Genomic DNA, 115343 nt, shown 5'->3' with positions numbered 1-115343 from the left:
TAAAGCTATTCTCATTTCACTGTAGAATAAATTCTACACCTCCAAATAATTAATGCTTTTCAAGAATTATTTATTAATAATCAATAAATAAAGTTATACAGTTAACATATTTAAACCAAACAACACACTCCCCTAACAAACAACTATAAATCAACACATTGCAAACAAAAAAAAAGTATATTGAAAAAATCCAATATACTTTTTATAAAAATTAAGCAATACTGTTAAATAACAGTTTTAGTGCCTTATCAATTTATTTACTTTTAATTTTAATCATTCATCGAAATTAAGAACTCCTCATTATTACGAGTTTGTTTAAAACGTTGATTGATAAATTCCATCGCTTCTACAGAATTCATATCGGCAAGATACTTACGCATAATCCACATACGTTGAATGGTTTTTTCATCAAGAAGTAAATCATCACGACGCGTACTTGAAGAAGTTAAATCAACCGCTGGGAAAATACGACGGTTAGCAATTTTACGATCCAACTGTAACTCCATGTTACCTGTACCTTTAAACTCTTCAAAAATTACCTCATCCATTTTTGAACCTGTATCAGTCAGCGCAGTAGCAATAATACTTAACGAACCTCCATTTTCTACATTACGAGCCGCACCAAAGAAACGTTTTGGTTTTTGCAAAGCATTTGCATCTACCCCTCCACTCAATACTTTTCCAGAAGCTGGCTGTACCGTATTATAAGCGCGTGCTAAACGTGTTATAGAATCTAGTAGAATCACTACATCATGACCACACTCTACTAAACGTTTGGCTTTTTCTAAAACTATATTAGCAATTTTCACGTGTTCTTGTGGTTCGCGGTCAAAAGTTGAAGCTACCACTTCCGCACGTACACTACGTTGCATATCAGTTACTTCCTCTGGACGCTCATCTATAAGCAAAACAATCATGTATACCTCAGGATGATTAGCCGCAATAGCATTAGCGATATCCTTTAACAACATAGTTTTACCAGTTTTAGGTTGTGCCACTATCATACCACGTTGTCCTTTTCCTATAGGTGAAAACAAATCGATAATACGTGTAGATATAGTACTTTGTTTTTCTGCTAATTTGAACTTTTCTGTTGGAAAAACAGGTGTTAAGTGATCAAAAGATACTCGGTCTCTAACTACTTGAGGATCGTGTCCATTGATTTTTAAGACTTTAATTAAAGGGAAATACTTCTCACCTTCTTTAGGTGGACGAACAACTCCCTTAACAGTATCTCCTGTTTTTAATCCAAACAATCTGATTTGTGAAGTAGATAAATAAATATCATCTGGTGAAGCTAGGTAGTTATAATCTGATGATCGTAAAAAACCATAGCCATCAGGCATCATTTCTAAAACACCTTCGGTTTCAATAATCCCATCAAACTCATAATCAGGCTCTTTGAAATTAGTTGTCTTTTTAAACTTCTGATTCTGATTATTGTTGTTACGATTTTGATGTTGCTGATTTTGATTTGGATTAGATTGTGGTGCATTTTGAGTCTCAGCATCGACCACAATAGCAGTCTCTTCAGTACTACTTACAGCAACTACAGGCTGTATTACTTCAGTCACATCGGCTGTTTGTGAAACTTCAATTATATTTTTTTCAATGTTTTCCGTAACAACAGAATCATTTTTCATTTTATCCTTGCTAAACTTTGGATTTCTAGGCTTCACCTCAGTAGGCTCAACCGTATTTTCATCTGCAGCAACAGGCAATTCCTTTTTGGTTTTTTCTAACCTTGGACGTCCTTTTTTTAAAGTTTTGTTTTCTGTTTCTGTTTCAATTACCACCTGGTTTTCCTCGGCAGTTTCAACAGCTTGCTCCTCTTTAGATTCTTTTACCGAACGGGCACGCTTAGGCTTAGGCGTTTCAGCAACACTATTTGCCTCAGGAGTTAATTTTTCGGGGTTTGAAGCTTGAAAATCAAGAATTTGATATACCAACTCATCTTTTTTGAGAGTTTTGAAATTTTTTATCTTGGCCGCTTTTGCAATCTCTTGCAATTCGTTCAGCTTCATTTCTTTTAAAACAGAAATATCAAACATAAAGTATGGTTAGCTTAAAAAAATAATTGGGATTAAAATAATGTAATTTAATTTGAATCTTATGTTCCGTAGTATGAAGTGCTTACGGATTTATAGTGCAATAATACAAATTTTTATTCAGCAAACAATAGTTTTTTCAAAAAGAAACTATATTTTTGTAATCGATATAATACAATTTATGATTCAGAGAATACAAAGCGTATATTTAATTTTCACTTTAATTACAGTGGCTGTTTTGCCTTATATATTCCCTTTATGGAGCCTGAACGGGGTAAAAGAATATTTTATGAGCAATATGACTTATACCGTTTTGTTTGGCTTAAGTACTGCTTCTACTGTCATTAGCTTATTATCGTACAAGAAAAGACAAAATCAATTTGTACTAAACAGATTGAACATGATATTAAACTTAATTTTACTAGGATTATTTGTGTATCGTACACTAAGTGTATCTGGAGGAGCTCCGGCTCCTGAGAAGGGTATTGGGATGTTCTTACCTATCTTATCTATCTTATTGTTAGTATTAGCTAACAAGGCCATAAAGAAGGATGAAGATCTCGTAAAATCTGTGGATCGATTACGATAAACCTATCATCTTAGTTTATTAGTGCGACCGAATCCCGAAGTTTAGCTTCGGGATTTTTTTTTGTTTAAAACTAATTTTATCACTAAATTTAGTGATATAAAAATCATTAAATCAGGGTATTTTAAGGCTCTGTGAAAAGGATTACATTTGATTACTAAAAAACTTGATTATGAACACCAAAATCAAAATTCATCTTGCTGATGACCATCAAGTATTGATAGATGGTTTATTAGCAGTATTAAACAATCACCCTGATTACGAGGTTGTAGGCTACTCCCTTAATGGCGAAAATCTTGTACAGCGTGTAGCCAGAAACGATGCACATATTTTGATCATGGACATCAATATGCCTGAAAAAGATGGTATTCAGGTATTAAGAGAATTTAATGAAAAAGGATTTACTTGCAAAGTAATTGTTTTATCCAGCTATGATGACCCTAAATTAATACAAGAAGTAATAAAATTAGGTGCTAGTGGGTATCTAACTAAACAATGTGCGGGTGACCATATTTTAGACGCAATCAATTCCGTAGTATTAGGACAACAATACTTTTCAGATGTGGTAAAAGAAAAAATATTTCAGCTCTTCACCGTAAACAACACGGCTACTAACGAACAAAATACCGAGGAAATCATTGCCAGTATAACCGATCGAGAACTAGAAATACTCAATTACATATGTGAAGAAATGAGTGGTAAAGAAATAAGTGAACAACTAAAAATCAGTCCTAATACAGTAGAAACGCATCGCAAAAATTTAATGAAAAAAATAAATGTAAAAACTACTGTGGGCTTAGTGATGTTTGCCACCAAACACCACCTAGTTAAAGTAGAATAACCCACCCTCAAACTAAATCTAACCCAAACTTAACCTACTGTTGCTAAAAAAACTTCTACATATTTACTTTTTATCTTTTTGTTTTCATTCGATTTACGGTCAAATTAAAACAGATTCTATTGCATATTATTTACAACACGGAAAACATTTAAAAGCAATAAGCTACTCAAACAAACAGTGCAGTACATTTTTAACACACAAAAAATATACTGACTATTGCCGGATGATGCACAAAAAAGCAGAAATTTTTGAGAACATCAACGATCCAGAAAATGCTTTAAAAACACTTTTTGAGTATGGAAAAATAGCTGAAGAACATAATTTAAGCAACAATCTTGCACACTTTTACTTAAAAGTGGCTAACATAAACAGTACCAATTTAAATTTCACAACTGCAAAAAAGTTTTTATACAAAGCTAAAAAAACTGTAGCTACACTAAAATCAGATACGCTTCAAGCTGCTTGCTTTCAAGCATTTTTCAGATATCACTCCTATGTTCAATCGGATAGCGCTAAATACTATCTTGATAAAACCGAACTTGCCACTAAAAAAAGTAAAAAAATTACGGATTTAGCAAAATTCTATATCAATTCATACAATTATTTTGACAACCAAAGCAACGCTGAGAAAGCTAAGATTTACATTGAAAAAGCATTAAACTTAACAAGTAAACTCGAGGATTCAAAAATTAAAAACCACATCATTGTTAACTACGGTTATTTTTTATTAATGCAAAAAAAATATGTAGAATCCATTAAATTGTATCGCAATTTTTTAAAATCACTCAAAGAAGGTCATGATGTAACTAATAAATCTGACGCATTAATCAACCTAGCTTATGGTTATGAAATGATAGGCGATTATAAATCTGCTTTATTTTACACCAACCAATACATTGAATCGCAAGAAACAATCTTGACTGGCAAAAATAAAAAGCTAAACGAAAACCTAGAAAACCAATTTGATTTAGCCTTAACTGAAGCCAAATACAAAAAAGCACATTTAGCTATTTTAGAACAACAACGCAAAAGCGAACGCGTGTTTTATCTTCTAGCCACCTTAGTAATTTTGACAGGAGGTATTTCTTATTTCTTTTATCAAAATTTAAAACTAAAACAAAGCTATAAGATGACTAGCTTTCAAAATGATTTGCAAAACCATATCATTAGCGCCACTATAGATGGGCAAGAAAAAGAAAGATCCCGAATTTCTGAAGTTTTACATGATAGTGTGAGCGCTACACTTTCTTCAGTAGGTCTGCATTTGTCTGCTTTTGAAACCTCTTTAAACGAGAACCAACGAAAAGAATTACTAAAAACACGCGCCTTATTAAAACAAGCACACGATACTGTACGCGATTTATCTCACGATTTGATCCCCCCGTTATTAGTGAAATTTGGATTACAAATGGCACTGAAAGATTTATGTGAAAATCATTCAAATACCCTTATAGATTTTCGTTTTATGAGTCAACTGCCATCAAACCGAAAATACCATCATGAATTAGAAGTTAAATTTTTTTATATTGTTTCTGAATTATTAAACAACATTATCAAACATGCTGATGCTCATAACGTAATTTTAAAATTGACTGAACAAAACTCTAAATTGAAAATAAATATTCAAGATGATGGCAAAGGATTTAATGTAAAAGAAAACATTACAGGTTTTGGAATTACTCAAATTAAAGCCCGCATTGATAGTATGAACGGTACTTTCAAAATAATTTCAGCGGAAGGCGAAGGCACTTTAATTAGAATTACAATTCCCATTATTGACTAACTATCTTTTACCAAGCTCAACAACTTCCAACTCCTTTATCGCATCGCCATCAACAATAAAACGCAACATCGTTCTTACCTGATGAAAACCGCTTTTACCTACAGCTCCAGGATTCATATGAATCAAATTAAGTGTCTTATCAAATTGTACTTTTAGAATATGTGAGTGCCCGCAAATGAAAAGTTTTGGCGGGTTATTTTTTAAATCTTCGCGAATCTCTGAATTGTATTTACCTGGATAACCACCAATATGTGTAATCCAAACATCGACTTTTTCGCAAAAAAAACGATTATGTAATGGAAATTCCGCACGAGCCGCTGTACCATCTATGTTCCCAAATACAGCACGCAAGGGCTTCATAGCTTTGATGGTATCAGTAACTATCAAATTACCAATGTCACCCGCATGCCACACTTCATCAGCCCATGAAACATATTTAAGAATAGCTTCATCTATATGGCCATGAGTATCGGAAAGTAAAAGTATTTTTTTCAAGAAATAGTTTTTTTACAGCAAAAGTATAAAATTACTAAATTTGGAGTCTATGAATTTTAGGAATTCTATACTTAAAATTTATTTTAAACCATTACAATGAAAAAAGTTTATCTCGATAACGCATCCACGACTCAAATATACCCTGAAGTCATTACAGAAATGACTAAAGTACTTACCGAAACCTACGGCAATCCTTCATCTTCCCACGCTATTGGCAGAGAGGCTAAAAACATACTGGAATTATCTAGAAAAAGTATTGCTAAAATTATCAATTGCAATGCACATGAAATTATATTTACTTCTTGCGCTACAGAAGCAAACAATTTGATTTTGCAATCTGCCGTAAAAAACTTAGGCATACAGCGAATTATTACCAGTAAAATGGAGCATCATGCTGTATTACATACCGTTGAAATTTTGCAAACCACCCATGATTTAAAAGTAGACTATGTAGCCATAAAACCTGATGGCACCATAGACTACAGCGATCTTGAAGAACTACTAAGCCAAAACGGTAAAACCTTAGTGAGTTTAATGCAAGTAAACAACGAAATTGGTACCGTTTTAAATTTGGAAAAAGTAGTTCAATTGTGTAAAAATACTAACGCTCTATTTCATACAGATGCAGTTCAAGGCATTGGAAAAACCAAAATTGACCTAACTCATTTGCCTATCGATTTCCTGGTAGCAAGTGCCCATAAATTTCACGGCCCTAAAGGAGTTGGTTTCGCTTTTATTCGCAAAAACATCATTTTACAACCCCTTATTTTTGGAGGAGAGCAAGAAAAAGGAGTTCGAGCTGGGACGGAAAGCTTACACAATATCGCTGGAATGGCAAAAGCGCTGGAAATTACTGTCGCCAACCATGAAATTGATAAAACACATATCCGTGATTTAAAAAACTATTTGCTCGAAAAAATTAAATCTAACTTCCCAGATTGTCATTTCGCAGGAAATCCAGAAAACACGCAACATAACATCGTAAATGTCATTTTACCTTTTGATGAAAGTAAAGCTGGAATGATCGTATTTCTGATGGATATGCATGGTATTGCCATTTCAAGAGGCAGCGCTTGCCAATCAGGCAGTTCTAAGCCTTCGCATGTACTAGAAACTTTCATAGCGAATGAACTCTTAAAAAGACCAAACATTCGCATTTCACTATCTAAGTACAATACTTTTGAAGATATAGACTTAGCTATTGAAGCACTGAAGAAAATATAACGCCAACAAGTCAACAACATCCAATTATTATGAAAAAAATAGCTTTACTCCTATTGCCTCTATTGGGCATGGCCCAACAATTTGATTTACAAGGACATCGTGGTTGTCGTGGTTTACTCCCAGAAAACACTATTGAAGCTATGAAAAAAGCCATTGATATTGGGGTCACAACCTTAGAAATGGATGTTGTTATTTCAAAAGACGGAAAAGTAGTAGTATCCCATGAACCATTTTTGTCCCATGAAATTTGCTTGGATTATACCAACAAAGAAATTACAGAAGCTACAGAACAATCGTACAATTTATACCAAATGAATTACAACGAAATCAAAGCTTGTGACTGTGGAAGTAAAATACATCCTAGATTTTTAGAACAGCAAAAAATAAAAACATATAAACCCCTACTGACAGAGGTTATTGATACCGTAGAGCGCTATTTGAAAGAAAAATACCCCAACAGAAAATTATTTTACAACATTGAAACCAAAACTACCCCAGAGGGCGATCGTATTTTTCATCCTGAACCTAAGGAGTTTGTTGATAAATTAATGGCAGTACTCAAAGAAAAGAAAATTCTTAGCAAAACATTTATCCAATCTTTCGATACACGAACACTCAAATATCTACACCATAATTACAGAGGAATTAAGACTATTCTTTTAGTAGAAAACAAAGAAAACTATTTACAAAATTTGAAAAACCTAGGTTATGCACCTAAAGTATATAGTCCAGACTTTCACTTGCTAACTAAAGAAATAGTGAATGATTTACACCACAAAAAAATTAAAGTCATTCCATGGACAGTAAATTCCATTGAAGACATGCAAAGTGTGATCACTTTAGGAGTAGACGGATTAATCACAGACTATCCTAATCGTTACTTTGAATTGAAGAAATAAAAAAAGCCTTTAAAGATCAAGTAAACTTGTTTTTAAAGGCTTATAACTATTCAGCCTACAAATACTCATTCTCTTTTGCCACGAATTACACAAATTTGTACGAATTATTATATTGAAAATAAGCTTACGTTTAAATTACACTAATTCTGATCCGTACAAAAGCTCGATTATTTATACTTATTTAAATAAAACGTTTTCCATTCGGTTACATTATGGTGAAGAATTTGTGCAAATTTGTGTAATTCGTGGCTTAAAAAATAAATGGCAGAATAGCTACTCTTTTATGATGTAATCCAAATAAGTACAAACTAATTTATCATTTAGACGCATTAGTAGCAATTACAAATTTCAACTTGTTTTTCACTCCTATCTGTAAAACGTCCACTAAATCCTGAACTTGCAAATTATAAGGAATACGAACTACCACCGCTTGCTCTTTATTCGTGCCTATTTTAGTTAAAAGTTGTTGCTCTAAATTTTCAAATGCAACTTCCTGCTTGTCTATATAATACCTTTTCTCTTCGGTTACAGACAAACTAACCAGCTGTTTATTCGTTTTTTCATTATTTTTAGAACTAGGCAAGGTCATTTTAATCACATTAGGATTTGCCAAGGTTGAAATAATAAGAAAAAACAACAACAAGAAAAACATGATATCGCTTAATGAACTTGTAGCCACTTCGGCTTCAAAACGCTTATTTCTTCGAATCGGCATTGGGTCTCTGAATTATGTTAACGAATTCTAATACGTGACGTTGCATGTTTAAGGAGTAATTATCAATCATACTATTGTATAAATGATAGGCTGAATATGCTATAATCCCCACTATCAAACCGGCACCACTACTAATCATTTTTTCATATAAACCTCCTGAAATATTACCTATGCTAATATTTTCAGTAACTGATATGCTATAAAAAATTTTAATAACTCCTGAAATTGTTCCGATAAAACCTAAAGTTGGCGCAATACCAGCAATTAACCCCAGAGTGGCTAATTTCTTTTCCATTTCACCTATTTCAATATTGGCAACTTTTTCCATGTTCGATTCTATTTCAGCAATAGGACGACCAATGGTTCTTATACCTTCCTGAATTACATTAGCAGAAGCAGCTCCATCACGCTCAGTTGCTGTAATTGCTAAATCTATATTTCCATTATTCAAATGCGTACGTATGTCTTTTAACAAATGAGGATCATGTTTAGTAGCTTTTTTAATATAAAAATAGCGCTCAACAATCACATAAATGGTATAAAACAGTAAGGCAGCAATAGGAATTAAAAAGAAACCGCCTTTAAAAATAAATTCGAATACAGAAATTTCTTTGGTTGTAGCAATATTTTCTACCACAGCACCTGTAGCTTGTGCTACCGTATCAGTAGCTTGTTGGGTTTGTAATAAAAATCCAATCATGGGCAATTAAACTTTATTTATTTTAAAATTTATTTCAATTTTGCATTAAAGATATAATCTCTAATTATAAAACTAAAATTTTTACTTTTTATTTTAGAAAAAATTAGAAACATTTTTTAGCATTTCAATTTTACTTTAAAAAAGAAAGCCATGAATTACCACGAAACTACCCAATGGATGTTCGCTCAGTTGCCTATGTATCAACAACAAGGCGCTTCAGCTTATAAAAAAGATTTGACCAACACTATTTTATTAGCAAATCATTTAGGAAATCCAGAAACAAAGATAAAAACCATTCATATAGCAGGAACCAATGGCAAAGGATCAACTTCTTCAATGCTTGCTTCAGTACTACAAGAAGCAGGATATAAAGTTGGCTTGTATACATCACCGCATTTGAAAGATTTTCGAGAACGCATAAAAATCAATGGCGTCATGATCTCGGAAGATTTTGTAGTTTCTTTTATAGAGCAAAACAAATCATTCTTTGAAGAAAATAATCTGAGCTTTTTTGAAATGACCGTAGGTTTAGCTTTTGAATATTTCGCAAAAGAAAAAGTTGACGTAGCCGTTATAGAAGTTGGCATGGGTGGACGATTGGATTCAACTAACATCATTACTCCATTGGTATCCGTAATAACTAACATAGGTTTTGACCATACTCAATTTCTTGGAAATACTCTAGAGAGTATTGCTACAGAAAAAGCAGGAATCATAAAACCCACAATACCTGTGATAATAGGAGAATATACTCCTGAAACAAAAAAAGTATTTACTCAAATAGCAGAAACCAACCAATCGCCTATTCACTGGGCATCTGATAGCGTTACTATAGATTATCCATGTGGTTTATTAGGTGACTACCAAAGTCATAATAAGAAAACAGTCATTCAAACCGTAAGTATATTGGAAAATCACTTTCAAATCACGGAGGAAAACTTAAAAACAGGTCTTTTGAATGTAGTAAACAACACGGGGTTGTTAGGTAGATGGCAACAAATTAATGAGACACCAAGAGCAATTTGTGATACCGCACATAATAGTCATGGACTGAAAATTGTTCTAAATCAACTCCAAAAACAGAAGTATGAAAAGCTTTTTTTTGTTTTAGGCGTGGTTAACGATAAAGATTTGGATGACATTTTACCATTATTTCCAAAAAATGCGCACTATATTTTCACAAAACCTAATGTACCAAGAGGATTAGAAGCAACAGCATTAAAAGCAAAAGCAGAACAGTATGGATTGACCCATAACGAAATATCTAATTCTGTTTCAGAAGCTTATAAACTAGCATTGAACAAAGCCAATGCAAACGATTTGATTTATATAGGTGGTAGTACCTTTGTGGTTGCAGAAATTGTGTGATTTTTTTTAATTTTTTCTTGAAAAAACAAAAAACTGTCCTATATTTGCACCCACAATAACGGAAGACACGCTTCTTGTTTATTGGGCGATTAGCTCAGCTGGTTCAGAGCACCTCGTTTACACCGAGGGGGTCAGGGGTTCGAATCCCTTATCGCCCACTACAGAAACTTAAAAGTTTCAAACGTTCAAAATTTTATCGGGCGATTAGCTCAGCTGGTTCAGAGCACCTCGTTTACACCGAGGGGGTCAGGGGTTCGAATCCCTTATCGCCCACTACAGAAACTTAAAAGTTTCAAACGTTCAAAATTTTATCGGGCGATTAGCTCAGCTGGTTCAGAGCACCTCGTTTACACCGAGGGGGTCAGGGGTTCGAATCCCTTATCGCCCACTACAGAAACTTAAAAGTTTCAAACGTTCAAAAATTTATCGGGCGATTAGCTCAGCTGGTTCAGAGCACCTCGTTTACACCGAGGGGGTCAGGGGTTCGAATCCCTTATCGCCCACTACAGAAACTTAAAAGTTTCAAACGTTCAAAAATTTATCGGGCGATTAGCTCAGCTGGTTCAGAGCACCTCGTTTACACCGAGGGGGTCAGGGGTTCGAATCCCTTATCGCCCACTACAGAAACTTAAAAGTTTCAAACGTTCAAAATTTTATCGGGCGATTAGCTCAGCTGGTTCAGAGCACCTCGTTTACACCGAGGGGGTCAGGGGTTCGAATCCCTTATCGCCCACTACAGAAACTTAAAAGTTTCAAACGTTCAAAAATTTATCGGGCGATTAGCTCAGCTGGTTCAGAGCACCTCGTTTACACCGAGGGGGTCAGGGGTTCGAATCCCTTATCGCCCACTACAAAAACTCAAAAGTTTCAAACGTTCAAAATTTTATCGGGCGATTAGCTCAGCTGGTTCAGAGCACCTCGTTTACACCGAGGGGGTCAGGGGTTCGAATCCCTTATCGCCCACTTCTAAGCACTCCATTGGGGTGCTTTTTTTTATTAAACAACAACAATAAACAAGAGTCAAGCCAAATACGGATTAATACGATTTTAATCCTGAATATTCTCTTTTAAAACGACAACTCATTATCCGCCCCCCTCTCAAGTAGACAATCTTTAAAATTTGTTTTCAGAATTGTAAAAAATATTATTTAAAAGACAATTGGATATCTATCATTTCAAAGTTAAATTATATAAAGCAAAAAAAGCTGCCTTATAAAGACAGCTTTCCTACACAACAGCACTTGTTTAACCCAACCCTACTGCTTTAAACGAATACTCATCGTATATGGTTTACCAACTGTCAACCCTGCATCCTCAACAACTCTTGAATTCAATGCATTTTTAACAATTTGCTTAATATTTTTATCTGTAGTTCGAACATTTAAAATTGCCATTTCGTTATCAGTATTTACTGTAAAAGTAACATAAACTACAGTTTCTTTATCAATTGCAATATCTTTCAATGCCTCTTTAGTAATTTCATTTACCACTTTCGTAGCCTTTGGCAAATCTTCTTCAATTGTATTTACATTTTTTGCATTTGCAAATTCACTAGTCAATAAACCTAAAGCAATTACCAAGATGTTTAAAAATTTTTTCATGATTTTAAAATTTAATTTGTTGTTTTTCATATTTGCATGACAAAGGTAATATTACAATTGAAACAAAAAACACATTTACAAAAGCTTAACCTTCATTTAATCTATTTCGTTATCAATATTTCATCAAATACAGATCTAACATTGCTATTTTTAATTATTTTTCAACAAAAACATGATTTACCAAAACATAATTCAAAAACCAACTTTACATTAGCTTTACATCAATCAACACAAAATAGCTCCTGTTTAAAAACTCTATAAAACATTTTTTTTCTTAAAATTCCCCATAATCAAACACAAAACACCTCAAACAAAATAAAACTTACATTAAAAGCTAACCTCCACCTAACATAAACTAATAATCCTTTAAATATAAAACAAAAACCATATAACCAACTCGCCCATATTTTCAAGTCGAGCGGCTAATTCCAACAAAATCAATCTATTTAACAAAATAAAAAATTAAACTAAACCATCATTTTTAAAATAAACCCTAAATATGAAACAAAAAAAACCTCCATAAAATGGAGGTCTACCTTTTAATCGATAATCTTTTTAATTACTCTAAGCTTATGCGTATGCCTATTAAGTTCTGCATTATAAATCCCTAAATGATCCAAACGGTCAATTCTAACTTTTCCAGTAGCATGAATGATATAATTATTTTCCATAATAATACCTACATGAATAATATTCCCTTCCTCATTATCAAAAAAAGCTAAATCACCAGGTTCACTCTCCTCTATAAAACTTAGTGCTTCTCCCTGAGTAGCTTGTTGCGACGCGTCACGCAATAATTTATATCCATTTAATTTATAAACCATCTGAGTAAAACCCGAGCAATCTATTCCGAAAGGAGTTTTTCCACCCCATAAATAAGGAGCGTGTAGATACATAAATGCTGTACTGATTAACTCTGATTTCGATTTCACACCAGAAACCTTAACACCCTCAAAGTGTAAATTTTCTACATTAATAGCATTATTATCCAAAAAACTCAAAGAAGCTCCTAAAGGAATGGGCATCAAAATATTATCTGGGGAAGTTATATACTCTATAAGATCAGCATTTAAAGCAATTTCATTTTCACTTAAAAAATTATACTGAACCTCGGTAATCTCCTTATATTGTTTTACATCAATCCAACCTTCATAATCATCATAGGCTAATTTAATTTTAACCCATTTTGGTTGTTGTTCAGTCACGACAAAATGCTCACCAAACAACACTTGCGAAACCAGTTCACTACGATCACTCGGCTCTAAACGCAAAGGAATATTAGCTAGATTACAAAGTCCAAACATATATTTTTATATTTAAGCTCTTTCAATAACAATTGCTGAAGCTCCACCACCACCATTACAAATAGCAGCCGCACCTAACTTAGCATTATTTTGCTCTAAAACACTCATTAAAGTAACTATAATTCTAGCCCCTGAACATCCTAGAGGATGCCCTAACGAAACAGCTCCTCCATTAACATTGACTTTGTCATTCGCTAACCCTAAAATCTTAGCATTTGCCAGACCAACCACTGAAAAAGCCTCATTAAATTCGAAATAATCAACTTCTTCTAAACTCACCCCAGCTTTATCAAGAGCTTTAGGTAAAGCTTTTGCAGGTGCTGTAGTAAACCATTTAGGTTCTTGTGCAGCATCTGCATACCCTTTAATATAAGCTAATGGTTTTAAACCTAAAGCAATTGCTTTTTCTTCACTCATTAATATTAAAGCAGCAGCACCATCATTGATTGTAGAAGCGTTAGCCGCAGTTACTGTTCCATCTTTTGTAAACACAGGATTCAATGCTGGAATTTTATCTAACTTCACATTAGTAAATTCTTCATCTTTAGCAACCACAATTGGGTCTCCTTTACGCTGAGGAATAGTTACAGGAACAATCTCTCCGTCAAATTTACCTGCATTCCAAGCCGCTGCAGATCTTTCGTACGATTGAATTGCGAAAGCATCTTGCGCTTCTCTTGAAATATTGTATTCAGTTGCACACAAATCTGCACAAACGCCCATAGCATTATTATCATAAGCGTCTGTCAAACCATCTTTTTGCATACCATCAAGCATAGTCGCTGGTCCAAATTTAACTCCGTTACGCATATGCACATAATGCGGAATTAAAGACATATTTTCCATACCTCCTGCTACAACAACTTCAGCATCACCACACATAATCGCTTGCGCCCCCATCATTACAGCTTTCATACCTGACGCACAAACTTTATTCACAGTAGTACAAGCCACTTCGTTAGACAATCCTGCAAATAAAGCAGCCTGTCTTGCTGGTGCCTGCCCTACTCCAGCCTGAACCACATTACCCATATATACTTCATCAACCAAGCTAGGATCAAGGTTAATTTTATTTAATGCACCTTTAATAGCTACAGCTCCTAATTGTGGAGCAGCTACATTTGATAACGCTCCCATGAAACTTCCTATAGGGGTTCTTGCAGCCGATACAATAACAACTTTTTTCATAATTGATAATTAATTTGTGTTTTTAGTAGATTTTATCCCTAACAAATTCAAAAAAAAAACTCGCTAAAGTAAAATATGGGCAAATTTAAGAATAATATAAAACAATTTCTAACGAATTTTCAAAAGATTATAACATAGTTACAACCACAAACAAACCGCAAACTTTAACATTCATAAGCAATACCCCTCAAACCTGACTAATACAAAAAAATAAAAAAAGTAATCATTTCAAAACCAACAACCTACGATTTAACAGGCATTTTTTTTCAAAAAAAATATTAGAAACCCTTGTTTTTGCCTTTTATAGCGCTATATTTGCAATCTCAAAACAGAGAAAACGTTCTAACAAAATAAAGGAGAGGTGCCGGAGTGGTAACGGAGCAGATTGCTAATCTGTCATCGGGTAACCGATGCCAGGGTTCGAATCCCTGTCTCTCCGCTTTTTTTTGACTAAGTTTTCGGGGTGTAGCGTAGCCCGGTCATCGCGCCTGGTTTGGGACCAGGAGGTCGCAGGTTCGAATCCTGCCACCCCGACAAAAACGAAAAGGTCCAATAGCTCAGCTGGATAGAGCAACTGCCTTCTAAGCAGTAGGTCTCAGGTTCGAATCCTGATTGGATCACAAAAACCCTTGATTTTTCAAGGGTTTTTTGTTTTAACCAAAATTCTTAGAAATACTACTACATGAGTCTTTTTCAAACATTCAAAAATGACATTTCAGGTATTTCATTACCCAAAAAATTCACTTTCCCTTTTTATTACGAACCACATCAACTAAGTATTTTAGCGAGTGAGGAATTGCAAAATTACCTAAATACACAAAGTGATTTTGAACACAACTTTGGCTTACTACCTCAGCAAAATGGCTTAGTAATTGGAAAAATGTTCGGAGTACTGGTTTGCAAAAATCCTAAAGGTGAAATAGGCTATTTATGGGCGTTCTCAGGCAAATTAGCAGAACAAAACCAACTTACACATTTTGTTCCAACGGTTTATGATATGTTAGATGAAAACAGTTTTTACAAATCAGAGGAAGCTAAAATAAATCAATTAAATTATACTATAAAACAAGCTGAACAAGCATTAGATTATTTAAATGCAAAAGAAAAACTACTTGCGGTCATTGAAAATGCAGAGCAAGATATTTGCAAGCAGAAGTTACATATAAAAGAACAAAAGAAAGCTAGAGAAGCAATAAGAGAAAAAGCTATTAAAGAAAAATCTCAAGAAGAATTTGAAATTTTAAATCAAAATTTAAGCGAACAAAGCAAACAAGAGGCTATTTTATTAAAAAAAATGACCAAATATTGGAATTTCAAAAAAGTAGAAGCACAATTTGAACTCGATGCCTTTGAAACACAAATAACTATCTTAAAAGAAAAAAGAAAACAACTTTCTGCACAAACTCAGCAACGTCTGTTTGCTTCCTATGCCTTTTTAAACCAATATGGAGAAACTAAAAGTATAGGCGAAATCTTCAACAATAACCCACCCGCAGGAGCTGGGGAATGTTGCGCCCCAAAACTACTTCATTACGCTTTTAAACACCAACTTAAACCAATTTGTATGGCTGAATTTTGGTGGGGACAATCTCCAAAAAGTGAAATTAGAAAACATCAACAATTTTATCCCGCTTGTAAAGGAAAATGCGAACCTATTTTACTTGGACATATGTTAAAGGGCCTTCAAATAGAAAAGAACCCTTTTCAGGAAAACACAGCAATAGGTAAAGAAATTGAAATTATTTATGAGGATGAAATCATGTTAGCTATTAATAAACCTGCAGAGTTTTTATCTGTTCCTGGTAAATTAGTCACTGATTCTGTTTACGAACGCATCAAACAAAAATACCCTGAGGCTACTGGACCACTTATCATTCATCGATTAGATATGTCTACATCAGGTATCATGTTGCTTGCTAAAAACGATGCTGCTTACAAGGACATTCAACATCAATTCATAACACGTAAAATTAAAAAATGTTACGAGGCATTACTTGATGGTGTAATTGAAACCGAATCAGGCACTATTGACCTTCCCCTGCGTGTTGATTTAGACGACCGACCAAGACAAATTGTATGTTATGAATACGGTAAAACAGCGCAAACATTATGGAAGAAAATACGCATAGAAAACCAAAAAACAAGAGTAAATTTCTACCCAATTACTGGACGCACCCATCAATTACGCGTACACGCCTCCCATCCTCTTGGATTAAACACTCCCATCACTGGTGATGATCTTTACGGAATAAAAAGCGATAGATTACATCTGCATGCAAAATCTATTACTTTCACACATCCTATTTCAAAAGATGAAATTACCTTAGAAGTTCCCGCACCTTTCTAATTACTGATTTTTCAAACAGACAACGACAATAATAGGTTGAATTATAAAGCAATAAAGAGGCTGTTCATTTTTTTAGAACAGCCTCTTCACTACAGAATTAATAATAAATTATTTCCTACTCCATTCTTTAATGCTTTCTTCATTCATTTTAATATAATCTGAATTATTAGCCAATTTAGCACTTTCTAATGATGTTTTAGCCACTTCAATAGCCCCTTTAAAATCACCTAATTTAGCTAAAATCTGTGATTTAAGACGAGTATACCAATACGGTTTTTTATCATTTAAGTCGTAAGCCTTGTTAACATAAGTCAATGCTTTATTCAAATCTAAATTTGAATTAAAATAATATTGTGATGCAGTAAAATAATCACTAGCTGACGGCCCATTGATAACCTTTTCAATATTTGCCACAGCAGTCTTAGTAGTAGGAACTTCTATTTTAAGGTTCACAAACGTTTTTTCCCACATCAATTCAAGATTGGCAGTATTCAAATCTAAATTATTAAACCCTATAACAAAAGTTTCTATATGTTTAGTAATCAGCTCTGTTTTTGAAGTTGTTTTTAAAGCTATTTTAGTTTCATCCCATTTTTCAGGTGTTCCCCAATTATTGGTCTCTGAATAAAAAAAGATTTCCCATTCATCAGCTTTAGGAGAAATATACAAAGCATATTTACCCTTTTTCAGGGTAACTCCGTTTACATTTACGTCATCTGAAAACGAAATAGTCGTATTTGCATTTGCTCCTGCACGCCAAATTTTACCAAATGGCACCAATTCACCAAATACAATTCTACCTTTAGCACTAGGACGACAGTATTCGACTTCCACTTCTGTCAAACCAATAGTTTGGTTTATCACAGATTTAGGACTTACTTGAGGTACTTTGATCTGCGCAGAAAGCGAAAACACAGTCAAAAAACAAAATATTTTTATAATATTTTTCATGAGTATTTTTTTTTCAAAAATCAGAAATTAAAATCATTTATCAAATTCAATAAAAATTTTTAACTTTTTTTTCACTATCCCCCGAAAGTTTGAAAAAAATTTAAAAAACAGGAAGTTTTATACCTTGATATTTTCTTTAACAAAAAAAAATGAAGCCGATAACTATAACCTCAATTTCATAAAGAATTACTGCAAGACTATTTTTTTAGACAGCAGCTTATCTGCTATCGTCATTTGTATCAAATACACACCCTTAGAAAAATTAGATACATCTATAGATTCGATAAGTTTAGGAGATTCAAAATGTTTTTCAAAAACAATTTTCCCATTTAAATCAAAAATTTTAACAGTGTACATCTTTGCTCCCCATTCAGAAGCATTAATTTGCAGAATAGTTTCAGTTGGATTTGGATAAAAATGTATTGGTAATGCTTCAGTAAATTCAGAATTGGAAAGTGACGTATCTGCTTTGGCAAAATGAAGTAAACCTCCCACTGCTGCTTTAGCTACTTTGTAATTATAAACAGGATCCATATTAGCTAACAAATCTGTAGCAGTGTGTTTATGAGTTGTTTCATTTGTTTCAAAAAAACCAGTTATCACTTCATTATTTGATTGAAAAGACATATAATCAGAAGCATAAGCATAAGACAATACCGCTTTTAATGGTGAATACAATCCTACACAAGTTATCAACTCGTTAGTAAAAGTGTTTGATAACGCATTATTTGTGGATGGTGAATTGTTTTCATCCCTTTCACAGGTGATGGTATCATTTGTAAGTCCAGAAACCCCTCCTACTTCATCTAAATTGAATACAATTCGAATATCCATTTTAGGGTTTGTACTATTAACCACCGAAGAAACATAATGTTGACTTCCAAAAAGCCCTTCTTCTTCGCCACTGAAATTAATAAATTTAATAGAATATTCTGTATTTATGTTTTTCAACAATCTAGCCATTTCCAAAATTGAAGCTACCCCGCTACCATTGTCATTTGTACCCGTTCCTACGATACTATCATAATGCCCGCAAACAATAACATAAGTATTTGGAAACGTAGTACCAACTTTAGTTACAATTAAATTCTTACAAGTTGCACCTGAATAGGAATAAGTGTCTGTTGCTATTTGAGTATCCAAATAACCATAACTTTTATATTTATTTACTAACCATTGGTAAGTATTTTCTAAAGCTGTTGTCCCTCTATATTTAACTCCAAGATTTTCAAATTCAGAAAGAGAGGAATTTACATTTTGTTGCGATACTTGATTGACAATATCAGCATATCGTTGTATAAAAACCTGTGCTTTAGCCTGAACTATAAAAATTAAAAATAAATATAAATGTATTTTTTTTGGTATCATTTCAAAAGATGTTAAACCTCAAAATTACCTTTTTTTGACAAATCAAAATCAATTTCTGTTACTTTTTTTAAATTCAATAAAAAATAACACTATGATTTTCAGACATAAAACTTTTTTTTAGTAACTTTATTACATATAAGCCTTAAAAAACATACATGCCATGTTAGTAAAAGTTTTTGGAAGCGCCGTTTTTGGCGTTGACGCCACGACCATAACTGTAGAAGTTAATACAGAAAAAGGAATAGGATACCATTTAGTGGGATTACCTGATAGCTCTATAAAAGAGAGTTGCTTTAGAATAGCAGCTGCTTTAAAAAATAATCAACTACATTTTCCTGGAAAAAAAATAATTGTAAACATGGCTCCTGCCGATTTACGAAAAGAAGGTTCTGCCTACGACTTAACAATAGCCGTAGGAATTTTAGCCGCTTCAAATCAGATAAATTCTGATGACATCAAAAACTACATTATAATGGGTGAACTTTCCTTAGATGGAAGCTTACAACCCATTAAGGGGGCATTACCTATTGCGATAAAAGCCAGAGAAGAAGGTTTTAAAGGTTTCTTTTTGCCAAAACAAAATGCAAATGAAGCGGCTATAGTTACTGGCTTAGATGTATATGGTATTGATAATGTAAAGGAAATTGTTGCTTTTTTTGAAGGAGACAATAAACTTGAACCTGTTACTATAAATACACGTGAAGAGTTTTATAAAACACTTGATTTTCCAGAATTTGATTTTGCTGAAGTACGAGGTCAAGATTCTATAAAGCGATGCATGGAAATTGCGGCCGCAGGCGGGCACAACATTATACTAATAGGTCCTCCAGGATCAGGAAAAACTATGCTAGCCAAAAGACTCCCAAGCATACTTCCGCCTATGACTTTAAAAGAAGCTTTAGAAACCACAAAAATTCATAGTGTTGCCGGCAAAGTAAGAGATGCTGGATTAATGAATCAAAGACCATTTAGAGCTCCACATCATTCCTCATCAAGCGTATCATTAGTTGGAGGAGGTAGCTACCCGCAACCTGGAGAAATTTCTCTTGCTCATAATGGTGTCCTCTTTTTAGACGAATTACCCGAATTTAAACGAGAAGTACTTGAAGTTATGAGGCAACCTCTTGAAGATCGAGAAGTTACTATTGCAAGAGCTAAATTCACGATAACTTACCCATCCTCTTTTATGCTAGTAGCCAGTATGAATCCTAGTCCTGGTGGGTATTTCAATGATCCGAACGCACCTGTTTATTCATCAGCTAATGAAATGCAAAAATATTTAAGCAAAATTTCAGGTCCCCTATTAGACCGTATAGATATTCACATAGAGGTAAATCCAGTCCCTTTTGAAAAATTAACAGAAAACAAACCGGCAGAAAGTAGCTTGGAAATTAGAAAAAGAGTTAGCAAAGCTAGAGCACTTCAAACCAATCGATTTGAAAGCTTTAATCATATTCATTATAATGCGCAAATGACTACAAAACAAATTAGAGAGTATTGCGCCTTAGATGCAACTTCTTTAGCACTTATAAAAACAGCGATGGAAAAATTAAATTTATCCGCACGAGCTTACGACCGAATTTTGAAAGTTTCAAGAACTATTGCTGATTTAGAAAATTCAGAGAGTGTACAATCGCATCATATTGCTGAAGCCATACAATACAGAAGCTTAGACCGTGAAGGTTGGTTAGGGTAATTATTTTGAAGCAAAAGAAACGGTTTTACAAAAAAAGACTAAAAACCGTTTCTTTTTTGATATTAACGCATCTCCAACATTCTTTTTCCATCCTCTAAAACAGTAATAGTGACAATGGAGTGTTTTTCGGGTATTAAATCCGGTATATTTTCAGCCCATTCAATAAAACACCAATGTCCAGAGTACAAATATTCATCTATACCCATATCCAAAGCTTCAGTTTGCGATTTCAAGCGATACATATCAAAATGATAAACCAAATGTCCTTCATTTGCTTGATATTCGTTAACCAAACTAAAAGTAGGACTGCTCGTAGCATCTAAAACACCTAAAGCTTTACATAGTGTTTTGATAAAAGTTGTCTTTCCTGCTCCCATTTCTCCATTAAAAAGAATGACCTTTTCGGGTTTTGCTGCAAAAAAATTTTCAGCAACTGTAGCGATATCTTGTAATTCGTATTCGAATATCATTTAATTTTATTCTTTTTTAAGGCAAATTTAAATAAAACAAACAGATATTAAATACTAAATTAATCATCGTTAGGATATTTTGTCTTTCAAATACATTTCAAATAAATATTTCAATTTTTCCATTTTAGGACTTATCACAAAATGACAATAGGATTGTGCTTTGTTTCTATTATAGTAGTTTTGATGGTAGATTTCGGCTGCGTAAAAAGTTACAGCTTCACTAACCTTAGTAACTATTTTATTTTCATCCCCCCCTTCTCCATTAAGTAAGTTAATATACACTTTTGCTAAATCGCTTTGAAACGCATTTGTAGAAAATATCTCACTACGGTACTGAGTCCCTATATCAGCGCCTTGCCTATTGAGCGTGGTAGGGTCATGAGTAGCAAAAAAAACTTTTAATAAGGTTTGATAGGTAATTATTTTAGGATCAAATACAATCTTAACAGCTTCGGCATGCCCCGATATTCCTGAGCATACTTCTTCATATGTAGGATTAACCGATTTTCCACCTATATAACCAGAATGCACTGAAACAACCCCCTTAATTGCTAAAAATACGGCCTCTGTACACCAAAAACATCCCCCTGCAAAGATTGCAGTTTCAAGAGTATCTGAATTCATCTCATAAAAATTTAATAAAAAACTAAAATATGCAATCTATCCTTTTAAAAATAGTTTTGAAACACCTTTTTTAAAAACTGAAACGCAAAAAACAGATTAGTAGTTGAAGATGATTAAAATTCTTTGTTTATTTGTGTAAATACTACAGGTAATGATAAGAGCGGTAAACATTCACAAATATTTTGGTCAATTAAAAGTTTTAAAGAGAGTAAATTTAGAAATTAAAAAAGGAGAAATTGTTTCTATAGTTGGAGCATCTGGGGCTGGTAAAACTACGTTATTACAAATTTTAGGCACTTTAGATCAACCTAGTTTTAAGAATCGTAAAGGAATTCAATTATCTTCTTCGCTTGAAATAAATGGTCAGGATGTTTTAAAAATGAATGATAAAGAACTTTCTAAATTTAGAAATTTAAACTTAGGGTTCATTTTTCAATTTCACCAGCTTTTACCTGAATTCACAGCTCTTGAAAATGTTTGTATTCCCGGATATATAGCAAACAGACCAAAACTAGAAGTGGAAACCGAAGCAAAGCGATTATTAGCTTATTTAGGTTTGGAACATCGTTTACACCACAAACCCGCAGAATTATCAGGAGGCGAACAACAAAGAGTGGCTGTTGCAAGAGCGATGATTAACAAACCTAAGGTTATTTTTGCCGATGAACCTTCAGGAAATTTAGACACCACTACTGCTGAAAATTTACATCAACTTTTTTTTAAACTAAGAGATGAGCTTAACCAAACTTTTGTAATTGTAACCCATAATGAAGATTTAGCTAATATGGCCGATCGAAAAATAACAATCATTGATGGAAATATAAAAGATATAAACGCTATAGAAGTAATTTTAGGTTAAAATGCACTTTGATGATTTAAAAAACTTTTTAGATGAAAAGGTTTCACTTTACAACAGACCCGATTTTATTGAAAGCGATCCTATACAAATTCCGCATTTATTCTCAAACAAAGAAGATATAGAAATTGCAGGCTTTTTGAGTGCTACCATTGCATGGGGAAATCGTAAGATGATTATTAAAAATTCAAAAAAAATAGTCGATCTCATGGGAAATTCCCCCTATGATTTCATACTTAACCATCAAGAACATCACTTAGAAAGTTTAGAAAATTTTGTTCACAGAACTTTTAATGGACAAGATTTAAGGCAATTCATTGTAAGCTTGCGTCATATTTATAACCAATATGGTGGTCTTGAAGAGGTATTTGCAGCTAATATTTCAGAGAATTCAACAGCGAATGCAATTTCAAAATTCAAATCAATATTTTTTGAAATCCCTCATTTATCACGAACTCAAAAACACATTTCTGATCCTTTAAATGGTTCTGCTGCAAAACGCATCAACATGTTTTTGCGATGGATGTGTCGAAAAGATACTACTGGCGTTGATTTAGGCATTTGGAAAACAATTGCCCCAAGTGTGCTTTCATGTCCATTAGATGTACACTCTGGCAATGTAGCCCGAAAATTAGGTCTTTTGAAACGCAAACAAAACGATTTTAAAGCACTTTACGAATTAGATTCCGTATTGCGAATTTTAGATCCCAATGATCCAGTAAAATATGATTTTGCACTTTTTGGTTTAGGCGTATTTGAAAATTTTTAATTTCCTTTAATCACTTAAACGTCCAACATCGTAATCTATATCTACTACTGTTTTAACTTTAAATTTACTGCAAACAAAAACATCTTTAAAACCATTAATGAATTAAATGACTAAATTAAAACGTAATTTCAAATCTTAAATGGTATATAAAAAAACCTAGCAACACGAAGTTACTAGGTTTACAAAATAATTCAGCTTAATTTATTTTAGTTTTTTACTATTATCGGCATCCATCAATTCCATTAATTTCATTCCTAATAATCCGCTGATTCCTCCATCAGCACCACTATTACCCGTAATCAACACCTCAGGAATCACTTTGATGTTTCCTTTACCGATTTCTTCGGTGATTTTGTATTTCGTAAAATTATCACCTCCCATAGCGGTAACTTGCAACTGATACGATTCGGCAGTGGATTTACCAATTGCCATAATTTTTTCAGCTTCTGCTAAACCTGTTTTCGAAATTTTCTCAGCTTCTGCACTAGCATTCAATTTAGTTGCCTCTGCTTGCGCTGCTGCTCTTGCTTTTGTAGCTTCTGCTTCTGCAATAGCACGCATTTTAGTCGCTTCAGCTTCGGCATTTACACTTAATTTTAAACTCGTAGCGTCCCCTTCAGCTTTTTTAACCGTTGCATCTGCGGTGCGTTGTGCGATTTCAACACTTTGAGAAGCACGAACTATTTCCTTTTGCATATCTGCAATTGCCGTTTCCTTTTCCATTCCTTGACGTTGTTCTTGTGCCATCTTTTGGGTTTGATAGGTTTTTTGTTCTTCCTCGGCAATTTTTCTATCGGTCAAGGTTTTCATCAACGATTCTGGAGGAACAATATCACCGATTAATGTATCCACCGCATTGACGTTATATTCATCTAATACGGTTTTAATATGGGTTTTAGCTGATTCTTGTCTTTCTTTACGCGTACTTAAAAACGAAATCACATCGCTATCTTGTGCCGAGTTACGGAAGTAGTTGCCAATGGTGGGTTCTAAAACCTGAGAAACTAGATTGGTCATACTACCAAAACGAGCAATCACTTTTGGTGCTTCATTTGCTGGTACGTGAATAATTTGCGACACATCTAAATTAAATGGGAAACCATCTTTAGAACGCACCGTTATAGTTGACAAATTATGGTCTAAGTTGTGCGCTTCGCTACGTGCGTCTGCCCAATTCAGAACCAAATTGGTTGTTGGTACTAATTCTAATTTGGTGGTATATTTATTTAAAGCGTATTTACCCGGACCAAGAGGCTCCATCCAAACCCCGCGTTGTCCTTTAGACACAATATTTCCATGTTTAAAATGTTCGCCCGTTACATCTTCGCCATCTTCACCAATATAGGAAATCACTACCCCCACTTGACCAATAGGCACATCTGTCATAGGATTTTGTTCAATTTGCAATGCCCAAGTATTAATATAGTAGGAACCTGCTAACATCACTTGTGGTTGCAAACCTCTATTTCCACCATTATTTAAAAATGTATCAAAATCTTGAAAATTATTATGACCTTCAGTGTTTTTACCCGCAATTTGACCTTGAGGAATAGGCTCACCGTCTAAGGCAGTCACCACCCCTATCATATTTTCAAAAATTTTAACTTGGTCCGCAATAACAATTTCAAATAAGAAGGTATTGATACGATACGAACCTGTAGTTATAAACGCCGTTTGACGTCCTTTTTGACCTCCGTTATTCAAGAAGGCTGTTGCATCTTGATAATTATCACAATCTACTTTGCGCGCTAAAATACGCCCAGTAGGTATTTCTTTACCATCTTTACTTAATACCAAACCAATTTTCCCTTCTGGAATAATGGTAAACGGAGACATATCTACAGAATATTGCCATATCCACATACCCCAGTATAAACCTGGTGCCAACGTTTGGGCTTGAAAACCCGCCTCGCCTTTCGTTGCAATAATACGACCGTCGGGCAAAGATTTATCCGTACCAAAAAGGACGAATTTTTTGGTTACTAAACCAATTTTGTCTTCAGGAACGATAACCATTCCAAAGAAAACACGTAAAACGAATTTGTAAAACACGATGGATAAAACCACAGGTAATAACCACCAAAACATTGTAATTGATGTCATTTTTTAGTTAAAGTTAAACTATTACAAAATTATTCTTACACGAACAATAATCCTTACCTTATGATTAAGTAAAGATTATTTTATGCAACAAAAAATAATTTTCAATAGTATGTTAGTAATTTGTTTGTTTAAAATTTCAATAAAAAGATACTTGAACGTATTATGAAGTTACTTCTGATTCTTACTGCAGTTAAAAATTTAGAATCTAGACCGAAAAGTGGTTCACCTTATTTTCATTTTTCTATTGATGAATTTTAAATACAGTGATTATACGATATGAAGAAAAATAAGTTACAGAAAAAAGTAATTTTTTTCATAAAAAAAAAGTCGAGTATTAAACTCGACCTTAGTATTACTTCTTATTCAAAGCATTTGTCATATCTAAAGAGATAGCTGAACGCTCCATTTTTATTTTTCCTGACATGGTTTCCACGATAACTGTAGTTTCTGCTAATTCAGCAATTTTACCATGAATACCGCTTTTAGTAACTATTTTATCTCCTACTTTTAATGAAGATTCAAATTCTTTTTCTTTTTTTATTTTACGTTGTTGTGGTAAGATTAAAAATACAAACATCACAACAAACATTAATACATAAGGCAAAAATTGCATCATTTTAATTTGATTTAGTGTTTATGATTATGTCCGTCGTTGTGAACTTCTGGCGAAACTTCTGGATTTACTGCTTTTCCATCTACTAAAATAGTAGCTTTAAAAGTTAACACTTCGTTTCCAACTTCGGTATTAGTTAGTAAAGTAATTGTTTTAGTTTGAGGTCCTGACTTGCCTTTTGAATCAAAGATAATTTTAATATCACCTGATTGTCCTTTTTTAACAGGAGTTTTTGTCCATTCAGGTGCAGTACAACCACAAGAAGGGCGCACTTCCATAACATACAAATCATTTTTACCTGTATTAGTAAATTTGAAAACATGTTCTACTTTGTCTCCTTGATTGATTGTTCCAAAATCATGTTCTGAAGCATCAAATTCAATTTTAGGATATTCACCGGGTTTAAGTTTCTTCTTCATTTTATCTTCATTCATTGAAAGAAGACCTTGAGGAATCACTTGGTTGTTATTATCTAAATGTTGTACTTCAAATTCATCTTTGCTTTTACAAGCAACCATTGCAAGAATGGCTAAAAAGGCTAAACTATATTTTTTCATTGCAAATTACATTAATCCACGACCCGTTTTTTTCAATTTTCCGTCCGTAGTAAACTCTTTTACTAAATTATCTAAAATTCCGTTGATAAATATAGAACTTTTTGGTGTAGAATATTCTTTGGCAATCTCTAAATATTCGTTAATTGTAACTTTTGTAGGTATAGAAGGGAATTTCAATAACTCACAAATAGCCATTTTTAAAATGGTCGTATCGATTTCTGCAATACGCTCTGCCTCCCAATTAGGTGTTTTATCAGCAAATTCTTTTGCTAAAGCTACTTCGTTCAAAACTGTTTTACGAAACAAATTAGTTACAAACTCTCTATCTTCAATATCATTATATAGTTTAGGAACAAAGAATGAATCCTCTTCTGTTTTTATAGCACGTAATTGCTTAACGATTAAAGTGTTTACCACAGGAATATCATCAATCCAAGTTAATTTATGATCTTCAAGGTATTCGTACAATTTATTATTAGGTGCTAAAATCTCTGAGAACAACTCAACAATAAAGTCTTTATCTTCCTGAAATTGATTAACTCGATTACTCATATATTTTTTATACAAGTCACTCTCCTTAATTTCTTTCATAAAAAGTTTAACATATTCTTCGTGTATATGCCAATCGTTAATACTTCTTTCAGCTAGGGCAATAGACAAAGAATTACTTTCCTCTAAAAGACAAAGTACTTTGTTATTTACAAATTTTAAATTTGGATTTTTTTCTTCACGGGTTGCTAAATATTTTTTAGAAGAAAGATCTAAGAATTCTTCTTCTTTTTTTCTCAATTCTAATAACAAAGAAATGGTTACAAGATAAAGATCTTGCATATTTTCGATACTTTGAAATAAGAATTTTTCTTCTTTTTCAATATTATCAGAATGATTTTGATGCATTGCATAAATGGTTTGCATCACTTTAAGTCGGATATGTCTTCTATTTAACACCTGGTAAGAACTTTAAAATTAACGAAGCGAAAGTGGGGTACTTTCGCTCCGCAAAAATATATATTTTATTTATTTTAATCTTTTGTTTTTTTGAGAACTTATCAACAAAAAACAAAAGATTATTTCAATTTAAGCTTAAAGAATTATTTAGCTAATTCTTTCTTTCTTAAATCAATACGGTTTTGAGCAATTTTGAATGCCGCCTCGTGTGTAGTAATATTGTTAGCTTCTGCAAAGTCAAAAATCTCTAAAGTAGTGTTATAGATATTTTCAGTTCTACGCATTGCTTCTTCCTTACCGTAGTTTACAATTTCACCGTAAACATTTATAATACCACCCGCGTTGATTAAGAAATCAGGAGCATATAAAATTCCTTTTTCTTTCAACATTTGACCGTGACGAACTTCATCAGCCAACTGGTTATTAGCAGCACCAGCAATAACTTGCGCTTTTAATTTATTGATTGTATCATCATTTACAGTAGCACCTAAAGCACAAGGCGCATAAATGTCAACCTCAGCACTGTACAAATCATCACCTTGGAAAATTTTAGCACCGTATTTATTTCCTACTTCAGCTAAACGAGCTTCGTTAATATCAGAAATAACTACTTTAGCACCTTCACCTGTTAAATAGTCTACTAGGGTTTCACCTACGTGACCGATACCTTGCACTAAAACTTTCTTTCCGTCTAAATTATCCGTACCGAATTTGTATTTAGCTGCCGCTTTCATACCCATGTACACCCCGTAAGCTGTAACTGGAGATGGGTTACCTGAACCACCTATTTCTTCAGAAACACCTGTTACGTGAGCTGTATGTTTACGGATTAAATCCATATCAGCTGTAGTAGTACCGACATCTTCAGCAGTGATGTAACGCCCGCTTAATGAGTTTACATACTCCCCAAATTTAGCAATCATTTCAGGAGTTTTATCTACTTTAGAATCTCCAATGATTACGGCTTTACCACCACCTAAGTTCAAACCTGAAATAGCTGATTTGAAAGTCATACCACGAGAAAGACGTAAAACATCATTCAACGCTTCCCATTCGTTAGTATATTTCCACATTCTCGTTCCACCTAAAGCTGGACCTAAAACCGTGTTATGGATACCAATTATTGCTTTCAATCCAGTATATTTGTCATGACAGAAAACAATTTGTTCGTGATTATCAAATGAAACTTGACCAAATACTGGGTCAACTTTATGTAATTCACTTGCTTTTACAGATTCAGTGATCATAATGAATGTTTTTTTAAAATAGTATGGTTGTTTTTTAAAACCGAGGCAAAATTACGGTTTTATCCAATTAGTTTGCAATAATAAAACAAAATATTTACATGTAAATAGAAAAAATTAAATTTTAATATTCTCAAAACACAACACCTCAAAAGGACATATATTGAAGAATTGACAACAAAAACTTATTTTAACTACATAAATGAAAGAACTTAAACATATCAATCATTATTTTATCAAGTACAAATTCCATTTTTTTGGTGGTATTTTAATCACAATAATAGCGCAACTATTTTCACTCTATACACCTGAATTAATAGGCGATTCTATTACCGAAATTGAAAAATATTTCAAAAAAGAACTCAATGACCCAAAATCCATTCAAACACTATTAACTAATAATATATTATGGATTTTAGGCACCACTCTTTTTGCAGGATTTCTCACTTTCTTAATGCGTCAAACACTTATTGTAATGTCACGCCATGTAGAATTTGATATGAAAAACGAGGTTTTTAAAAAATATACGATTCTAACACAAACTTTTTATAAGAACAATAAAACAGGTGATTTAATGAATCGAATTACAGAAGACATTGGCCGGGTTAGAATGTATGTAGGTCCAGCGGTAATGTACACTATCAATACTATAATACGCTTTACTGTAGTTTTATTTTATATGATAAAAGTATCTCCTATACTCACTTTCATTGTTTTACTTCCATTACCTATTTTAGCTTATTTTATATTCAAATTAAGTACTGCAATTAACAGAAAAAGTACCTTGTTTCAACAAAACCTGTCGCAGCTTACAAGTTTTGCACAAGAATATTTTTCAGGAATCAGAATCATCAAGGCCTATCATATTGAGCATTCAAAAGAAGATGCATTTAGCTCACTTACAAGCACTGGCTATTCTAAAAGTGTTGATTTAGCAAAAACTCAAGCTTTATTCGGCCCATTAATGCTGTTATTAATAGGTTTAAGCAATATCCTTGTCATTTCTATAGGCTCATACCTATATATAAAGGGTGATATTACAGATATAGGAATAATCGCTAAATTTATTCTTTATATTAACATGTTAATTTGGCCTGTAACTTCCATTGGCTGGGTTTCATCATTAGTTCAAGAAGCAGAAGCATCACAAAAAAGAATTAATGAATTTTTAAAAATTGAACCTGAAATTAGCAACAACACAAGTAGTCCAACCCAAATCCAAGGAAGAATTACATTTGAAAACGTGTCGCTGTATTATCCTGATACACAAGTTAAAGCCTTAAATAACATTAGTTTTGAAGTTCAAAAAGGACAAACTTTAGCCATAATAGGACAAACGGGATCAGGCAAATCAAGCATTCTTTCATTAATTACTCGGTTGTATAACCCCACATTTGGAACCATTAAAATCGATCAACAAGACATTAGAACCGCTAACCTAAAAGATTTAAGAACTGCTATTGGTGTGGTTCCTCAAGATGCTTTCTTATTTTCAGATAGCATTGCTAATAATATTAAATTTGGAAATGTATCCAGTACCCAAGATCAAATTATTGAATCGGCAAAAAATGCTGTTGTACATAAAAATATTTTAGATTTTAAAGACCAATACGAAACCTTATTGGGCGAACGAGGACTGACACTTTCTGGTGGACAAAAACAAAGAGTATCCATCGCAAGAGCCATAATTAAAAATCCACAGGTTTTACTACTAGACGATTGTTTATCAGCCGTTGATACTGAAACTGAAGAAGAAATTCTTAATAACTTAAAAACCATTTGTAAAGGAAAAACCACAATTATTGTAAGCCATAGAGCATCCTCTGCAAAAAATGCTGATCAAATAATTGTGCTTGATCAAGGTAAAATTATCCAGCAAGGCACTCACAATCAACTTATAAACACAACTGGATATTATAAAGATTTATACCAAAAACAACTATCCGAAAAAGAAATGTTATAATTTTTTGGTGGAGAATATTTTTTTTCACAAATTTGGGCATCGCAACACAAAAATAATTTTGATAGAATGAGAATGAACGAAAATGACATGTTAGAAAAAGAAGAAATTTTTTCTAAAGTATTACGTGCAGGAAGAAGAACCTATTTCTTTGATGTACGTTCCACAAAGGCTGATGATTACTACATCACCATTACAGAAAGCAAAAAATTTACTGAAGATGATGGTTCTTTTCACTTCAAAAAACACAAAATCTATTTATACAAAGAAGATTTTTCAGCTTTTAGAGATATTTTAGACGAAATGACTTCTTATGTATTAGATCAAAAAGGAGAAGAGGTAATTTCAGAACGTCATCAAAAAGATTTCAAAAAAGAGTATTCAAAAGAAAATGAAGTAAATAGTTTTACAGATATTGATTTTGACGATATTTAATAAAAAAACCACCAAATGGTGGTTTTTTTATTATAATAATACTCAGTTACACTCTACATTCTTTCTGGAACTTGTATCCCTAAGACTTTAAAGGCTAATGCAATCGTATCACCAACTTTTTTAGCCAGTTGAACTCTAAATATCTTCTTATCCTGAAGTTCCTCACCCAAAATAGATACATTTTGATAAAAAGAATTAAACTCTTTAACTAATTCATAAGTATAATTTGCTACTAAAGCCGGACTATGATTAGAGGCTGCGTTTTGAATCACTTCAGGAAATAAAGCTAATTGTTTCAGCAATTCTTTTTCTTTTTCATGTAAAGAATCAATGGTTACATTTTGAGCATAATCAAAATCTGCTTTTCTTAAAATCGATTGAATACGAGCGTAGGTATATTGTATAAATGGTCCTGTATTACCATTAAAATCTACAGACTCTTCTGGATTGAACATCATCGTTTTCTTAGGATCTACCTTTAACATATAGTATTTCAAAGCCCCTAAACCTATAGTTTTATATAACTCTGATTTTTCACCCTCTGAATATCCATCTAATTTCCCTAATTCTTCTGAAATATTTTTAGCCGTTAATGTCATCTCTGCCATCAAATCATCAGCATCCACCACAGTTCCCTCACGCGATTTCATTTTACCTGATGGTAATTCCACCATTCCATATGACAAGTGATATAAACTTTCAGCCCAATCGAAACCAAGTTTTTTAAGAATTAAGAACAATACTTTAAAATGATAGTCTTGTTCATTCCCAACTGTATATACCATTCCTCCTACATCAGGATTATCTTTAACACGCTGAATAGCTGTACCTATGTCCTGAGTCATATATACCGCAGTACCGTCAGAACGCAATACAATTTTTCGATCTAGACCTTCAGCAGTTAAATCAATCCATACCGAACCATCAGGATCTTTCTCGAAAATTCCTTTTTCTAAACCAAATTGTACCACTTCTTTTCCTAACAAATAGGTATTACTTTCGTAATAATAGGAATCAAAATCAACGCCTAAATTTTTGTAAGTTTGTTCAAAACCTTCATACACCCACTGGTTCATTTTTTTCCAAAGCGCTACCACTTCTGCATCACCTGCTTCCCATTTGCGTAGCATTTCTTGAGCTTCAAGAATAGAGGGTGCAAATTTCTTAGCTTCCTCTTCTGATTTGCCTTGAGCTATCAAAACATTTATTTCATTTTTATATTGCTTATCAAAAGCAACATAAAAATTTCCAACCAACTTATCGCCTTTCAAACCAGTAGATTCAGGTGTTTGCCCTTCACCATATTTTTTCCAAGCTAACATGGATTTACAAATATGGATGCCACGATCGTTGATGATTTGGGTTTTATATACTTTTTTCCCCGAAGCTTTTAATATTTCAGCTACAGAATAACCCAATAAGTTATTTCTGATATGTCCTAAATGCAAAGGCTTATTGGTGTTAGGAGAAGAATATTCTACCATTATTGCCTTATCCCCTTCTTTAGGAGTTACAAAACCAAATTGCGCTATAGTTCTAATTTCGTTAAAGAAATTCAAATAATAAGCATCCGAAATTACAAGATTAAAGAAACCTTGTACCACATTAAATTTTTCAACTTCAGATACATTTGCAACTAGATAATCCCCAATTTGAGTTCCAATAGCCACGGGATTCCCCTTTACTAATTTCAATAACGGGAAAACTACTACTGTAATATCACCTTCAAATTCCCTACGTGTCGCTTGAAATTCTACTTTATCAAGTGAAACCTCAAACAATTGCTGCACTGCAATTTGAATTTTTTCCGTAAGAATTTGTTGTAATGTCATAATATCTATTTTTTAACGATGCAAAGATACTATTTCTAAGGAAATTCACTAATTTTATAAGTACGCAAAAAACAGTAAACTGAACTAACAAAATCAACTCAATTCGTATTTTGTCGTATTTTTATGTAATTTCATCGAATAAATATAATTCCCTCAAACCTACCTATGACTAAAAATATTCAAATATTCACACTTCTGTTACTCAGCACATCCATCTCTGCACAGTTTATTAATGTAGATGAATCAAAAACTGCAGACGATTTAGTTCGTAATGTATTTTTAAATTCAAGTTGTATTGTTCCAAGTAACATTAAAAGCAGTACAGGTAGCAACTTTGGATCAACTAACGGAATTGGGTCATTTCAAAACTCAAATCCTGCATTTCCACTTCAACAGGGTATCATTTTAACTACTGGAAATATTGCTAATTGTCCTGGACCAAACACCACAAGATTACAAGATGGAAACACTAACTGGGGGGGCGATCCCGATTTAACTACTATTTTCACAACAGATCCTAATTTTCCAGCGCAATTTGTAAATGCAACTTCTTTAGAATTTGATTTTGTGAGTTATTCGCCTAATTTTAATTTTCCTTTTCTTTTTGCTTCAGAAGAATATGGCACTTATCAATGTACGAGTTTTGATGGCATGGCTATTTTACTAACACATCCTAATGGCACTGTAGAAAATCTAGCATTAGTCCCAAACACAAATCTTCCCATTTCAATAGAAAACATAAGAGACAATCTCTATAATTCCAGTTGCAATTCTTCAAATGCTGCTTCTTTTGGCATTTTTAACGGGGGAATTGGAACTTCAATTGCTCCTATTAATTTCAATGGTCAAACCATTTTGCTAAATGCAACTAAAACAGGTTTAACCCAAGGTGCAACCTATCATTTAAAAATCGTAATCGGTGATAGAAACCTTACTTCAGATGATTCTGCGATTTTTATTGGCGGTGGGAATTTCAATTTCGGCACTGATGTTTTAGGCCCCGATGTATCACTATGCACAAATGATGGAGTTAATCAAAATTATACTATTGACTCTAAATTAAACCCTAATCAGTTTGATTTTGTATGGAAAGATCACACGGGTACAACTGTTGGTACAAACAGCCCTACCTTAACCATTAACCAACCCGATACTTATTACCTAAGTTATTACATTAAAAACACTACTTGTGAGGTAGCTACAAATGACATTACCATAAATTACGAAGGCATAACTAATAACATTAGCCCTGAAAATTTATACAAATGCAACGTAAATTCTACTACATATACATTTAATTTAGGCTACAACACTTCGTTACTGGACCCGAATAAAACATATAACATAAATTATTACAATACACTAACAGAAGCTCAAAATGCTTCTACTCCAGCATTACCTTTAAACTATACTATCAATTCAACATTATTACCTAAAACCGTTTGGGTTCGGATTGAAAACGGTAAAGGCTGCTACCTAACCAAATCATTTAAATTAGATTTAACACCTGGTCCCATCGCAATTAAACCTGCTGACATAACAACTTGCGAACTTGTACAGGGTGACGGAACTGGACTAATTAGCCAAGCTGATTTTGCAACTACATCCAGTACAGTCCTTAATGGTCAATCATCAACCATTTATCAAATTAGTTACCACTTAAAACCTGATTTTAGTGATCCTCCATTTGACATTACACAAAATAGCATCCTAAAAAACACCGTCTTTTATATTAAAGTGGCATTAAAAAGTGACTCTAATTGTTTCACCAATACTACACTCCAATTTATTGTAAAAAACAGACCCGTTTTAGAAATCATTCCTAATCAATATGTATGTAGTCAATACATACTTACAATTCCGTCTAACGGTGCTCAATATTGGACAGGTCCAGGACAAACTGGAATCCAACTGGCTCCAGGAACTCCTATTACAACCACTCAAACCATATACCAGTACCTAGATACAGGAGGAAATCCAAACTGTTTTTCTGAACGATCATTTAAAGTCCAAATTGTAAAAATACAAGATATAACTCCAGCAACTATTAAAGGATGTGATTCTGCAACAGTACCTGACAATAATATTCCTTTAACTAAATATTACACCGATGCGCTACATACAAATGAAATTACGCCAGGTACTGTAATAACAACCATCGGTACCACTACAATTTATTTAGTATACAACTTTGCTGATCCTAATTGCCCTCCTATAGCTTCAAGTTTTGAAATTCAAATTTCTAGAAAGCCTACTATTCTTTCTAATTTTAACTCTATTTTTGAATGTGGTCAATTAAATAGTTTACCTACTATAATCACTGATATAGGTACTGCAAATTATTACACTTTAGATACTGCAACAGGTAATTACTTACCATTGATTTTACCTATCACCAGCACTACTAATATATATGCAATAGCTGATAATAATGGATGTAAATCAGATGCAAAAAATTTCACAGTCTATATTAACTCTCTTGATTTAAAAGACATTAATTTATGCAATGGAAGTTACACATTATCTTCTCCTCTTTTTGGGGAATACAGAACCGCTCCTAATGGTGGGGGAACGCTTATAAATACACCTGCAGTACTATCGCAAAATATAACTATTTACCATTACATTCCTGGAAAAAATTGTACTAATACAAATTCTTTCAAAATAGTATTTCATAGTCCATCTATCCAAAAACCAACCGATATTGCTGTTTGTGAAAAATTTATCTTACCTAACAACAATCCTGGAGAAAGCTATTACACCTTACAAGGAGGCCCCAATACACCAAACAATAAACTTTTAAAAGCAAATGATGTAATATCAGATTCAGTTAGCATATGGATTTATAAAGAATCTACCACTGCACCCAGCACTCTAAATCCAGTTTGTTACAATGAAATTCTTTGGAATATCACCATTTACAAAAAACCTGAAATTGACCAAAGAGGAGATCAAATTAGTTGTTTTTCCTATCATCTTACACCATTAACTAATGGTAATTATTACGAAGATCCGAATGGTGTAAACAAAATTACCGATTTTCATATTGACAGTACTGATTTACGACCAGGAGTGGAAACTAACTCAAGAGTAAAAACCATTTATATTTTTAATTCACACCCAAAAGATCCAACTTGCTTTACGCAAAGTTCATTTACAATAACTTTTGATAGCTTAGAAGTACCCGCTCAAAAAAACATTGTATCTTGTGACAATTACGTATTACCTGTATTACCCCAAAACATGTTTTACTATGACCAACCCTACGATCCAGCACATCCAGAATTGCCTCACCCAGGAAATTTACTTCCTGCAGGTACTAAATTCGATTCAACGTCACTAAAAACACCTATTTACGTATATACCGAAACCAATAATAAATTAAAATGCATTGACGAAAAATCATTTACACTTACCATCCACAACACCCCTATTGCAAATCAAATTACAACTGACTTTACCGTTTGTGACACTTACAAAGACAACTTTGATGCTATTTATTCATTTGACCTAACCAAAGTTGAAAAAGATGTTTTAGGAAATCAAACACCCGCAACTAATTATGCTTTTAAATATTTTAAAACAAAAGCAGATGCTGAAAACAAAGATGCCACAGGAATTCCTAACCAAACAAGCTACGAAAACACTTTACCTAACGAAACAATATGGGTAAGAATATACAATAATGCAAGTCCAAACTTATGTTTTGGAATTACTTCATTTGAAATACGAGTTAACCCATTACCAAAATCTAATTTAGAACCTGAATATTTTATTTGTGAAGATTACAAAACAGGAACTTTGTACAATGACGCTATACTAAAAACTGGACTAGATACAACCAATTATAATTTTGAGTGGTTTTTTAACAATACACCGTTAAACGACAACAACAATACGCTAACCACAAATCAAACAGGAGATTATAGTGTAAACATCACGAATACAAACACAAAATGCTCCAAAACTTATTCCACTAAGGTAACTAAATATAACCCATATATTGTTTTAGAATATAGCGATGCTTTTGAAAATCCATCCTATATAAAAATCAATGTTCAAGGCAATGGGTCGGGTAATTATTTGTACCAAATAGATGACAGTCCATTTCAGGAATCTAATATTTTTTACAATTTAAGCTCTGGGGAACACAGTATTCATGTCATAGATCAAACTGGTAATTGCAGTCCTGCCTCCATAAAAACCACAATCATAAATTATCCGAAATTTTTCACTCCTAATGGAGATGGTTTTAATGACACCTGGAACATATGGGATTTAATTCCAACCAATCCCAATGCTAAAATTTACATCTTTGACCGATATGAAAAGCTTATAAAAGAAATTACACCTATAACTAATGGTTGGGATGGCACTTTTGCTGGCGTTGCTATTCCATCTGACGATTATTGGTTTACGGTAGAATTTGAAGAAAAAAATGTCAAGAAAATTTACAAATCACACTTCACCTTGAAGCGATAAAAATAAATCATCACAATCAATAATTCCCCGAAAAAAGTTGTTTGGTTTGATTATGTTTTCTATAGAAGCAAAAACATTTTATAAGTTAAAAAATCTAGGATTACAAACACAAAAAAAGGAATAGAAAACATCATTTCTATTCCTTTTTTTCAAACTACTTAGCTTTAAATAAGCTCTTTGAAAACTTCAAATCCCCTTATATTTCAAGTATTATCTCTTATCTTAAAAGTTATTATCTCCGTCTAAAAGTCTTCCAATTCCTCCTAATAAACTTCCTTCTTCGCGACCTGAACCACCAGCTCTTGGCGCTGAAGCAATGATTCGATCGGCTAAACGACTAAAGGGCAACGATTGAATATACACCACACCAGGTCCTCTTAAAGTAGCATAAAAAACACCTTCTCCTCCAAATAAGGTATTCTTAATACCTCCTATGAATTCAATATCATAATCAACATCCTTACTAAACCCTACTATACACCCCGTATCAACTTTCAAAATTTCACCAGGCTGCAATATTTTTTTAGCTAAAGTCCCTCCAGAATGTACAAAAGCCATTCCATCGCCTTCTATTTTTTGCATGATAAACCCTTCTCCACCAAACAACCCCGTTCCTAACTTTTTAGAAAACTCAATCCCAACCGAAACTCCTTTGGCAGCACATAAAAAAGAATCCTTTTGACAAATAAATTTACCTCCATATTCTTTCAAATCAATGGAAACTATTTTCCCTGGATAAGGTGCGGCAAATGAAACTTTCTTTTTACCATATTCTTGATTTTGGTAAGCTGTCATAAAAAGGCTTTCGCCAGTTAATACTCGCTTACCAGCAGATAATAATTTACCAAAGATTCCTGTTTGTTGTTGTGATCCATCGCCAAAAATAGTTTCCATTTTTATGCCGTTGTCCATCATCATAAAACTACCCGCTTCAGCTATTACCACTTCTTGCGGATCTAATTCTATCTCTACATATTGCATTTCTTCACCATAGATATGGTAATCAATTTCGTGTGCTTGCATTTTAATACATTTTTAGTTTATAGGTAAGTATTCTGACGTCAAAATTTGTTACATTAAATTACGACAATATTATAAAAAAAGAGCTCGCTAATAATAACGAGCTCCCAATCTTAAAAAATAGATGTATTCAAAAAACTAATTTTATTCGTATAACCAATTATTTTTTTACGACTAATCTAAAACCTTCACCGTGTATATTTAAAATTTCAACATTTTCGTCCTGTTTCAAATATTTACGCAATTTAGCAATATATACATCCATACTACGAGAAGTAAAATAATTATCGTCTCTCCAGATTTTAGTCAAAGCTAATTCTCGAGGCATCAAATCATTTTCATGTAGCGCTAACATTTTTAGCAATTCATTTTCTTTTGGTGACAATTTGATAGGTTCATCACCAGGAAATGTAAGAAAACGCAATTTAGCATTCAATTGAAATTTTCCAATAGTAAATTCAAATTTACTCACATCTGCTTTTATCTCCGAAGCTTTTCGTTGAATAATGGCACGTATTTTCATTAATAAGACTTCTGAATCAAAAGGCTTATTTAAATAATCATCTGCTCCTACTTTATACCCTTTAAGAACATCTTCTTTCATGGTTTTTGCCGTTAAAAAGATAAGAGGCACTTCTTTATTTTTTTCGCGAATTTCTTTAGCTAATGTAAATCCGTCTTTGTACGGCATCATCACATCTAAAATACATAAATCATATTCATCTTTTTTGAATTTCTCAAAACCCTCCATCCCGTTTTTAGCCAAAGTGACATCAAAATCATTCATTGATAAATAGTCACGAAGTATAGCTCCAAAGTTAGGATCATCCTCAACCAGTAATATTTTTTTTGCCGCTTCCATAATTAGACAATTGTAGGTATTTTAATAATAAATGTACTTCCTTTTCCTTTATCGCTCTCCACCATTACTTCTCCATGATGGTCATCAATAATTCTTTTAACATAGGCCAAACCTAACCCATGTCCTTTCACATTGTGTATATCACCAGTATGTTCTCTATAAAACTTATCAAAAATTTTCTTCTGAGAGGCTTTACTGATCCCTATACCGTTATCTTTGATTTTAATCACAATAAAATTTTTAACATTCTCTGTAGAGACCTCAATCTCTGGCGCTTCTACCGAATATTTAACCGCATTTTCCAACACATTTACTAATACATTCGTAAAATGAATATCGCTTACTAAAGCTGTTGTTTTTGATGCTTTTAAATTAGTTTTCACACTTCCTTCACGATCTTCAACTATCAAACTTACGTGTTCAATAGCTTCCTCTAACATATCGTGTACATTGTGATTTTCTTTTTTAATATCTAACTCTTTGCGTTCCAATTTCGAGATACGCAATACATTTTCAACCTGGGCATGCATACGTTTATTCTCATCCTTAATCATTTGCAAATAACGTTGTACCTTCTCTTTATCGTCTATAACTTTAGGATTTTTAATCGCATCTAAAGCTAAATTGATCGTCGCAATAGGTGTTTTAAACTCATGCGTCATATTATTGATAAAATCGGTTTTTATTTGTGAAATATGACGTTGTGTATTCAACTGCTTCAAAGCACTATAATAAGCTACTATAATAATTGAGGTAAACAAAAAAGCTAACATCGCAATTCCAATAAAATCAGAAGCCAAGAAAACTTTCTTTTTAGGGAAACTCAACAACAATTGGTAACGACTTACTCCATCATTATCTGTAAAAAGTGGCGTATCATAGGTGTTTTTTTTATCATATTTAAAACTTTCTGATCGCACTTTGGTTGCTAAACCGTTATTGTACACTCCAAATTCAAAAGGTGTATTGATCCCTAAAGCTTTCAATTCTGTTGCAAATAAAAACTGAAGTTGCTCATTCGTAACCCTTTGCGTTACTTGACGAGTGGCCGCTATGTCTTTAAAATTGAGCTCAAAATTAGCTTTATCAAGCACCTCCACTACCCCTGACCTTTCAATACGCTCCGTAGGTGTAACTTGACCTCCCATATTTTGATCGTTCATGGTCGCTTCATTGTACACTTCAGTCACCCTTTTTGCGACATAATTTTTGATTCGTGTGGAATCATTATTTTTATCAAAGAACGAAGACGAAACAGAATAATCCTCAGGTATTATACTATTTGAATAAATAATTGTTTGATTTGTCAATTCATTTTTTTCAACATAAAAAAACTTCATCAACTCACTACGTTCTGGAGCTTTACCAATACTATCTTTAATCTTGCTAAAACGACTCAAAAATGAAAAAGCTTCCTGCTCTTCAACTTCTCTAGCCACATTATCAATCACTTGTTTTACTTGATATTTAAACTGTTCTTCTTTATTTTTAAAAGAGACATTAATCAAGTAACCCTGTACGGCAATAATCCCAATTAAGGATATCGACATCAAGACAATAACCAAGCGAAAAAGATTCTTATTCATTGAAACAAATATAATATTTTAACAAGTAAATGTTAAAAAAATTAACCAAACATTAACAAACGAAAATATTAGTGCGGATTTGATAATATATTAAGAATTTGCAAGAATTGTTTCTCGGTTTCCAATGGATTTTCATTATTTATGACAAAATCACTCAAAGCAATACGCTGTGCATCGGTCCATTGATTACGAATTCTTGCCTTAACTTCTTGTTCAGAGGCGCCATCTCTTTGCATAACTCTAGAAATTCTTACGTCTTCAGGCGCTACAACCGTAATAATTTGATCACAGTCTTTATACGAACCACTTTCAAATAAAATTGCGACTTCTTTAACCAAAAAAGGAAAATCTGCATGTAGTGCAACCCAAGCGTCAAAATGTTTTTTGACTAAAGGATGAACGATACCATTCAAAATTTGGAGTTTGTCAGGGTTTTGAAAAACAATTTGAGCTAATTTTTTTCTATCAATTTTCCCCGACAAAACGATTTCTGTTCCAAAAAATGTCTGAATTTTCTGGATAGTTTCAGGTAAATCCATCAATTTTTTAGCTTCTTCATCGGCTATATACACAGGAACACCATGTTGCTGAAACATCCGTGCTATGGTAGATTTTCCACTACCTATTCCTCCTGTCAATCCGATAATTTTAGTCATTATACTTTAAAGAATAATTCTGGAAAAGCTTCTTTGGGTTCCTTCTTTAGAATAAAAATTTTATAATAAGACTCTATAAACCCCATACCGTAACCAAAAAATTGACGCCATACCGCTATAATAGAATAATACCCAACTTTCAGACTTCTGTTTTTAAATGTAGAAACCATAAAAATGATAACTGTATAAAGAAAATACAGTCTAAGGATATAGTCAAACAAAAAGAATGTTGCTATGATTCCTAAAAAGACGCCTAAAACAAATAAGGCTGGCAAAAAGAAAGTAGGTTTGGCATATTCAGGGTACCATTTATTCAAAATTGGACGAACTTTACCAAATTTATTTACTTGAATATAAAATTTTTCCCAATCGATTCTTCTTTTATGATAGACAAAAGCTTCAGAAATCAATTTAGTTTCAAACCCCATTTTCCATAAACGAATCGATAAATCAGGATCTTCACCAGGATGAATATTTGAAAAACCTTTAGAGGCTTCAAAAGCATTTCTTGAAATCCCCATATTAAAGCTACGCGGTTGGAATTTCACAATTTTTTCTGAGCCACCACGCACGCCACCCGTAGTCAAAGGGGAAGTCATAGCAAAGTTTATCGCTTTTTGTATAGGAGTAAATGACGGCAACATATTGTCTGGTCCTCCAAAACAATCAACATATCTGGCACTTAAAGACTTATCAACCTCTGTAAGGTATTGCGCAGGCAAAATACAATCAGAATCTAAAATTAAAAAGTAATCCCCTTTTGCATATTGCATCCCAAAATTTCGGGAATCACCAGGACCTGAATTGTATTTTAAATAATAGGTAATTTGCAATTTGGAGCGATATTTATCAATAATATGCTCACAAGGCACAGTTGAACCATCTTCTACAATAATAACCTCAAAAGGTTTAGCATAAGTTTGTTTGGTCAAACTTTCTAACAACTCGTCAATTTCGTCAGGTCGATTATAAACGGGGATCACAAAAGAAAAATTCATTCTTCTTAAAATTTTGACAAAGTTACAGTTTTAACAAAAAAAGCCATCAAAAATGCGACCTTTTTTTATTATTCACTCACTTTTTCATCTATAGACAAAACTTCTTTTGATTTCCCATGAACGGCTGGTTGACCAAAACTATCTAAATTAACCATAGTAATAGCATCTACAGTAATAATTGTAGCTTTAGTCATCACATTGCGAACCTCGCATTTCATGGTAATAGATGTACTACCAAAACGTATTATATCTAAACCAATTTCAATGATATCACCTTGACGAGCAGAACTCATAAAGTTAATTTCTGACATAAATTTGGTTACAATTTTGTTATTTTTCAGAATTACAATGGAATATAAGGCCGCTTCATCATCTATCCAAGATAAAAGTTTACCTCCAAAAAGGGTTCCATTGGCATTCAAATCTTCGGGTCTAACCCATTTGTGTGTTTTATATCGCATTGTTATTTTTTTCAAGTGTGAACGCTATAATCTCTTGATGGTCAAAAGCTAGTTCAGGTAAATTATTTATGGCAAACCATTCGGCCTCTTTGGCGTCATCAGCAGCTATGGCTTGAGTGTTTGTAGGTACTTTTGTTGCAAAAACTACTGAAACCGTATGATGTCTTGGGTCACGCCCAGGAGTACCAAAAGCGCCTATCTGAACAAAATCATTAGCTTTTATATTGGTTTCTTCCAGAAGTTCTCTTTTTACCGCATCTAATAAATCTTCATTTTCATCGACAAAGCCACCTGGCAAAGCCCAACAATCCTGAAAAGGTTCTTTTAACCTCTTTATCAACAACACCGATTGTTCTTTAAAAACTACGGCATCCACCGTGACAAATATTTTAGAAGTATACATAGCAAAGGTTTTCAACACGAAAATACTAATAACTTTTGAAAGTAAATTCGGAGGATGTAGGGATTTTTGGTAAATTTAATCAAAACTAAAATAAATGAGCACACGTACTGAACAACTCTTACTTTTAAGAGGCGAAACCTTAGGCAGTATCTCAGCACAATCTTCTACGGAAGAAATTTTTCAAAATCAGACGTTGCGTCCTATATTAAAACTTCAAAATGATTTGTTTGTGCATGTTTTTATTAATTATGCCGTAAAACAGAAAAATGTGTTTTTTGGTTTATCCATAGAGAAAAAACTGAGTTATATAGAACATGTGATTCAGAAAGACATCAAATTCAGAAATTCTTTAAAAGGGATGATTATTGGCTTATTTACGCTTGAAGAATATGATACGTACATCAAAAATTCATCAAACTTGAACAAAAGAATGATGAATTTATTGATAGAACGATTGAAAGATAATGTGCAATTACTTACGATTTAACACGCGATTGCAGAACTTGCACAACCTCTTCCAAGGAAAAACCTTTGGCATTCAAAAGGATGAGATAGTGAAAAAGCAAATCGGCACTTTCGTTTAAAAAAAGTTCGTCATTGTTGTCTTTGGCTTCAATGACTACTTCTACTGCTTCCTCACCTACTTTTTGAGCAATTTTATTAATACCTTTTTCAAATAATGAAGCTATATAACTTTGCTCGTTAGTACTGTTGTTTTTTCTATTTTCGATAGTAGCTTCTAATTGAGTAAGAAAACCATTGGCTGACTGATTAGTCTCTTGCCAGCAGGTATCAGCCCCTGTGTGACACGTAGGTCCATGAGGCTTAACCTTAATTAACAGAGTATCTTGGTCACAATCATTTTCAATTGACAGGAATTCTAAAAAATTACCACTTTCCTCCCCTTTAGTCCATAATCTGTTTTTAGAACGGGAAAAAAAAGTTACTTTTTTGGTTTGCAACGTCAGGTCTAAGGCATCTTGGTTCATGTAGCCTAACATCAAAACGTTTTTAGTTACGGCATCCTGTATGATTGCAGGAATCAGTCCGTTAGTGTATTGCGAAAAATCTAATTTCATAGTTGTGGATTTTAATTTAAATAACAATAATCAATACTTCATTTAGGTATTAAATGTTTTAACTCTTTTAAACTTCTAAACTTTTAAACTTTTAAACATATAAACTTAAATTCTAATCGCGATGTCATTGGTTTTTAAATATGTTTTTAATTCTGGAATGGTCATTTCATTAAAATGGAATACACTTGCTCCCAAACAAGCATCGGCTTTACCTAATTCAAATCCGTCGAGAAAATGCGCCATCGTACCCGCACCTCCGGAAGCAATAATGGGAATGTTTACCAAAGTGGCAAGTTGTGCGAGGGCTTCGTTTGCAAAACCAGATTTGGTACCGTCGTTGTCCATGGAAGTAAAAAGGATTTCGCCTGCGCCACGTTGTTCCACTTCTTTTGCCCAATCAAATAAGTTGATTTCTGTGGCTTGCTTCCCTCCTACTAAATGTACTAACCAAGTGCCGTTAACATACTTGGCATCAATAGCAACCACCACACATTGACTCCCAAATTTAGAAGCAAGTTCGTTGATTAATTGAGGATTTTTGACCGCAGATGAATTAATAGAAATTTTATCTGCACCATTGCGGAGTAATATTTCAACATCTTCAACAGAAGAAATACCACCTCCAACGGTAAAAGGAATGTTGATGGCTTGTGCCACTTCTCGAACTAGTGGAACTAAAGTTTTTCGACGCTCCTCAGTCGCAGAAATATCTAAAAAAACCAATTCGTCAGCACCCTCTTCGGAGTATTTTTTTGCCAAAGCAACGGGGTCACCCGCATCACGTAAACCAACAAAATTGACGCCTTTTACGGTTCGTCCGTTTTTTATATCTAAACAAGGAATTATTCTTTTTGTAAGCATATTATTTTTTTTAAACCACTAAGGAGACTAAGAAGGCACAGAGGGTACTAAAATTTTTTAAACTGAAATCATAGAACTAAAGCATGCTACCGTATTCTTTTCTGAACACTGAACACTGATTACTAAACACTAATCACTTTCCTCCTAAAACATACCTTTCCAATTCCTTCAAACTAATTCTGTCTTCATAAATTGCTTTTCCTATAATCGTTGCTTCACAACCGAGCGCTGCTAATTGTGGTAATTCATCAAATTTCGATATTCCTCCGGAAGCGATTAATTTAATGGTTGGGGTTTCAAGCAAAATATTTTTATATAAATCAAAACTGGGCCCTTCTAGCATACCATCTTTAGCGATATCCGTACAAATTACGTACGAAATTCCTTTTTCCATATAGTCTTTAATGAATGGAATTAGTTCTAGATTGCTTTCTTCCAACCAACCCGAAATTGCAATTTTTTCTTGGTTTGCATCGGCACCTAAAATTATTTTTTCAGCACCATATTTTTTAATCCATGTTTCAAATACATCTGAATTTTTAACTGCTATACTTCCACCAGTGACCTGAATAGCTCCTGATTCGAATGCAATTCGTAAATCCTCATCTGATTTTAGCCCACCGCCAAAATCAATTTTCAAATTGGTTTTAGTCGCAATTTGCTCTAAAATTTTATGATTAATGATGCGACTTGATTTAGCACCATCCAAATCGACAAGATGCAAATATTCGATGCCGTGGTCTTGAAATTGTTTCGCAACTTCTAACGGATTTTCATTATAAATTTTTTGAGTAGCGTAATCGCCTTTTGACAGACGAACGCATTTTCCGTCGATGATGTCTATAGCTGGAATGATTCTCATAATAAGATTCCTCTAACCCTAAAAGGGAATATCGTGAGGTAATTTTAAAAATTGATACTATTTTTTTATTATTAAAGTATGGCGCTTTTTTAGAGTTTCAGAAAATTATAAAGTATTTTTTCTCCAATGCTTCCACTCTTTTCAGGATGGAATTGTACGCCATAAAAATTATCTTTTTGAATCGCAGTGCTGTAGGCTTCTTGATAATTGGTAGTGGCAATCGAATATGGATTAAATGGAGCATAATAACTATGTACTAAGTACACATACTCATTTTCCTGAATATTTTCGAATAATGGCGTTTTAAGATTATAAATTGTATTCCAACCCATTTGTGGAACTTTTACCTTCGTGCTGAATTTTTTAATAGCTATATCAAAAATACCAAGTCCAGTTGTATTTCCTTCTTCAGTAGCTTTACAAAGTAATTGCATTCCTAAACAAATCCCTAAGACAGGTTGTTTTAATTGAAGGATTACTTTATCTAAACCTTGTTCACGTATCATTTTCATAGCACTACCAGCTTCTCCTACCCCGGGAAAAATAACTTTGTCAGCGGATAAAATTTCCTCTTCATTTGAAGTTAAAAAACCTTTATATCCCAAACGCTCCAAAGCAAAAAGCACGCTCTGCACGTTTCCAGCTCCGTAATCTATGATGGCAATATTAGTCCCATCCGCACCCAAAGGAGAGACTTGAACATTATTATTATTCATTTTCTTGAGTGATTTAACGGTTATGAATTCAATTATCGAAATACTATTAAAGCATTCCTTTCGTAGACGGTAAAATCATTTTTTCGGCATCGCGTTTAACAGCCATTTTGATTGCTTTTGCAAAAGCTTTGAAAATAGCTTCAATTTTGTGATGCTCGTTAGTACCTTCAGCTTTTATATTCAGGTTGCATTTGGCACCATCGGTGAAAGATTTAAAAAAATGGAAAAACATTTCTGTAGGCATTGCTCCTATTTTTTCTCTTTTGAAATCAGCGTCCCAAACCAACCAGTTACGCCCTCCAAAATCGATAGCCACTTGCGCTAAGCAATCGTCCATAGGCAAGGTAAAACCATAGCGTTCCATTCCTAATTTATTCCCCAAAGCTTGATTAAAAACTTCTCCCAAAGCAATGGCGGTATCTTCAATAGTATGATGTTCATCTACTTGTAAATCCCCTGTTACTTGGATATTTAAATCCATTTGTCCGTGACGCGCAATTTGGTCAAGCATGTGGTCAAAAAAAGCTAAACCTGTGTGAATAGTGCTTTTTCCAGTTCCGTCTAAATTTATTGCAATTTGAATATCCGTTTCGTGGGTGGTTCTTTGAATGGTAGCAACACGATTTTTTAATTTTAAAAATTCGTAAATAACCTGCCAATCATTGCTTTCTAAGGCAATTACCTCTTGCAAAACTTCAACTGAGTTTTCAATTTCTGTTGTTCCTGCTGTTATCCCATCATTGATATAAATAGCCTTAGCTCCTAAGTTTTTAGCTAATTCCACATCTGTTAATCTATCACCTATCACAAAAGAATTTGCCAAATCATAATCTGATGAAAAGTACTGGGTTAACATTCCAGTTCGCGGTTTGCGTGTAGAGGCATTGTCTTCAGGAAAACTTCTATCAATACATTCATTACTAAAAAACACTCCTTCACCTTCAAAAGTTTTCATAATAAAATTATGAACTGGCCAAAAAGTTTCTTCTGGAAAAATTTCAGTACCTAAACCATCCTGATTAGTCACCAAAACCAACTCATAGTCTAATTCCTTCGCAATTTTACCTAAATAGGTTAAACATTTAGGATAAAAAATCATTTTTTCAAAGGCATCAATTTGATAATCAGAAACCTCTTTAATCATAGTTCCATCACGGTCAATAAAAAGTACTTTTTTAGCCATTTTATAAGTTTTTTAGTGTATCTATAAGAATTGTATTTTGAGCAGGAGTACCAATTGATATTCGCAAACAATTTAGCAATCCGTATTCTTTAGTTCTATTACGAACCACAATTTTATTATCCAATAATTGTTGATATCTTAAATTCGCATTATCCACTTCAATCAATATAAAATTAGCTTCAGATTGATGCACTTTTTTGATAAAATTAATTTGAAGAAATTCTTTAATTAAACGATCTCGTTCTTTGATTATCAATTTAATGTTTACATTAATTTCTTTAAGTTTAAGCAATTCTTTTTTAGCTCGCTTTTGAGTTAAAGTATTAATATTGTAAGGTGGTTTAATCTTGTTTAAAACGGCAATAATTTCTTTTGAAGCAAATAAAATACCTAAACGAATACCCGCCATTCCAAAAGCTTTTGATAAAGTTTGAGTTACCACAAGATTAGGAAATTCATCCAATCGATTCAACAAACTTTCCTTGCATGAAAAATCAATATATGCTTCATCAACTACTACCAATCCTTGGAATTTTTCCAACAACTGTATGATCATATCATTACACAAAGGATTTCCAGTAGGATTATTAGGACAACATAAAAAAATAAGTTTTGTAAATTGATCAACATTATCCATAATTTCAGTTAATCGCATTTTAAAATCAGAACCTAAAAATACTTTACGATCTTCTACAGCATTCAGATTTGCCAAAACATTATACATACCATAAGTAGGTGGTAATGTAATTACATTATCACGGTTGGGTTCGCAAAAAGCTCTAAATAGCAAATCTAGCACCTCATCACTACCATTACCTAGGAGAATCTGATCAGGATCTACATCTTTAAATTGCGATAATATTCCTTTCAATTCTTTTTGCAAAGGGTCAGGATAACGATTAATTCCATTATCAAACGGGCTTTCATTGGCATCTAAAAAAATTAAACTTTCGTCGTCTTTATCAAATTCATTACGGGCAGAGGCATAGGATTGCATCATTCTAATATTATCTCTAAGAAGGTTATTGATATCCATGTTTAAGGGGGTTACAATTTAACTTTATTTAATACTCTTTTTACTGTTAAATAATTATTAAAACTTATACACAAATAACTAATATCTATTTTTCAATAAACGAATCGTTACTGCATTTCTATGTGCCTGAAGCCCTTCGGCTTCCGCCATAACCTCAATGGTATTTCCAAGTTGTTGCATACCTTCTTGGCTAATTTTTTGAAATGTCATCGTTTTCATAAAACTATCTAGACTCACACCACTGTAATTTTTAGCATAACCATTTGTGGGCAAAGTATGGTTAGTTCCTGAAGCATAATCACCTGCGCTTTCAGGGGTAAAATTCCCAATAAATACCGAACCTGCATTATTGATATTATCTAAGAAAAAGTCCTCCTTTTTGGAACAAACTATAAAATGTTCAGGGGCATAATCATTAATAAAATCCAATGCTGTACTTTCATTTTCAAAAACTACCATTTTAGAATTGGCTATAGCTTGACGTGCAATTTCTTTTCTTGGTAAAACCTCTAACTGTTTGGCAATTTCTTCTTCAACCGCTGTAATCATTTTTTCTTGCGTAGTTACAAATATCACTTGACTGTCTGTACCATGTTCCGCTTGGCTCAATAAATCTGAAGCGATAAAAGCAGGGATTCCAGTTTCATCAGCAAAGACTAACAACTCGCTAGGGCCTGCTGGCATATCAATAGCTACACCATATTGTTGGGCTTTTTGCTTAGCTACGGTTACAAATTGATTCCCTGGACCAAAAATCTTGCTCACTTTCGGAATACTATTTGTCCCAAAAGTCATTCCTGCAATGGCTTGAATACCGCCCACTTTAATCACCTTTTCAACTCCGCAAAGTTTAGCAGTATATAATATAGCAGGGTTAATGTTTCCTGTTTTATCAGGAGGTGTACACAATACAATTTCTTTACATCCAGCAATCATAGCAGGTACCGCTAACATTAAAACCGTTGAAAATAAAGGTGCTGTACCACCTGGGATGTATAAACCAATTTTTTCAATCGGTCTTTTTTCTATCCAACACTCTACCCCTTCCATAGTAGAAACAGAGCGTTTCTCAGTTTTTTGTATTTGGTGAAATTTTTCAATATTGTTTTTAGCAACAGAAATAGCATCTTTTAATACGCTAGAAATAAGATTCTCAGCATCTTCAAATTCTTGCTTTGTTACGAAAGAATTTTCTAAACGAACTCCATCGAATATGGAAGTGTATTTAGCAATTGCAGCATCGCCATTGTTTTGAATGTCTTTAAAAATTAAATTAACAGTTTCCTCAATAGTAGCGAAACTTTCTGTAGGTCGTTGAGTCAAGGTATCCCAAGTTGAAGGGATTGGATTATTGTATTTTTGCATGATCTTATAAAACAATTTTTTCAATTGGACAAACTAAAATTCCTTCGGCTCCTGCCTCTTTCAATTGGTCGATGACTTCCCAAAATTTCTCTTCATCAATTACGGAGTGCAAACTACTCCACCCTACTTCTGACAAAGGCATAATGGTAGGACTTTTTAATACAGGTAAAATTTTACTTACAGATTCAATTTTTTCGTTAGGCACATTCATCAAGATATATTTCGATTTTCGGGCGCGCAACACCGACTGTATACGGAAGACTAATTTTTGTAACAAAGCTTCTACCTCAAAAGGTAATTGAGGAGCTACAGCAAGCACAGCTTCACTTTTTAAAATTACTTCAACTTCTTTCAAATTATTTTTAAACAAGGTGCTCCCACTTGAAACGATATCAACAATAGCATCTGAAAGTCCAATATTAGGAGCAATTTCAACTGAACCTGAAATTTGGTGCAAGTTGACAGTCACACCTTGAGCATTAAAATAGTTTAAAACTGTATTTGGATACGAAGTTGCTATTTGCAAACCTTCTAAATCCTGAATAGATTCATAGTTGAAGTTTTTAGGAACAGCCACTGAAACACGACATTTTGAAAAGCCTAATTTTTCAACCACTCGAATCGTTTTTCCTTTTTCAGCTAAAAGATTATCGCCTACTATGGCAACATCCACCACTCCATCCAGCAAGTATTGTGGAATATCAGAATTGCGCAGAAAATAAATTTCTAAAGGAAAATTACAAGCGGTAACTTTCAATTGGTCACTACCATTATTGATGGCAATTCCGCAATCTTTTAATAATTGGATGCTATCTTCATTAAGACGTCCTGATTTTTGAATAGCAATTTTTAAAACACTCATTTTTATTTATTTACTTTAAAATGAGTCTACCAAGAGTGTTTGCAGTGAAGTAACAAAAAACCCGTTTGATAGACTCAAACGGGTTACTAGTTTATATGATTTACATGTACATCATCACTACCTCGCTTGAGCGTGGAAAAAATGATGATGATGATGTAATTGATTTAAAAACATATTTTCTGTTGTTTGTTTTGCAAATATCGGTAATTATTTTTTAAAAATCCAAAAAAAAATTGAATAAAAAAACATACAAAACCACAATTAACTAAAAAAACAATCACTTGAGTAGTGAGTTTCTTATTTCATCATGAGCAATAATACCTCCTGTAACACCTACATTTTGTGATAAAAATAAAGTTACCAAGACTAAAACCAAGATTGTAAAGGCAAGAAATTTTGATTTTGGATGATGTTTAGACTGCATATACAATCCGATAATAGAACTGACTCCAAGGATATACATCCCTTTCATAAACAACTCGGCCGATTCTTCATGAGCTTCGATTAATTCATGAGAGAACCTATCATTATTTTCTAAAAAATGTTCTGCTCTATCTCCTGTCATCATGGAAATTTTCCCCATCAGCATGCAAAAAATAAAAATTACATATGCAATCTTGATAGCTACTTCTTGCTTTTTGAGTAATCCATAGAGTAAAATAGCACAACCAAAAAACAATCCAATAATTGGAAAATGGTTTACGAGCAAATGATAATGCGGGACATTCATATTTCTAAAAATTAATTTATTCCCAAATATAGTTTACTTTTGCCTAAAAATTTTTAAAATGATGCTTTTTGAAAAAAAATCACCGTATAAGCAGCTGTTAAACCTGTTTTTATTATCCAGTTTTGTCTTACGAATAGTTTTATTATTCCATCCCATTACGACTACTAGTTTTAGTTGGGCAGAAATTATAAAAATTTTCCTAACAGGTTTTCTAACTGATTTTTTTGTTTTTATAACCGCTTCGAGTCTCATTTGGCTTTATTTGCTATTTCTTTCTGAAAGTAAATACACAAAACCGTGGGGGTATATCATTTTTGGTGGATTTTTATCACTTTTGATATATGTTGCTTGTTTTAATACTATTTTAAATGAATATGGTGGCGTTTTACCCGAAATTGGAATTGGTTTTGTAGCCTTAAAAACCACTTTTTTTGGCTTGATGCTTTTCTTACCTAAATATAGAAAACACATACGAATAGCCTTATTTTCAATTGCCATATTTATAATCACGCTCATAATCATTCAAAATTCAATAAGTGAGTTTTTCTTTTGGAATGAATTTGGTGTTCGTTACAATTTTATTGCGGTAGATTACCTTGTTTACACGAATGAAGTTATTAAAAATATCATGGAATCTTATCCTATTATTCCTTTGTTTATTGGCGTAGGGATAATAACAGCATTTTTTACTTATAAAATTGTAAAAAAATCGATGCCTTTCTTAGAAAAATTACCAAGTTTTCAAGAAAAAATTAAATCAACTGTAGGTTATATTGCACTTTTTGCTTTGGCTACTTTTCTTGTACCTGTATTAGCAAAACAAGAAACTTCAACCAATGTATTTACCAATGAGTTACAAGCAAATGGCTTATACCGTTTCTTTTTAGCTTTTAGAAATAGCGAGCTTGATTATAATAAATTTTACAAAACTTTACCCGATAACGAAGCATTTACTTTATTAAATCAACAATTAGAAATTGAAAGTAATGCTACTTCTACCCAAATCATTAAAGGAAGAACAACAGAAATTAAAAAAAATGTAGTACTTATTACAATTGAGAGCTTGAGTGCCGATTTCATGAAAATGTATGGAAATGAATTGAATGTCACACCTTTTTTAGACAGTTTAGCTACAAAAAGTACTGTTTTCTCTAATTTATATGCCGTTGGGAATCGTACTATTAGAGGACTTGAAGCGGTTACTTTGTGTTTACCTCCTTCGCCTGGAGAAAGCATTGTAAAACGAAAAGACAATAAAAATAAGTTTTCTACTGGAAGCGTATTCAAAGAAAAAGGATATTCTGTAAAATACCTTTACGGTGGAGATGCCTATTTTGACAATATGGAAGATTTTTTTGGAGGCAATGGATATGACATAGTTGATAAAAAAACTTTTAAACCTGAGGAGATAACTTTTGACAATGTTTGGGGAGTATGCGATGAGGATATGGCTAAAAAAGCCATTCAAACTATGAATGCAGAAGCTAAAACAGGCAAACCCTTTTTCAATCATTGGATGACAGTAAGTAACCACAGACCTTTTACTTACCCAGCTGGAAAAATTGATATTCCTAACGATGCTAAATCGCGTGAAGGAGGCGTAAAATACACCGATTACGCCTTAAAACAATTTTTTAAAATGGCACAAAAGCAAGCTTGGTACAACCATACCGTTTTTGTAATTATTGCGGATCATTGTGCTTCGAGCGCAGGAAAAACAGAATTACCTATGGACAAATATCGTATTCCAGCTATGATTTTTGAACCAGGAAAAGAAGCTAGTATAAATCCTATTTTAATGTCACAAATTGATATTATGCCTACTCTTTTAGGTCGCTTGGGCTTTAATTACAAAAGCAAGTTTTACGGACAAGATGTGTACCACCCTTCCTATAAACCAAGAGCTTTTATAGCTACTTATCAAGATTTAGGATTCATTAGAAACAACATTTTAACAATCCTTTCGCCAAAACAAAAAGTGAAACAGTTCGATTTAAGTTTGCAACCTTCAAAATTACCCGTAGCTTTTCAATTGTATTATGATGAAAAACCTAAAAACACTATCGATCCTACTTTAGTAAATCAAACTATAGGATTTTATCAGACTACGGCAACCCTTTTGAAAAACAAAAGATATCAAAAAAAATAAGAGGCAGAAGCTAGTCATGGTCGGAAGAAATTCCGGCCATTTTTTTTATGTCTTAAAGACTTTATCTGGGTCGCCTCCTGCAAAAATTATTAGTATAGCTGTTATCATATCTCTAAGCTCCATCGCAATACGCCTTTTGGCGGTTTTGTAACCGAGGTTATTAGCTTTTTTATAGATTAATAGCAACATTGATGCAATCATGGTCATATAAACCATTACTTCAATACCGTTTTTATTTAGTGACACCAAATGACTAAGGTTTAGTTCCTGTTTCAGAAACCTGAAAAACACTTCAATATCCCATCTTTTGCGATAATAATCAGATACTTCCCTTGGAGAAAGTTCAAATTCATTGGTCAGAAACCACATTTATTTGTTTAGTTTTTCGTTTTTGATAACCACCAAACGAAACTCTTTCTCTACTAACTCCTCCCGAAAGTGTATTTTCCCACGCTTATTTTGAATGGGATTTCCAGTATAAAGTTTCACCTTGCTATCTTTGATAACTTCCCAATCTTCCCATTTTTGAATATAATCAGAATCTAGAAATGATTCGGTTTCAATAAATTTTCGATTTTCTTTAGATCGAATGATGAATTTAATCGCTTTTTGATCGAAGTTCTTCATTGCGCGAGTGGACTGTAAGCCTCTGTCAATGATGTAAATATTGTCATGATGCTCTTCTTTTTTTACTTGTTCAAGGATAGCTTCTGGTAAAGCAATTTCTTCGGAAGAATATTTTTGAGCGTTAAACACTTGCACTGCTGAAGGTAAAATTCCATCGAAGGAAAAACTGAACTTCACAAGTTTCTTCCCGTTTTTTTGGTCTATTCCTTCCTTCATTTTTGATGAAGCTTCGGAAACAATCGTACTATCAACTCGTATCAGATTATATTTCTCTATCTCAGTCTTATTATAAAGACTCGAAAATTGCTCATACATATACTCGTAGATTTCTTTAAAATAGCCAGAGTCTATTTTGGACAATCTTTCCGAAATTGAACTTCGTCGTATTTTTTCTTCCTCTCCTAAACCAAACAAAGCCTTGAATCCGCTACTATTAAAAGTGTCTTCTAAGGTTCTTTGACTCAGTTTTTCGTTATCGTAAATACTGAATAACAACAGATAAAACATTTTTTCTCCATGGAGTGTTTTACTATAATAATCGACATTTGTTGTGGCTGAAAGATGACTCATTAACGCTTTAGGAATAAACTCTAAAAGATACTTAAGTGAAATTTTATGGTCTTTGAAATTCGTCATAAATTACTGATTTACAGTAATAAATATACGAAAATTAAATGAAATAAATAAGAAAAACCTTGTTAAAATCATAAATATAAACACACCCCCATGAAAGTACAAAGCAAAAAAAAGTCGGAAGAAAAATCTTCCGACCATGACTAGGCAGAAGCCTCTTATTTTTTTGAATTAAACCATAAACATTTGATTGTAATATCTACTTCCTATTTTGATTTAAAAACTCAAAATAATAATTCAATTACCTAATAAGCATCTTCATGCACATTGGCAACCGCACGCCCAGAAGGATCATTTAATTTTTTAAAAGCCTCATCCCATTCTAAAGCAATTTTAGTACTACAAGCCACACTGGCTTCTTGAGGAACGCATAAAGCAGCTGTATCACTTGGAAAATGCTCGTTAAAAATTGTTCGATAATAATATTCTTCTTTATTCATAGGTGTTTGAATTGGGAAACGATATTTAGCATTTTCCAATTGCTCGTCTGTAATCTCTTTATCTACTAAAGCTTTCAAGGTATCAATCCAACTATACCCCACACCATCACTAAATTGTTCTTTTTGACGCCATGCCACACTTTCTGGCAACACATCTTCAAAAGCTTTACGCAACACCCATTTTTCCATTTTCCCATTTTTAATCATTTTATCATCAGGGTTAATACGCATAGCAACATCCATAAATTCTTTATCTAAAAAAGGAACGCGTCCTTCAATTCCCCAGGCAGCTAAACTTTTATTCGCTCTGAGGCAATCATACATATGCAATTTACTTAATTTACGAACAGTTTCTTCATGAAATTCCTTAGCATTTGGAGCTTTATGAAAATACAAATAGCCTCCAAACAATTCGTCAGAACCTTCACCCGACAAAACCATTTTTATCCCCATTGACTTAATCACTCTTGCCATTAAATACATGGGAGTACTAGCACGCACAGTAGTTACATCATAAGTCTCTAAATTATAAATAACATCACGAATAGCATCAAGCCCTTCTTGTATTGTAAATTTAATTTCATGATGAATAGTACCTATATGATCGGCTACCTTTTGAGCAGCGGCTAAATCAGGAGACCCCTCTAACCCTACTGCAAATGAATGCAATTGTGGATACCAAGCATCTGAGGCATCATTAGACTCAATACGCTTTGCAGCAAACTTTTTTGCTATAGCTGAAGTAATCGAAGAATCTAATCCTCCTGACAACAATACCCCATAAGGCACGTCACTCATCAACTGACGGTGTACAGCAGCCTCTAAAGCACTGCGCAATTCTTCAATACTGGTTTGATTTTCTGAAACAGCCTCATAGCTTGTCCATTCCCTGTCGTACCATTTTACTAATTTCCCATCATGACTGTGCAGATAATGCCCAGGAGGAAATAATTCTATCTTTGAACAATAGCCTTCTAATGCTTTTAATTCAGATGCTACATAAAAAGTTCCATACTTATCCCAACCTATATAAAGTGGAATTATCCCCATGTGATCGCGAGCAATAAAATAAGCTTCGTTTGCAACATCGTATAATGCAAAACCGAAAATTCCGTTTAATTCATCTACAAAATCAACTCCTTTTTCTTGATATAAAGCTAAAATAACTTCACAGTCGCTTTGTGTTTGAAAATCATATTTCCCATCAAATTGTTTTCTCAATTCACGATGGTTATAAATCTCACCATTCGCAGCAAGAATTAATTGCTTGTCAGCACTAAATAAAGGTTGCTTACCTGATGCAGGATCAACAATAGCTAAACGTTCATGAGCCAAAATAGCTTTATCATCACTGTAAATACCACTCCAATCTGGACCGCGATGACGAATACTTTTTGCCATTTCTAAAACTTGAGGTCTAAGAACTTCCGTTTTTTGTTTTAAATCAAAGGCGCATACAATTCCACACATATTATTTTAGATTTTAGATTTCTGACTTTAGAATTCAGAAATTGATTTTTTATATTTATTTCTGAAACAAAATTGAGCAATAAAGTTTAAATATTAAACATTAAAAATATTTCTAATTACAATATAAAACAATAATCCATTTTTAAACAAAAAAATGAAACTTAATTACACAATATGAAAGAGAAAAGTAAAAAACCGTAATTATAGCATTTTTTTAACCTTCAAAATTCAATAGCAAATTGTGAGAAACATGCAAAACAACATTTAATCCATTTAGACATTAAACATACCGAATTAAAAACACAAATCAGAAAAAATAAAGAGCTCCATATATTTTATCTATTTCATTCCAAAAACTACAGAAACTGCCAGTAACTTATAAAATCTCGACTATCTTCATCTCCTGTGAAGAACCAGTAGTGAGATTAAACAATTTTTAATTATTTTTTAGGAATACTCATTTTAAAAGAAAAATTCAAAGTTTGATGCGATAAATTACAATTTAACATTCTTTAGTGATTAAAATATCTCTTATATATTAAGCCTGAATTAAGTACCGAATTTTATGTAGCAGTAATAGCTAAAACAAAAAAAAGGAGTAAAAAGATTCATTACTACACCTTTCTTTTGATCAATTAATCATCAAAGTCACTATTTTTAAAGCCTCAACATAAAAGAACTCATTTTTATTCATTTCAATACCAATCAATTACAAAAAACTTAAAAAAAACGTGTATCTACTGCTTGGAAATATCAAAAACAACAGTATCTTTGCACCGCAATCAAGCAATCACAGTATTAGTGATGGGGAGATACTCAAGCGGCCAACGAGGACGGACTGTAAATCCGTTGGGAAACCTTCGCAGGTTCGAATCCTGCTCTCCCCACTAAATAAAAAAACTAATACACGGGGTGTAGCGTAGCCCGGTCATCGCGCCTGGTTTGGGACCAGGAGGTCGCAGGTTCGAATCCTGCCACCCCGACAGAATTAATCCTTTTAGAACTTCTAAAAGGATTTTTTTTTATTTTTGATAGTACTTAAAAAGCAACAGTACAAGACACCCAACAGAACTACAGAAATAATTTTTATTTTTCAAGAGTTTGCCACATCAAAAATAAAAAAAATGGATTTAAACAAAGACTATCTCGAAAGCACTAAAAAACAATTTCTCTACTACAAAACTCTGGCGGACAAAGCCATATCACAATTAGAGGACGAACAATTATTTATTTCTTCCAATGAAGACACAAATTCAATTGCCGTAATTGTTAAGCATTTGGCAGGAAACATGCTTTCGCGTTGGAGTGATTTTTTAACCTCAGATGGCGAAAAATCATGGCGCAATAGAGATAGTGAATTCGAACAAACTTTTACCAACAAAACTGATTTACTAACATATTGGGAAAAAGGATGGAATTGTTTTTTTGACACCTTACATAGTTTAACTCCAGAACAACTCTCCACTATTATTTATATCAGAAACGAAGGACATACCGTATTAGAAGCCATCAATCGTCAACTAGCTCATTATCCGTATCACGTAGGACAAATAGTGTTTTACGCAAAAATGTTAAAAAGCAAATCTTGGAATAGCTTATCGATCCCTAAAAACAAGTCAAATGACTACAATACTGAAAAGTTTAACAAAGAAAAAAGCATTAAACATTTTACAGACGATGCCTTAAACGATTTGAAATGATTTTTTTAATAAAACAAAACATAAAAGTTGTATATTTAGAAAACTAAAACAACTTAACCTATTGCCTACCTATAATTCTACATACAAAAAATCTTTACTCCTTGCGTTATCAGTAAGCACTTTTTTCCTATTACTCTTTGTGAGCTTATACTTATATACTATAAAAGAGGAAAACAACGATTACTTGGTTAGCAAAAAAAACTTCGGAAAAGAAATAGACTCCCAACTTAATTCCAGTTGGAATGCTTATGAAAGTCAAATAGTCGACATGTCTTTTTGGGATCAATTTGTCACTTATTTGTCTGATAAAAACGAAAAATGGTTTGATTTTTATATCGGCACCGCTATTGATGTCTATCATTTAGACTTAATCTCAGTTTATCAATTAAATGGAAATTTAGTGGATGCAAGAATAAGAGGTAATTTCAATAAGAATATTATACCTAAAAAACTTTTAGACCAACTCTATCAAAAGAAATTTTTAAGTTTTTTTATTAAAGACCGTGGTATAATCTACAAAGTATACGGCTCAACCATACATCCATCAAACGACCCTGAAAAGAAAACAGCACCAGCGGGGTATTTTTTTATGGCCCTACGTTTAGACAAACCTTTTTTTCAGAAAATCATTCAGATAAGTAGCGCTAAAGAAGGAACTATTGAAATTATAGACAACAATACAGAAACCAATGATATCCAATATCTAAAACCTATTTTAGACTGGAAAGGCTACAAAATAGGAACTTTTTACTTTTCTAAACCTACTCATCGTGATTTTAAAACAGCAAAAACAACACTCATTATAATAATCATTAGTTTCATATTAGTCGTACTTATTTTTATCTATTATTCTAAAAAATGGATTTTTACCCCTTTAAATTTAATTACCAATATACTTGAAAATCCAAAAAACAACAAAAACATAGATATCCTCAAACATTTCAAAGGCGAATTTGGACATATAGGAGAACTATTTGACGAAAATATTCAACAACAACAACATTTAGTTAAAGCCAAAAAACAAGCCGAAAAAAGCGATAAATTGAAATCTATTTTCTTAGCAAACTTATCGCATGAAATTAGAACACCAATAAATGCAATAAATGGCTTTACAGAGTTGTTGCTTAACACTAAAACCTCAACTAAAGACAAAAAGGAATACCTAGATGTAATTAACAAAAGTGGTCAAAACTTAGTAAGTATCATTGACGATTTAATTGCTATGTCTAAAATCGAATCCAATCTAATTACTCCTAACTTATCTAGTTTCGATTTAGACAAAAGCATGCACATCCTTTTTGAAAGTGTAAAAATTACGATTCCCGAAACTAAAGTGATTGATTTTGTTCTTGAGAGTCCAAAACAAAAATTAAAAAAATATGCAATTTCAGATGAAATTAAATTAAAGCAAATTGTAATAAATTTACTTAATAACGCTATTAAATTTACAGAAAAAGGAAAAGTTACACTTCGTTATGAAATAGATCAATCTTCTAATTTGATCCATTTTTATATTAGTGATACCGGCATAGGTATTCATCCTGACAATAAAATGAAAATTTTTGACCGATTTCGTAGAATCGAAAGTGATTTATCGATTAAAGTTGGAGGATTAGGTTTAGGTTTAGCAATTTCTAAGGCATACATTGAACTATTAGGAGGTCAAATCGAACTAGAATCCGAACTAAACAAAGGCACAACTTTTCATTTTTTCATCCCCTTACAAGTTGAAGAAAAATCAAAAATAAGTAGTAACATCCCTGATCAGCCTTTGGAAACAAACCCTAATTTCACCATCCTGATTGCTGAAGACGATAATATCAATTTTTTATTATTTCAAAAAATTGTCAAAGATTTGAATTATACCATTATTAGAGCTAAAGATGGACAGGAAGCTTTAGAAATTTGCCAAAAAAACCCCAACATTCAATTGATACTCATGGATATAAAAATGCCTGTATTAAATGGTTACGAAGCCGTGGGATATATCAGACCCTTACATCCTAAAACTCCAATTATAGCGCAAACCGCCTACTCTGCAGAAGAAGATAAAATAAAAATTTTAAGTTCGGGTTTTAATGATTATATTTCCAAACCTTTAGATAGAAGTAAATTAATCTCATTAATCAATAAATATATCGTTAATTAAATTAAAATGAAAAAAATCATTTTATTCAGCTTGTTTTCACTCACATCATGTTATCAAGTTGAACGCAATTGTGCTGCCTATAAAACTGGAAATTTCGAATTTGTTCAAGAAATTGAAGGCGTAAAAAAAACCTCCACTTTTACACGTAATGATTCATTACAAATTGAATCTTTCAATGGAAAACAGGATACCGCTACAGTACGCTGGGTGAACGAATGTGAATACATTTTACAAAAAACACATCCTAAAAACATGCAGGAAAAGAAAGCGATTCAAATTAAAATACTAAGTACAAATGACAAAGGGTACCAATTTGAATACTCCTTTGTAGGAGAATCAAAAAAACAAAAAGGTTTTGTAACAAAATTGAAATAATTCCGTATAACGATTGTAAACTAACAAATCAAAATGGAAATTTTATTTAACCCTGATGCTTGGATAGCATTATTGACCTTAACTTTTTTAGAAATTATTTTAGGTATTGACAACATCGTGTTCTTGTCAATCGTTTCTGGTAAATTAAAAGAAGAAGAACAACCTAAAGCCCGTAGAATTGGATTACTATTAGCTATGGCATTCCGTATTGTGTTATTATTCGGAATTACTTGGGTATTAAGTCTGCAAGAAACCTTACTACATATTGATTGGGGATGGCTTCAAGCAGGAATCACAGGTCAGAGTCTAATTATTTTTGGTGGTGGCTTATTCCTTTTATACAAATCTGTAACAGAAATTCATCACAAATTAGAAGGTGAAGAAGAAGGTGAAAAAGGCAAAGCAAGTGGCAGTTTATCTGCAGCTATTTTTCAAATTGCAGCCTTAAACCTTGTCTTTTCATTTGATAGTATTTTAACTGCTGTGGGATTAGTAAGCATGAAAGAAGCTCCTGAAGGTTTTGGCTATGAAGGTGCATTACTAATCATGATTTTATCAATCATCATTTCAATTATCATTATGATGATTTTTGCAGGTCCTGTAAGCAAATTTGTTAACAATCACCCAACCATCCAGATATTAGGTTTATCATTCCTAATTCTTATAGGAGTAATGTTATTAGCTGAAGGTGGACATTTAGCTCATATGGCATTCTTTGGCGGAACAGAAGTCCACAGTATTCCAAAAGGATATTTATATTTTTCTATCTTCTTTTCATTGTTTGTAGAATTCCTAAATTTACGAATGAAGAAATCTAAAAACCCTGTTAAATTACATAATAACAAAATTATTGATCCTAAGTTAGAGGATGAAGATATAACCAATTAACTTTAAAAAACCCCGAAAATGTACTTTTCGGGGTTTTTTAAATCTACCTATTACTACATAACAGAACTTTTAGTTTCCAAATAAACTTCTCATCATGGTTTGTATTCCCTTAAAGATAAGAAAAATACTGACACCACAAATGATAATTCCTAATCCTAGAACAGGAATGTAGAAAGGATGGTTTTGATTTTTAAAAGAACTAAAAATAACCGACGGTCCTATAAATAATAGCGGTAACGCAAAAGCTAATTTTTTTACTCCTTTTACAAGTAATTCTTTATTGGTTGACATGGATTTATTATTTGCTTATAAGTTTAAAAGGTTATGAGTTTAAAAAGTTTATAGATTTAACCTTAAACGTTGAACTTTAAACCTTAAACTAAAGTTTAGTTTATTTTAAACGCCTCTACGGCTTTACGAACACTTCCGTGTGTTTTTAATAAATGCTCGGCATCTTCGTAGCTAACTGGAATTTCGCTCATAATCATGCGTACGCCACGGTCTATGAGTTTAACGTTGCTCAACTGCATATCCACCATTTTATTGCCTTTCACATGACCTAACTGAATCATGGTGGTCGTAGAAATCATGTTCAATACCAATTTTTGTGCTGTTCCTGCTTTCATTCTGGAACTTCCAGTGACAAATTCAGGACCTACCACTACTTCAATCGGGAATTGTGCTGTTTGCGCCAACGGACTTCCTGCGTTACACGTAATTCCTCCTGTGATAATCCCTAATTCGTTGCATTTGTTCAAACCGCCTAAAACATACGGAGTTGTACCCGAGGCTGCAATACCAATGACAACATCCTTAGGATTAATATCCCATTCTTGTAAATCTTTCCAAGCTTGTTCTAGGTCGTCTTCGGCAAACTCAACGGCTTTTCTAATAGCAGTATCTCCCCCAGCAATCAACCCAATCACGCGGTCAAAAGCTACTCCAAAAGTTGGCGGACATTCTGAAGCGTCCACAATGCCTAAACGCCCCGAAGTACCAGCACCGATGTAAAACAATCTGCCACCATCTTTCATTTTTGAAACGATTTGTGTCACTAATGCCTCAATTTGAGGTAAGGCTTTTTCAACAGCTAAGGGCACCGTTTTGTCCTCATTGTTCATGTTGGTTAACAAATCAGCGATAGACATTTGTTCTAAATGCTCGTATTTTGAAGATTGTTCGGTGGTTTTTGTGAATGCCATTTTGAAGTTTATGAGTTTAAAAGTTTAGACGGTTAAGAGGTGTAATAGGGTAAATTTACATAAAATAAGCTAAAATAATCCCCAGTAGTATTGCCGTTAGCTTGGCTAGATTGAATTTGTGCCCTTCGCTACTTTCAAAAATAATGGTAGAAGAAATATGAAATAAAATACCAATAACAAAAGCAGTGATTTCTTTTTGGTAAGGCAGTAACATGGCTGAATCCATTGCTATGAAAGTCCCTAGTGGAGTCATCAAGGCAAAAACCAACATAAATATGCCAATAAATATCTTTCTTAAATGCGATTGTGTAAAAAATGTTGTTAATATCATGGCAATGGGAAAATGATGCACCGAAATTCCCCATGCTAAATGCGGGTTTTGACTCACCGGCATACCTTCGAGTAAGGCATGTAAACACAAACTAATAAATAACGCCCACGGAATTTGATGCATGTGATGATGACCGTGTACATGTCCGTGCTCTGCGCCTTGCGAAAAATATTCTAATACAATTTGAAAAACGATACCTACCATAATAAATATGGCTGTATTGTTATGCAAATGAGAGGCGTTTGAAGCCAAAACATTAGAAGTAAAAAGTACCGGCAATAAATGCGTCACGGTCAACGCTAATAAAAATGCACCACTAAAAGCAAGTAATAACTTCAAGTGTTTTTTCTTTTTAGGCTGAATGAACGAAGCTACTAAATAGCCTATAAGTACCGATAAAAAAGGAATTATGTATATCATTTTTTAATTTAATGATGGGTTTTGAAAAATAAAAACTACTAAAAGTCTTTTATTTAAAAACCATAATCAAACGTTCAGAATCGTTTTTATAAAATTTTCTTAATTTATAATCTCCAAAAATTTCTAACAAATAAATACCTGCTTCTTCCATCATGGTTTCGAAATCTTGCAAAGTCAAGGCGCGTACTTTTTCGGTAAAATGATACGATTGTCCTTGGTCTTCAAACTGAATTTCTTTGAAAATATGACCATCTTTTACATAGCGTTTTAAATGAAAATCAATACCATCTACCGTTTTCGTTTCTTCGGGAACAAGGTTGTCTATAACATAATTGGCATTCATAAAATCGATAACCGCAAAACCATATTCGGTCAAACTTTCTTGGATGGCTTTCAATGTTTTTAAATTGTCACTTTCTTCTTCAAAATACCCAAAACTCGTAAAAAGATTAAAAACGGCATCGTATTTTTCTTCCGTATGCTCACGCATGTCGTGGACTTTGAAATGCAAGGTTGCATTGCTTGACTTTGAAGCTTCTTCAATGCTATTAGGTGACAAATCGACTCCTGTAACCTCGTAACCTAATTGGTTTAAATAAATAGCATGACGCCCTTTACCACAGGCTAAATCTAAGATTTTAGCTTCTTCAGGCAGATTCAGATAATTCGTTAAGTTATCCATAAAAAGCTGTGCTTCATTATCGTCACGGTCTTTATAAAGGATATGATAATACGGTGAATCAAACCAAGTGGCAAACCAATTTTCGTTGGGAGTATTTCTATTTTCTGACATTTATTCGGAATTTACCGCAAATTTAAAGTATTTTTGCCGATGCACTTCAATAGATTGTATTTTTCTATTGAAAAGGCTATAGTTATTGAAACCTGAAATTGAAGATGGAAAATTTTAAGATGATTGCTAAGACACTTTTTGGATTGGAAGAAGTGTTGGCAAAAGAGTTGAACCAGTTAGGCGCTCAAAAAGTAGAAATGGGTACTCGCATGGTGAGTTTTGTGGGCGACAAAGGATTTATGTATAAAGCAAATTTGGCTTTGCGTACCGCATTAAAAATCCTGAAACCTATTCATAATTTCAGAGTTCATAACGAAGCTAGTTTATACAAAGGAATTCAACAAATTGATTGGTCGACATATTTTAGTGCGAATCAAACGTTTGTGATTGATACCACGGTGCACTCCGATTATTTCAAGCATTCGCAATTTGTAGCTCAGAAAAGTAAGGATGCTATTGTGGACCAGTTTAAAGAAAAATTTGGTCACCGTCCGAGTATTGATAAAGACTACCCAGATGTTCGTATCAACATTCATATTGACAGAGAAAATTGTTCGGTATCTTTAGATTCTTCGGGAGATTCATTGCACCACCGTGGTTATAAAACCGCGACTAATATTGCGCCTATTAATGAAGTTTTAGCGGCCGGTATCTTGTTGTTGTCAGGTTGGGATGGTAATGGAAATTTCATGGATCCTATGTGTGGTTCTGGAACAATTCTAGCCGAAGCGGCTATGATTGCTTGTAATATACCAGCAAACATCAACCGTAAGGAATTTGCTTTTGAAAAGTGGCAAGATTGGGACAACGATTTGTTTGATAAAATTATGGATTCATTATTAAATAAAACGCGTGAATTCCATTACAAAATTATAGGTTATGATAAGGCACCTAGTGCCGTAATGAAAGCTAGAACGAATATTACCCAAGCTAATTTGGATGAATATGTTATTATTCGTGAACAAAATTTCTTTGAGACAGAAAAAACATTAGAAGGTCCGTTACATATGGTGTTTAATCCACCTTATGGAGAACGATTAGACATTCATTTAGAACGTTTTTACAGAGAAATTGGCGACACATTAAAACAAAATTACCCAAATACGAATGCATGGTTTATAACAGGTAATCTAGATGCCTTGAAATTTGTAGGCTTAAAACCATCGCGCAAAATTAAATTGTTTAACGGTAAGTTAGAATCCCGCTTAGCCAAATACGAAATGTATGAAGGTAGTAAACGCGAAAAATTTCAAAATAAAGAAAATTAACAACCTTAAAGGTTCTTCTATCCTAAATAGAAGAACCTTTTTTTAATATAAAAAGTTATGAGTAAAAAAACAAAAGGACTTTTATACAATTTTATAGGCTTTGCTATCATTTTCTTTTCAATCCGATATGGTTTAACTCATTTTTTCGGTTTAGAAGGATTGACACGTTCTTTAATTGCTTTTGGGATTGGCACCTTGTTAGCACCAAAATTTCAAACTGTAAACACTAAAGAAGGCGAAAAACTTTTTATGAAATGGATTTTTGTAAAAGGAATTAAAGAAGTGGAATAATACAAAAAATTTTAATATATACACCATTTAAAAGCTTCACTCTTCTGTTTGAAGCTTTTTTTATACAATGAAAATAGTTACAAAAGCTTTAGTATAAATCGTTTTAGCTAATTAATTTTGACAAACAAAGTCAATATTTAAACCGAATGAGGTCCCATTTAAAATAAAAGAAAAAAGCATCTCTTTTTTAGGGATAAGAGACGCTTTAATCAAATAAACAAACTAAAAAACTAAACTATCATGAATTTATGTTCAACAGGTTTTAAATAAAACCTTATAGAATTCATTATTTTTACTATGCAAACATAGTATATTTATCGACAAAAACACAAATAAAATCGATAAAGTGTTGTTATTTTATATTTTTATAAGAATTGTATTACAATTAGATAGTCTTACAACATTTGTAACTCCTATTTTAATTCCAATTTATTTAATTATTTTTCATTATTTAGTCTCTAGCAAATCAATAAAAAAATGTCACTGTATTTACTCCTATTTATTTTCTTTATTAGCTGTTTTTTGCTTTTTTTGAAAAATAAAAAACAGCTAAGTCCAACTATCCAAGCAAATAATTCAATATCATTAAACGATGCGACAAAAGCTGACCTTCCTGAAAACTTTGGTTATAAATGCGTATGGATAGCTGTTAAAAATGCGAATCAAAAACTACTCATTGAAATTTTAAATTTAAAAGAAACACAGCATTGTAATTGGAAAAAAGGCATTGAAAAAGCTTATCAAAACGGAATCTTTATTACCCCGAATATTGATTGCTGGACTCTAATTTGCGGTCGTTCGCTACCCTGGGGTGATACTATTGAAAGCAAAGAAAAACTTCAGAACCTGCTAAATGAATTGAGTTTACAATTTGACGAAGCCCATTTTTATGCCACTTACAGAGTCTCTGATTATCATGCATGGATGAAATCCTGTCATGGAAAAGTTATACGTGCTTTTGCCATCATAGGTATTGATACAATTTATAATGAAGGGGAGCCTACAGTCTTTGAAACTCAATTTAACTTGGTTGATACTACATCAAAAGCATATCAAGAAGATGAAAACTATTTTGATCGGGATGACTTAACATATCCTGATGAAGATTTTGTAATGCTAATTGCTGACCGATGGAGCATTGCCCCTAATACCATAGAAGAACGCACAGATATAGAAGAAAGTTTAGGCGTTATTGGTATTTTATAAAAAAAGCCAGTCTTGAAAAACTGGCTTCGATAGTTTTTTAATGACCTTTAGCAGCCAAATAGCGTTCTGCATCTAAAGCCGCCATACAACCTGTACCTGCGGCAGTAATCGCTTGACGATACACATGATCAGCAGCATCACCAGCTACAAAAACACCAGAAATATTAGTTTTCGATGTTCCCGGTACATTCACAATATATCCCGTTTCATCAAGAGTGATAAAATCTTTAAAAACATCAGTATTAGGTTTATGTCCAATAGCAACAAAGAAACCTGTTGCTGGAATTTCTTTCAATTCACCAGTCGTTTTATTTTTAGCACGTACACCAGTTACCACTTGTCCATCACCCAAAACCTCATCTGTTTCGGTATGCATTAAAATTTCGATATTTTCAGTATTGCGGACACGCTCTTCCATAATTTTAGAAGCTCTAAATTGCTCGCTTCTGACTAACATAGTCACTTTTTTGCACATTTTAGCTAAATAATGAGCTTCTTCACAAGCACTATCACCAGCTCCTACAATAACAACTTCTTGATTTCTATAGAAAAATCCATCGCAAACAGCACAAGCAGAAACTCCTCCACCCATATTTAAATAATGTTGCTCAGAAGGCAAACCTAAGTATTTAGCAGAGGCTCCGGTAGAAATAATAACCGTTTCACAATGCATTTCTTTTTCGTCATTAATCCAAACTTTATGAATATCTCCAGAAAAATCAACTTTAGTTACCCATCCATTACGCACATCGGTCCCAAAGCGTTTAGCTTGTACCTCTAATTGCACCATCATTTCTGGCCCTGTGATTCCATCTGGATAGCCTGGAAAATTTTCTACTTCGTTAGTAGTTGTTAATTGTCCACCAGGTTGTGTACCTTGATATAATACAGGATTCATATTAGCGCGAGCTGCATAAATAGCCGCAGTATACCCCGCAGGTCCCGAACCTATGATCAAACATTTTACTTTTTCTATAGTATCTGACATAATTTTTAGTTTAAAAAAGAATTCAAAAATACAGATTTTATTTAGAATCAAATTGTGCTTTATATTACACTTTTCAATAGTTTTATAAACAAAAAATATTTTCCTTTTTTTTCCTCACCTCCTTGTTTATTTACAAAAAGGCATTATATTTGCATCCGCTTTCGGGGTGTAGCGTAGCCCGGTCATCGCGCCTGGTTTGGGACCAGGAGGTCGCAGGTTCGAATCCTGCCACCCCGACGAAAGTAAAAATCCTTTTAGAGTTCCTAAAAGGATTTTTTTATGTGTTCACAAAAATAGTTATGGAATTTACAGTTTTTCTATAAAATTCTATACTTCCGTTTTTTAAGGAATTTATACAGTGATTGTTTCCGTTTCTTTTTGCAAGATATCATACTATTCTAAACTTCACCTTTTATAATAACCTAACAAATATTACACTAACTTTTGTTGAGTATTAAACTAGTTCTCAATAATTCGTATCCACTCAGTCCCAATTGCTTCAAAAGACAAATGTTGCACACTCGCCTTTGCATTCCTTTTACAGCTTGTGTATAATTCTGAATCCAAAAACATCATATTCATTGCATTAGCTAATAATTTTTCATCATGATTAGCTACTAACAGTCCGTTACAGTTAGACTTAATTATTTCAGCTGGACCAGATTCGCAATCAACAGAAACCACAGGTACCCCTAAACCTAACGACTCGACAAGTACACTAGGAAACCCTTCGTACCTACTACTTAAAACCGTGAAAATTGCTTGCTTAACATACGGAAATGGGTTTAGCATTTTATCTTTAAAAACAATCATTTCTGAGGCTTCCAGTTTTTTTACTTTCTCTATCAATAATGGTTTATCTTTCCCTTCTCCTATTATAAATAGTTTAACACCATTATCTTTTAAAACAGATTTCAAATATGCTTTTATTAATAAATCAAAATTTTTAACCTCATTATCAATACGTCCATAAGACAAAATAAATTTTTCATGAATCTGAGTCGCATTGGCGTATTTTTCTAACAAAGAAAAATCGATTGGATTATAAATACATATATTTTTCAATTTGTATGCATTAGACACACGAAAAGAAATTGATTTAGAAACAGAAACTATAGCTTTTGATCCGCCAAAAATAAGTTTTGAGTACCATTTATTTTTCAATAAATAATTATCAATTTTAGCACTATGAACCATATAAACAACATTTCTAAAAGGGTAAACGCCCCATTTAAAAAAAAATTCTACCCACAAACTATGTCTAGTACGGACATCTATTATAGTTTTAAAATCATGTTGCTTTAAATAATTCTTAAAAATTAGTAATCGTTTAAATTTCCCTAAAAAAGTATCTTGTTTATCTTTAATTAAGCCCAAATTTAAAATTTCACCTTCATATTCAAAATCAATTTTATTGACCAAAGTAACTATATGTACTTGATATCCTTGATTGGTAAGCATTTTAGACAAATTGATAACAAATCGCTCTAATCCACCGTTTTCTAAAGAAATTGTTACAATTACTATTTTTGGTTTCGGGTTCAAATCTTAAAATTTCTAATTATTTATATATTTGTAAAAATACAAAAATGAAAATACTATTAGTAGGCGAATATAGTAGATTACATAATTCACTTAAAGAAGGTCTAATAGCTTTAGGTCATGAAGTACATATTAAAGGATTAAACGATGGCTTTAAAAATTACCCTGTTGATTTTAAAATAACAAGACCGTTACAAACTGGAATTTTAAAATATGTAAAATTAGCGCTATATAAAGTTACAAAGTTTGACTTAGCATCACTGATTACCTATCTTGTTTTTAAAAAAAACAGCAACGAATTTAAAGGTTATGATGTGGTGCAACTAATCAACGAAAATGCATTTCTATGTGCGCCTTATTTTGAAAAAAAAATATTAAATACAATTTTCAATAATAACAAAAAAACTTTTCTATTGTCAACTGGAGATGATTATATATCGAACAATTTTTATTACAATAATCCAAAATTAATTTCAATATTCACTCCTTATTTCGAAAAAAAAATACCCAAAAAAGGCTTCATTGGCAGTTTGAAATATCTTGAAAAAGAATATAAAAATTTACATCATTTTATTACCACTAACATTCAAGGTATAATTTCAAGCGATTTAGATTATCATATCCCTATGCAGGCCTCTGGTTGTAAAAAATACCTAGGGATGGTTGCTAATCCAATTAACCTAGATCAAATTCAATACATTGAAAATCGTGTAGAAGGAAAAATTAAAATTTTTATAGGGATTAATTCCAATACTTATTATAAAAAAGGGATAGACATTTTTGAAAAGATATTAGATCGCATCGAATTGAAATACAAAGATCAAATTGAAATTATTAAAGCTTCAAATCTACCATATCAGGATTATATTAATCTTTACAATTCATCACACATCCTTTTAGATCAAATGCATGCTAATGACCAAGGTTATAATGCCCTAGAGGCCATGGCTAAAGGTAAAGTTGTATTTACAGGTGCTAGTCCTATTTTTGAAAAACACTATCAATTACAAAAAACTGTTGCTATTCATGCAGTACCAGATATAGAACTGATGGTACAACAATTAAGTACTTTGATAGAAAATCCACATTTAATTGATGAAATTGGAAAGCAAGCAAGAACGTTTATTTATAAGGAACACAACTATATACAAAGTGCTGAAAAATATCTTGCTCTTTGGACTTTGTAATCCGAGCTTACAGGCATATTCAGTAAAACGAAAGTAAAATGCACGATGGGAACCTCGTGCATTTATAAACTTAATTTTGATATTTTACCTGTAGTGACATTGCTTCTTCATAAACTTTTTCATACATGGGAACTATGTTTTCAACAGAAAAACGTAATGCTGTTTCAAAAGCTTTATTTTTGAAACTTTCTAAAACAACATCATCAGAAAGTATTTTCAGTGCATTTTCAGCCATATTATCTACATCTCCTACATTGCTCAAATAACCCGAAATCCCTTGAAAATTAACTTCTGGTAATCCTCCTGTGTTTGAAGAAATAACAGGAACTCTGTTAGCCATTGCTTCCAAAGCAGCTAAACCAAAGCTTTCAGTCTCTGAGGGCAACAAAAACAAATCGCTATAGCTCAAAATTTGATTGATCTCATGACTGTTTCCAAAGAAAATCACTTTATCCTCGATGCCTAACTTGCGGCAAAGTTGTTCGGCTACTTCTTTTTCAGGACCATCACCTACCATCATCAGTTTAGCTGGAATTTTCTCTTGAATTTTGAAAAAAACTTTTACTACATCAGGAATATTTTTAACCTTCCTAAAATTACTGATGTGAGTTATAATTTTTTCCTGAGGAAGTGCCATAACCGATCGTTTACAACTCAACACCTTTTGTTGCACTTCTTCAATTTCAATAAAATTAGGGATTACTTTAATATCATTTTTCACTTCAAAATACTTCAAAGTATCCTCTTTTAAACTTTGAGATACAGAAGTAACGACATCTGATTTATTGATACTAAAAGTTACCGCTGGCTTATAAAAAGGATGGTTTCCAACTAAAGTTATATCAGTCCCATGAAGTGTGGTAACAATTGGCAAATGTATACCTTCTTCTTTTAACATTTGCTTAGCCATATAAGCTGCATAAGCATGAGGAATAGCGTAATGTACATGCACCAAATCAATTTTATACAACTTAACCATATCAACTAATTTGCTAGAAAGTGCTAGTTCATAAGGTTGATAATGAAACAAAGGATATTCAGGTACATTAACTTCATGAAAATGCACATTTGGACTCAAAAGCGCTAAACGAACAGGTTGACGATAAGTAATAAAATGTACTTCATGACCACGACGGGCTAACTCATGCCCCAACTCAGTGGCTACAACTCCACTCCCACCAAAAGTAGGATAACATACAATTGCTATTTTCATTTTACGAATATAATAATTTGAAAAATTGTGTTTTATTTTTTTAGTAAACATTAACAAAAAACCTGATTATAAAATCAGGTTTCCTATTTTAATCCACTAAAGCATCATAAATTACTTGCTGTACTTTCTCTCTAATATTTTCTTTAGCTAGTTTATTTGGCGCATTACTGTCAGGGAATGTACGATTAGACAGGAACACATAAATCAATTCCTTTTCAGGGTCAGCCCATGTCATGGTACCTGTAAAACCAGTGTGCCCGAAACTCGTTATGGAAGCACAACCACAGGTAGGACTTTCTCCTTTTAATTGAGGTTTATCAAATCCAATTCCTCTACGATTGCCTTCAGGACAGAAATAACAGGTATTAAAATCTTCGAATGTTTTAGCAGAAAAATATTGATGACCACCATAATTCCCTTTGTTCATATATAATTGCATCATTTTGGCTATATCCACAGCGTTTGAAAACAAACCTGCATGTCCAGCAACCCCGCCTTGCATTGCGGCTGCCATATCATGAACATAGCCTTGCAATACTTGATGGCGATAATAGGTATCGTATTCAGTAGGAATTATCTCATCTTCTTCAAATTTATGAAGTGGATTATACGTAGTTCTATGCATTCCTAATTTTGAAAAGAAATTCGTTTCAGCTAATTCATCAAGTGTTTTACGATGATGCGTTTCTAAATATTCTTTTAATAATATAAAGGTAAAATCACTGTATTTGTATTCTTTTTTAGGCAAAAGCGGACTTTTCATGATTTTGGCAATGATAGAATCTTTATACGTATCAGCAATGTATAAATGTTCCGCTACTTGGGTAGTAAATCCTTTAGTACTCGATTTACGGTAGTATTTAGCCGATGGCTTTTTCGTAATGGTATCTATAGTCGATTTATAAAAAGGTTCCCAAGCTTTTAAACGCGCATAGTGTGACATTAAATCTTTAAAAGTTATAGAGTCTTTATTGGTTCCTTTCGCTTTATGCACCATTTGCCCTAAATGCGTACCCATATTAATTTTTCCATGGTCATAATCCAGCATTACATTCGGTAGTGTACCAATGATTTTTGATAAAGATGCAATATCATAGATGTCAGAATTTTTCACTTTTACATCTTTAGTATAGGTATGGTAACCAAATGATTTTTGATAAATTACCTTCCCTTTACGCGCGACTAAAACTTGTGCCCCAGGAAACACTTTACTGTCTATGGCTTTGTTTACAATATCATTTATTTCGGTTAATTTTTTAGAATCTACACCCACACTTTCCGCGGTACCAAAACGTAATACATTTACTTTTTTGGTTGATAAACCTAATCCCACACGGTAGTTTTCGTTGATGGAAACCGGTAGTTTTCCTTTTGCTTCGATAGCACCAAAAATAAGCTGTGCCGATACTTCTTGGGCAACATCACCATTTTGATACGAAACAATTAGTCCGTGTAATTTATCTAAATTAGAAATCGATTTGAGCACATACGGTTTTGCAAAAACGTCTAAAATTACTTTATGATTTTCTGCTAATTTCTCAATTAGAGCAATTTCTTTAGCAGAAAATTCAGGTTTTCTATTCCATTTAATATCTGAATAATGATACCCTAAAATAACTTTATCATACTTTTTTAATTCCAAATTTAAAGAATCCAAATTAGTATGCGATTCTTCAACTACATGGGCATATTTATTTAAAGTACTCAAAAACTTAGTATTCGATTCTTCACCTAGTTTTATATAGGCAATTTTTTCTTTAGCCAAATTAGTAATCGGCAATACCTCTTCCTGATTACGAATCACCGTTACTGCATTTTCATACAATTTATACAACAAGTCAGCACTGTAAGGCGTATTGATGTCTTTAGCTATGTTTTCTGTTGGTATAGGTTTGTAGTGGTTCAAACCTGCTTTGTATTTGTATTTCAAAATTTTCTTTACTGAAAACGCCAAACGTTCGTCAGTAATCAAAGTATCCTTATAGGCTTGAGTAAATTTTTCAATGGCTGTAGGGACATCCTCAGCAAACAACATAATGTCGTTACCCGCCAAAAAGGCTGCCAAATCAATTTCACCTGGCTTTTTAAAATTACTTGCTCCTTTCATATTTAAGGCATCCGTAAATATCAAGCCTTTAAAACCCAATTGGTTTTTCAATACATTCGTAACTACGTTATATGAAATAGAAGACGGATAATTAGCTCTTTCTTCTAAACTAGGCACATTTAAGTGGGCAACCATAACCGAAGCAAGCCCTAAATTAAACATTTTTTTATACGGATATAACTCTACTGAGTCAATACGTTCTTTAGTAAAATTAACACTTGGCAAGGTATGATGCGAGTCGGTTTCCGTATCCCCATGTCCAGGAAAATGCTTTCCAGTAGCAAAAACGCCTTCGTTTTGAATCCCTTTCATAAGCGCCACAGCACGCTTAGTTACTTCTTCTTTATTTTCGCCAAAAGAACGGTTTCCTATGATTGGATTATTAGGATTGGTATTGATGTCTAAAACAGGTGCAAAATTGAAATGTATGCCAAGGCGTTTCACTTCTTTTGCCATTTGAGTACCTAAATCTTCTACCAATTTCATATTTTGAACTGCCCCAAGGGTCATGTTCCAAGGATATTTGTACGTAGAATCTAAACGCATACTCAACCCCCATTCGGCATCATTCCCTATAAACAAAGGCACTTTGGATTGGGCTTGAAAACGGTTGGTCAACTTAGCTTGGCGCACAGGGCCTCCTTGAAAGAAGATTAACCCTCCAATTTTATAATTTTTAATCAATTTGTCTAAGGCGTTAAAATGTACCGAATCTTTGTTTGAATAGGCAGCAACCATAAACAATTGCCCCAAACGCTCTTCAAAACTCAACGCATTGTAAACACTATCCACCCATTTTTGCTCGCCTTCCTTTTCTTCAAAAAGATTGAATCCCACTTTTTCAGGGTCGATGAATTTTTCAATAGTAGGTATATTTTTAATTTCAGAAATAGGTTTGTGTGCTAAAGTTTGTTTTTTACCTACAGCACATGCCACCACTAATAGTGCTAAAACGGAACAAAATAAAAATCTACTTATCGAAAACTTCATTACTATATTTTTTAAAAAAAGAGAGCGGTTATCCCGAAATGCATCGGGAAAATCGCTATTTATAATTTAATTTTAAAAACATTTATTCAATTATAATCCAACTGAGTGGATTAAATAGTTTACTTCTAAAACTTTCTATTAGAAGAATCTACTATGCCAACTTTCATCGGCACGTACTTCCCAAGAGTCATTTAACTCTTCAATGGTATTCACCAAATTGTTAAATACAATAGTAGACGCTGAAACCGCTTTTTCTTTAGCCATTTTTTTAAAATCAACTAAGGTTTTATGTGCTATAAAATCGCCATTTTTGAACGTTACATTCATTTTATCAAGCAAATCGATAGCATATTTCTGTTCCAATTGCTGAATGAATTGTACAGAGGCATCTATAGAACAACCCGTAGGCGCTTGAACATCGCTGTTAACCGCTAAAATTATAAAACGGTTATAGCGAATATCAAACGATGCTTCAAGAGAAGCACCGTGAGCAGACCAGTCATTGATAAAATTTGTAGTAAGCGTTTGTATTTCCGCTACTTCCTCATCACTTAATTTGCGATTAGATGGATAAATCCATACACGTGATTCCTGAGGTAAATTTTCAAAAGGTATATACATTGTAAGTCGTAATATTATAAATCTTGAGCATTAGCAATTAACTCGGCTACATCTAATACTTTTACATCATGTTCGCGATGTTTCGCTTTTGTACCATCTGTTAACATCGTATTACAAAATGGACAACCTGCTGCAATAATTTCAGCTTTGGTTTCTAAAGCATCTTCTGTACGTTCTACATTGATGTCTTTATCTCCATTTTCAGGTTCTTTAAACATTTGAGCGCCACCCGCACCACAACATAAACCATTGGCTTTAGAACGCTTCATTTCTACTAATTCAGCATCTAATTTTTGAATTAAATCACGAGGTGCTTCATATACTTTGTTTGCACGTCCTAAATAACAAGGGTCGTGGAACGTAATTTTCTTTCCTTTAAATTGACCTCCTTCAATTGTTAAACGTCCTGAATCTAAAAGTTCTTTTAGGAATTCTGTATGGTGTACTACTTCAAATTCGCCACCTAATTCAGGATATTCGTTTTTTAAAGTATTAAAACAATGCGGACAAGCGGTAACAATTTTTTTAGTTTCGTAAGCTTTCAATACTTCAATATTCATAAAAGCTTGCATTTGAAACAAAAATTCGTTTCCGGCACGTTTTGCTGGGTCACCCGTACAACCTTCTTCAGTACCAAGAACCGCAAATTCTACATTGGCTCTATTTAAAATTCGTACAAACGCTTTGGTAATTTTTTTAGCTCGGTCATCAAAACTTCCTGCACAACCTACCCAAAACAATACTTCGGGTTGTTTTCCTTGAGCTAACATTTCTGCCATTGTAGGCACTACTAAATTTTCTGACATAACAGTATCTATTAATTCGTCTACAATTTCTTAATTCTCGTCTTTCCAGTTCAAACGGTCCATTTGGCTATACTGCCAAGGTGCACTGTTGTTTTCTATATTAGTCATCATGGCGTTCAATGATTGTGGCGCAGCACTTTGTTCCATCACTAAGTAACGACGCATATCCATAATGATTGATAACGGACTGATGTTTACTGGACATTCCTCTACACAAGCATTACAAGATGTACATGCCCATAATTCCTCTTGAGTGATGTAGTCATTTAATAATGATTTTCCATCTTCCAGAAAAACGCCGTTGTTTTTATCCATATTATCCCCCACTTCAGTCAGACGGTCACGAGTGTCCATCATGATTTTACGTGGAGATAATTTTTTTCCGGTTTGATTTGCAGGACAAGAAGACGTACAACGGCCACATTCTGTACACGTATAAGCGTTTAATAACTGTACCCAGTTTAAATCCGTCACATCAGAAGCACCAAACTTACTAGGCGCTGCATCAGCATCTGGAGCAGGCGCAGCAAAAGGGTCTGCATTAGGGTCCATCATTAATTTAACTTCCTTAGTCACACTTTCTAAATTATCAAATTGTCCCATAGGATTCAAATCTGCAAAAAACGTGTTAGGGAAAGCCAATATAATGTGTAAGTGTTTTGAATAATATAAATAGTTCAAGAATACCATTACCATCATAAAGTGTCCCCACCATCCGATACGCTCTAAAACCAATAACACTCCTTCATTTAACCCCCCGAAAATAGCTGGTCCTAAATGTTGAGAAACTGAAAATCCGAACGAACCTTGACCTTCAAAATGCGATTTACCCATTGAATAAAGTACTTCGTCAGTCCCATTCATCGTGAAAATACAAGTTACCAAGATGATTTCCATGATAAGAATTAGATTCGCATCTTTCTTAGGCCATCCTAATAATTCAGCTTTATTTAAACGTGGTAATTTCAATAAATTTCTACGCATTAAAAACGCAACTGTAGCGATTAAAGCAGTAACCGAAAGGATTTCGATAAAACTGATTAAAAAAGTATAAAAACCTCCTAAAAACGGTTTGAAAAAACGATGCGTCCCAAAAATACCATCAATCAAGATTTCAACTAATTCAATTTGCGTAATGATAAATGCGGTATACAACGCAAAGTGTAAAATTGCAGGCACTGGTCGGCTAAACATTTTTTTCTGACCAAAAGCTACTAATAACATGTTTTTCCAACGGTCACTCGAACGGTCAGAACGGTTCACATCTTTTCCTAATTTGATATTACGGATAATCTTTTTTACATTTTTTGCAAAAAAGCCACCACCTACGCCGAGGATAATTAGAAATACTAAACTACTTAAAATATTCATAAGTTATAATAGGTTGATTGGATTTACTTTTTTAACGGTTGTTCCGGTGCAACATAAGGTTTTTCCTTTTTTCCAAAAAGGGAAACATTAACATAACGGGTAGGATGCAAACGTAAATCTTCTAATAACAATTCTAATTCTTTAGCTGCTTTAGTAAAGTTATTGTACATGGCTTCGTCTTTGAAAGCTTTCCCCATAGTACCTTGACCAGAATTCATATCTGCCATTAATTTATTTACATTTGCTAAAGTACTTTCTAAGTTTTTAAGCGTCTTACCTAATTCTGCTTTTTCTAATTCACCTGAAACTTTTCCAAAATCAGTAGTGATTTTTTCAATATTCGTTAAAGAATGATTTAGCGTTTTCTGATTCGATGCTAATAAGGTATTTGCTCCTTGCCCTAATTTATTAAATTCAGCTAATGTTTGATTCAATTGACCAATAGCTTGTTGCAAATTATTTTTAGTTTGAGCATCTAAAATACTATTGATGTTCACCATCATTTTATCTGCATTTTCAACTAATGATTCAATCTTTTGTTGTGTAGGGGCAAGCTTTTTACCTAAATTGTCGGTCAAGCCTAATTTGACATCAGCTAAAAGTTTATCTCCATCAACGGCCAAATTCTTATCCGAAAAATTTGGAATGATGGCAATTTGTTTCCCTCCAATAAATCCAGGCTCATAAATTTGAGCAATACTCGATTTTGAAATAGGAAAATCTTCCTCATTAATTTGTAACTCAACAAGTATTTTACCTGATTCTGTCAGCGTTAATGCTTTTACTTTTCCAATTATTTTACCACTTATCGTAACAGGTGCAGAAGCAGTTAATCCTTCAACATTATCAAATTCGACATATAATTTTTTGTAACTGGATAAAATATTACTTCCTTTTAAGAAGCTATATCCCCAAATAAACAATAAGATGGAAGCAATAACCAGTATTGCGGTTTTAATTTCTCGTGTAATTTTCAAAACAATTTCTTTTAAAAGGACAAAATTAGTAATTACTTACTAGATTTAACAGCTTCGTTCAAGCTTATTTTAACACCATTTCTGAAAGGCACAATAAAAGCGGATTCAAAGCCTTTTGATTTAGCTTCTGCCAACAACTTCTTAGAAGCCTCATAACTATTTGTTTGTCCAAATAAATATTTATGATATCCCGCTTCAAAAACTGAAGAAATTTCGTCTAAACCATTGAAGTTTTCGGGTTTATTTTCAATTTTAACATTACTGGCTTTTAATTGTATTTTAAAAACTACTTTAGTAGTATCTACTGAACTCACTGTGGGTTTAACAGGTACTGATTTAGGAGCTTCTTTTACAGGCAATTCAACATCCTTAAGTTTAGGTGTACTATCTTTTGGCATTGGTTTTTCAGATTTTTTAATATCCAAAACAGGTACATTACCGCCAAAATATTCCGCTTTCATTCTAAAAATAGCATCTGCTATAGCCTTAGCCATATTTTCTTGCCCTTCCTCTGAGTTTAAATAAGCACCCTCAGCAGGATTAGAAATAAAACCTGTTTCAACCAAAACTCTGGGCATAAAAGCTTTATGTAATACCATAAACGGAGCCTGATGTACCCCTCTATTTTTACGATTCACCTTATTATCAAAATTATCTTGAATACGACTAGCTAACTCAATACTTTGATCTAAATACTCTTCCTGAGCTATGGTAGCACTAATTAGTGATTCAGGCGCATTGGGGTTATAGCCTGCATATTTTGTTTTGTAATTTTCTTCTAATTTAATTACCTCATTTTCCTTTTTTGCCACTGCTAAACTTGAAGCACTTTTTGAAAGACCCATCACATAGGTTTCAGATCCATAAGCTTCGGTATTTTTATTAGCATTACAATGCACAGAAACAAATATGTTTGCCTTGTTACGATTTGCAATATTTGCACGTTCGACTAACTCAATAAAGGTATCGTTTTTACGTGTATAGATTACATCAACACTAGGATCTTTTTCTAAAATAGTTCCTAATTTTAAAATAATAGCTAAATTGATTTGTTTTTCTACGTAACCATGGTAACTAGCTCCAAAATCTTGGTTACCATGTCCTGCATCAAGACATACTTTAAATTTTCCACCATTTTGCGCATTGGACACACATGAAACAGCTAGCGCGGTTGCTACTACAATTTTTTTAAAAGAAATTATGCTTTTCATCTTCATTATTCAAATGAATTTAAATGGTTATAATTTTATTAAAATCTTACTTTTTTCTAAAAATAGCCGTAAGTTTGTGGCTTCAAAAATTAAGCCATATTTTTACAAAAATAGTATTTATAGCTTTGCGTACAAACTTATTTTACATCGTTTTAGCACCTTTTTTATTATCCTTAGGGTGCTGGCAACTCCATTCCCAAGAGTTACCCACAAAAAAAACATCATTTTCAACTGTTAAACAGAAAGATAGCCTTACTGTTACCACAAAAAACATTTCAGAAAAAGAAAAAAATAATATCAAAAAAGACACTTTAAAAAAGAAAAAATCTGCTTTAGAAGGGAAAATCAAATACAAATCTAAAGAATACGTAAAGCTTGATAACAAGAAAAAGATTACAATTTTAAAGGATGAAGCTGAAGTTTACTACAAAGATGTAGAGTTAAAATCAGGTATTATTGTAATTAACTACGATAAAGACGAAGTGTATGCTGGCCGATTAAAAGACTCGACAGGTAAATACATCCAATACCCTATTTTTAAACAGGGAAGTAATATTGTTGAACCGGATTCTATTCGCTTCAACTTTAAAACTAAAAAAGCTTTAATTTGGAATTCTAGAACAGACCAAGGAGAATTTAGAATAAAAGGAGAAGTAAGCAAAAGAGAAAACGACTCTGTTTATTTTATAAAAAATGCACGCTTCACGACTTCTAAAAACATAGACAATCCTGAATATTACTTTAAAGCCAACAAAATAAAATTTGTTCCCAAGAAAAAAGTTGTTACAGGTTTAACAAACATGGTTATTGCTGATGTCCCTACCCCAATTGGTGTTCCATTTGCTTTTTTCCCTATGACCGAGAAAGCAACTTCTGGAATTATCATGCCTACTTATGGACAAACCAATCAGCAGGGTTATTTCCTACAAAATGGAGGGTATTATTTTGCCATTAGCGATAAATTAGATCTTGCCGTATTAGGCGATTATTACACAAATGGCAGTTATGCTTTTCGAACAGAAACGAACTATGCCAAACGTTATAAATACAGAGGGAATTTTAATTTTAAGTATGAAAATCAAATTTCGGGCGAACGCGGTCTACCGGGTTATGGAAAAACCAATTTGTACAATTTACAATGGAGTCACTCTCCTGACATAAAAGCGACACCCAATTCAAGATTTTCAGCATCCGTAAATTTAGGGAGTAGCAAATATTATCAAAATTCATTTAACCAATTAAATAATGCTAATTACCTGAACAACACGTTAAGTTCATCCATTTCATATTCAAAAACGTTTAATAGTGTACCGCAAGTCAACTTATCCTTGACAGCCTCACACTCGCAAAACACTAATACTAAGCAAATAAACATGACTCTTCCTACCTTACAATTAGGAGTGGATAGAATTTTCCCTTTTGCTTCAAGAGAAGGAGAAAAAAAAGGAATTATAAAAAATTTCAACTTAACGTATAATTTGAGAGGTGAAAACCGTGTTTTGACCACAGATTCTTTATTTTTCAAAAAAGAAATGTTTCAAAATATGCAAAATGGTTTGCAACACAATATCCCTTTAAGTACCAACTTTAAATTAATGCGTTATTTCAGCGTAACTGCATCGTCTAATTATAATGAAACATGGTATCTAAAAACAACTAGAAAACAATTCAACTCAAAATTAAACAAAGTAGAAGATCTTGAAAAAAACGGATTTGATGCTTTTAGAACTTATGATTTTTCAAGTAGTATTGGAACAACCATCTATGGTACTTTTAACTTTAAAAAAACAGGAAAAATACAATCTATAAGACACACAATGCGTCCAAATATCGGGTATTCACACACCCCAAGCTTTGAACAATATTATGACACTTACGCCATAGATGGCAGTGGAAAAATGGCAACTTACACCCGTTTTGAAAAAGGAATTTTCGGAGGACCTTCTAATTCAAAAAACAACAATTTAAATTTTAGTCTTAGCAATACTTTTGAAGCTAAAGTAAGAGATAAAGACACAACAAAAGTAGAAGCAAAAAAGATTATGCTGATCAACAATTTATCGCTTTCTACGAGTTACAACATTCAAGCAGACTCTTTACGCTGGTCCCCTGTACGTGTGAGCGGAGGAACTAATCTGTTTAAAGACAAGCTAAGTGTTAATTTTGGAATGACTCTAAATCCTTATGCGATCAATAAAAAAGGGGAACAGATGGATCGTTTCAATATTGATAACGGGGGAAGTTTATTCCGAATGACTAGCGCTAACATAACCCTTAACTATTCCTTATCGAGTAAGGAACTAGAAGGCAAACCAAACAGTACTCAAAATAATTTAAACAACAAAGGCTTACGTAACGGCGGTAGACCTGATGATTTATTTGGCAGTACTACTGACTTTTCGGATCGTAACCGATCGCAATTTAACAATGACGAAAAGGAAGAAAGTGATTTCAAGGGTTTTTACAAACTTTCTATTCCATGGGATTTACGCATGGCGTACTCTCTAACTTATGACAACAATCAAAGAGAAAATAAAATTTCGCAAAGCTCATTAATGTTTTCCGGAAATGTTGACATCAGCCCGAAATGGAAAGTAGGCTTATCCTCAGGCTATGACTTTATAAAAAGCGGTGTTACCTTTACGCAATTGCGTTTCCAAAGAGACTTGTTAAGCTGGAGGATGGATTTCAACTGGACGCCTTTTGGGGATAGAGCAACTTGGTATTATTTCATAGGAATTAGCTCATCTGCTTTAAGTGACATTAAATGGGACAAAAGAAGTTTACCGGATAAGAGATTGCAATAAGTTATTTAGTATTCGGTTGTCGGTTATCAGTTATCTATTATCTATTATCGGTTTGCTCTTTTTAAATTCTAGGTATTAAACATTTATATTTAAACAAAAAATAAGTTAAAATTTATATGAAAAAAATAATATTTACTGAAAAAGCTCCTGCCCCTATTGGACCATACAGTCAAGCTGTTTTAACAGGTAACACGCTATATACTTCTGGTCAAATTGCCTTACATCCACAAACAGGAGAACTCATTACTGAGTCTATAGAAATAGAAACAGAGCAAGTAATGCAAAACTTAAAAGCTGTTCTAGAAGCTGCTGACATGACATTTGACAATGTTATCAAAACCACAATTTTCATAATGAATATGGGAGATTTTGCTAAAATCAATACTGTATATGGCAAATATTTTAACGATAACACCGCCCCAGCGCGCGAAACAGTTCAAGTAGCTACATTACCTAAAAATGTAAATATTGAGATATCAATGATTGCGGTAAAGTAATTTACAAAGCTATATTGAAAAAGCTGTTCTTTTTTTGAAAAGAACAGCTTTTTTTTATTTCTATATGTAAACATTCATAAGGATTAACTCGGTTAGACGACGTTTGCAATTTTTTTTAACTTTTACTAACCAAATTTTGTATCAAACATTTTAAAAAGATTCCCCTTCGCTAATGGCATTTTTTTTGTAATTTGTACCCATTAATAATTTGTTATGGCCATCACACCTTTCAGCAAAAAAGAATTACTCCCTCAGGAAGAAACCTTAGAAGTTGCAAAACACAAAAGCGATCTATTTATTGGCATTCCTAAGGAAACGTCGTTTCAAGAACGAAGAATCTGTTTAACTCCCGATGCTGTAAATTCATTAACCAGCCATGGTCATCGTGTATTAATAGAAGCAGGTGCAGGTGTAAATGCAAGCTATTCTGATAAGGATTATAGTGATGCAGGCGCAGAAATAACTAACGATACCAAGAAAGTTTTTGGCTGCCCTATGATTTTAAAAGTCGAGCCACCTACCCAAGAAGAAATTGAAATGATGCAATCGCAGGCTATTTTAATTTCTGCTTTACAAATTAAGACTCGAAAAAAAGAATATTTTGAAAGTTTAAAAAAGAAAAAAATAACAGCGCTAGCTTTTGAATACGTTAAAGATGATGACAATGCTTTCCCGGCTGTTAAATCGTTAAGTGAAATTGCTGGTACCGCTTCTGTATTAGTTGCTTCAGAACTAATGACCTGTGGCAAAGGAGGGAATGGACTTCTTTTTGGAAACATAACTGGTGTAAGACCTACGGAGGTTGTAATACTTGGCGCAGGAACTGTAGCTGAATATGCCGTAAAAACAGCATTAGGTTTAGGAGCCTCTGTAAAAGTTTTTGACAATTCAATTACAAAACTGCGTCGTTTACAGAACAACTTAAATCAACGAATTTTTACTTCAACCATACAAAACAAAACGCTGCTAAAGTCATTGCGCCGTTGCGATGTAGTCATTGGAGCCATGAGAGGCAAGTACAGAACTCCTATTGTTGTATCTGAAGATATGGTTACTCATATGAAAAAAGGATCTGTCATTGTAGATGTAAGTATCGATACAGGTGGGTGTTTTGAAACATCAGAAGTTACAACACACGAAAATCCAACTTTTGTAAAACATGGAGTTGTACACTACTGTGTCCCTAACATCCCTTCTAGGTATTCCAAAACAGCATCGTTATCCATAAGTAACATCATTACTCCTTACCTACTTCAAATCGCTGAAGATGGTGGTATAGAAAGTGCTATTCGATGTGATGCAGGCTTAAAAAATGGTGTTTATTTTTACCATGGCATCCTTACCAATAAAACTATTGGCGAATGGTTCAGTTTAACGCATAGAGATATCAATTTAATTGTTTTCTAACGTTAATTGTTTTCATACATTTGTCCAAAATTAAAATCATTAATCCTTCTAATTTGATTACGTGATTTTATCATAAATAATTATAAATATGAATAATTTTTCATACCGTTTAGCCTATTATCTATTTGGTGTTTTAGGAGGTAGTATTATACTTTTTTTTGTACTTAATCAAAAAAAAGCAAGTTGTAGCTATTTCCCAAATGATCGTGTTTTAAACAACTTACGATCAAAACCTTTTCATTATTCAAAAGAAGCTTCAAAGATAATAGAAGAAAAATGGATTGACACCATTGATATAAAAAATACGTTAACCTATGGCGATGTAGATTTTGACAGAAGCAATATAAAAACCAAAACTGGTGGCAAAAAATATGTCATTGAAGGATTCACTCAAAAAAAACAAGCCATAGAATTAGTTGTTGAGAATTTTGAGGATAAGGCAATTTTAACTGCAATCAAAAAAAAATAAAATGCATACAGGTTATTCTCTAAAGGGAATAGCCTGTAATATTATTTACATTACACCTTCTTTTCCATTACATAATCATCCATTACATAGCCATTTCCTATTTCAATCACTTCATCAGCTATTTTTTGGAAACCTAATTTTTCATAAAAATGGAAAGCTTTATTGTATTTGTTTACATTTAAAAACAAGTGAGAATTCCCTGAATTACGGGCACGTTGTACCACTTCATCTAATACAAATTTACCAATGCCTTTACCCTGTGTTTCTGGGTCAATGTATATTTTATGAAGCTTAGTTTTGTTTGGTAAAATATTAATTTGATACGATGCAAATCCTAGATCAATTCCATTTTCTTGAATTAACAAAAAAACATGTCCGTTATCCATTTGACGCTCTAAGGAAGCTATAGAATAAAAATTATCCAGCATATAGGTCAATTGTTCGTTTGATAAAATTTCGGCATAGGCATGAGGCCAAATTTTATACGCTAAATCTTTAACAATCGAAATTTCTGGTTTTGTAACTTCTATTATTTGCATAACAATTCAAATACTTATATTTTTATCGAAAAGTAATTATTTCCTTTATATTTCGCTAGTAAATAAACAAAATTTATGATAAATATTATCAATCAATTATTTGAAATAGAAAAAAAAGCTAAAGACCAAAATATTAGCATTTTTGAACGAAATTTTGACCGCCTCAATACCGAAATTTCTGATTTGGGGTATATGGTAGAAAATCCTTTAGGCAAAAAATATGACGCACGCGACACTTCCATAGAAGCCAATGTTGCGGGAAGTTCACCCAACCCAACTATCGTAAAAGTTTTAAAACCAATTATTTTCCACAAAGAAGGCGAACAAATTATATTGGTTCAAAAAGGAATTGTTATTGCAGAATAAGAAATGGAAAACATCAATTTTGGTATCGATTTAGGTACCACCAACTCTGGTATATGTAAATTTGAAGACGGGAAAGTTCAAATTTTTAAAAACCCTGTAGGTTTTGCCGATACGTTACCCTCGGCCATTGCCTTTAGAAAAGGACGTATTAGCATAGGAGCTAAAGCTCGCGAACTGATGGGGAAACCAAATGCAGATGTTTTTACATCATTTAAAAGAAAAATGGGTACGGAACACGAGTACGTCATTTCTGAAAGCCAAGAAAAAAAATCAGCAATCGATTTATCTGCCCTATTATTAAAAGAACTCATCAACTTTTTACCCGATGCACCACCAGAATCGGTAGTGATTACCATCCCCGCATCTTTTGATACGATTCAATCTAATGCGACTAAAAAAGCAGGGTATCAAGCGGGATTTTCAGAAGTGGTTTTATTACAAGAACCCATAGCTGCTTGTTTGGCTTATGCAAATTTTCACGAACAAGAAACAACCGAAGAAAAACATTGGTTGGTGTATGATTTTGGAGGAGGAACTTTTGATGCCGCACTTGTCCGTATTAATGAACGTGAATTAAAAGTGGTTGACCATGAAGGCAACAATTTTCTAGGAGGTGTAGATTTAGACCATTTGGTGATTGAAAAATTATTGATTCCTGTGGTTGAAAAAGAAATAAACGAAGAGGATTTGTTCAAAAAAATCATGTCTAAAAACGATGAGAAATGGAACAAACTGTATTTCGAATTGTTATACAAAGCCGAAGAAATCAAAAAAGAATTGTCCTTAAAAGACGTAGTCATCTCTGAATTAGAATTGAACGATGGTGACGATTACATTGAATTTACAGTAACTCGAGATGCTTTTAATGCCGTTATTCATGATAAAGTAGAAGAATCCATTGTATTGATACAAAAATTATTGACGGAAAATGGTAAAACAGCCTTAGATATCGAACGTATTATTTTGGTGGGTGGAACCACTTACATTCCTTATGTGCGTGAACGCTTAAATTCAGTTTTCAATCGAACGGTTGACTCTAGCATAGACCCAACTACTGCTATTATGGTGGGTGCAGCTTATTATGCCGGCAATAAAACCAAGGAAGTTACGCTTTCTGAAATTAAAGAGCTTCATAATACTACCGAACCTCAAACTTCAGATAACATAGAGGTTCAAGTCGTTTTTGAAACCATTACTCAAGATACGGAAGAATTGGTGGTGGGAATAGTAAATACTTCAGGGCCGCTTTTTTATCGTATCATTCGAAAAGATGGCGGTTTTGACACAGGTATTACCGCTTTTACTGGTAAATTCAGTGAATTTGTAAAAATATTACCCAAAAACAGGAATCATTTTCAACTGACAGTGTTTGACCAACAGCAAACGGTCGTCTATGAAAATAAAAATATTGTTATCAATCACGGTATTTACAATGTTTCAGGGCAACCTTTACCTAATGACATTTGTTTAGAAGTTGATGATGCTTTTGGAGACACCTATTTAGAAAAGATTTTTTCTAAAAATGACATCCTTCCATTGTCCAAAACGATTTATAAAACAACGTCTAAAAACTTTATCAAAGAAGCGAAAGATAAACTTATCATCAACATTACTGAAGGAAAATCAGGTACTCTGCCTGGTAGTAATATGTCTATTGGGTATATTGAAATCAATAGCGAAGCCTTGCCCTTCAATCTTTTAAAAGGAATGGATATTGAGCTTAATTTCAGTATGAGTGAATCGCGTGACTTGAGTATCAACGTCTATTTTAGTTCTATTGATTATGAAGTAAAAGAAGTTTTCAATGCGCATAGCAAACACATTTCAAAAAACAAATTCTTGCAAGACATTAAAATAATTATCCATGAAATAGATGGTGAATTAGAAGATGCAGAACATGATGAAGAAAATTATGCGTTTTACGGTCAACTCAAAAAAATACAAGATGAGTTGATTGTGATTTCGTATGATTTACAAGAAGTTGAAGAAGACGAAAGTACCGAAAGAATTTTTCAATTGGATGAAAAAAAGCGTCGATTGTTACAAAGTTATGATGCCCTTGTTCGCTACAAAAGAGTCATTGCTGAAATTGATGAATACAGAAATACGAAGTCTTGGTTAGCACAAATTATGGAGGACGCTTCTCCGAGGCAAAAAGAACAATATGACAAAATACTGCGTGTAGAAAAACAAGTTTTAGAGTCGAATGAAAAATCCATCATCAAGAAAAAAATAAAGGAAATGGATTTACTTTACAGCGACATTTACTACAAAAAAGATGAGTCCTATGTAAGTCTTTTTTACAGTTATATGTACAAAGACTCCAGCTTATATGCCGATGAACGCAAATTGAACAAATTAATAGAAGACGGTGTAAAAGCAGTTGAGAATCAAAATTATATTCAGGTGAAACACATTGTACATCAAATGCATAATTTGTTAAAAGTAAAGCCTAAAAATCATCATGAAGATGAAGAAGGAACCTTAGGGTTGAAATAAAAAAGAAGGGAATTCAATTTTTGTTTATTTTTCATAATCTATTAGTAACAACAAACTAAATATTAAGTAATAACTAATATTGAATTCTCTTAAATACTTAACTCGTAGAACGAAATGAACCACTAAGGCTTTTTATTTTGCGAGTAAAAAATATAAAAATAGTTCACTTGAACCATAAGATGTAAAGTCTCCGCTTAAACAAAAAATTAGTAGAATTATTTTTAAATTAAACATCTACAATTAGCAGTATTCTGATCTAACCTGTTCATTAAAAAATTTAGTATATTTACTACAAAAGCTTCGTATGTCTAACGCACTCACCCTACGCTTACTGTTTATAAGCTTACTCTTATTACAAGCCTGTAAAACCATTGAAGTCCCTGAAAAAGCCGTTTTGAAAACGGGCAAATACCAATACGAAGTTTTCAAAGAGCGTTTAGAACGCACAAAATTTTCAGCGGCTAAAAGAGATAGTTTATCCCAAATGTTCAATCTTTTGGCTAACTCTGACTCAGAAATGATTGCGCAAGACGATAAAAGTTCCTTGTTAAGAAAATATTTTAATCACGACAGTATTAAGCTAGAATATTTTGTATTTCAACCTCAAAGAGTTGAGAAAGTAGGTTTATTTTATTTAGGAAATGGGTCTAATGTATTACGTTTTTATGACGAATTAAAACTTTTGTGCCAAACTACCCACACCAAAATATATGTTTTAAATTACCGTGGATATGGCAAATCTTTTGGCGAACCTTCGTTTAAAACCCAATTTGACGACAATGCGCTTTTTTTTGATTTCCTACGCAAAGAAAACACTACCATCGATTTTGTAATGGGCTATTCCCTGGGGAGTATATTTGCCACACGTACCGCTGTAGAAAATCAAACCCCACACCTCTTTTTGTTGGCTCCATTTTCAAATGCTACTGAAATGATAAAAGTTCAAAAACACAAATTTACTTGGGGTCCTAAAATTATTCTTCGACCTTTTATTAAACTTCACACCGAGGCACATTTATTATCTCTATCCAATTCGGATGGCATTAAAGACTACCAAGGTCAGTTATATATAGCTCATGGCACTTTAGACCCTACGCTTCCCTACCGTATGGGCAAACAAGTATTTGAAAACGCAACTACCGCTCAAAAACAACTTCACACCATTAAAAGAGGATTTCACAATGCACCTTTTTTGAAAGACGAATGGCAGAAAATAATAGCACAAGTACAAAATATTTGACCTTAAATTAAATTATTCCGTCAAAAATAATATCAGTAATCTTATCTTTTCAGAAATTAATTTGGTCTCACAAATTGTCAAACATATTCCGAAATCACTCATTCTATATAGGATGCTTGAATATTATTTCTTTTAAAAAATAGTTTGAAGTCACAATTTTAAATCAGATCATTTAATTTGGTATAGTACTAGTTTAAAGCGCTAAACACGATTACATTTCACAATTCATACAAAACAAATTGGACAAAACTATACATCAAAAATTATACGGATTAGATCATCTAAGAGCATTAGCAATTATTTTAGTATTCTTTTTTCATTATTTTATTGTCAGTGATGGGCAACCAGAATGGTTACCTGCTGTTGCTTCATTTGGCTGGACAGGTGTGGACTTGTTTTTTGTTTTGAGTGGCTTTTTAATAGCATCGCAACTTTTTGAACAATTAAAAAATGAACAACAAATTTCGTTAAAACATTTTTTTATAAAACGCTTTTTCAGAATTATTCCAGCCTTTTTAGCAACAGTTGCAATCTATTTTTACTTTCCGTTTTTTAGAGAGAAAGAAGCGTTACCCCCAGTTTGGAAATTTCTCACATTTACTCAAAACTTTGGTTTAAACATTAAGGACTACGGAACTTTTTCGCACTGTTGGTCACTATGTGTAGAGGAACATTTTTACCTATTCCTACCTTTAATTTTAATTGGACTTCAAAAACTCAATCAGTTTTCAAAATCGTTTTGGTTACTCCTATTTTTTTTCATTGTTGGTTTTGTAATGAGGTTTTATAGTTTTAACTACTTATATTTACCCAAATTAGATGATGCATACAGTTGGCTCTATTGGTATAAATACCTTTATTATCCTACTTATAATCGTTTAGATGGGCTTTTGGTTGGAGTATGTATTGCAGGACTTTATCAATTTTCACCCAATTTGTGGAGTACTATTTCAAAATATGGAAATCTTTTGTTTGTAATAGGCGTAACGATCATGACATGTGCCTATTTTCTTTGCGAAGACCTGCAAACATTCAATGCTTCAATTTTTGGATTTCCAGTAGTTGCAATCGGATTTGGTGGCATTGTTTTGAGTGCCATTAGTCCGACCAGCTTTTTATATCAATGGAATTCAAAATTCACAACATTAACTGCAACACTTTCTTATGCCATTTATTTGACACACAAAGGGGTTATTCACACCACACATTATATACTGAAGAACTCTAAAATAGACAGTAATATTATGCTTTTAATTAGTCTATTAACTTGTTTCGGCTTCGCATACGTGTTTCATTTGATTATAGAAAAACCATTTATGAAATTGAGAAACCAACTGATTGAACCCAAATAAAAACTCACAAAACGCATATATAGTAATCAAATGTTTCTGTGACTTTACAAGTTCATATTGAATCTCATCTTAAAAAATCAAGAATTAAAAATTGAAGAAAATATACCTAATCCTCATTTTATTTTTCATTTGTATTAATACAAATGCTCAAGATACATACGTCTTCTTTGGCTCCTTCAACCATGACAAAACCTCCGATGGAATTTATGTTTATCAATTAGACACTATTCGTGGTACGCTTTCCAAAACGATAACGGTGAAAGGATTTCTAAACCCATCGTTTCTTACTGTATCGGGAAAGCAAGTTTTTGTGTGTACCGAGAGTAAAACCCCAAATGCAGGTAGTGTATGTAGTTTTGAATTTCAACCCCATAACAAATCATTGATTTTTATAAATAGTCAGAAAAGCGGTGGAGAAAATCCAGTGTATCTATCAGTTCATAAAAATGGAAAATGGCTCATTAATGGAAATTATACTCAGAGTAGCGTTTCCCTATATCCTATTTCTGAAAATGGAACTATAAATCAAATGGTGCAAAAATTTGATTTTTCAGAAGGAAGCATAAATACCGAAAGACAAACGCGTTCACATATACATGCTACCGTTTTTTCGCCAAACTTTGACTATATTTTTACGACTGATTTAGGAGCTGACAAAATTAGAGGCTTTAAATTTGAAAATGACAAAAGCATACCTCTACAAATTGCAGAACAACCATTTACAAAAACGACTTTAGGTAGCGGTCCTAGACATTTTACTTTTCATCCAAACGGAAAATTTGCATACTGTGTCGAAGAATTATCAGGAACAGTAAATGCATATAAATATGAAGACGGAAAATTAGAAAGCATTCAAAGGATAAATACACATTCCGAGAAATATAAAGTGAATTTTGAAAGTTCAGATGTTCATCCCTCGCCAGACGGGCGATTTTTATATGTAGCAAATCGAGGTGAAGAAAATAACATAGCCATCTTTTCAATACTACCAGACGGAAAACTAAAAACAATTGGTTATCAATCCACTTTAGGTAAACATCCGCGAACTTTCGCAATTGATGAAACTGGAAAATTCCTTATAGTAACAAACGTAGTTACCGGAAATGTTTTTGTTTTTAAACGAAACAGTGAAACAGGGCTATTGAAACGAATTGGTAAATCTCTTAAAATAAAAAATGTTTCTTGTGTGCAGATAAAGAAATACTAAAACAAACTTATAAATTATCCACTGATCTCATTTTGTATTAATCTTTTAAAAAAAATTGTGATCTGCTTTTTAAAGTAATCCATTGAAAATTTCATTTATTAAAACATTTTAGTCTTCTAAAAAAACGTATAACAGAATTTCAAATACTCTTGATAGACATTTTTAACCTGCAACTATTTTCAAATGTTGTTTATCAGCTTCGTTGTTATACAATAAATTCAATCATCAAATTGATTCTAAAGTAAGTAAGGCTTCAGTAAAATCAATCTTTTTGACTTCTTCAAAAAAATCAATTTCTGTTTGGTGAGGTAAAAAATCTGAAATAATTCTAATGATAAAATCATTCGGTTTCTTTAAGAACATAAACGTATAATCCTCCATATTCACAATCGTTTCCTTTTCTAAGTTGGTAGTTCGTACAAACTTATCTGAGGTTAGAGATAGTTTAGCAGGCAAATTAGTTTTAGATCCAACAACAATAGGTTTCCCATTTTCAAACAACCCACCTTCATAACCATACAAAGAAGCATTAGTAATTTCTACAGGTTTGCCTAATTGCAAATACGCTGGCAAATCAACTGCTTGTCCTATTACCGCACCAAATCCCATTAAAACACAAATGTCGTGTGCAGGTCTATCCATCATAGCTTTTGCCATAGCTTCTCGACCTATACCTGTTACTTTTACAAAATATTCGTGTTTTGGATTAGCTATATCAGACAAAGCTTTTATTACTTTTTCCCTCTCTATATCCATGGGAGTTAGCAAAAGAATTTTCATTTTTTTTTTTTACAAAAATAGCATTACTAAATTTAAAGCAATAAATTAATGAAACTAAAATTCAAATGATATAAATTTCATTTTAGTCTTTGTGAAAAAATATTTTTATAAATTTGCCTTCCTATGCAGAAAAACATCAACATTCTAAATAAAAGAGCCAAATTCGATTACGAGATTCTAGACCGTTATACCGCTGGAATTGTATTGACAGGTACCGAAATCAAATCGATTCGATTAGGAAAAGCATCTATAGCAGAAAGCTTTTGTGAATTTCATGGCCATCAATTATTTGTTATCAATTCTAATATTGAGGAGTATGCTTATGGTACACATTACAACCATAGAGCAAAAAGTGAACGCAAATTACTATTAAATAAGAAAGAGTTAAAAGCCCTTTTGAAGGATGTACAGAATAAAGGATTAACTATTGTTCCTTTGCGTTTATTTACCAATGAAAAAGGATTAGCCAAACTCGATATTGCACTTTGCCGTGGTAAAAAGAATTACGACAAACGCGAAACGATTAAAGACAGAGACAACAAACGCGATTTAGACAGAATCAAAAAAGCCTATAAGTAATTTATAGGCTTAATTTTTATCTTCTAATAGTGGCACAAAACGAAAATCTCCAAATTCGTGTTTCTCAAATTGCGTCTCATTTTTACGTATCAACATCGTCATTATCTGTACATTTTCTCCCACAGGAATAATCAAGCGACCGCCAATTTTTAACTGCGCCATCAAGGGTTGCGGAATAAATGGAGCACCCGCCGTAACAATAATCCCATCAAAGGGAGCAAAATTAGGCAAACCCTTGTAGCCATCGCCAAAAGTTAAATGCTTAGGCAAAATACCCAATTTAGGCAACAAAAGCGAAGTCGTACGATACAATTCATTTTGTCTTTCTATAGAATACACTTTAGCCCCCATAGCACACAATACTGCCGTTTGATAACCACTACCCGTTCCTATTTCCAAAATTTTATCATGCTTTTTCACTTGCAAAAGCTCCGATTGAAAAGCAACCGTGTATGGTTGTGATATGGTTTGCCCTGCTCCTATAGGAAATGCTTTGTCTTGATACGCAAAATCTTCGAAACTAGAGTTCAAAAAAAGATGTCTTGGTATTTTTCGAATCGCTTCCAATACGTTTTTGTCAGTAATTCCTTTTTGTTCCAAAAGGCTTACCAACTGATTCCTAAGTCCTTGATGTTTTGGGGTATCTTTTAGCATAATTCAAACGGTAGAGAGGGTAAAATTACGGTATAAATTCTAATCTACAAATCGAAAAAAACAGTTTTAACGAGCTTTTTTTAATCCTTCCATGAAACGTATTGATTTTCAAAAAGTATAATTTATGCAAACCAAAACTTTAATTTTTCAACTTGAAACTTGAAACAAATAATGTATTTTTGTTTAAAATAATAAATATATGCTTAAAGTAGGCGTTTTAGGTGCAGGTCACCTTGGAAAAATACATTTGCGATTACTTAATCAATCTGAAAAATACGAATTAGTAGGTTTCTTCGACCCATTTGAAGATAATGCGACCAAAGTAGCTCAAGAATTTGGCTATAAAAAATTTGATTCTATCACCGAATTAATTAATGCTGTTGACGTGGTGGACATCGTAACCCCTACACTACAACATTTTGAATGTGCCCAACAAGCTATCGAAGCGGGTAAACATATTTTTATAGAAAAACCTATAGCTACCACGGTTGAAGAGGCGGAAACCATCATTGCTTTAGCTAAGAAACACAACGTAAAAGGACAAGTAGGACACGTAGAGCGTTTTAACCCAGCGTTTATGGCGGTTAAAGACAAAATCAGCAACCCGATGTTTATAGAAACCCATCGTTTGGCTGAGTTTAACCCTCGTGGTACAGATGTTCCTGTGGTTTTAGACTTGATGATTCACGATATAGATGCGATTTTAAGCGTTGTAAAATCAAAAGTAAAATCGATTAATGCTAGTAGTGTGGCGGTTATTTCTGACTCTCCAGATATTACTAATGCTCGTATCGAATTTGAAAATGGTTGTGTGGCCAATGTTACTTCAAGTCGTATTTCGATGAAAAACATGCGCAAATCGCGTTTTTTTCAAAAAGATGCTTATATCTCGGTGGATTATTTAGACAAAGTATGCGAAGTAGTTCGTATGAAAGATGCGCCAGAAACTCCTGGTGATTTTGACATGATACTTCAAAATGCGGAAGGAGTTAAAAAACAAATTTATTTTGACAACCCTGATGTACATTTGAACAACGCTATTCTAGACGAATTAGAGTCTTTTGCCGATGCGATTAATCAAGATGCCACACCTGTGGTTACGCTGGAAGATGGTACGGAAGCCTTACGTGTAGCGTATCAGATTATTGAGTGTATTGAAAAGTAATTATCAAATACTTTTTTAAAAAATAAAAATGCTCTCCAATCCAACGATAATAACTGATATTAAATCTTTAATATCGAATGCGCGAACCTCAGCCATAAAGGCTGTAGATTATCAGCGCACCTTATTATATTGGTACATTGGCGAGCGCATTTTCAACGAAGAACAACAAGGAAAAGATAGAGCTGATTACGGAGAATATTTAATAAAATATCTTTCGGAACAATTACAACCTGAGTTTGGAAGCGGGTTTTCAGTTCGTCAATTAGAACGATATAGACAATTTTACAGAACTTTCCCAATTGCGTCCACACTGCGGACGCAATTGAGTTGGTCTCATTACAAATTACTTTTAGGATTTGATAATGAGGACAAAAGAGAATATTACATAGCCGAAACTGCTAAAAACAATTGGTCCGTACGACAAATGGAACGCCAAATTAATAGCCAATTGTACGAACGACTACTCTTAAGTAATGACAAAGAAAGTGTATTGGCCGTAGCACGCAATGAAGTGCTTCCTACCCATCCTAATGAAATTATCAAAGACCCGATGGTATTAGAGTTTTTAGGATTAAAAAGAGAAAGTGCTTATTATGAGAAAGATTTAGAACAAGCCATAATTACACATCTTCAAGATTTCTTATTGGAATTAGGCAACGGTTTTTCATTTGTGGCACGACAAAAAAGAATTCATTTAGAAGGCGATGATTTTTTTGTGGATTTAGTCTTCTACAATCGAATGTTGCAGAGTTTTGTCATCTTCGAAATCAAGACACACAAGCTCACTCACGAAGACTTAGGACAACTGCAAATGTATGTCAACTATTTTGACCGAGTAGAAAAATTACCTCATGAAAAACCAACAATTGGTGTACTTTTGTGTGCCGATAAAAACAATGCCGTCGTAAAATTTTCTTTACCCGAAGAAAACAAAACAATACTTGCTAGTCAATATGAATTGATTTTACCTTCGGAAGAGCAATTGTTAAATGAGATAAAAAAAGAATTCAATAATAAACCAAACCATTAATCCCTACTCACCCCTAGTAGGAATCCGCCATAGCGGGATTAGGGGCTAACTATGAAACACATTGCAGTTATAGGTGCGGGTACTATGGGCAACGGAATTGCTCATACTTTTGCACAAAGTGGATTTACCGTAAAATTAATCGACATTTCTGAAAAATCTTTAGAAAAAGGTATGGCGACTATTGCTAACAACCTAGACCGTATGGTGACTAAAGGTTCTATTACAGAAGAAGATAAACATAAAACCATAGGCAACATTATCACGTATACAGACATTAAAGACGGTGTGGTAGGTTGTGATCTAGTAGTGGAAGCTGCTACCGAAAATGTGCAATTAAAATTCAACATTTTCAAACAATTAAGCGAAGTATGCGACCATAACACCATTTTAGCAACAAACACTTCTTCTATTTCTATTACACAAATTGCGGCCAACGTAGTACATCCTGAACGTGTGATAGGTATGCACTTTATGAATCCAGTGCCTATCATGAAATTAGTTGAAATTATTCGTGGTTACAACACTTCTGACGAAGTAACTAAAATCATCATGGATTTATCTGTTAAATTAGGTAAAACACCTACCGAAGTAAACGATTACCCAGGATTTGTGGCTAACCGTATCTTAATGCCAATGATTAACGAAGCTATCGAAACTTTATACAACGGTGTAGGTGGTGTGTATGAAATTGACACAGTTATGAAATTAGGTATGGCACACCCAATGGGACCTTTACAATTAGCTGATTTTATTGGTCTTGACGTATGTTTGTCTATCTTAAACGTAATGTACGATGGTTTCAAAAACCCTAAATACGCTCCATGTCCTTTATTAGTTAATATGGTTATGGCAGGTAAATTAGGAGTAAAATCTGGAGAAGGTTTCTACGATTACTCAGAAAGTAAAAAAGCAGAAAAAGTTTCATCTCAATTTAGTAAATAGTAAAAAGTAATTAGTGAATAGTAGTAGCAAAACGAGCTAATTACTATTCACTTTTCACTAATCACTCAGAAAAATGAGCAAAATAATCCCTTTTAAAGCAGTTCGCCCCACGCATGATAAAGTAGCGTTAGTGACGTGTAGAACCTATGATGAATATTCCGCAGCAGAATTAGCCGCTTGGTTGGATTTTAATCCTTATTCGTTTTTGCATGTTATTCATCCTGCCTACACGCATTCACAAAAAATTACGGCGGACAAACGTTTTAGAGGAGTTACTCATAAATACAACGATTTCAAAAAAGAAAACATCCTATTTCAGGAAGAAAAACCAATGTTTTACTTATACGAAATCCAAACCAAAACAAACACTTTTACTGGTATCGTAGCTGGAACTTCCATTGAGGATTATCAAAACAATCACATCAAAAAGCACGAAGATACCCTACAATACCGCGTAGAATTGTTCAAGGATTATTTACATCAAACTGGTTTTAATACTGAACCCGTGTTGATTACTTATCCTGACAGTACTGAAATCAACACTTTTATTGCGATTCATAAAAAGAACAGACCTATTTATGAATTTGCTACGCCAAACAAAGAAAAACACACGCTTTGGAAAATCGATACGGAAACAGAAATCAATCTTTTGATAGAGTATTTCGAATCGATTCCTAATTTGTACATTGCAGACGGGCACCATCGTTCAGCATCGGCAGAAATGCTATATGAGCAAGATAAAACCACTGGCAATCCGAATTTGAATTATTTTATGAGTTTTTTAATTGCGGAAAGCAATGTCAAAATTTATGAATTTAACCGTGTTATTCATGACCTCAACGGACATACGAAGGAAGAATTTATCAAGCTGTTGGCAGAAAATTTCATCATTAAAGACAAAAAAAGTGAACTCTACCAACCCAAACGCAAATATGAATTTGGGATGTATTTAGACGGTCGTTTTTATGCTTTAGAATACAAGAAAAATGACAACAATAGTACGAATAATCAAATTTTAAAAAACCTAGATGCGCAAATTTTGTATGACAATGTCCTCCAACCTATTTTAGGTATTGGCGACCTTCGCAACGATGAACGCATTGATTATATTCCTGGCAAACAAGCTATATTACACATGAAGGAATTGATAGACGAAGGTACTTTTGAAGTAGGTTTTATGTTGTACCCATCGGACATTCATGAAATTAAGTTACTAGCTGATAATAACCTGATTATGCCCCCAAAATCAACGTATATTGAACCGAAGTTTAGAAGTGGGTTACTCGTTTACGAATTATAAACAAGTAACTTACTAGTATGCCCAATTTTTTTTCAGAATTAAAACAAACAAAAGTGATTTTTTGATATGTTTTCTAAAAAAACAAGGAATATCGTAGCTCATAATCCAAATTGGAAAACTGAGTTTGAACAATTAAGAAATAGGTTAACAGCTATTTTACCTAATATCGAATGTAATATTGAGCATATTGGTAGTACAGCAATTGCAGATTTATTCGCAAAACCGATACTTGATATAGATATTATAATTGAAAACAAAGAATTATTACCTTACATAACCGATAAATTACAAGATACAGGGTATATTTATAAAGGTGAACAAGGAATCACAGGTCGTTTTGCTTTTAGACAGCAAACACCCAGCACCCCTTACACAGTAAACCAACAACATTGGATGGAACATCATCTTTATGTTTGCTTTTCTGATAGTTTAGCTTTAAAAAATCACCTTTTAGTGAAGAACTCATTACTTAACAACCCTATTTTAGTTGAAAATTATGGGAATTTGAAAAAACAACTAATCAGAAAAAACATTTCTAAAGAAGCATATACCAAACAAAAAACAAACTTCATACTTGACATTTTGTTAAAAGAAGGCTTAACTTCAGATGAAATTGAACAGATAAGAAGAGCTAATGAATAAAAAATTCACTAACTTAATCCTCTTTTCTATATTCCAAAATATCACCAGGTTGACATTGCAATACTTCACAAATCGTTTCCAAAGTACTAAAACGAACGGCTTTGGCTTTACCTGTTTTAAGAATAGATAAATTAGAAAGTGTTAAGCCTACTTTTTCTGAAAGTTCATTTAATGACATTTTGCGTTTCGCCATCATTACATCTAAATTTACAATTATAGCCATCCTTTAAATTGTTAATTCGTTTTCTTGTTGCAACTCAATCCCTCTTTTAAATATTTGAGCAATAACTAATAATATTATCGCCATAAAAAACCAAACACCAGCACCGTCAATTTTCAATTGTTGAATATCTTGTAATTTTAAACCATTTGCTGTCAATGCTTGAACTATTTTGATTCCCCAAGACGAGAAAAAACCAATCCCTACTGCTAAGTAAGCTAATGTTAAAATAAATTTTCTAAATATTTTATTAAAAGGTGTTGTCATACTGAAATTGTTATTCAATGTAATTCTTATAATGCTGTAAAAGAGTAGTACTTTTAAAAAAATGACAATGATGACAATACTACTCAACATTACATATTGTGATTCATCGAACTGATAAACATTCGTTAAATCGATTGCTTTCCAAAATTTATCCGCATTTTCTGGATTAAGTCCTAAAGTTGCTATCGTTTTTACAAGTAACCCTGTACCGTCAATGGCTAATCCAATAAAAATAATCCACAGGATTACCTGTAGAATAATAAAAACTGCTTTGCTACCAATTTTAATTTCCATAATTATTTTTTTAAAGGTTTATAATTCAAAAATAATAAATTTTTATTGAAAAACAATAAATTTTGTTTTTTTAAACAACATAATTCATGTCATATCGAAATATTTTTTTTGGAATATTGAATTAATACCAATAAAACTTCAATGTACTTTTAGATGTTTTCACTTAAAAACAAACAAATTTTGTGTTAACTCTCGATACACTTCGTACACGAAAAGACTATAATCTTGATTTTGTAAGTTATCATCCATTTGATTTTTGGAAGAAATAGAAAAAACGTATCGAGAACTTTACAGTTTAAAAATTGCTTCTAATTCAATCTATTTTAGTTTAAGAAGTACTACTATACATTTCAGAGGAAATAGTTGAAGAGAAAAAAAGGATAGAGGTCATTAATTAACTACATACTAATTCCTTCTGATTAATTTTATCTGTCTTTACCATTTTATCAATCAAATTATGAAAGATTGATTCTTTATTTTGAGAACGATTTATTCTGTAGCAAAACTCGTTAAAATAGCGCTGAATATTCCCATCACTTACCCAAGAATGAGTCGTTCTAATCCAAGTTTTAACTTGATGGATCATTGTATGTAAAGCTTTGAAGTTGGAACCGTTTTTACTAAGAATTTGAGTGATGTTATACTCTTCTGAAATAGGTGCATATCCTTTCCACTTGTCAGTGGTTATTCTTGCTTCTTTTTCAATGTGTTTGTCAAAAATTTGACGAAGTGATTTTGAAGAAAAGTCCTTTATTTTAAGAATGTAAAATCGTTTAACTTTCCCGTCATCTGTTAATTCTAGAGCGCAAACAGCCTTTTTCTTCTTACTATCATAACTTCTTCCTTGTTTAGTTTCTTCATAACCTCCCACAACAAATTCGTCGACATGAACAATACCATCCATTGGGTGATTTTCGCTAGATTTCATGGCTTCTCTAACTTTATGCATAAACAAACGAGCGGTGTTTTCCTGGACTCCATAACGAACACTCATCTGCAGAGCAGAAAGGCTTTTAGTAGTGGTAGCCATTTCAAAACAGATAAAAAATGCTTTTCTCAAGCCAAATTTGCATTTGTGAAAAAGGGTATTGGCACTACTAGATTCTGTATGACTACAAATATTGCAAGTCCTAGAAAAATCTTTCCGAATTTGACTAGCTGTATGACCACATTTTCTGCATAAAAAACCTTCTTTCCACTTCAAATCTGACAAATATTTTTTGCAATCTTCATCTGTTTTGAAGCATTCAGCAAACTCTAAGAGGTTTTGTCCTTTAAAAATTTCCATTTTTCTCAGTATTTACAAGACTTTAAAGATATGAAATTATCTAATGACCTCAAAAAAAGGATATAAATTGGTATAAATTTAACGAGAACTACATCCTATAAAAGTAAATCATCTAAAAAGAAAAAGATACCTAAAACTATTTCGACAAGCAAAGTATAAACTAAAGATGTACTTCACATTGTCATACTCATAATTACTTAATCATTCTCAAAAAACTATATACTTTAAAACAAGTACCCCACCAAGGTTTTGTATCCTTTATACGTTCGACTTCTATTTTTTTACACTTTCTTTTTGATAAATTGATAAATAAAACGAATCACGATAATTCCAACTATCCCTTTCCCGACCACTAATAAAGCTATGGTAAACCCTATAATAATTAGCGCCATAAGCGAATAAAACTGTAAGAAAAAGTTGTTAATGGTAAACGTACGCATAAAATCACTCCATGCTATTTGCTTTTGGATAGCGTGTTTCAACAAGAAACTTTTTTGTTTAATTTCGTCGCCTATATAAAAATAAACTAGAATTACATAAACCAAAACTTGTGTCACAAAGGTAGCTAGCAACCAAAGTACCCCATGCGAAGCATAAATTAAATAATACACATACGCAAGAAGCAAATAGTACAGAGAAGTCAAACTCCATTGCATCAACGGATTTGATAACTTAAAATCTAAGCTTTTGTAATGCCAATTATCTAAAATAGACAAGACACTACTTTCTGCACCTTTCCATTCTTTAGCAATCGGTCTGTTATCGCGTAGCACCTTACTCAATTCCTCATCGGTACTTGCAAAATACGTAATGGCGTATAATATTTTACCCAAGCAAACTTTTTTTCGTCCCTTTACCTTTTGGAATTCAACCACTAAGGAGTTCATAGACGAAACTTCCTCGATAAAGTAATATTCATCCAAATTAGACAACATGCGGAAATAATATTGACTGATACTGTACGGATAATTAGTTATCAAATCGTTGTAACACTCTGGATTTTGTAACATTTCGAGGATGATTCCGTTTTTTTGGTCTAATAAATCTTTTAGAGCTTCCTCGTTGTCATAACTCAATAGCGTTCGACAATGAATGATGAATAAATTAAGCACCTGCCATTGCTGATTTTGATACAGCGAGAAGATAAACTTCCAAATTTCATCTTGAAAAAGTTCAGCAAAATCATCCAGTTGCGATTCATCTTCAAATTTTAGGGAATAAATTTTCTGACTTCTGTCGCGGTTGACTAATAATTCAAAACTTTCCTCTTGATTTTTTAAAATACTACGAACAATGGTATCATTTAAATAATTGAAAAAAGTGGCTCCATACTGCACAAAAAAAGCAACAAAAGCTTCCACATCATTGATAGAAACCGTGGCATTCATTTTAGCTTCTGCCTTCAATATTTTTTCCGCCCGAACAATATTTTGTTCAATATTCTCTTCAAATTCAGGAATATGACTTTTGACGATATCTAACAGTTCAAAACGTATCAATTGGCTAATTTTTTTAAAAATCTAAAAACAATAAGTACTCCTATAATTCCAGCCCCTCCATACACTAATAATCCTATTCCTATGGAAAGCACTAAAAACAACAAACTTAAGAAAATAGCTATTATTAACCCAATGAATTGACTTTGAAAGGTTAACCAGCCTAAAGCTTGCAAATTTTTAAGAGTAAAAATACCCACTTTAAAATTAAACTGGTAGGTATCATCATTATCCTTGATTACGAAATGAGAAACAAATGTCGAAATCACCATACCAATTACCAAAGCTAAAAACCAGCCATAAATTAATTTCTCATACAAAAATTTATAAAGAAAAAACAAGCAAACAAAGTATATCCCTAGGAGAATTAAGGAAAAATTTCGACTACTTCGAGTATCACTAGCTATCATTTCTTCCGTCTTGAATAAATTGTAATACTCCTTATCTAAGAAATAAATTTTATTCAACATACGTCCTCTTGCTTTTGAAAATAACGAGGCATTATAATCATCAACAATTTCAAAATGAGCAATAGAAAATAACATTTTATAACAAAATTCCTTTTCGGTTTCGTCCTTTGATTTTTCTTTTGCAATAAAAAAGTTGTACAAAGAAATTATTTTACCATCAAAAGTCAGTGGATGAAGACGGCTTAAACACGCAAAGAAATACGGATGAATACTATAAGGATAATGCGAAGCAGTCTCGGCTACTTTATTGTTTTTGGTTAACACTTCGAATAAAACAATCAACTTTTCCTCCAGAATTTCTGTGAGTCGATTAGAATTTGCCACCGAAAAAAGCCTAGGAGTTTTATCCAGTAAACCTTCCAATAGTTTCCATTGATTTTCAAGTAACAACTGATTCAAAAACTCCCAAATAACCGTTTCAAAATCGACCGAAAAATCCTGTTTCGTTTTTAATACAGCTTCTAACTCTTCTAAATACTCATTTTCGGAATCCGACAAAAAATAGACTACATCCTTACGCAAAATTGCTAAAACAACTTCATAACGAAGCGTATGTTTATATTTCTCGCCATTGGAAGCAAAAAAAGTCATAAAATTTTCAACATCCTGTAGCGAAAATTCATTAGATAATTTTACTTCAGCTTTTAAAAATTTTTCGGCACGAAGTAAATTTTTAGAAATATTTTCCTCAAAATCTGGGAGGTTTTTATGTACAAGGTTTAATAGTTCGAAACGTATCAAAATATTTTATATTTTTTAATAAATGCTTGTAGTACAACTTATCTACTGCTAGCCATCAGGTGTAAGAAACAAATATAATTAAACGCAATTTTTCTCATTATCTATTTATCGATTTAAATATTCCAAAACATAACCGACTATTGCCATAATTATCATAAAATACAAAATCCCACACAACACGATACTTAACCAATACCATTGGTTTCTTTTGATAACATTGGCCGTATTTTTTAAGGGTTCATACAAATAGTAATAACTTTTATCTTTATAATATAAATCTTTGAGCACCGCAATTCGGGTTTCATAAAGCAATTTCTTGTTTTCTTGCGTTAAAATTTCAAATTGCCCAATAGCGTAAAGAACTTTACAAACCCAAGTGGTATCCACCCTAGCGGTATCGGTTCGCAATGGCATAAATTGATTATAAATACCTGCAATTCTATTGTTAAAATAGCGTGCATTAAGATGACTCAAACAACCATAAAAAAACGGATGAATGCTATAATCTAAATTTAAATGGGTAGTTTTAGACAAGGTTGCGGGCAATAATTGCTTGGAAAGCAGACTAAGTTTATCATCCATAAGTTCGAAAAACTTTTCGGAATTCATAAAAGAAAAAAGAGAAGGCACATTCTTTAAAAAATCATAGACTAACTCCCATTTATTTTTTTGAATTAAAAGTGATACAAAATGCCAAATATTCTCTTGAAAATCAACAGCAAATGCTTCAGCTAATTCCGAATTTATTTGAAAAACTGTTCCCAATCCGTGAGATTGTGGGGTTTTTAATTCGATATAAAAATAAACCAAGTTGTTACTTAAAATAGCCTGGAGCGCTTTATACTGAATTAACACCGCATAAGTATTCCCTTTTGTATTAAAAAAATTGATAAACTTTTCAATTTCATCCGTACTTACGCTTTCATTGAGCTTGGCTTCTGCTTTTAAGATTTTTTCTGCGCGAAACAGATGTTCAGGAGATTGAAATTCAAAATCAGGTAGTTGCTTTTTAATTATTTCTAAATAATCGAAACGTATCAACGCGTAGTCTTTTATTGGTTTACAAGACGAAAATAAGTTTTATTTTATGAAAAAGATTACTCCCCACACCTATTTTTTAAAACAAAACAGCATCCGAAAAACAAGACTGTCTTTCGAATGCCGTAAGTAAAAAAGTATCGATTATTGGTTTGCTTCTCTAATCGATTTGTATTCTTTAGCTAATAAAGTATTTTTCAACAACATCGCAATGGTCATAGGACCAACTCCTCCAGGCACTGGAGTAATAAAAGAGGCTTTTTTAGACACATTTTCAAAATCAACATCTCCTTTAATCACATAACCTTTTGGATTCGTTTCGTCCGCTACACGCGTAATCCCTACGTCAATGATAACCGCATCGTCTTTAATCATTTCTGCTTTTAAGAAATCAGGCACCCCTAAAGCCGAAATAATGATGTCCGCTTGCGAAGTAATTTGGTTGATATTTTTAGTGTGGCTATGCGTTAAAGTAACAGTAGAGTTTCCAGGAAATCCTTTACGTCCCATCAAAATACTCATAGGTCTTCCCACAATGTGACTACGACCAATCACTACGGTATGCTTACCCGAGGTTTGTACATTGTAACGCTCTAATAATTCTAATATTCCGAAAGGTGTTGCTGGAATAAAAGTAGACATATCTAAGGCCATTTTACCAAAGTTTTCGGGATGGAACCCATCTACGTCTTTATGTGGGTCGATAGCCATTAATATTTTTTGCGTATCAATTTGGTCAGGCAAAGGTAATTGCACGATAAAGCCGTCGATATCGTCATTTTCGTTTAGTTCTTTAATCTTTTTCAACAATTCTGTTTCAGAAGTTGTGCTAGGCATTTTGATTAAAGTAGATTCAAAGCCTACGCGTTCACAAGCTTTTACTTTACTGCCTACATAGGTTAAACTTGCGCCATCGTTACCTACAATCAAAGCCGCTAAGTGAGGTACTTTTTCACCTTTGTCTTTCATGGCTTGCACGGTAGCGGCAATTTCATTTTTGATGTCTTCCGAAACTTTCTTTCCGTCTAAGATTTGCATTGCAATTGTTTTAGTGTGTTGTTATTAGGGTATTTATATAAAAATAAAAAAGGCGCGTTTGCACGCACCTTTTCTTATTACATTCCTGGCATTCCGCCTTTCATTCCTGACATCATTTTCATCAGTTGTTTTCCTCCAGGACCTTGCATCATTTTCATCATTTTGCTCATTTGGTCAAACTGTTTTAACAACTGGTTTACTTCCTCAATTTTACGCCCTGCTCCTTTAGCGATACGGTTTTTACGTTTGGTATCGATTAAAGAAGGCTTGCTTCTTTCGGCTGGCGTCATCGAGAAAATAATAGCTTCAATATGTTTGAAGGCATCATCTTCAATTTCTACATCTTTTAAGGCTTTACTAGCACCAGGTATCATCCCTACCAAGTCCTTCATATTACCCATTTTTTTCACTTGTTGTATTTGCGCTAAGAAATCATCAAAACCAAACTCATTTTTAGCAATTTTACGTTGTAATTTACGCGCTTCTTCTTCGTCGTATTGCGCTTGTGCACGTTCCACTAACGAAACTACGTCTCCCATCCCTAAAATACGGTCAGCCATACGTTCAGGATAGAACACATCTATTGCGTCCATTTTTTCACCTGTACCAATAAATTTGATAGGCTTATTAACTACCGATTTAATAGATAATGCGGCACCACCACGAGTATCACCATCTAATTTGGTCAAAACTACGCCATCAAAATTCAAACGCTCGTTGAAAGCTTTAGCCGTATTTACTGCATCTTGACCAGTCATTGAGTCAACCACAAATAAGGTTTCGTTAGGCGTTATGGCTTTATGAACGTTAGCAATTTCGTTCATCATTTCCTCATCAATCGCTAAACGACCCGCTGTATCGACAATCACAACATTGAATCCGTTTGCTTTAGCGTGTTTAATTGCATTTTGAGCAATTTCAACCGCATTTTTATTTTCAGGTTCTGAATATACTTCTACACCTATTTGTTCTCCTACTACATGCAACTGATTGATAGCCGCAGGACGATAGATATCACAAGCAACCAATAAAGGTTTTTTGTTTTTCTTAGTTTTTAAGAAATTAGCTAATTTACCTGAGAAGGTGGTTTTACCTGAACCTTGTAAACCTGACATCAAAATCACCGAAAAACTTCCAGAAAGGTTGATACCGGTTACATCGCCCCCCATCAATTCTGTCAATTCGTCTTTTACAATTTTAACTAATAATTGTCCAGGTTGTAAAGTAGTTAATACATCCTGTCCCATTGCTTTTTCTTTTACACGAGTGGTAAAATCTTTAGCAATTTTAAAGTTAACATCGGCATCCAGTAACGCTCTACGTACTTCTTTCAAAGTATCTGCCACGTTTACTTCGGTAATTTTTCCGTGTCCTTTTAATATATGGAAGGCTTTATCTAACTTCTCTGATAAATTATTAAACATAATTCCTTGATTTTTTGAAGTGGCAAAGATACTATAAATAGGAATTATCTAAAATTTTTTAAAAAAATTATTTTTTAGGTAGGGTGAAATCTGTTTCAAATGTTTTAACTCTATAATCAAAATATCAAAAAGTTATGAAAAATTTATTGTTTATACTTGGATTCTCTGTTTTAGCTACTTCGTTCATAGCCTGCAACAAAGATAATGATGACCAATTAATGGCAACAACTGACTCGGCAATTAAAATTACTGCCAAAGCTACTTACACGGGTAATAAAACCGCAAAATTAGCTAGTACACTTTCTCTTTCCTCCATTAAAGTGAATTTGAAAGAAATTAAATTCCATTATGAAGGTAAAGATAGCATTGAAACACATCATTCTGGTGATGATGATCACGATGGTTTTTTTGATGGGGATGACAATTTTAAACTAAAAGGTCCATTTGAGGTAGAATTATTGAATGGCCCTGTAGATTTTATAGCTACTGATATCCCTAAAGAAGTATATAGTGATATACGTTTCAAATTAGACAAAAGTAAAAATAGTGCATCAGAACTATTTAACAAATCAATCCAAATAAAAGGTAAAATAATTGATAAACCTTTTGTTTTTTGGCATTTTGCAGAAGATGATTTCAGAATTGATTTTGCAAATGCAGCTGACAACGTAATCATAGGAGATAATCTAGTTACTATAACCTTCGATTTTAATTTAGACGAAGCTTTATCGAAAATTGATTTATCAAAAGCTAAAGACGGGAATGGCGATGGAATTATTGAGATTTCTCCATTAGACCCTGATGGCAATCAATCTATTGCGCATCAATTTAAAGATTTAATCAAAAAATCATGTCATATAAAACATGGCAATGATGACAGTCCCGGACACGATTAATGTTTCTAAAAATAAACTACATTTACCCGAAAGGCTAAACTTGAAATTTTATCCCAAAAACTTCTTGTTTAGCCTTTTAAAATATTTTTCAAAAAAGTGCTTCGTTACATTTTATTCACTTTCACCGCTTCAGGAACCAAAACCGTATAATCTCCACCATTTCTGATAACATCTCTAACTATACTTGAGGAAATAAAAGAAGTATCTGGAGCCGTCAATAAAAAAACCGTATCAATTTTAGACAGTAACCGATTTGTATGTGCAATTGCCTTTTCAAATTCAAAATCGGCTGGATTACGCAATCCTCTCAGGATAAAATCAGCCTCCATTCGCTTACACACATCAATAGTCAAACCTTCATATGAAATCACTGAAATTTTATCTTCATATTTAAAAGTCTCTTCAATAAACCGTATGCGCTCTTCAAGAGAGAACATATATTTTTTATCCGCATTTACACCTATAGCAATGATAATTTCATCAAACAAAGGCAAACTTCTTTCAATAATATCAATATGCCCGAGTGTTATAGGATCAAAAGAACCTGGGAAAATAGCTTTTTTCATTATTTCTTCCAAATTAGTTTGCGCTGTAAAGCTTGTTCAATTTCACCATCAAGCATTTCACCAAAATTCAGTTGGGCATAATTAGCTTGTTGCGGAAAGATACTTTGAGGTGATAATCCAGGATTTGTATTCATTTCAATAAAATGTGGAATTCCATTCATTATAATAAAATCGGTACGAGAAAAACCACTCATTCCCAATGCTTCATACACTTTTTTAGCTGTTTCTTCTACACGTGTTTTAACTTCATCTGTTAAACGAGCAGGTGTAATTTCTTCCGATTTCCCTAAATATTTAGCCTCATAATCAAAAAAATCAGTTTGTGAAACGATTTCTGTTATCCCTAACACCTTTGTTTCCCCTTTGTACTTGAAAACGCCTACTGAAATTTCAGTCCCTTGCAAAAATGATTCAATTAATATATCAGTATCCTCAGCAAATGCAAATTCTAAAGCTTTTTCAAACTGACTTAAATCAGAAACTTTTGAAACCCCAAGGCTACTCCCAGACTGATTAGGCTTAACAAAAAATGGCAAACCTAATTCTTTAGCGATATACTCTTTGCTTACGGTTTCCCCTTTTGTTAGATAAATAGAATTAGCTTTAGGCACATTAAATTTAGCTAAAACCGACAAAGTATCACGTTTATTAAACGTTAATGCCGACTGATAAAAATTACATCCTGTATAAGGCAAACCTATCAACTCCCAATAAGCCTGCATGTGTCCATCTTCGCCAGGGGTACCGTGTATTGTGTTAACTGCAACATCAAAAGATATTTTCTCTCCCTCTTTTTCAAAAGAAAAATCAGACTTATCAATTGCAAATTTTTCACCGTTAACAACAGCATACCATCCATCAACTAACACATGAACTTCAAAAATTTGATATTTAGTTGTATCTAAATTATTTAAAATTAATTGGCCACTACGCAATGAAATAACACTTTCATCCGAATAACCACCCATGACCACAGCAACTTTCATATTTTTATATATTATATTTTTAAAAATTCAATTATCTACTCCTATCCAATGCTAAATTCAGTATAAAATTCACATCATCATACTGAAAATCAAATTAAAAACTTTCACTTTTATCCTTTAGAGTTGTTAAACAAAAATATCATTTTTTTTGAAATGTAATCGCTTTAGTATTTTTATATCTTTGCATAGAGTGATTATTTAAAACCATTCAAAAGCAAATCTTTTTAAACCACTGAATTAGAAGTATATAATTATGAGCTGGAAGCAATTTATTTTAAGTTTTTCGTTTTTTAAACAATTAGTTTTAGCCTTTTTGATTGTTTGTGCCACCTTATTTCTATTTATGTATTGGATTAGTTTTGCGACAAACCACGGAGAAGAAATTACTGTTCCCAATTTAAGCAAATTAACACTAGAAGAAGCAGAAGATAAATTAGACGAGTTAGACTTAGATTACGAATTACTTGACACGGTTGATTACACACCTGGTTACCCAAAATTATCAGTCGTAGTACAAGACCCAAAACCTGGAAGCAAAGTAAAAGAAGGTCGTATTATTTATGTTAAAATTAATGCGCAAGAGTACGCAAAAGTTAGACTTCCAGACCTGATTCAAAAAACCTATCGTCAGGCAGTACCTACTTTAAATGCCTTAGGACTATCCGTGGGCGATACGACTTATGTACCCAACTTAGCTAAAGATATGGTGCTTGAAATGAATATTAACGGAAAACCAATACGTGCTGGTCAACAAGTTTTAAAAATGACCAAAATCAATTTAGTTTTAGGAGATGGAAAAATAGGATTTGAAGAAGAAACTGACCCTGAAAGTACTCCATCTGACTCGACTGAAACTGAACAATAGCCTCGCTTGCGCAAACAAAGCCTATTGAATTGTACAGTAGTTAACAGCTTAACACTCAGAAAAAGGCAATCGATAAATATCATTTCAGCCACTGTTTTAATGATTAGCACAGAAAAATCTGTTCAAATTAGTATAAACCGTGGCTATTTTTTTAAAATAAAACAAATAAGATACTTAAGGTATCATTTTAAAAAATTTTGAAAACACAAAAATGGGAATAACATTTATAGAAAAAGAGAACGAATGGGAAGAGGATTTATATGAACACTATAAATTTGAAGTCCCAAAAGGGCAATCTTCTATGCGAGTAGATAAATATTTAATGCTCTCTATAGAAAATACTACCCGCAATAAAATTCAACAAGCAGCTGAGAAAGGTTTGATTTTTGCCAACGACGTCCCTGTAAAATCGAGTTACAAAATAAAACCCTTGGATGAAATAAAAGTGATGCTGTCGCATCCTCCTTTTGAAAATAAAATCATCCCAGAAAACATCCCATTAAACATTGTATATGAAGACGATTCAGTACTAGTTATCAATAAACCTGTTGGTTTAGTAGTACATCCTGGACATGGTAATTACACTGGAACACTTGCTAATGCACTAGCTTTTCATTTTGATAATCTTCCTATGAATAGCAGCAACAGACCTGGTTTAGTACACAGAATTGACAAAGACACTTCTGGATTACTTGTGGTTGCTAAAACCGAACAAGCTATGGCGTATTTAGCCAAACAATTTGAAGAAAAAACTACGGAACGCGAATACATAGCTATTGTTTGGGGCAATGTTGAACAAGATAAAGGAACCATAGAAGGAAATATTGCACGCCATGCAACCGATCGCATGCAAATGGCAGTTTATGATGATCCTAACATAGGAAAACCCGCCGTAACTCATTACACTGTTTTAGAAAGACTAAGCTATGTAACAGTCCTATCGTGTAAGTTAGAAACAGGTAGAACCCATCAAATACGTACCCACATGAAACACATTGGACACACACTTTTCAATGATGAACGTTATGGTGGGCACTTGGTCTTGAAGGGCACAACTTTTAGCAAATACAAACAGTTTGTAGAGAATTGTTTTAAAATTTTACCCCGACAGGCTTTACATGCTAAAACCTTAGGTTTTGAACATCCTGTAACTAAAAAATACATGCGTTTTAACACTGAGATACCTGAAGATATGAAGCAATGCATTGAAAAATGGCGCATCTACTCAAAATCTTCCAAGTTAGAAATGTAACCATTTACCCTATTAGTCCGAACACTAAATGTTAATTAATTACTATTTATATTGCAGATAAAACCACATTTGGTTATATTCGTTTACAAAATGTTAAAACATGAAGAAGAGAACTACCCTATTGGGAATATTATCAGCCATTTCCTTAAGTTGTTCCAGTCAACAAGCAACAAAAAGTATATTTTCGTCAAAACCAGACAATAGTGATAAAACTATAATAGCTACCTATTTAAATTCTATTTCTGAATCAGATTTGAAATCGCATTTATACACTATTGCTTCGGATGAAATGCAAGGAAGAAATACAGGTGAAGAAGGTCAAAAAAAAGCTGGAAAATATATTATCAAGCATTATGAAAATAATGGCATTATATTTCCAATTGGAACCACCTCGTACTATCAGCCCATACCTGCATCCTATTTTCAAAAAGCATTTAGTCCACGTTTAGGCAATTCAGAAAACATTTGGGCATTTATAGAAGGATCCGAAAAACCTCATGAAATAGTCGTAGTTTCTGCTCACTACGACCATGTAGGCATGAAAAATGGAGAAATTTACAATGGTGCCGATGATGACGCATCAGGAACTGTAGCCTTAATGGAAATTGCTAAAGCCTTTCAAAAAGCTAAAAATGAAGGTCACGGGCCTAAACGTTCTATCCTATTCTTGCATGTTACAGGTGAAGAACATGGTTTACACGGATCACGCTATTACTCTGAAAACCCATTATTTCCATTAAAAAACACTATTGCTGATGTAAACATTGACATGATTGGACGAAGAGACGACAACCATGTGGGCAGTAACAACTATGTTTATATTATTGGATCTGACTATTTATCTTCTGATTTATTTAATTTAGTTGAAAAAGCAAATTCAGATTTTGTAAACCTTAAGCTCGATTATAAATATAACGACAAGCAAGACCCTAATCGTTTTTATTACCGCTCAGACCATTACAATTTTGCAAAACATAATATTCCTTCAGTTTTTTTATTCAACGGTACACACGCAGATTACCATTTGCCTACTGATGATCCTGAGAAAATAGAATATGATGCTTTAGCAAAAAGAACTAAATTAGCCTTCGGAATTGTATGGGATTTAGCGAATAGAGATAAAAAACCTATTGTAGATAAAATTTAAAACCTAAAAAGGAGAATTAGCACTGGCTGATTCTCCTTTTTTATTATCGTATTACTTCTAAACTAACATCTAGTTGCAAGTCTAAAGCTGTTCTATGCTCAAAAAATAAAGGTCTACCATTAAAAGCAGCCTTAATCAGATAAAATCCACCTTTGAAATAACATTGTTTAACTGTAGCTTTCAACTGACCTTGCTCAGAAACTCTTAATTGATGCGGGTATAACAATACCGTTTCTGA

105 protein-coding genes and 14 tRNA genes (1 of these 119 only partly in view) are annotated in these 115343 nt (G+C 33.1%); 56 read left to right on the top strand and 63 right to left on the bottom strand.

Translation table 11 applies throughout. The features are described from left to right. Positions 1–269 precede the first annotated feature (269 nt). A complete protein-coding gene (rho, locus tag ACQY29_RS10250) occupies positions 270–2051 on the bottom strand; it encodes a transcription termination factor Rho (RefSeq protein WP_428225088.1) in 1782 nt (593 codons plus the stop codon). A gap of 178 nt (positions 2052–2229) precedes the next feature. On the opposite strand from rho, the gene ACQY29_RS10245 reads away from it, so the two are divergent. The 3 genes from ACQY29_RS10245 to ACQY29_RS10235 all read left to right on the top strand — a co-directional run bounded on the left by ACQY29_RS10245 (position 2230) and on the right by ACQY29_RS10235 (position 5258). Then, a complete protein-coding gene (locus ACQY29_RS10245; RefSeq protein ID WP_428225087.1) occupies positions 2230–2637 on the top strand; it encodes a DUF4293 domain-containing protein in 408 nt (135 codons plus the stop codon). Between the two features lie 169 nt (positions 2638–2806). Continuing rightward, complete coding sequence (locus tag ACQY29_RS10240; RefSeq protein ID WP_428225086.1) at positions 2807–3475, top strand: response regulator; 669 nt, start codon at positions 2807–2809, stop codon at positions 3473–3475. A 223-nt stretch (positions 3476–3698) separates the two neighbouring features. Then, positions 3699–5258 (top strand): ATP-binding protein, encoded by a 1560-nt coding sequence (locus tag ACQY29_RS10235; RefSeq protein ID WP_428225085.1) that lies wholly within the window; start codon positions 3699–3701, stop codon positions 5256–5258. Here ACQY29_RS10235 and ACQY29_RS10230 read toward each other — a convergent pair whose 3' ends face one another. Next, the gene (locus tag ACQY29_RS10230) at positions 5259–5753 is read right to left on the bottom strand and encodes a metallophosphoesterase family protein (protein ID WP_428225084.1); all 495 of its coding nucleotides are present in this window, start codon (positions 5751–5753) and stop codon (positions 5259–5261) included. It abuts the gene before it with no gap. A 96-nt stretch (positions 5754–5849) separates the two neighbouring features. Between ACQY29_RS10230 and ACQY29_RS10225 the strand changes: the two genes are divergently transcribed. After that, positions 5850–6977, top strand: a complete 1128-nt coding sequence (locus tag ACQY29_RS10225) for a cysteine desulfurase family protein (RefSeq protein ID WP_428225083.1) — start codon at positions 5850–5852, stop codon at positions 6975–6977. Between the two features lie 29 nt (positions 6978–7006). Continuing rightward, the gene (locus ACQY29_RS10220; protein ID WP_428225082.1) at positions 7007–7876 is read left to right on the top strand and encodes a glycerophosphodiester phosphodiesterase; all 870 of its coding nucleotides are present in this window, start codon (positions 7007–7009) and stop codon (positions 7874–7876) included. Between the two features lie 316 nt (positions 7877–8192). On the opposite strand, the gene ACQY29_RS10215 is transcribed toward ACQY29_RS10220, so the two are convergent. Beyond that, complete coding sequence (locus tag ACQY29_RS10215) at positions 8193–8591, bottom strand: ExbD/TolR family protein (protein ID WP_428225081.1); 399 nt, start codon at positions 8589–8591, stop codon at positions 8193–8195. Next, complete coding sequence (locus ACQY29_RS10210; RefSeq protein WP_428225080.1) at positions 8572–9291, bottom strand: MotA/TolQ/ExbB proton channel family protein; 720 nt, start codon at positions 9289–9291, stop codon at positions 8572–8574. Before ACQY29_RS10210 ends, ACQY29_RS10215 begins: the two co-directional genes overlap by 20 nt. Before the next feature lie 150 nt (positions 9292–9441). Between ACQY29_RS10210 and ACQY29_RS10205 the strand changes: the two genes are divergently transcribed. From ACQY29_RS10205 to ACQY29_RS10165, 9 genes are all read left to right on the top strand, one after another. Next, on the top strand, positions 9442–10659 hold the full coding sequence (locus ACQY29_RS10205; protein WP_428225079.1) for a bifunctional folylpolyglutamate synthase/dihydrofolate synthase: 1218 nt from the start codon (positions 9442–9444) through the stop codon (positions 10657–10659). An 83-nt stretch (positions 10660–10742) separates the two neighbouring features. Next, positions 10743–10817 (top strand) — tRNA-Val (locus ACQY29_RS10200). 40 nt (positions 10818–10857) lie between these two features. Further along, a tRNA-Val gene (locus ACQY29_RS10195) sits at positions 10858–10932 on the top strand. A 40-nt stretch (positions 10933–10972) separates the two neighbouring features. Beyond that, positions 10973–11047, top strand: a tRNA-Val gene (locus ACQY29_RS10190). A gap of 40 nt (positions 11048–11087) precedes the next feature. Further along, positions 11088–11162, top strand: a tRNA-Val gene (locus tag ACQY29_RS10185). Between the two features lie 40 nt (positions 11163–11202). Then, positions 11203–11277: transfer RNA gene (locus ACQY29_RS10180), tRNA-Val, on the top strand. Between the two features lie 40 nt (positions 11278–11317). After that, positions 11318–11392, top strand: a tRNA-Val gene (locus ACQY29_RS10175). A 40-nt stretch (positions 11393–11432) separates the two neighbouring features. Continuing rightward, positions 11433–11507: transfer RNA gene (locus tag ACQY29_RS10170), tRNA-Val, on the top strand. A 40-nt stretch (positions 11508–11547) separates the two neighbouring features. Continuing rightward, positions 11548–11622 (top strand) — tRNA-Val (locus ACQY29_RS10165). Positions 11623–11915: 293 nt separating this feature from the next. On the opposite strand, the gene ACQY29_RS10160 is transcribed toward ACQY29_RS10165, so the two are convergent. From ACQY29_RS10160 to ACQY29_RS10150, 3 genes are all read right to left on the bottom strand, one after another. Then, on the bottom strand, positions 11916–12260 hold the full coding sequence (locus ACQY29_RS10160; RefSeq protein WP_428225078.1) for a hypothetical protein: 345 nt from the start codon (positions 12258–12260) through the stop codon (positions 11916–11918). Positions 12261–12799: 539 nt separating this feature from the next. Next, the gene (locus ACQY29_RS10155; protein WP_428225077.1) at positions 12800–13564 is read right to left on the bottom strand and encodes an NlpC/P60 family protein; all 765 of its coding nucleotides are present in this window, start codon (positions 13562–13564) and stop codon (positions 12800–12802) included. A 12-nt stretch (positions 13565–13576) separates the two neighbouring features. Continuing rightward, positions 13577–14755, bottom strand: a complete 1179-nt coding sequence (locus tag ACQY29_RS10150) for an acetyl-CoA C-acyltransferase (RefSeq protein ID WP_428225905.1) — start codon at positions 14753–14755, stop codon at positions 13577–13579. Between the two features lie 352 nt (positions 14756–15107). On the opposite strand from ACQY29_RS10150, the gene ACQY29_RS10145 reads away from it, so the two are divergent. The 4 genes from ACQY29_RS10145 to ACQY29_RS10130 all read left to right on the top strand — a co-directional run bounded on the left by ACQY29_RS10145 (position 15108) and on the right by ACQY29_RS10130 (position 17099). Next, a tRNA-Ser gene (locus ACQY29_RS10145) sits at positions 15108–15191 on the top strand. A gap of 20 nt (positions 15192–15211) precedes the next feature. Continuing rightward, positions 15212–15286, top strand: a tRNA-Pro gene (locus ACQY29_RS10140). A gap of 12 nt (positions 15287–15298) precedes the next feature. Continuing rightward, a tRNA-Arg gene (locus tag ACQY29_RS10135) sits at positions 15299–15372 on the top strand. A 62-nt stretch (positions 15373–15434) separates the two neighbouring features. Further along, on the top strand, positions 15435–17099 hold the full coding sequence (locus ACQY29_RS10130) for a pseudouridine synthase (RefSeq protein ID WP_428225076.1): 1665 nt from the start codon (positions 15435–15437) through the stop codon (positions 17097–17099). Between the two features lie 108 nt (positions 17100–17207). Here the strand turns inward: ACQY29_RS10130 and ACQY29_RS10125 are convergent, their stop codons facing one another. Both ACQY29_RS10125 and ACQY29_RS10120 read right to left on the bottom strand, forming a co-directional pair. Further along, positions 17208–18050 carry a DUF2911 domain-containing protein gene (locus ACQY29_RS10125; protein ID WP_428225075.1) on the bottom strand — a complete coding sequence of 281 codons (843 nt, stop codon included), beginning with the start codon at positions 18048–18050 and terminating at the stop codon, positions 17208–17210. Between the two features lie 186 nt (positions 18051–18236). Beyond that, positions 18237–19418: a M28 family peptidase gene (locus tag ACQY29_RS10120; protein WP_428225074.1), complete on the bottom strand. Its 1182-nt coding sequence runs from the start codon at positions 19416–19418 to the stop codon at positions 18237–18239. Positions 19419–19578: 160 nt separating this feature from the next. Here ACQY29_RS10120 and ACQY29_RS10115 point away from each other — a divergent pair, with 160 nt between their 5' ends. Beyond that, the gene (locus tag ACQY29_RS10115) at positions 19579–21114 is read left to right on the top strand and encodes a YifB family Mg chelatase-like AAA ATPase (protein WP_428225073.1); all 1536 of its coding nucleotides are present in this window, start codon (positions 19579–19581) and stop codon (positions 21112–21114) included. A gap of 62 nt (positions 21115–21176) precedes the next feature. Here ACQY29_RS10115 and tsaE read toward each other — a convergent pair whose 3' ends face one another. Both tsaE and msrA read right to left on the bottom strand, forming a co-directional pair. Then, positions 21177–21584 (bottom strand): tRNA (adenosine(37)-N6)-threonylcarbamoyltransferase complex ATPase subunit type 1 TsaE, encoded by a 408-nt coding sequence (gene tsaE / locus ACQY29_RS10110; RefSeq protein WP_428225072.1) that lies wholly within the window; start codon positions 21582–21584, stop codon positions 21177–21179. 69 nt (positions 21585–21653) lie between these two features. Continuing rightward, positions 21654–22208, bottom strand: a complete 555-nt coding sequence (gene msrA, locus ACQY29_RS10105; RefSeq protein ID WP_428225071.1) for a peptide-methionine (S)-S-oxide reductase MsrA — start codon at positions 22206–22208, stop codon at positions 21654–21656. Between the two features lie 151 nt (positions 22209–22359). Between msrA and ACQY29_RS10100 the strand changes: the two genes are divergently transcribed. Both ACQY29_RS10100 and ACQY29_RS10095 read left to right on the top strand, forming a co-directional pair. Further along, positions 22360–23067, top strand: a complete 708-nt coding sequence (locus tag ACQY29_RS10100; protein ID WP_428225070.1) for an ABC transporter ATP-binding protein — start codon at positions 22360–22362, stop codon at positions 23065–23067. 1 nt (position 23068) lies between these two features. Next, positions 23069–23833: a TIGR02757 family protein gene (locus tag ACQY29_RS10095; RefSeq protein WP_428225069.1), complete on the top strand. Its 765-nt coding sequence runs from the start codon at positions 23069–23071 to the stop codon at positions 23831–23833. A gap of 201 nt (positions 23834–24034) precedes the next feature. Here the strand turns inward: ACQY29_RS10095 and ACQY29_RS10090 are convergent, their stop codons facing one another. The 5 genes from ACQY29_RS10090 to ACQY29_RS10070 all read right to left on the bottom strand — a co-directional run bounded on the left by ACQY29_RS10090 (position 24035) and on the right by ACQY29_RS10070 (position 29301). Then, entirely contained in the window at positions 24035–25936 is a 1902-nt protein-coding gene (locus ACQY29_RS10090) for an SPFH domain-containing protein (RefSeq protein ID WP_428225068.1), read from the bottom strand. 352 nt (positions 25937–26288) lie between these two features. After that, positions 26289–26552: a preprotein translocase subunit YajC gene (yajC, locus tag ACQY29_RS10085; protein WP_428225067.1), complete on the bottom strand. Its 264-nt coding sequence runs from the start codon at positions 26550–26552 to the stop codon at positions 26289–26291. An 11-nt stretch (positions 26553–26563) separates the two neighbouring features. After that, positions 26564–27106, bottom strand: coding sequence for a DUF1573 domain-containing protein (locus ACQY29_RS10080; protein WP_428225066.1), 543 nt, complete (start codon positions 27104–27106; stop codon positions 26564–26566). Positions 27107–27112: 6 nt separating this feature from the next. Next, on the bottom strand, positions 27113–28021 hold the full coding sequence (gene nusB, locus ACQY29_RS10075; RefSeq protein WP_428225904.1) for a transcription antitermination factor NusB: 909 nt from the start codon (positions 28019–28021) through the stop codon (positions 27113–27115). Between the two features lie 176 nt (positions 28022–28197). Beyond that, positions 28198–29301, bottom strand: coding sequence for a Glu/Leu/Phe/Val dehydrogenase dimerization domain-containing protein (locus tag ACQY29_RS10070; RefSeq protein ID WP_428225065.1), 1104 nt, complete (start codon positions 29299–29301; stop codon positions 28198–28200). A 199-nt stretch (positions 29302–29500) separates the two neighbouring features. On the opposite strand from ACQY29_RS10070, the gene ACQY29_RS10065 reads away from it, so the two are divergent. After that, positions 29501–31261, top strand: a complete 1761-nt coding sequence (locus tag ACQY29_RS10065) for an ABC transporter ATP-binding protein (RefSeq protein WP_428225064.1) — start codon at positions 29501–29503, stop codon at positions 31259–31261. A 72-nt stretch (positions 31262–31333) separates the two neighbouring features. After that, on the top strand, positions 31334–31693 hold the full coding sequence (locus tag ACQY29_RS10060) for a PUR family DNA/RNA-binding protein (protein ID WP_428225903.1): 360 nt from the start codon (positions 31334–31336) through the stop codon (positions 31691–31693). A 53-nt stretch (positions 31694–31746) separates the two neighbouring features. Here the strand turns inward: ACQY29_RS10060 and argS are convergent, their stop codons facing one another. Then, positions 31747–33525, bottom strand: a complete 1779-nt coding sequence (gene argS, locus ACQY29_RS10055; protein WP_428225063.1) for an arginine--tRNA ligase — start codon at positions 33523–33525, stop codon at positions 31747–31749. Positions 33526–33690: 165 nt separating this feature from the next. Here argS and ACQY29_RS10050 point away from each other — a divergent pair, with 165 nt between their 5' ends. Beyond that, positions 33691–38007: a choice-of-anchor L domain-containing protein gene (locus ACQY29_RS10050; RefSeq protein WP_428225062.1), complete on the top strand. Its 4317-nt coding sequence runs from the start codon at positions 33691–33693 to the stop codon at positions 38005–38007. A gap of 222 nt (positions 38008–38229) precedes the next feature. On the opposite strand, the gene ACQY29_RS10045 is transcribed toward ACQY29_RS10050, so the two are convergent. From ACQY29_RS10045 to ACQY29_RS10015, 7 genes are all read right to left on the bottom strand, one after another. Then, the gene (locus tag ACQY29_RS10045) at positions 38230–39030 is read right to left on the bottom strand and encodes a TIGR00266 family protein (RefSeq protein ID WP_428225061.1); all 801 of its coding nucleotides are present in this window, start codon (positions 39028–39030) and stop codon (positions 38230–38232) included. A gap of 157 nt (positions 39031–39187) precedes the next feature. Further along, the gene (locus tag ACQY29_RS10040; RefSeq protein WP_428225060.1) at positions 39188–39889 is read right to left on the bottom strand and encodes a response regulator transcription factor; all 702 of its coding nucleotides are present in this window, start codon (positions 39887–39889) and stop codon (positions 39188–39190) included. 2 nt (positions 39890–39891) lie between these two features. Beyond that, entirely contained in the window at positions 39892–41475 is a 1584-nt protein-coding gene (locus tag ACQY29_RS10035) for a sensor histidine kinase (RefSeq protein ID WP_428225059.1), read from the bottom strand. Between the two features lie 68 nt (positions 41476–41543). Beyond that, positions 41544–42131 (bottom strand): dephospho-CoA kinase, encoded by a 588-nt coding sequence (gene coaE, locus ACQY29_RS10030; protein ID WP_428225058.1) that lies wholly within the window; start codon positions 42129–42131, stop codon positions 41544–41546. After that, positions 42131–43129 carry a glycosyltransferase gene (locus ACQY29_RS10025; RefSeq protein WP_428225057.1) on the bottom strand — a complete coding sequence of 333 codons (999 nt, stop codon included), beginning with the start codon at positions 43127–43129 and terminating at the stop codon, positions 42131–42133. Before ACQY29_RS10025 ends, coaE begins: the two co-directional genes overlap by 1 nt. 68 nt (positions 43130–43197) lie before the next feature. Next, positions 43198–43590, bottom strand: a complete 393-nt coding sequence (locus tag ACQY29_RS10020; RefSeq protein ID WP_428225056.1) for an acyl-CoA thioesterase — start codon at positions 43588–43590, stop codon at positions 43198–43200. Continuing rightward, positions 43580–43993 carry an NUDIX domain-containing protein gene (locus tag ACQY29_RS10015; protein WP_428225055.1) on the bottom strand — a complete coding sequence of 138 codons (414 nt, stop codon included), beginning with the start codon at positions 43991–43993 and terminating at the stop codon, positions 43580–43582. The genes ACQY29_RS10020 and ACQY29_RS10015 overlap by 11 nt, the downstream gene beginning before the upstream one ends. Positions 43994–44087: 94 nt before the next feature. Between ACQY29_RS10015 and ACQY29_RS10010 the strand changes: the two genes are divergently transcribed. Continuing rightward, positions 44088–44480, top strand: a complete 393-nt coding sequence (locus ACQY29_RS10010) for a glyoxalase (protein WP_428225054.1) — start codon at positions 44088–44090, stop codon at positions 44478–44480. Here the strand turns inward: ACQY29_RS10010 and hisIE are convergent. The 9 genes from hisIE to ACQY29_RS09965 form a co-directional block, all read right to left on the bottom strand. Next, a complete protein-coding gene (hisIE, locus tag ACQY29_RS10005) occupies positions 44470–45072 on the bottom strand; it encodes a bifunctional phosphoribosyl-AMP cyclohydrolase/phosphoribosyl-ATP diphosphatase HisIE (RefSeq protein WP_428225053.1) in 603 nt (200 codons plus the stop codon). The genes ACQY29_RS10010 and hisIE overlap by 11 nt on opposite strands. 105 nt (positions 45073–45177) lie before the next feature. Beyond that, complete coding sequence (gene hisF, locus ACQY29_RS10000) at positions 45178–45933, bottom strand: imidazole glycerol phosphate synthase subunit HisF (RefSeq protein ID WP_428225052.1); 756 nt, start codon at positions 45931–45933, stop codon at positions 45178–45180. A gap of 133 nt (positions 45934–46066) precedes the next feature. Then, on the bottom strand, positions 46067–46795 hold the full coding sequence (gene hisA, locus ACQY29_RS09995; protein ID WP_428225051.1) for a 1-(5-phosphoribosyl)-5-[(5-phosphoribosylamino)methylideneamino]imidazole-4-carboxamide isomerase: 729 nt from the start codon (positions 46793–46795) through the stop codon (positions 46067–46069). 89 nt (positions 46796–46884) lie between these two features. After that, positions 46885–47511, bottom strand: a complete 627-nt coding sequence (gene hisH / locus ACQY29_RS09990; RefSeq protein ID WP_428225050.1) for an imidazole glycerol phosphate synthase subunit HisH — start codon at positions 47509–47511, stop codon at positions 46885–46887. A gap of 46 nt (positions 47512–47557) precedes the next feature. After that, positions 47558–48694: a bifunctional histidinol-phosphatase/imidazoleglycerol-phosphate dehydratase HisB gene (gene hisB / locus ACQY29_RS09985; RefSeq protein WP_428225049.1), complete on the bottom strand. Its 1137-nt coding sequence runs from the start codon at positions 48692–48694 to the stop codon at positions 47558–47560. 1 nt (position 48695) lies between these two features. Beyond that, on the bottom strand, positions 48696–49730 hold the full coding sequence (gene hisC / locus ACQY29_RS09980; protein WP_428225048.1) for a histidinol-phosphate transaminase: 1035 nt from the start codon (positions 49728–49730) through the stop codon (positions 48696–48698). Positions 49731–49808: 78 nt separating this feature from the next. Continuing rightward, a complete protein-coding gene (gene hisD / locus ACQY29_RS09975) occupies positions 49809–51095 on the bottom strand; it encodes a histidinol dehydrogenase (RefSeq protein ID WP_428225047.1) in 1287 nt (428 codons plus the stop codon). A gap of 4 nt (positions 51096–51099) precedes the next feature. Then, entirely contained in the window at positions 51100–51957 is an 858-nt protein-coding gene (gene hisG / locus ACQY29_RS09970; RefSeq protein WP_428225046.1) for an ATP phosphoribosyltransferase, read from the bottom strand. Positions 51958–52234: 277 nt separating this feature from the next. Further along, positions 52235–52687, bottom strand: coding sequence for a hypothetical protein (locus ACQY29_RS09965; protein ID WP_428225045.1), 453 nt, complete (start codon positions 52685–52687; stop codon positions 52235–52237). Between the two features lie 58 nt (positions 52688–52745). Between ACQY29_RS09965 and ACQY29_RS09960 the strand changes: the two genes are divergently transcribed. After that, entirely contained in the window at positions 52746–54836 is a 2091-nt protein-coding gene (locus tag ACQY29_RS09960; RefSeq protein ID WP_428225044.1) for an LTA synthase family protein, read from the top strand. A gap of 45 nt (positions 54837–54881) precedes the next feature. On the opposite strand, the gene ACQY29_RS09955 is transcribed toward ACQY29_RS09960, so the two are convergent. The 3 genes from ACQY29_RS09955 to asnB form a co-directional block, all read right to left on the bottom strand. Next, positions 54882–55205: a transposase gene (locus tag ACQY29_RS09955; RefSeq protein WP_428225043.1), complete on the bottom strand. Its 324-nt coding sequence runs from the start codon at positions 55203–55205 to the stop codon at positions 54882–54884. Further along, the gene (locus ACQY29_RS09950) at positions 55206–56099 is read right to left on the bottom strand and encodes an IS4 family transposase (protein ID WP_428225042.1); all 894 of its coding nucleotides are present in this window, start codon (positions 56097–56099) and stop codon (positions 55206–55208) included. It abuts the gene before it with no gap. A 242-nt stretch (positions 56100–56341) separates the two neighbouring features. Continuing rightward, positions 56342–58006, bottom strand: a complete 1665-nt coding sequence (asnB, locus tag ACQY29_RS09945; protein WP_428225041.1) for an asparagine synthase B — start codon at positions 58004–58006, stop codon at positions 56342–56344. An 806-nt stretch (positions 58007–58812) separates the two neighbouring features. Between asnB and ACQY29_RS09940 the strand changes: the two genes are divergently transcribed. The 6 genes from ACQY29_RS09940 to ACQY29_RS09915 all read left to right on the top strand — a co-directional run bounded on the left by ACQY29_RS09940 (position 58813) and on the right by ACQY29_RS09915 (position 63118). Then, positions 58813–58893: transfer RNA gene (locus ACQY29_RS09940), tRNA-Tyr, on the top strand. 21 nt (positions 58894–58914) lie between these two features. Beyond that, a tRNA-Pro gene (locus tag ACQY29_RS09935) sits at positions 58915–58989 on the top strand. A 141-nt stretch (positions 58990–59130) separates the two neighbouring features. Continuing rightward, positions 59131–59706, top strand: coding sequence for a DUF1572 family protein (locus ACQY29_RS09930; RefSeq protein ID WP_428225040.1), 576 nt, complete (start codon positions 59131–59133; stop codon positions 59704–59706). A 139-nt stretch (positions 59707–59845) separates the two neighbouring features. Further along, the gene (locus tag ACQY29_RS09925; protein WP_428225039.1) at positions 59846–61855 is read left to right on the top strand and encodes an ATP-binding protein; all 2010 of its coding nucleotides are present in this window, start codon (positions 59846–59848) and stop codon (positions 61853–61855) included. 6 nt (positions 61856–61861) lie between these two features. After that, a complete protein-coding gene (locus tag ACQY29_RS09920) occupies positions 61862–62230 on the top strand; it encodes a DNA topoisomerase IV (RefSeq protein WP_428225038.1) in 369 nt (122 codons plus the stop codon). Positions 62231–62263: 33 nt separating this feature from the next. Further along, positions 62264–63118, top strand: a complete 855-nt coding sequence (locus ACQY29_RS09915) for a TerC family protein (RefSeq protein ID WP_428225037.1) — start codon at positions 62264–62266, stop codon at positions 63116–63118. Between the two features lie 69 nt (positions 63119–63187). Here ACQY29_RS09915 and ACQY29_RS09910 read toward each other — a convergent pair whose 3' ends face one another. From ACQY29_RS09910 to ACQY29_RS09895, 4 genes are all read right to left on the bottom strand, one after another. Further along, complete coding sequence (locus ACQY29_RS09910; RefSeq protein WP_428225036.1) at positions 63188–63409, bottom strand: DUF6095 family protein; 222 nt, start codon at positions 63407–63409, stop codon at positions 63188–63190. Positions 63410–63504: 95 nt separating this feature from the next. Further along, complete coding sequence (gene murQ / locus ACQY29_RS09905; protein WP_428225035.1) at positions 63505–64320, bottom strand: N-acetylmuramic acid 6-phosphate etherase; 816 nt, start codon at positions 64318–64320, stop codon at positions 63505–63507. A 55-nt stretch (positions 64321–64375) separates the two neighbouring features. Further along, a complete protein-coding gene (locus tag ACQY29_RS09900) occupies positions 64376–65071 on the bottom strand; it encodes a ZIP family metal transporter (protein ID WP_428225034.1) in 696 nt (231 codons plus the stop codon). Between the two features lie 49 nt (positions 65072–65120). Next, on the bottom strand, positions 65121–65864 hold the full coding sequence (locus tag ACQY29_RS09895; protein WP_428225033.1) for a class I SAM-dependent methyltransferase: 744 nt from the start codon (positions 65862–65864) through the stop codon (positions 65121–65123). Between the two features lie 104 nt (positions 65865–65968). Between ACQY29_RS09895 and ACQY29_RS09890 the strand changes: the two genes are divergently transcribed. The 3 genes from ACQY29_RS09890 to ACQY29_RS09880 all read left to right on the top strand — a co-directional run bounded on the left by ACQY29_RS09890 (position 65969) and on the right by ACQY29_RS09880 (position 68629). Further along, positions 65969–67132 carry a THUMP domain-containing class I SAM-dependent RNA methyltransferase gene (locus ACQY29_RS09890; RefSeq protein ID WP_428225032.1) on the top strand — a complete coding sequence of 388 codons (1164 nt, stop codon included), beginning with the start codon at positions 65969–65971 and terminating at the stop codon, positions 67130–67132. A gap of 57 nt (positions 67133–67189) precedes the next feature. Then, complete coding sequence (locus tag ACQY29_RS09885; RefSeq protein WP_428225031.1) at positions 67190–67423, top strand: hypothetical protein; 234 nt, start codon at positions 67190–67192, stop codon at positions 67421–67423. Positions 67424–67900: 477 nt separating this feature from the next. Beyond that, complete coding sequence (locus tag ACQY29_RS09880) at positions 67901–68629, top strand: hypothetical protein (protein WP_428225030.1); 729 nt, start codon at positions 67901–67903, stop codon at positions 68627–68629. A gap of 37 nt (positions 68630–68666) precedes the next feature. Here ACQY29_RS09880 and trxB read toward each other — a convergent pair whose 3' ends face one another. Then, complete coding sequence (gene trxB / locus ACQY29_RS09875; RefSeq protein WP_428225029.1) at positions 68667–69617, bottom strand: thioredoxin-disulfide reductase; 951 nt, start codon at positions 69615–69617, stop codon at positions 68667–68669. A gap of 162 nt (positions 69618–69779) precedes the next feature. Between trxB and ACQY29_RS09870 the strand changes: the two genes are divergently transcribed. Next, positions 69780–69854 (top strand) — tRNA-Pro (locus ACQY29_RS09870). Between the two features lie 222 nt (positions 69855–70076). Here ACQY29_RS09870 and ACQY29_RS09865 read toward each other — a convergent pair. Then, entirely contained in the window at positions 70077–71162 is a 1086-nt protein-coding gene (locus ACQY29_RS09865) for a glycosyltransferase (protein ID WP_428225028.1), read from the bottom strand. A 44-nt stretch (positions 71163–71206) separates the two neighbouring features. On the opposite strand from ACQY29_RS09865, the gene ACQY29_RS09860 reads away from it, so the two are divergent. After that, entirely contained in the window at positions 71207–72346 is a 1140-nt protein-coding gene (locus tag ACQY29_RS09860; RefSeq protein ID WP_428225027.1) for a glycosyltransferase, read from the top strand. Between the two features lie 70 nt (positions 72347–72416). Here ACQY29_RS09860 and bshA read toward each other — a convergent pair whose 3' ends face one another. The 7 genes from bshA to ACQY29_RS09825 all read right to left on the bottom strand — a co-directional run bounded on the left by bshA (position 72417) and on the right by ACQY29_RS09825 (position 81642). Next, complete coding sequence (gene bshA / locus ACQY29_RS09855; RefSeq protein WP_428225026.1) at positions 72417–73559, bottom strand: N-acetyl-alpha-D-glucosaminyl L-malate synthase BshA; 1143 nt, start codon at positions 73557–73559, stop codon at positions 72417–72419. Positions 73560–73647: 88 nt separating this feature from the next. Continuing rightward, a complete protein-coding gene (locus tag ACQY29_RS09850) occupies positions 73648–76656 on the bottom strand; it encodes a glycoside hydrolase family 3 N-terminal domain-containing protein (RefSeq protein ID WP_428225025.1) in 3009 nt (1002 codons plus the stop codon). Positions 76657–76794: 138 nt separating this feature from the next. Continuing rightward, positions 76795–77277 (bottom strand): ABC transporter ATPase, encoded by a 483-nt coding sequence (locus ACQY29_RS09845; RefSeq protein WP_428225024.1) that lies wholly within the window; start codon positions 77275–77277, stop codon positions 76795–76797. Positions 77278–77291: 14 nt separating this feature from the next. Next, the gene (locus ACQY29_RS09840; protein WP_428225023.1) at positions 77292–78083 is read right to left on the bottom strand and encodes a (Fe-S)-binding protein; all 792 of its coding nucleotides are present in this window, start codon (positions 78081–78083) and stop codon (positions 77292–77294) included. Between the two features lie 30 nt (positions 78084–78113). Further along, the gene (locus ACQY29_RS09835) at positions 78114–79454 is read right to left on the bottom strand and encodes a 4Fe-4S dicluster domain-containing protein (RefSeq protein WP_428225022.1); all 1341 of its coding nucleotides are present in this window, start codon (positions 79452–79454) and stop codon (positions 78114–78116) included. Positions 79455–79477: 23 nt separating this feature from the next. Then, entirely contained in the window at positions 79478–80431 is a 954-nt protein-coding gene (locus tag ACQY29_RS09830) for an MlaD family protein (RefSeq protein WP_428225021.1), read from the bottom strand. 32 nt (positions 80432–80463) lie between these two features. Then, positions 80464–81642 (bottom strand): N-acetylmuramoyl-L-alanine amidase family protein, encoded by a 1179-nt coding sequence (locus tag ACQY29_RS09825; RefSeq protein WP_428225020.1) that lies wholly within the window; start codon positions 81640–81642, stop codon positions 80464–80466. Between the two features lie 23 nt (positions 81643–81665). Here ACQY29_RS09825 and ACQY29_RS09820 point away from each other — a divergent pair, with 23 nt between their 5' ends. From ACQY29_RS09820 to ACQY29_RS09805, 4 genes are all read left to right on the top strand, one after another. Further along, on the top strand, positions 81666–84449 hold the full coding sequence (locus ACQY29_RS09820; protein ID WP_428225019.1) for a putative LPS assembly protein LptD: 2784 nt from the start codon (positions 81666–81668) through the stop codon (positions 84447–84449). A gap of 116 nt (positions 84450–84565) precedes the next feature. Next, complete coding sequence (locus ACQY29_RS09815) at positions 84566–84946, top strand: RidA family protein (RefSeq protein ID WP_428225018.1); 381 nt, start codon at positions 84566–84568, stop codon at positions 84944–84946. Positions 84947–85159: 213 nt separating this feature from the next. After that, positions 85160–86353: an alanine dehydrogenase gene (locus tag ACQY29_RS09810; RefSeq protein ID WP_428225017.1), complete on the top strand. Its 1194-nt coding sequence runs from the start codon at positions 85160–85162 to the stop codon at positions 86351–86353. Positions 86354–86441: 88 nt separating this feature from the next. Continuing rightward, the gene (locus ACQY29_RS09805) at positions 86442–86822 is read left to right on the top strand and encodes a DUF4258 domain-containing protein (RefSeq protein WP_428225016.1); all 381 of its coding nucleotides are present in this window, start codon (positions 86442–86444) and stop codon (positions 86820–86822) included. Positions 86823–86872: 50 nt separating this feature from the next. On the opposite strand, the gene ACQY29_RS09800 is transcribed toward ACQY29_RS09805, so the two are convergent. Next, positions 86873–87361 carry a GNAT family N-acetyltransferase gene (locus ACQY29_RS09800; RefSeq protein WP_428225015.1) on the bottom strand — a complete coding sequence of 163 codons (489 nt, stop codon included), beginning with the start codon at positions 87359–87361 and terminating at the stop codon, positions 86873–86875. Between the two features lie 75 nt (positions 87362–87436). Between ACQY29_RS09800 and ACQY29_RS09795 the strand changes: the two genes are divergently transcribed. The 5 genes from ACQY29_RS09795 (at position 87437) to ACQY29_RS09775 (ending at position 94025) form a co-directional block, all read left to right on the top strand. Next, positions 87437–87727 (top strand): hypothetical protein, encoded by a 291-nt coding sequence (locus ACQY29_RS09795; protein WP_428225014.1) that lies wholly within the window; start codon positions 87437–87439, stop codon positions 87725–87727. Positions 87728–87730: 3 nt separating this feature from the next. Continuing rightward, positions 87731–90226: an Hsp70 family protein gene (locus tag ACQY29_RS09790; protein WP_428225013.1), complete on the top strand. Its 2496-nt coding sequence runs from the start codon at positions 87731–87733 to the stop codon at positions 90224–90226. 304 nt (positions 90227–90530) lie between these two features. Next, positions 90531–91466, top strand: a complete 936-nt coding sequence (locus tag ACQY29_RS09785) for a serine aminopeptidase domain-containing protein (RefSeq protein ID WP_428225012.1) — start codon at positions 90531–90533, stop codon at positions 91464–91466. Positions 91467–91705: 239 nt separating this feature from the next. Next, a complete protein-coding gene (locus ACQY29_RS09780) occupies positions 91706–92818 on the top strand; it encodes an acyltransferase family protein (RefSeq protein WP_428225011.1) in 1113 nt (370 codons plus the stop codon). 91 nt (positions 92819–92909) lie between these two features. Continuing rightward, positions 92910–94025 (top strand): lactonase family protein, encoded by a 1116-nt coding sequence (locus tag ACQY29_RS09775; protein WP_428225010.1) that lies wholly within the window; start codon positions 92910–92912, stop codon positions 94023–94025. Positions 94026–94250: 225 nt separating this feature from the next. Here the strand turns inward: ACQY29_RS09775 and ACQY29_RS09770 are convergent, their stop codons facing one another. Continuing rightward, the gene (locus ACQY29_RS09770) at positions 94251–94805 is read right to left on the bottom strand and encodes a hypothetical protein (RefSeq protein WP_428225009.1); all 555 of its coding nucleotides are present in this window, start codon (positions 94803–94805) and stop codon (positions 94251–94253) included. 123 nt (positions 94806–94928) lie between these two features. Here ACQY29_RS09770 and smpB point away from each other — a divergent pair, with 123 nt between their 5' ends. Continuing rightward, complete coding sequence (gene smpB, locus ACQY29_RS09765) at positions 94929–95384, top strand: SsrA-binding protein SmpB (RefSeq protein ID WP_428225008.1); 456 nt, start codon at positions 94929–94931, stop codon at positions 95382–95384. Positions 95385–95393: 9 nt separating this feature from the next. Here the strand turns inward: smpB and ACQY29_RS09760 are convergent, their stop codons facing one another. Beyond that, positions 95394–96038 carry a protein-L-isoaspartate(D-aspartate) O-methyltransferase gene (locus ACQY29_RS09760; RefSeq protein ID WP_428225007.1) on the bottom strand — a complete coding sequence of 215 codons (645 nt, stop codon included), beginning with the start codon at positions 96036–96038 and terminating at the stop codon, positions 95394–95396. Between the two features lie 199 nt (positions 96039–96237). On the opposite strand from ACQY29_RS09760, the gene ACQY29_RS09755 reads away from it, so the two are divergent. The 5 genes from ACQY29_RS09755 to ACQY29_RS09735 all read left to right on the top strand — a co-directional run bounded on the left by ACQY29_RS09755 (position 96238) and on the right by ACQY29_RS09735 (position 101117). Beyond that, positions 96238–97203: a Gfo/Idh/MocA family protein gene (locus ACQY29_RS09755; RefSeq protein WP_428225006.1), complete on the top strand. Its 966-nt coding sequence runs from the start codon at positions 96238–96240 to the stop codon at positions 97201–97203. Between the two features lie 28 nt (positions 97204–97231). Further along, complete coding sequence (locus ACQY29_RS09750) at positions 97232–98233, top strand: PDDEXK nuclease domain-containing protein (RefSeq protein ID WP_428225005.1); 1002 nt, start codon at positions 97232–97234, stop codon at positions 98231–98233. A 51-nt stretch (positions 98234–98284) separates the two neighbouring features. Then, on the top strand, positions 98285–99175 hold the full coding sequence (locus tag ACQY29_RS09745; protein ID WP_428225004.1) for a 3-hydroxyacyl-CoA dehydrogenase family protein: 891 nt from the start codon (positions 98285–98287) through the stop codon (positions 99173–99175). Between the two features lie 73 nt (positions 99176–99248). Then, a complete protein-coding gene (locus ACQY29_RS09740) occupies positions 99249–100475 on the top strand; it encodes a DUF1015 domain-containing protein (protein WP_428225003.1) in 1227 nt (408 codons plus the stop codon). Between the two features lie 66 nt (positions 100476–100541). Beyond that, the gene (locus ACQY29_RS09735) at positions 100542–101117 is read left to right on the top strand and encodes a GrpB family protein (RefSeq protein WP_428225002.1); all 576 of its coding nucleotides are present in this window, start codon (positions 100542–100544) and stop codon (positions 101115–101117) included. Positions 101118–101130: 13 nt separating this feature from the next. Here ACQY29_RS09735 and ACQY29_RS09730 read toward each other — a convergent pair whose 3' ends face one another. The 8 genes from ACQY29_RS09730 to ffh all read right to left on the bottom strand — a co-directional run bounded on the left by ACQY29_RS09730 (position 101131) and on the right by ffh (position 109393). Next, on the bottom strand, positions 101131–101340 hold the full coding sequence (locus ACQY29_RS09730) for a helix-turn-helix domain-containing protein (protein ID WP_428225001.1): 210 nt from the start codon (positions 101338–101340) through the stop codon (positions 101131–101133). Positions 101341–101343: 3 nt separating this feature from the next. Then, entirely contained in the window at positions 101344–101898 is a 555-nt protein-coding gene (locus tag ACQY29_RS09725; protein ID WP_428225000.1) for a DUF2975 domain-containing protein, read from the bottom strand. A 394-nt stretch (positions 101899–102292) separates the two neighbouring features. Continuing rightward, the gene (locus ACQY29_RS09720; protein WP_428224999.1) at positions 102293–103186 is read right to left on the bottom strand and encodes an IS1595 family transposase; all 894 of its coding nucleotides are present in this window, start codon (positions 103184–103186) and stop codon (positions 102293–102295) included. Positions 103187–103467: 281 nt separating this feature from the next. Further along, entirely contained in the window at positions 103468–104685 is a 1218-nt protein-coding gene (locus tag ACQY29_RS09715) for a hypothetical protein (protein WP_428224998.1), read from the bottom strand. Next, positions 104682–105893, bottom strand: a complete 1212-nt coding sequence (locus tag ACQY29_RS09710) for a hypothetical protein (RefSeq protein ID WP_428224997.1) — start codon at positions 105891–105893, stop codon at positions 104682–104684. Before ACQY29_RS09710 ends, ACQY29_RS09715 begins: the two co-directional genes overlap by 4 nt. A 105-nt stretch (positions 105894–105998) precedes the next feature. Then, positions 105999–106934 (bottom strand): hypothetical protein, encoded by a 936-nt coding sequence (locus ACQY29_RS09705; RefSeq protein ID WP_428224996.1) that lies wholly within the window; start codon positions 106932–106934, stop codon positions 105999–106001. 141 nt (positions 106935–107075) lie between these two features. Further along, positions 107076–107969 carry a bifunctional 5,10-methylenetetrahydrofolate dehydrogenase/5,10-methenyltetrahydrofolate cyclohydrolase gene (locus tag ACQY29_RS09700; RefSeq protein ID WP_428224995.1) on the bottom strand — a complete coding sequence of 298 codons (894 nt, stop codon included), beginning with the start codon at positions 107967–107969 and terminating at the stop codon, positions 107076–107078. A gap of 77 nt (positions 107970–108046) precedes the next feature. After that, entirely contained in the window at positions 108047–109393 is a 1347-nt protein-coding gene (gene ffh / locus ACQY29_RS09695) for a signal recognition particle protein (protein WP_428224994.1), read from the bottom strand. A gap of 134 nt (positions 109394–109527) precedes the next feature. Here ffh and ACQY29_RS09690 point away from each other — a divergent pair, with 134 nt between their 5' ends. Continuing rightward, the gene (locus ACQY29_RS09690) at positions 109528–110289 is read left to right on the top strand and encodes a hypothetical protein (RefSeq protein WP_428224993.1); all 762 of its coding nucleotides are present in this window, start codon (positions 109528–109530) and stop codon (positions 110287–110289) included. Positions 110290–110393: 104 nt separating this feature from the next. On the opposite strand, the gene coaD is transcribed toward ACQY29_RS09690, so the two are convergent. Then, the gene (gene coaD, locus ACQY29_RS09685) at positions 110394–110855 is read right to left on the bottom strand and encodes a pantetheine-phosphate adenylyltransferase (protein WP_428224992.1); all 462 of its coding nucleotides are present in this window, start codon (positions 110853–110855) and stop codon (positions 110394–110396) included. Further along, on the bottom strand, positions 110855–111841 hold the full coding sequence (locus tag ACQY29_RS09680; RefSeq protein ID WP_428224991.1) for a D-alanine--D-alanine ligase: 987 nt from the start codon (positions 111839–111841) through the stop codon (positions 110855–110857). Before ACQY29_RS09680 ends, coaD begins: the two co-directional genes overlap by 1 nt. Positions 111842–112094: 253 nt before the next feature. Between ACQY29_RS09680 and ACQY29_RS09675 the strand changes: the two genes are divergently transcribed. From ACQY29_RS09675 to ACQY29_RS09665, 3 genes are all read left to right on the top strand, one after another. Then, the gene (locus tag ACQY29_RS09675) at positions 112095–112706 is read left to right on the top strand and encodes a PASTA domain-containing protein (RefSeq protein ID WP_428224990.1); all 612 of its coding nucleotides are present in this window, start codon (positions 112095–112097) and stop codon (positions 112704–112706) included. Positions 112707–112917: 211 nt separating this feature from the next. After that, complete coding sequence (locus ACQY29_RS09670) at positions 112918–113958, top strand: RluA family pseudouridine synthase (RefSeq protein WP_428224989.1); 1041 nt, start codon at positions 112918–112920, stop codon at positions 113956–113958. Positions 113959–114058: 100 nt separating this feature from the next. Further along, entirely contained in the window at positions 114059–115105 is a 1047-nt protein-coding gene (locus ACQY29_RS09665; RefSeq protein WP_428224988.1) for a M28 family metallopeptidase, read from the top strand. Between the two features lie 43 nt (positions 115106–115148). Here the strand turns inward: ACQY29_RS09665 and ACQY29_RS09660 are convergent, their stop codons facing one another. Then, positions 115149–115343, bottom strand: the 3' portion of a protein-coding gene (locus ACQY29_RS09660; RefSeq protein ID WP_428224987.1) for an ABC transporter ATP-binding protein. 744 nt of this gene lie beyond the right edge of the window; only the last 195 of its 939 coding nucleotides appear in the window; its start codon lies off the right edge, out of view; it ends in the stop codon at positions 115149–115151.

It is taken from the genome of Flavobacterium sp. (assembly GCF_965262375.1).
Lineage (GTDB): Bacteria > Bacteroidota > Bacteroidia > Flavobacteriales > Flavobacteriaceae > Flavobacterium.
Note: the sequence above shows the minus strand (reverse complement) of the source record. Positions and strands in the feature narration are given on the sequence as shown.

Coding starts and splice junctions, on each gene's coding strand:
- ACQY29_RS09845 (WP_428225024.1), bottom strand. CDS start 77,277: ATGTATATACCTTTTGAAAATTTACCTCAGGAATCACGTGTATGGATT.
- ACQY29_RS09910 (WP_428225036.1), bottom strand. CDS start 63,409: ATGTCAACCAATAAAGAATTACTTGTAAAAGGAGTAAAAAAATTAGCT.
- ACQY29_RS10045 (WP_428225061.1), bottom strand. CDS start 39,030: ATGCAAGCACACGAAATTGATTACCATATCTATGGTGAAGAAATGCAA.
- ACQY29_RS10050 (WP_428225062.1), top strand. CDS start 33,691: ATGACTAAAAATATTCAAATATTCACACTTCTGTTACTCAGCACATCC.
- hisIE (WP_428225053.1), bottom strand. CDS start 45,072: ATGAAATTAGATTTTTCGCAATACACTAACGGACTGATTCCTGCAATC.
- ACQY29_RS10010 (WP_428225054.1), top strand. CDS start 44,088: ATGAGCACACGTACTGAACAACTCTTACTTTTAAGAGGCGAAACCTTA.
- ACQY29_RS09690 (WP_428224993.1), top strand. CDS start 109,528: ATGAAAAATTTATTGTTTATACTTGGATTCTCTGTTTTAGCTACTTCG.
- ACQY29_RS09680 (WP_428224991.1), bottom strand. CDS start 111,841: ATGAAAGTTGCTGTGGTCATGGGTGGTTATTCGGATGAAAGTGTTATT.
- ACQY29_RS09955 (WP_428225043.1), bottom strand. CDS start 55,205: ATGTGGTTTCTGACCAATGAATTTGAACTTTCTCCAAGGGAAGTATCT.
- smpB (WP_428225008.1), top strand. CDS start 94,929: ATGCAGAAAAACATCAACATTCTAAATAAAAGAGCCAAATTCGATTAC.
- ACQY29_RS09740 (WP_428225003.1), top strand. CDS start 99,249: ATGAGCAAAATAATCCCTTTTAAAGCAGTTCGCCCCACGCATGATAAA.
- ACQY29_RS10015 (WP_428225055.1), bottom strand. CDS start 43,993: ATGTATACTTCTAAAATATTTGTCACGGTGGATGCCGTAGTTTTTAAA.
- hisH (WP_428225050.1), bottom strand. CDS start 47,511: ATGAATAATAATAATGTTCAAGTCTCTCCTTTGGGTGCGGATGGGACT.
- yajC (WP_428225067.1), bottom strand. CDS start 26,552: ATGATGCAATTTTTGCCTTATGTATTAATGTTTGTTGTGATGTTTGTA.
- hisC (WP_428225048.1), bottom strand. CDS start 49,730: ATGGATATCAATAACCTTCTTAGAGATAATATTAGAATGATGCAATCC.
- ACQY29_RS09840 (WP_428225023.1), bottom strand. CDS start 78,083: ATGTCAGAAAATTTAGTAGTGCCTACAATGGCAGAAATGTTAGCTCAA.
- ACQY29_RS09665 (WP_428224988.1), top strand. CDS start 114,059: ATGAAGAAGAGAACTACCCTATTGGGAATATTATCAGCCATTTCCTTA.
- ACQY29_RS09900 (WP_428225034.1), bottom strand. CDS start 65,071: ATGATATACATAATTCCTTTTTTATCGGTACTTATAGGCTATTTAGTA.
- ACQY29_RS10115 (WP_428225073.1), top strand. CDS start 19,579: ATGTTAGTAAAAGTTTTTGGAAGCGCCGTTTTTGGCGTTGACGCCACG.
- ACQY29_RS09885 (WP_428225031.1), top strand. CDS start 67,190: ATGAGTAAAAAAACAAAAGGACTTTTATACAATTTTATAGGCTTTGCT.
- ACQY29_RS09850 (WP_428225025.1), bottom strand. CDS start 76,656: ATGAAGTTTTCGATAAGTAGATTTTTATTTTGTTCCGTTTTAGCACTA.
- ACQY29_RS09920 (WP_428225038.1), top strand. CDS start 61,862: ATGAAAAAAATCATTTTATTCAGCTTGTTTTCACTCACATCATGTTAT.
- ACQY29_RS09735 (WP_428225002.1), top strand. CDS start 100,542: ATGTTTTCTAAAAAAACAAGGAATATCGTAGCTCATAATCCAAATTGG.
- ACQY29_RS10100 (WP_428225070.1), top strand. CDS start 22,360: ATGATAAGAGCGGTAAACATTCACAAATATTTTGGTCAATTAAAAGTT.
- ffh (WP_428224994.1), bottom strand. CDS start 109,393: ATGTTTAATAATTTATCAGAGAAGTTAGATAAAGCCTTCCATATATTA.
- ACQY29_RS10060 (WP_428225903.1), top strand. CDS start 31,334: ATGAACGAAAATGACATGTTAGAAAAAGAAGAAATTTTTTCTAAAGTA.
- ACQY29_RS09890 (WP_428225032.1), top strand. CDS start 65,969: ATGGAAAATTTTAAGATGATTGCTAAGACACTTTTTGGATTGGAAGAA.
- ACQY29_RS10215 (WP_428225081.1), bottom strand. CDS start 8,591: ATGCCGATTCGAAGAAATAAGCGTTTTGAAGCCGAAGTGGCTACAAGT.
- ACQY29_RS09825 (WP_428225020.1), bottom strand. CDS start 81,642: ATGAAAAGCATAATTTCTTTTAAAAAAATTGTAGTAGCAACCGCGCTA.
- trxB (WP_428225029.1), bottom strand. CDS start 69,617: ATGTCAGATACTATAGAAAAAGTAAAATGTTTGATCATAGGTTCGGGA.
- ACQY29_RS09820 (WP_428225019.1), top strand. CDS start 81,666: ATGGTTATAATTTTATTAAAATCTTACTTTTTTCTAAAAATAGCCGTA.
- ACQY29_RS10095 (WP_428225069.1), top strand. CDS start 23,069: ATGCACTTTGATGATTTAAAAAACTTTTTAGATGAAAAGGTTTCACTT.
- hisD (WP_428225047.1), bottom strand. CDS start 51,095: ATGCAAAAATACAATAATCCAATCCCTTCAACTTGGGATACCTTGACT.
- tsaE (WP_428225072.1), bottom strand. CDS start 21,584: ATGATATTCGAATACGAATTACAAGATATCGCTACAGTTGCTGAAAAT.
- ACQY29_RS09810 (WP_428225017.1), top strand. CDS start 85,160: ATGGCCATCACACCTTTCAGCAAAAAAGAATTACTCCCTCAGGAAGAA.
- ACQY29_RS10130 (WP_428225076.1), top strand. CDS start 15,435: ATGAGTCTTTTTCAAACATTCAAAAATGACATTTCAGGTATTTCATTA.
- ACQY29_RS10090 (WP_428225068.1), bottom strand. CDS start 25,936: ATGACATCAATTACAATGTTTTGGTGGTTATTACCTGTGGTTTTATCC.
- ACQY29_RS09950 (WP_428225042.1), bottom strand. CDS start 56,099: ATGACGAATTTCAAAGACCATAAAATTTCACTTAAGTATCTTTTAGAG.
- ACQY29_RS10240 (WP_428225086.1), top strand. CDS start 2,807: ATGAACACCAAAATCAAAATTCATCTTGCTGATGACCATCAAGTATTG.
- ACQY29_RS09800 (WP_428225015.1), bottom strand. CDS start 87,361: ATGCAAATAATAGAAGTTACAAAACCAGAAATTTCGATTGTTAAAGAT.
- rho (WP_428225088.1), bottom strand. CDS start 2,051: ATGTTTGATATTTCTGTTTTAAAAGAAATGAAGCTGAACGAATTGCAA.
- ACQY29_RS09815 (WP_428225018.1), top strand. CDS start 84,566: ATGAAAAAAATAATATTTACTGAAAAAGCTCCTGCCCCTATTGGACCA.
- ACQY29_RS09790 (WP_428225013.1), top strand. CDS start 87,731: ATGGAAAACATCAATTTTGGTATCGATTTAGGTACCACCAACTCTGGT.
- asnB (WP_428225041.1), bottom strand. CDS start 58,006: ATGTGTGGAATTGTATGCGCCTTTGATTTAAAACAAAAAACGGAAGTT.
- ACQY29_RS09860 (WP_428225027.1), top strand. CDS start 71,207: ATGAAAATACTATTAGTAGGCGAATATAGTAGATTACATAATTCACTT.
- ACQY29_RS09835 (WP_428225022.1), bottom strand. CDS start 79,454: ATGAATATTTTAAGTAGTTTAGTATTTCTAATTATCCTCGGCGTAGGT.
- ACQY29_RS09755 (WP_428225006.1), top strand. CDS start 96,238: ATGCTTAAAGTAGGCGTTTTAGGTGCAGGTCACCTTGGAAAAATACAT.
- ACQY29_RS09895 (WP_428225033.1), bottom strand. CDS start 65,864: ATGTCAGAAAATAGAAATACTCCCAACGAAAATTGGTTTGCCACTTGG.
- ACQY29_RS09760 (WP_428225007.1), bottom strand. CDS start 96,038: ATGCTAAAAGATACCCCAAAACATCAAGGACTTAGGAATCAGTTGGTA.
- ACQY29_RS09720 (WP_428224999.1), bottom strand. CDS start 103,186: ATGGAAATTTTTAAAGGACAAAACCTCTTAGAGTTTGCTGAATGCTTC.
- ACQY29_RS10205 (WP_428225079.1), top strand. CDS start 9,442: ATGAATTACCACGAAACTACCCAATGGATGTTCGCTCAGTTGCCTATG.
- ACQY29_RS10225 (WP_428225083.1), top strand. CDS start 5,850: ATGAAAAAAGTTTATCTCGATAACGCATCCACGACTCAAATATACCCT.
- ACQY29_RS10120 (WP_428225074.1), bottom strand. CDS start 19,418: ATGATACCAAAAAAAATACATTTATATTTATTTTTAATTTTTATAGTT.
- murQ (WP_428225035.1), bottom strand. CDS start 64,320: ATGGCATTCACAAAAACCACCGAACAATCTTCAAAATACGAGCATTTA.
- ACQY29_RS10040 (WP_428225060.1), bottom strand. CDS start 39,889: ATGGAAGCGGCAAAAAAAATATTACTGGTTGAGGATGATCCTAACTTT.
- ACQY29_RS09725 (WP_428225000.1), bottom strand. CDS start 101,898: ATGGAAATTAAAATTGGTAGCAAAGCAGTTTTTATTATTCTACAGGTA.
- hisB (WP_428225049.1), bottom strand. CDS start 48,694: ATGGCTAAAAAAGTACTTTTTATTGACCGTGATGGAACTATGATTAAA.
- ACQY29_RS10125 (WP_428225075.1), bottom strand. CDS start 18,050: ATGAAAAATATTATAAAAATATTTTGTTTTTTGACTGTGTTTTCGCTT.
- ACQY29_RS09770 (WP_428225009.1), bottom strand. CDS start 94,805: ATGAAAATTCTTTTGCTAACTCCCATGGATATAGAGAGGGAAAAAGTA.
- ACQY29_RS09750 (WP_428225005.1), top strand. CDS start 97,232: ATGCTCTCCAATCCAACGATAATAACTGATATTAAATCTTTAATATCG.
- ACQY29_RS09785 (WP_428225012.1), top strand. CDS start 90,531: ATGTCTAACGCACTCACCCTACGCTTACTGTTTATAAGCTTACTCTTA.
- ACQY29_RS09965 (WP_428225045.1), bottom strand. CDS start 52,687: ATGAATGTCCCGCATTATCATTTGCTCGTAAACCATTTTCCAATTATT.
- ACQY29_RS10210 (WP_428225080.1), bottom strand. CDS start 9,291: ATGATTGGATTTTTATTACAAACCCAACAAGCTACTGATACGGTAGCA.
- hisF (WP_428225052.1), bottom strand. CDS start 45,933: ATGCTTACAAAAAGAATAATTCCTTGTTTAGATATAAAAAACGGACGA.
- ACQY29_RS10025 (WP_428225057.1), bottom strand. CDS start 43,129: ATGAATTTTTCTTTTGTGATCCCCGTTTATAATCGACCTGACGAAATT.
- ACQY29_RS09960 (WP_428225044.1), top strand. CDS start 52,746: ATGATGCTTTTTGAAAAAAAATCACCGTATAAGCAGCTGTTAAACCTG.
- ACQY29_RS10160 (WP_428225078.1), bottom strand. CDS start 12,260: ATGAAAAAATTTTTAAACATCTTGGTAATTGCTTTAGGTTTATTGACT.
- ACQY29_RS09915 (WP_428225037.1), top strand. CDS start 62,264: ATGGAAATTTTATTTAACCCTGATGCTTGGATAGCATTATTGACCTTA.
- ACQY29_RS09795 (WP_428225014.1), top strand. CDS start 87,437: ATGATAAATATTATCAATCAATTATTTGAAATAGAAAAAAAAGCTAAA.
- ACQY29_RS10020 (WP_428225056.1), bottom strand. CDS start 43,590: ATGCGATATAAAACACACAAATGGGTTAGACCCGAAGATTTGAATGCC.
- ACQY29_RS09930 (WP_428225040.1), top strand. CDS start 59,131: ATGGATTTAAACAAAGACTATCTCGAAAGCACTAAAAAACAATTTCTC.
- coaE (WP_428225058.1), bottom strand. CDS start 42,131: ATGACTAAAATTATCGGATTGACAGGAGGAATAGGTAGTGGAAAATCT.
- ACQY29_RS10070 (WP_428225065.1), bottom strand. CDS start 29,301: ATGATCACTGAATCTGTAAAAGCAAGTGAATTACATAAAGTTGACCCA.
- msrA (WP_428225071.1), bottom strand. CDS start 22,208: ATGAATTCAGATACTCTTGAAACTGCAATCTTTGCAGGGGGATGTTTT.
- ACQY29_RS09805 (WP_428225016.1), top strand. CDS start 86,442: ATGAATAATTTTTCATACCGTTTAGCCTATTATCTATTTGGTGTTTTA.
- hisA (WP_428225051.1), bottom strand. CDS start 46,795: ATGAGAATCATTCCAGCTATAGACATCATCGACGGAAAATGCGTTCGT.
- ACQY29_RS09675 (WP_428224990.1), top strand. CDS start 112,095: ATGAGCTGGAAGCAATTTATTTTAAGTTTTTCGTTTTTTAAACAATTA.
- ACQY29_RS10065 (WP_428225064.1), top strand. CDS start 29,501: ATGAAAGAACTTAAACATATCAATCATTATTTTATCAAGTACAAATTC.
- ACQY29_RS09745 (WP_428225004.1), top strand. CDS start 98,285: ATGAAACACATTGCAGTTATAGGTGCGGGTACTATGGGCAACGGAATT.
- hisG (WP_428225046.1), bottom strand. CDS start 51,957: ATGAGTGTTTTAAAAATTGCTATTCAAAAATCAGGACGTCTTAATGAA.
- bshA (WP_428225026.1), bottom strand. CDS start 73,559: ATGAAAATAGCAATTGTATGTTATCCTACTTTTGGTGGGAGTGGAGTT.
- ACQY29_RS09880 (WP_428225030.1), top strand. CDS start 67,901: ATGTCACTGTATTTACTCCTATTTATTTTCTTTATTAGCTGTTTTTTG.
- ACQY29_RS10220 (WP_428225082.1), top strand. CDS start 7,007: ATGAAAAAAATAGCTTTACTCCTATTGCCTCTATTGGGCATGGCCCAA.
- ACQY29_RS10155 (WP_428225077.1), bottom strand. CDS start 13,564: ATGTTTGGACTTTGTAATCTAGCTAATATTCCTTTGCGTTTAGAGCCG.
- coaD (WP_428224992.1), bottom strand. CDS start 110,855: ATGAAAAAAGCTATTTTCCCAGGTTCTTTTGATCCTATAACACTCGGG.
- ACQY29_RS09670 (WP_428224989.1), top strand. CDS start 112,918: ATGGGAATAACATTTATAGAAAAAGAGAACGAATGGGAAGAGGATTTA.
- ACQY29_RS10245 (WP_428225087.1), top strand. CDS start 2,230: ATGATTCAGAGAATACAAAGCGTATATTTAATTTTCACTTTAATTACA.
- ACQY29_RS10035 (WP_428225059.1), bottom strand. CDS start 41,475: ATGAATAAGAATCTTTTTCGCTTGGTTATTGTCTTGATGTCGATATCC.
- ACQY29_RS09730 (WP_428225001.1), bottom strand. CDS start 101,340: ATGGCTATAATTGTAAATTTAGATGTAATGATGGCGAAACGCAAAATG.
- ACQY29_RS10235 (WP_428225085.1), top strand. CDS start 3,699: ATGATGCACAAAAAAGCAGAAATTTTTGAGAACATCAACGATCCAGAA.
- argS (WP_428225063.1), bottom strand. CDS start 33,525: ATGACATTACAACAAATTCTTACGGAAAAAATTCAAATTGCAGTGCAG.
- ACQY29_RS10080 (WP_428225066.1), bottom strand. CDS start 27,106: ATGAAAAAATATAGTTTAGCCTTTTTAGCCATTCTTGCAATGGTTGCT.
- nusB (WP_428225904.1), bottom strand. CDS start 28,021: ATGCAAACCATTTATGCAATGCATCAAAATCATTCTGATAATATTGAA.
- ACQY29_RS09700 (WP_428224995.1), bottom strand. CDS start 107,969: ATGCAAATCTTAGACGGAAAGAAAGTTTCGGAAGACATCAAAAATGAA.